Here is an 84,467-nt window from a genome sequence, read left to right on the forward strand (position 1 = left end):
CCGAGGTGCGGCGTTCGCTGTTCCCGACACTGTGGTGCTGCCACGCGGTGTTGCCCGTGATGCTGAAGCGCGCGAGCGGGGCGATCGTCAACGTGTCGTCGATTGCGACGCGCAGTATCTATCGCGTGCCGTATGCAGCTTCTAAGGGCGGCGTCAACGCGCTGACCGCGAGCCTCGCGTTCGAGCATGCCGAACACGGCATCCGCATCAACGCGGTCGCGACCGGCGGCACCGAAGCGCCGCCGCGCCGCGTGCCGCGCAATACGGCACCGCAAAGCGAGCAGGAAGCGACGTGGTATCAGGGCATCGTCGATCAAACGATCGCGTCGAGCCTGATGCATCGCTACGGCACGATCGACGAACAGGTCGGCGCGATCCTGTTCCTCGCTTCCGATGACGCGTCGTATATCACCGGCACCGTGCTGCCGGTCGGCGGCGGCGATCAGGGCTAGCGAGCGGCTGCGGCTGAACAATGCCGATAGGCCGCGCGGCGATCGTCCTTCATACTATCGGCCCGGAATGACTCCGCGCTCTGACGGTGACTTGCGGCGGCCAGCGGCAACCTGCGCCGCGAGGCGCATGTCACCGACAGCGGGCCGCCCTGACTCACATCGACGATGAATCCCACCCCTAGCCAGGCGCCGACCACGCGCGCCGTTGCGGCCGACTGGTCCGTGTCCGCCGTCGTGGCCGGCTTTCTGGCCGTGCTGATTTCGTACGCGGGCCCGCTCGTGATCTTCTTCCAGGCGGCGCAAGCGGCCCACATGCCCAACGAGATGGTTGCGTCGTGGGTATGGGGCATCTCGATCGGCGCGGCCGTCTCCGGCATCTTCGCGAGCTGGAAGCTGAAAGTGCCGGTCGTGACCGCGTGGTCGGCGCCCGGCACCGCGCTGCTGGTCGGACTGTTTCCCGCGTTGACGCTGCATCAGGCGGTGGGCGCGTATCTGAGCGCCGCCGTGATCATTCTGCTGATCGGTATCTCGGGCTATTTCGACCGCATGGTGCGCAGCATCCCGAAGGGCATCGCCTGCGGGATGATGGCCGGCATTCTGCTGCAGTTCGGCACGCATGCGTTCAAGGCGGCGGCGTCGATGCCTGCATTGGCGTTCGGCATGATCGGCGCGTACATCGTGTTCAGGCGCCTGCTGCCGCGCTATTGCATCGTGCTGGTGCTGTTGACGGGCATGGTGCTCGCCATTGCGCTCGGCGCCGCGCACCTGGGCGCGCTGCCGCTGCAAGTCACGCGGCCGATCTTCATCAAACCCGAATGGACGCTGAGTTCGACGCTGAGTCTTGCGTTGCCGCTCGTGGTCGTCAGTCTGACCGGGCAGTTTCTGCCGGGGATGGCGATTCTGCGCGTGTCCGGCTATCACACGCCGGCCCGGCCGATCATCACCGCGACGAGCATCGCGTCGATCGGCGTGGCGTTTTTCGGTGGCATCACGATCGTGATCGCCGCGATTACGGCGGCGTTGTGCACGGGCAAGGATGCGCACGACGACCCGGACAAGCGCTATATCGCGGGCATGGCGAACGGCGTGTTCTATCTGATCGGCGGCACGTTCGCCGGTGCGATCGTCGCGCTGTTCACGATGCTGCCGAAGGAGTTCGTCGCGATTCTGGCGGGCCTCGCGTTGATCGGTGCGATCACGTCGAACGTGATGGGCGCGATCCAGGACGAAGACCATCGCGAGGCCTCCGTGATCACGTTTCTCGCGACCGCATCCGGTATGACGTTCCTCGGGCTCGGCTCCGCGTTCTGGGGCATCGTGATCGGCTCGTTCGCGTACCTAGGGTCTGTTTACATATGGAACGCACGTGCGAATGCCCGCTATCGGCCGTCCCCCAAGGGGACTTCCTTCGGGGCGCAGGGCAAGGAGTAAGGAGCGCTGCGTGGCCGTGCCACGTGAGCGACGCACGACGCCGCCATGCGGCCGATAGCGGGCATTCCCCTGGAATGAATTTCAGAACTGGGGTTGCCGCGAGAAGGGCCGCTCGCTGCGTCATGCTCCTTGCGAATACGTCGAGTATTCGCGGCGTCGCAATCCTTGCGAGCGGCCCTTCTCGCGGCAACGCACGTGCGTTCCATATGTAAACAGACCCTAGTGCTGAACAAGGTGCGGCGCGAGACGCCTGCAAACCGATGACCAACCGATCGACTCAAGGCCGCGCCCCGAGCGCCTGATAGAGCGCGGCGGTATCGGCATAACGCTGCGCGGCGGCTTTGGTGCGATCGAGTCCGGTCTGCAATTCCTGGCGCTGCGTATCGAGCAGTGTCAATTGACTGATGCCGCCCGCCGCATACCGCTGGCTGGCGATCCCTGCGCTGTGTTGTGCGCTGCGCTGCGCGGCGTCGAGCGCCTGCAATGCAATCGCGTCCTGATCGAGCGCGCGCAGCGCGTCGGCGACCTGTTGCAGTCCCTGCAGCACGGTTTGCTTGTAGACGGCGAGCGCCGCTTGCCAGGCCGCCTCCGACGAGCGCTTGCGCGCCAGCAGTTCACCGCCGTGGAACAGCGGCTGCGTGAGACCCGCTCCGAAATTCCACACGTTGAAGCCCGTCAGCAGATCGGACACGTTGACGCGTTCGGTCGCCGCGCTGCCCGACAGCGTGATGCGCGGATACAGGTTCGCGGTCGCGACGCCGATGTTCGCGCTCGCCTGATGCAACAGCGCCTCGGACGCGCGAATGTCGGGCCGCTGCCGCGCGAGCGTCGACGGCAAGGTCAGTGGCAGATCGGCCGGCAGCACTAGCGTATCTAGGTCGAGCGCGGCGAGGTCGTGGGTGGTGGCCAATTCCGCCGGCGCGCGTCCCAGATAGATCGCGAGTTGATGATCGGTCTGCGCAAGCTGCGTGCGCAATGGCGGTAACGTCGCGCGGGTTTGCTGCACGAGCGTGCGCTGGCTCAGCAGATCGACCTCGGAGATGCCGCCCGCGCCATAGCGGCGTTCGGCGATATCGAGTTGCTGCATCTGGTTGGCGAGCAGCGCTTCGGTGAGGGCGATCTGCCGCGCAAGCGACGCGCGTCGGATCGCCGCCGTCACGACGTTGCCCGCGACCGTCAAACGCGCGGCTTCGAGTTCGTATTGCTGATAGTCGACCTGCGCGGCCACCGCTTCGAGCGCGCGGCGATTCGCGCCGAACAGATCGAGCGTGTACGACACCGTGACCTGTGCGCTGTACAGCGTGAACGGCGCAAACGCGCGGCCCTGCGTCAGCTGACCGAAGCCGAGCGCCTCCGGATCGATCTTCTCGCGCGTGGTCGACAGGTTCGCATCGACTTGCGGCCATAGCGTGCCGCCCGCCTGCGCGCGATAGTCCTGCTGCGCTTCGTCGAGTTTCGCGCGGGCTTGCGCGAGAGTCGGGCTATCGTCGAGCGCCTGTTGCACGAGCGCGTCCAGCGCCGGCGAGCCGAAAGCGCGCCACCAGCCGTCGCCGGGCACCTCGGTCGGCACGAAGTGTTGCGCGGCGCCGCCGGGACCATCGGCTGCGACGGTGCTCGCCGCAAGCGGCGCGGCGGTATAGCTCGACACGCGGGTCACGTCGGGTCGATGGAAATCCGGGCCGACGGCGCACGCGCACAATGCCGCGCTTGCGCAGAAGCCGGCCAGCCGGCGCAGGGCGGAACGCTGGGACCAACAAGCCGCGCGATGAAAAACCGCGTCACGAAAGCCAGGAGCGGAACACATTGCAGGCCTTCCTCAATCGAGCGTGCGCCGATAGAACTTCACGGCGATACCCATTACGACGAACAGAAAGATCAGCAGCGGCCATACATGCGGCCACATGTCGGCCCAACCGACGCCCTTGAGCAGAATGCCGCGCACCAGCCGGTTGAAGTAGGTGAGCGGCAACAGGTTGCCGATGTACTGCGCCCACTTCGGCATGCCCGCGAACGGAAACATGAAACCCGACAGCAGGATGTTGGGCAGAAAATAGAACATCGTCAGTTGCATGGCCTGCAACTGGTTCTGCGCGAGCGACGACAGCGTAATGCCGATCGTCAGATTGGCCGCAACGAACAATAGAGCGGACAGATACAGCGCGATCAGACTGCCTTCGAACGGCACGTTGAACACGAAGCGCGCCGCGGCGAGAATGATGCTGACCTGCACCAGGCCGATCGCCACGTAAGGCACGATCTTGCCGGTCATCACTTCGAGCGGCAGCACCGGCGTGGCGAGCAGATTTTCCATCGTGCCGCGCTCGCGTTCACGCGTGATCGCGAGGCCCGTCATCATCACCATCGTCATCGTCAGGATCACGCCCATCAGGCCGGGCACCACGTTGTACTGGGTCAGGCTTTCGGGGTTGTAGAGCCGGTGCAATTGAACGTCGAAAGCGGCGGGGCCGACTGCGAGCGTCGACAGCGGACCCGTGAGGTCCTTCCGCAACACCGACTGCGCGATCGACGGCAGCGCGCCGAGCGCGGTGCCCACCGCGGTGGGGTCCGTCGCGTCGGCTTCGACGAGCAGCGATGGCCGCGCGCCCTTGGCCAGATCGCGCGTGAAACCGACGGGGATATTCAGCACGAACAGCACCTTGCCCTGCGCGAGCGCGCGGCGACCGGATTCTTCGTCGGGCAGCGTCGATACGATGTCGAAGTAATCGGAGTTGCGCATCGCCATCAGGAAACTGCGCGTGAACTCGCTGTGATCGGCGGCGATCACGGCGGTCGGCAGATGCTTGGGGTCGGTATTGATCGCGAAGCCGAACAGCGCCATCTGCATGATCGGCAGCACGATCATCATCGCAAACGTGATGCGGTCGCGCTTCAGTTGCAAAAACTCCTTGCGCACGACGCTCCACCAACGCATCAGCGAAAAGCGTGGAAGTCGGCGGGCGGAATTCACGATGCTTTGCCCGAAGGGGTGGCGTAATTGTCGGTCGAGCGGTTCATCATGAAGATGAACACGTCCTCGAGGCCGGTTTCCTGTCTTTCGATCCGCAACGCCGGGTCCGAATGAGCCAGCTGGTCGATCGTGGCGTGGAGTTCGGGCGTGTCCGGACCGCTCACGTGCAGCGACGAACCGAACGCCACCGTCTGCTCGACGCCGGGCGAGCGGCGCAGCCGGTCGCCGAGCTCGACGAGATTCTGGCCGTACACGGCCCACGTCACGAGCCCTTGCGAATCGATGACCTGTTTCGACGTGCCCTGCGCGAGCAGCTTGCCGTAGGCGATATAAGCGAGCTTGTGGCAGCGTTCCGCTTCGTCCATATAGTGCGTGCTGACGAGCACCGAGATGCCGCGCGCCGCGAGGCGATGCAACTCTTCCCAGAAGTCGCGGCGCGCGCTCGGGTCGACACCTGCGGTCGGTTCGTCGAGCAGCAGCAGTGCCGGCTCATGGAGCATGCACGCGGCCAGCGCGAGACGCTGCTTCCATCCGCCCGACAGTGCGCCGGCCAACTGCTTCGCACGGCTTTGAAGGCCAAGCTGTTCGAGCGCGCGATCGACCGCCTCGCGGCGGTTCTTCATCTCGTAGAGGCGCGCGACGAAGTCGAGGTTTTCGCGGATCGTCAGATCTTCCCAATAGGAGAAGCGCTGCGTCATATAACCGGTGCGCCGCTTGATCTGCGCGCTGTCCCGCACGATGTCGTAGCCGAGACACGTGCCGCTGCCGGAGTCGGGCGTCAGCAGTCCGCACATCATGCGGATGCAGGTGGTCTTGCCGCTGCCGTTGGGGCCGAGAAAGCCGAAAATCTCACCGCGCTGCACGCGCATCGTGACATCGTTGACCACGTGCCTGGTGCCGAAATGCTTGTTCAGCCCCTGCACGTCGATCGCGTACACGGGGTCGCTGGCATTGCCGGGGGGCGCGGGCGCACTCATTGCAGCGTGACCGTGACGGGTTGGCCGGGCCGCAGCTTCGGCGCATCGGCGGTCCGGGGTCGGGCTTCGACCATGAACACGAGTTTCGCGCGGCTTTCGTTGCTGAAGATCACCGGCGGCGTGTACTCCGCCTGGTCCGAAATGAAGCTGAGCACGGCCGGCACATCGGCCGCGCAACCGTCGCAATGAATCGATACGCGACGGCCCGGCGCGAGCGAACCGACCACTCCCTGGGGCACGAAAAAGCGCACCTTGACGTTCTCCGGCGGCAGCATGCGCACGACGGGGCTGCCGGCCGGCACCCATTCGCCGCTGCGATACATCGTGTCGAACACGAGGCCGGCGTGCGGCGCGTGCACGCTTTTCTGATCGAGCTTCCATTGGGCCTGGCCGAGCTCGGCCTGCGCCGCGTCGACCTGCGCCTGCTGCGCGCGGATCTGTTCGATCCGCCCAGGCAGACGCGCGACGGCCAGCTGGCTTTGCAACTCACGCACGTGCGCGGCGCTCGACAACGCGGTCGCGCGCGAGTCGTCGAGCTGGCTTTGCGCGATGCCGCCCGCGCCGAATTGCTGTTGGTCGCGGCGGAACTGCGTCGCGGCGCGCGTCGCATCGGCTTCGGCCTGCACGAGTTGCGCGCGCGTCACATCGACTTCCGGCGGACGCTTGCCGGTTCCAAGGTCGGCAAGCTGGGCGCGGGCCGAGCGCAGTTGCTCGCCCGCCTGCGCGACGGCGTCGGTTTCGTTCTGCGCTTCGAGCGCGAAGAGCGGCGTGTTCTGCGCGACGGTCTGCCCGCGCGAGACCGAGAGCTCGGTCAACTGTCCCGCCTGCGAAGACGCGAGGTACAGGAACTCGCCTTCCACATAGCCTTGCCACGTGTTCGCCGGTGGTCGCGAACAGCTTGCGCACGCGATGCACAGCGCGAGCAACGCGGCACGTCGGGATGAGCTGGCGAACACGATCATGACGGCTTGCCCTTCGCGCGGCGTGCGGTGGACGTCGCCCCGGTTGCGGCCTTGGCGTTGGTTTCGACCGCCGTGGTTGCGCTCATGCCCTGCGCGAGCAGCGCGACGACATGGCGTTCGAGCGTCGCGCGATCGAACGAGGTGCGCGGATTCAGGCGCTGCCAGATCCTCGCGGTTGCCTGCGGCAGCATCACCAGAGCGAGCACCGAGTTGAACAGCAGCAACGGTTCGAGCTGGGCGTTCAACTGACCCGACGCGCAGCCACGCGCGATGTTCTGACCGAACGCGGCGAGCTTTTGCACGGGGATCCGCGCAAACGCGCGCTCGCGCAGCAAACCGCCTTCGTTGACGATCTCGCGCAGCCAGAGCGAAGGCAGCCACGGCATGGTTTCGGTGACATCGAACATGCGCTTGACGATGCCTTGCGTCAGCGCGAGCGGTTCGTCGTGTTCGGGATCGACCGGGTCCCAGATCGCGCCGAACGCGGCGACGAGCCTTTCCTCGAACAACGCGTCGAGCAGCTTTTCGCGCGTCTGGAACCAGTAGTGCACCATCGCGGATGTCACGCCGCTCGCCGCCGCGATCTGCGCAACCGTCGTGTTGGCGATACCGCGCTCGGCGAACAGCGCCACCGCGACATCGAGCAGATGTTCGCGTGCGTCGAAGTCCTGCGAATGAGGACGGCGACCCATTCGGGAACGGGCGGCTTGCGGCATGGACACCAGACTAATTGATGAGTTAGTTAGTTTTAACTCCTTGATACTAGGATATTTTCCGGTATGGCGAAGGAGGGGAAATCCCTGGCGGCGAACGGCCTTTATTCTCTCGTTGATCCGCGTCAGGAAGCGCGCGACGTCACTGCCTGGGTAGCTTCGCTTTCGCCGTTCCGCCTGACGTTAAGCTGACAATGGACGGCAGTTGGCATCCCCGCGCGAAGCGCATTTTCGCCGGAAATTTCTATACTTTCTCTAGCGCACACCCGGCACGATCCAGCCCGTACGACCCAAACGAATTCACATCAACGAAACGATAGAATCGAAGCGAACCCGCGGCGCGGCCATCGCGGCTCACGCGCGATTCGTATGAGGAGGCAGACATGGCACATTCCGCATCCGCCGCGCCGGCGAAGGAAGGCCACGGCGAAGCCTCGCCGCCTCTGCCAGCGCTCGCGCTGGCTGCGCTCGGCGTGGTCTACGGCGACATCGGCACGAGCCCGCTCTATACGCTCGCCACCGTGTTCGATCCCAGCAACGGTCTCACGCTCAATGCTTTCAATATCGTCGGCATCGTCTCGCTGATCTTCTGGTCGCTGATGATCGTCGTTTCGCTCAAGTACGTCGTACTGATCCTGCGGGCGAATAATCATGGCGAAGGCGGCATCATGGCGCTGCTCGCGCTCGCGGCGTCGTCGATCGCGTCGCGGCCGCGTTTGCGTCGCAGCCTCCTCGTGGTGGGCGTGATGGGCGCGGCGCTGTTCTTCGGCGATAGCGTGATCACGCCGGCCATTTCCGTGCTGAGCGCCGTGGAAGGGCTCCAAGTCGTCGAGCCCGGGCTCAAGACCTATGTGATTCCAGTGACGCTCGCCGCGCTCATCATCCTGTTCGTCACGCAAAAGCACGGCACGGGCGGCATCGGCGCCGTGTTCGGGCCCGTGATGGTGCTCTGGTTCGTCGTGATCGGCGTGGCGGGCGTCTCGAACATCATGGCCGCGCCGGTCGTGCTGTATGCGCTCAATCCGCTGGAAGGGCTCGGCTTCGTCATGCATCACCGCTGGCTTGCGTTCGTCGCGCTCGGCGCGGTGGTGCTCTCGCTGACGGGCGCCGAGGCGCTCTACGCCGACATGGGCCATTTCGGCAAGCGACCCATCCGCCTTACCTGGTTCGGCGTCGTTTTTCCCGCGCTCGCGCTCAACTATCTGGGCCAGGGCGCGCTGCTGCTGGCGAATCCCGGCGCGGTGCAAAACCCGTTCTACCGCCTGTTCCCGCAGTGGGCCATCGTGCCGATGATCGTGCTGGCGACGATCGCCACCGTGATCGCCTCGCAGGCCGTTATTTCGGGCACCTTTTCGATGACGATGCAGGCCATGCAGCTTTCCTTCCTGCCGCGCATGAACGTCGTGCATACGTCGGAGCGCGAGATCGGGCAAATCTACGTGCCCGGCATCAACTGGATCCTGTTGATCGCCGTGGTTGGGGCGGTGTTGGGCTTTCGCTCGTCCACGGCGCTCGGGTCCGCGTATGGCATCGCCGTGACCGGCACGATGCTCATCACCACGTTCCTGACGTTCTTCGTCGTGCGTTACGCGTGGCGCTACAACTGGCTGCTGTGCCTGCTGTCCACCGCGTTCTTCTTCGTGATCGACGCGTTGTTCTTCTCGGCTAATCTGCTCAAGATCGTCGATGGCGGCTGGTTCCCGCTCGTGATCGGCGCGATCGTGTTCACGGTCATGGCGACGTGGGGACGCGGCTGGGAAATGATGCTGGCCGAAGCGCGCGTGCGGGCGGGAAAGACGCCGCTCAAGCCGTACCTCGCTGCGCTGCTCGAAAGTTCGCCGACGCGCGTGGGCGGCACGGCGATCTTCCTGACGCCGGACGCCGACGCGGTGCCGCACGCGCTCGTCAACAACCTGCGGCACAACCGTGTGCTGCATGAGTGCACGGTTTTCCTGAGCGTCATAACGAAGAACGTGCCGTGGGTGGCCGACAGCGAGCGCGTGCAGATCAGGCCGCTGTGCACGGGTTGCTGGCACGCAACGGTGAAGTACGGATTCAAGGACGAAGTGGACTTGCCGCGCACGCTGGCCGCCTACAAATCGCCGGAACTGGCCTTCAACCTGGACGACACATCGTGGTTCCTGAGCCGCGCGGCCGTGGTACCCAAACGCGGCCACGGGATGGCGCTATGGCGCGAGCGGCTTTTCGCGGTGATGCTGCACAACGTGGGCAATATTGCGGCGTTCTTCAAACTACCGGCCAATCGCGTGATCGAAGTCGGCGCGCGCGTGGAGATCTAGAGCGCGCCGTTCAGCAAGCGTGGAGCAGCGGCGGGCCTGCTTCGATACTCCTCGGCACCGTAACCGCCGCGCCTGCGTAGTCAGCACGCGAGGCGGAGGCGAATCGCCCTTGTCCCACGCTAGCGTTGAGCGCCGCTTCGCGACGGCCCTCGGATACCTCGGGTTCGAAACTTGCTGCCCACGACCAACCCGCCGCTCGAATCGGCGCGCGCGTTTTGCTTCGCGGCAGGCTGGCATGGACGGACGCCCGCGCCGCATCCAACGAGGAGACGTGTCATGGGCGACGAGACTCACCCGAATCAGGGACACGACCGCCGCCGCTTTCTTGCGGGCGTGGCCGCGGTGGCCGGCAGCGTTGCGCTATCGGGTTGCGGAGGCGGCGGTGGATTGGGCGGAGACGGCCAACCGGGCGGCGGGAGCGCCAGCGAACCTGCGTCCTCGATTACCGACATTCCATCGCCCAACGCCGCCGACCGCTACAGCCTGCCGCGCCCGGCGTTGCCCGCGCCCGCCAGTTCGGGCATCGACTTCATCGTGCTGGTCACGATGGAAAATCGTTCCTTCGACCATTTCCTCGGCTGGGTGCCGGGGGCCGAGGGCATGCCCGCGAACCAGCACTTCAAAGACGCGTTCGGCGCGACGCAAACGCCGTTTTCCCTCGCGGCGAATGCCGCGTACGGCTATCAGGCGTGCGCCTACCAGGACCCCAATCACAGCTTCTCGGGGGCGCGCACGCAACTGGCATCGGGTGCGATGAATGGCTGGCTGCTCACGCCGGGCACGAGCCTGAACCCGGGCGACCTGCTGCCTATCGGCTACTACACGTCGGCCGATCTTCAATTTTTCAACGCCGTGGCGAGCAGTTATACGATCGGCGACTTCTACTTCAGCGGCATTCTGACCAGCACCTTTCCCAATCGCCTCTATCTGCATAGCGGCGCAACGGATCGGCTCGACGACAGCACCGACACTTCGTCGCTCGCCACGATCTGGGACAAGCTGAGCGACGGCAATATCGACTGTCGCTACTACTACCACGACGTGCCGTTCACGGCGCTTTATGGCACGCGTTATCTGGGCATTTCGCGCCCGTTTGCGGATTTCCTCGTGAATGCCGCGGCCGGGACGCTGCCGCCGTTCTGCATGGTCGATCCGTCCTTCGCGGGCGAGCTGGAAGGCGTTTCCACCGACGATCATCCGCATGCCGACATCCGCGACGGCGAGGCGTTTCTCGCGCAGGTCTACGAGGCGCTGCGCACGAGCCCGACGTGGAGCCGCACGCTGATGATCGTCGTCTACGACGAATGGGGCGGCTTTCTCGAGCACGTGGTGCCGCCCACCAGGCCGATCAGCAACGGCGAGCTCACACTCGGCAACGACGGCAAGCTCGGCTTTCGCGTGCCGCTCGCGCTGCTTGGCCCGCGCGTGCGCGCGAACTCGATCACGCGCTATCCGTTCGACCCCAGCTCGATTCACGCGCTGCTGCAATGGCGCTTCGGCGTACAGCCGCTTGGCGTGCGCGGCAGCGACCCGGCGACGTTCAATCTCGCCTACGCGCTCGATCTCGACGACGCGCCGCGCACCGACGCTCCCGCGTTCACGGTCGCCCAAGGGCCGTTCGGCGGGACCTGTCTGGGGGCGGCGGCGCCTTCGCCCTCAAGCTCCGTAGCGGCGATCGATCAGTCGCAAAAGCCGGCGATCAACCCGACGGCGGACCGCTTCGCGGATCTGCGCGCGAAGGCGGCGTCACTAGGATTCCGGACCGGAGGCTAAGCTGGGTTTCCGCTTAAAATGAGCGGGCCGCAAGCCGGCGCCGGACCGGGCCGCGCTGGGATTCTGAATGGCAGCGCGCACGGCGGGATGCACGGCCTGATGAAGGCTCATGCCTTGAGCGCAGTTTGGTGAGAAACGCTTGCGCGCGACATCGTTTTGCGAAGCGGGCCCCGCACTTGCTGGCGAGACCGTCTCGAAGCCCCGCGGCAGCGTGCAGCATGTCATCGGCGCGCGCGGCGGGCCGCCTACGTCGACGTCACCGCGTCGTCCTCAACGGGTCCGCCGATGCCATTTCGTTACGATCTTCCCGTTTGGTGTTCCCGCGAGCGGCCGTACCACCGCGTTGTAGCCAACGTGGCCGCCGCGCTGGCGCTCGCCGCAAGCACCAGCGTCATTGCGCAATCCGCGCCGACGGTTGCGCAGACCCAGCCGGCCGTGCCGGCCGTTACGCTGCCCGCATCGGCCGCCGCCGCGAATGCCGCCAGCAGCGCAGCGGACCGGCACGTCGAAAACACAAATCACGCGCAGCCGTCGCCGGTCGTGCCGACGCCGCCGTCCGAGCTGTACGGCGAGCTGTATCGCGACGTCGAACTCGCGCATCTTTACCCGGACAGCAAGACGTTCGCCGATATGGCGCCAGGCGAGCCGCCGGCCCAGGTCATCGCCGACTACGACAGCCAGCGTGCTCAGCCGCGCTTCGACCTGAAACAATTTGTCGAACAGCGCTTCACGCTGCCCCCGCGCGCGCCGAAGCGCTACGCGTCCGATCCTGACGAGAGCGTCACCGCGCACATCGATACGCTGTGGAGCGTGCTGCGCCGCGAACCGGATGCGAGCGCGAGCCCGTACTCGTCGCTGTTGCCGCTGCCGTCGCCGTACATCGTGCCGGGCGACCGCTTCGACGAGATCTACTACTGGGATTCGTACTTCATCCTGCTGGGGCTCGACGCGAGCGGCCAGCAAGCGCTCGTCGACGACGAGCTGAACAATTTCTCGACCTTGATCGACCGCTATGGCCACATCCCCGACGGCAATCGCACGTATTACCTGAGCCGTTCGCAGCCGCCGTTCTTCGCGCAGATGGTGCAGCTCGTCGCGCGCAAGGAGGGCGATCAGGTCTACGCCCGCTATCTGCCCGAGCTGCGCCGTGAATACGCGTACTGGATGGCCGGCAGCGACCATCTCGCGCCGGGCAACGCGGCCCACCATCTCGTGCGCCTCGCCGACGGCACGCTGCTCAATCGCTACTGGGACGAGCGCGCGGCGCCGCGCGACGAGTCGTACCGCGAGGATGTGATGACGGCGCAGCGGATGCCGCAACGCGATGCGCAGGATTTGTGGCGCAACCTGCGCGCGGGCGGCGAAACCGGCTGGGACTTCAGCTCGCGCTGGTTCGCCGACGGCAGGACGCTCGCGAGCATCGACGTGACCTCGCTGGTGCCAGTGGACCTGAACTGCCTGATGGTGGACCTCGAACGCACGCTCGCGAAAGCCTACCGTGTGACCGGCGATGCAGGCCACGCCGAGAACCTCGAACTACGCGCCCGGGTGCGCGCCGATGCGATCCGCCGGGTGCTGTGGGATCCGCAACTGCACGCTTTCGGCGACTACGACTTCGTGCACCGCACGCTCACGCACCGGCTTACTGCCGCGACGGTGTACCCGCTTTACGCCGGCGTCGCGACACGCAACGACGCGCGCGAAGTGGCGCAGACGATCCGGCGCGATCTGCTGCGTCCGGGCGGTCTCGCGACGACGCGGACCAACACCGGCCAGCAGTGGGACGAACCGAACGGCTGGGCGCCGCTGCAGTACCTCGCGGTGATCGGGCTGCGCCGCTATAGCGAGCCGGAGCTCGCGCGCGATATCGCGACGCGCTGGATCCGCACCGACGTCGCGTACTACCAGCGCACCGGCAAGCTGGTCGAGAAGTACGACGTCGACGCGAGCGGCAAGTCGGCGGGGGGCGGCGAGTATCCGCTGCAGGACGGCTTCGGCTGGACCAATGGCGTGCTGCGCGTGCTGATGCAGCTCTATCCGGATGCGGTGAGTTCGACGCGGCCGGCCGATCTGCCGGGCGGCGCGGTGGGGGTGTCGGATGCGGCGGCATCGGCGGCGGCCGCGCCGCAGACGTCGCACAGCACGTCGCCCGCGGAACACTAGTTGCAAACGAGGCGCGCAGCCAGGCCCGCGCGTTCCGAAGAGGTAGTCGCGATACCAGGATGATGGGTTGACTGCCTGGCGGCGGCGCAGCCCGTTACGATGCTTTGGATAGCTCGAACAGACCCTCGTCACCCTGGAAAGCCTCGAAGATGAATCGCAAGCTCGACGTACCATCGGCCGAACCGGTGCCGCCGCAGGCGCAGGCCACGGCGACAGCCAAGGCCGCCCCGCCGGCTGGCGATGAAGCCGCCGCGCATTGGCAGCGCAATCTGTGCGTGTGCGTGTTCGGCTCGTTTACGACCATCGTCGCGATGACGCTGCTGCTGCCGTTCCTGCCGCTCTATGTCGAGCAGCTCGGCGTAAAGGGTCATGCGGCGATCGTGCAGTGGTCCGGCGCCGCGTTCGGCGCGACCTTCTTCAGCGCCGCGCTCGTCGCGCCCCTGTGGGGCAAGCTCGCGGACCTCTACGGCCGCAAGCTGATGCTGATCCGCTCGAGCCTCGGCATGGCGGTCGCGATGTCGCTGATCGGCATGGCGCACTCGGCGTGGCAGCTGGTCGCGTTGCGGCTGCTCGCCGGATTGCTCGGCGGCTATGCGTCGGGCTCGATGATCCTCGTCGCGACGCAGACGCCGAAGGCGCGTTCGGGCTGGGCGCTCGGCGTGCTGTCGTCGGGGATCATGGCGGGCAATCTGGTCGGCCCGCTGATCGGCGGCTTCCTGCCGCCGTTGATCGGCATCCGCGCGACCTTTTGGGCCTCGGGCGCGGCGATCTTCGTCGCCTTTCTCGCGACGGCGTTTCTGATTCGCGAAATGCCGGTTCGCAAGCGCGCGGACAGCGCGCCGAAGCAGGGCGCGTGGGCCTCGGTGGACGACAAGCGGCCGGCCATCGCGATGCTTGCCACGGGTCTGCTGCTGATGGTCGCGAACATGTCGATCGAGCCGATCATCACCGTCTACGTCGCCCAGCTCACGAAGCCTCAAAGCGTGACGATGGTCGCGGGCTTCGTGATGTCGGGCGCGGCGCTCGGCAGCGTGATCTCGTCGTCGCGTCTCGGCAAGTTCGCCGATCGCGCCGGGCACTGGAATGTGATCGTCGGCTGCCTCGCCGTATCGGCGGTGTTGCTCGTTCCGCAGGCGTTCGTCACCGCAAGCTGGCAGCTGATCGTGCTGCGTTTCCTGATGGGGATGGCACTGGGCGGCCTGTTGCCGTGCATCGCGAGCGTGATCCGCCATAACGTGCCGGCGAGCGTGACGGGCGCGATCCTTGGGTACTCGGTGTCGTCGCAATACGCGGGGCAGGTGGCCGGCCCGTTGCTGGGCGGTTTCGTCGGCGGACACGTCGGCATGCGCGCGGTGTTTCTCGGCACCAGCGTGCTGATGGCGCTCGGCGCGCTCGCGAACTGGCGCGTAAAGTCGGGCAGGGCACGGGCAGCGGTGGCGCGCTGATACAAGCCACCTCGACGGTCAACGGGTTTGCCATTCCGGCGCAAACACCGTTCCCCTGGGCGACCGGCGCCCGCGTAAACCCCAGCGCGCGTCTAGCCAGAACCCGCTTTGCTCCTTTTTTTATTCATGCTACTGTGAATCGCAGTTCGTCAGGCTATGCAAATTTACATTGTGACCAGCCGAGGCGGAGCGGGGGTGGCCTGAGGTCGCCACTCCGCCGGACACACCCCAACGTGTAATCCCGACCAAGGAGAAAGCGCGGTGACGCAGGTTCCGATCGACGGTAGCAGCATCGTTTCCGCGCGCGCTTTGTCCCACCCACGTCTGTCCCCGGCGAAATGGTTCGTCAGGGCGGGCGTCGCGCTCATCTATCTGTTCATGCTGAGCCCGCTGATCTTCGTGATCTGGCTGAGCTTCTTCAAGGACGCGATCATCACGTTCCCGCCGTCCGGCTACACGCTGTCGTGGTACGTCAACGCATGGCGTAACGACGCGTTCGCGCATGGTTTCGTGCTGTCGCTGAAGCTCGCGGTCGGCGCCGCGATCGGCGGCGTGGTGCTCGGTGTCGCCGCCTCGCTCGCGCTTGCGCGCTACCGGTTTGCTGGGCGTCGCCTCGTCAGCAACACGCTGCTGCTGCCACTAGTCGTGCCTGGTATCGTCGCCGGCATTGCGACCTATCTGTTCTACCTGCGCGCCGAGAATGCGCTCGACACCGACATCGTCGGCACATTCGGCGGCCTGCTGCTCGCGCATATCTGCCTGACGATCCCATGGACGATCCGGCTCGTCACCGCGAGCCTGGGCCAGCTCGACACCACCGTCGAGGAGGCGGCGCGCAATCTCGGCGCCGGTGCGTGGCGCACGCTGTGGCGCGTCACGTTGCCGATGCTGCGGCCGGCGATCGTCGCGTCCACGCTGTTCGGCTTCATCGTCTCGTTCGAGAACCTCGAGATGACCTTGCCGCTCGTCGGCCCCGGCAAGACGACGTTGCCGATCGCAATCATGCAGTACCTCGAATTCAATCTCGACCCAACCATTGCGGCGGTATCAGCCGCGCAGATCGTGCTGCTTGGCATCGTGATGCTGATCACCGATCGTTTCGTGAAGCTCGGCAAGGTGATCTGATCATGGCTCAGGTATCCCTGCGCAATCTGCGCAAGCAGTACGGTGCGACGACCGCGGTCGCCGACGTGTCGTTCGATATCGCCGAGGGCGAGCTGGTCGCGTTCCTCGGCCCGAGCGGCTGCGGCAAGACGACGACGCTGCGCATGGTCGCGGGCTTCGTCGAGCCGAGCGACGGCGAAATCTGGATCGGCAACACCGAGGTCACGCGGCTCGCACCCGACAAGCGCAATACCGGCATGGTGTTTCAGCGCTATGCGTTGTTTCCGCACATGACCGTCGCGCAGAACGTCGCGTTCGGTCTGGAAATGCGGCGTGTACCGAAGGCGGAGCGCGACACGCGCATTCGCGAGGCGCTCGACATGGTGCGGCTGAGCTCGCTCGCCGAACGCTATCCCCGGCAGTTGTCCGGCGGCCAGCAGCAGCGCGTCGCGATTGCGCGCGCGCTCGCGATCCGGCCCGACGTATTTCTGCTCGACGAGCCGTTGTCGAATCTCGACGCGAAGCTGCGCGTCGAGGTTCGAGAAGAAATTCGCGCGCTCCAGCAGCGTCTCGGTCTCACGACGATCTTTGTCACGCACGATCAGGAGGAAGCACTTGCGATGGCGGACCGCGTGGCCGTCATGCACGACGGACGCGTGCAGCAGATCGGCAGCGCGGACGCGTTGTACGAGCGGCCCGCCAATCCGTTCGTCGCGAGCTTCCTGGGCCGCATGAATTTCCTCGCGGGCCACGTCGACAACGGCCAGTTCATCACGGCGAACGGCGAAAAGATCACGGTCAACGCGGCCGCGCGCAATGCCAACACGCTCGGCATCCGACCCGAGCGCCTGCGTCTCGCCGCGGCGCCCGAGCACAGCGAAGCGTCGATCCCGGTCCGGCTGGCCGACCGGATCTATCTCGGCGCGACCGTCGAATTGCGCCTCACGAGCGAGCGCGGCCAGAGCCTCGTCGCGCTCGTGCCGAACACCGCGCACGCCGGTGCCGCCGCATGGTCGCCGGGCGACACGCTGCACGCGTGCTTCAGAACCGAAGATTGCCTGCTTTTTTCCGCCTGAAGGACCATAAAATGAGCTATCCCATCACGCGCCGCACGTTTCTGAAAGCTGCTTCCGGTCTGCTCGTCGCTCCGTCGCTCGGTTTCGATCCGCGCACGGCGCTGGCGGCCGACGCTTGCCCCAACGTCGTCGTCGGCACGTGGGGCGGCGATTATCTGAACCTGCTCGAACAGAACATCGGCAAGCCGATCATCGAGGCCGCTGGCGGTCGCGTCACGTACGACTCGGCGGATCAGATCGGCCGCATGACGAAGCTGCGCGCGGAGAAGATGTCGCGTCACGGTTCGCTCGACGTCGCCTGTCTCGCCGACATCGACATGTTCGACGTCAACCGTTCTGGGGTGCTCGAACCGCTCGACACGACACTGGTGCCGAACTCGGCGCGCACGATCGAAGCGCTGCGCCGCCCGTATTCGATTCCGCACATCTTCAGTGCGATGGTGATCGTCTACAACCCGGAGAAGTTTCAGGCGAAGCCCGATTCGCTCGCGGTCGCGCTCGATCCGAAACTGAAGGGACGGGTGGGTTTTTCCGACATTCTGTACAACTTCAACGTGCTGCAGTCTTCGCTCGCGGCGGGCCAGCACAATGGCGACACGGCGGCCGGTATCCAGTTTCTGCGCGAGGTGCGCAAGCAGCAGCCGAAGGTCTATCCGTCGAACGAAACGGTCGCGGCGGCGCTGAAAAGCGGCGAAATCTGGATGACCTGCATGTGGAAAGCGCGCGCGCTGCAGTGGAAAAAAGGCGGCGTGCCGGTCGACTACGCGTTCCCGAAAGAGGGCGGCGTGCCGGTCACGTTCGAGGCCGCCGTGCCGAAGAACGCGCCGACGCGTGCGTGCGGCTTCAACTATCTGAACGCGATGCTCGATCCGCGCGCGCAGGTCGGCTTCGCCGAGACGATGGGCTATGCGCCGACCGTCACCGATGCGGCCTTGCCGCCGACGCTGCAACAGAGCGTCGGCTTCACGAATGCCGAACTCGATCGCCTCGCGAAAGTCGACTACGCGCGTTTCACCGCGGAAAAACCGGCGCTGCTCGACTTCTGGAACAAGGAATTCAAGCCGGGACTTTGAACCATGACGACGAGCGCACTGAACGCCGCGCCGCGGCGCCGCGACTTCGCCGGGGGCCTGCTCGCTGCGCCCGCCGTGTTGGTCGTGCTATTCGTGATCGTGCTGCCGGGCGCGCAACTGGTGCGCTACAGCTTCAATCATTTCGACTCGGTCCAGATGATGCAGGCGGCGTTCACGCTCGAGAACTACGTCCAGTTTCTGACCGATCCGTACTACCACGCGGTGCTGTGGACCACGATCAAGGTGGCCGCGCTGTGCACGGCGCTGTCGCTCGTACTCGGTTTTCCGGTCGCCTATGTGCTTGCTAAAACACAGAGCCGCTTCAAGAGCCAGCTGGTGATGCTGCTGGTGTTTCCGCTGCTGGTCGGCAACGTCGTGCGCGCGGCGGGTTGGATGGTCATGCTCGGCAACGCGGGTTTCGTCAATGCGATGCTGATGGCGCTCGGCCTCGTCGATCAACCGGTGCGGCTGCTGTATACGCCGTTCGCGGTGGTGGCCGGCACCACCGCCGTGGTTCTGCCGTACATGATCCTGACCTTGCAGAGCGTGCTCGAAGGCCTCGATTTCTCGATCGAGGAAGCCGCGCGCAATCTCGGCGCGAACTTCGCTCAGACGCTCGCGCGCGTCGTGCTGCCGATCGCGGCGCCCGGCGTCGCCGCCGGCACGATGCTCGTGTTCATTCTGTGCATGAACGCGTACGCGACACCGGTTCTGCTCGGCGGCACCGGCATCACGATGATGACGCCGGCAATCTACGACCAGATCGCCAAGGCGAACAACTGGCCGTTCGGGGCCGTGCTGTCGATCGTATCGATGGTCGTCACGTTTGCGCTGGCGCTGTTGTCGCACTGGATCATCCAGCGGCGCTACGCGAAGACGATGATGACCTGAACTGGCAGGGCGCGCCGCGGGCTGGTGGGTGGGATGCGCCTCTCCTTAATTCTTCTTCCTGAAGGAACGACAGATGCCAATCCTCACCGACAAGACTCGCGCTTACCGTCACGACCTGATGCAAAAACTGATGGAACGTCGGCGAGTCGATGCGCTGATCTTCACGTCCGCCGACTTCTTCCAGTGGGCGACCAATTTCCACGTCGACGTGCAGACCTGGGAGCGGCCGATCGCCGTGTGCGTGCCGCTGTCGGGCGAGCCGTTCGCGATCATGAACGAGCTGTCGACGCATCACGTGATGATGGCGCGCGAGCGCGGACATCTGTGGCTCGACGATATCTCGTTCTACTCCGAGCATCCGCGCGTGGTCGAGCGGCAGCCGCTGCTCGCGGAAGTCCCGGAACTGATCGCCGCGCGTTTGCGCGCCGCCGGGCTTGGCGCATCGCGAATCGGCGTCGAAGCCGCCGGCGGTCCGCTCGGCCGCGCGGCGGCGCTGCTGCCGGACGCGAAGTTCCTGCCGATGCTCGCCGAGCTGCGCTCGTTGCGCTGGGTCAAGCACCGGGAGGAGATTGCCATCATGCGGGCCGCCGCAAGCCTCGCCGATTGGGTGCAGGACCGCTATCGCGAGAACATTCGCCCCGGACGGCTCGTTCAGGAACTCGACTATCAGATGGCCGCCCTGATGGTGACCGAAGGCGCGCGCCGCTTTCCTGGCGAGAACCTCGAAGTGATGCGTTGCTGGACCTTGTCGGGACCGGCATCGGCGTCGCCGCACGGCGACGGTGCGTCGTGCGGCGCGCAGATCAAGGCGGGCGACGGTCTCGTCAATATCGTGATTCCGCGTTTGAACGGTCTCGTGATCGAGAACGAGCGCACCTGGTTCTGCGGCAAACCGGGCGCCGAGCAGGCGCGTTTTCATGAGGTCGCGCGCGCGGCCAACGAGGCGGCCGTCGCGGCGGCCGTCACGGGTCAGCCGGTTTCGGGTATCGACGCGGCCGCGCAGGCGGTGATCGAGCAGGCCGGCTGCGCGAAGTACATCCGTCATCGCACGGGGCATGGCATGGGCATTATCGGTCACGAGTATCCGGACGACATGGCGTTCAATCACCGCGCGCTGCTGGACAACGAGGTGTACTCGGCGGAGCCCGGCATCTATGTGTACGGCCTCGGCGGTTTCCGGCTCGACGATTCGGTCGTGACCGGCCCGACGCCGGAGCTGCTCACGAAGACCCCGCGCACGCTTGCGCACGCGACCATCGATTGAGTCGCGCAGCGCGCGACACCCTTCAACGTTGGAGATGACCCGGATCTTGTACCGGGAGGAGACCTGATGGAGTCGATTCTGTTCTCGCACTGCGCGCTGCTCGATCCCGCTGCCGGCGAATTGCGTGAGGACCACGCGGTGCTGGTGGAAAACGGACGCATCAAGGAGGTCTCGGACCGGCCGATCCGCAGCGCGTCCGCACGCGAAATCGACCTGCGCGGCAAGACGCTGATGCCTGGCCTGATCGATTTGCACGTGCACGTGCATGCGACGCAGCTCAATCTCGCGGCACAGGTGAACTTGCCGAACGTCCTGGTCACGCTGAAGTCGTTGCCGTTGTTGCAAGGCATGCTTCGGCGTGGCTTCACGACAGTGCGCGATGCGGGCGGCGCGGGCTTCGCGCTCAAACAGGCGTTGGAACAGGGGCTCGCCGAAGGTCCGCGCCTGTTCGTGTCGGGCCGCGCGATCAGCCAGACCGGCGGACACGGCGACATGCGCGGCCGCAGCGACTACATCGGCACCGATAGCCCATGCGGGTGTTGCGCGCGGGTCGGCGCGATATCGCGTGTCGCCGACGGCGTCGATGCCGTGCGTCGCGCGGTGCGTGAAGAGCTGCAGATGGGTGCCGACCAGATCAAGATCATGGCCTCGGGCGGCGTCGCCTCGCCCACCGATCCGGTCGGCGCATGGGGCTATTCGGAAGACGAGATCAGGGCGATCGTCCACGAGGCGCGGGCGCGCGGCACCTACGTGCTCGCGCACGCGTACACGGCCGAGGCGATCGCGCGCGCGGTGCGCTGTGGCGTTCGGACGATCGAGCACGGCAATCTGGTCGACGAAGCGGCTGCGCGGGTGATGGCCGAGCACGGCGCGTTCGCGGTGCCGACGCTCGTCACCTACGACGCGCTCGCGAACGAAGGCGAAGCGCTCGGCCTGCCCGCCGACAGCGTCGCGAAGATCGGGAGCGTGCGCCAGGCGGGCCTGCGTTCGCTCGAAATCTTCCGCGCGGCGGGCGTGCCGATGGGCTTCGGTAGCGATCTGCTCGGCGAATCGCAGCGTCTGCAAAGCGATGAATTCCGCTTGCGCAGCGAAGTGCTGACGCCGCTCGAGATCCTGCGCAGCGCAACGGTGGTCGGCGCGCAGGTGCTCGGCCAGGTCGGGCAGCTCGGACAGATCACGGCAGGCGCGCACGCCGACATGCTCGTCGTCGACGGCAATCCGCTTGCGTCGCTCGACTGTCTGCTGGGGCAGGGCGAGCGCATTCCGGTCGTGATGAAGGGCGGTAGAATCCATGCCTTTGATTTGCCGGCGTGACATGCGCAGCGCTCCCTTGCGAGCGAGGTTGACAGCGGGAAGCGCCGGCGGCCCATGCAATCCGGAGAGAACGGATGGACTTTCGGCACATCGACGCATTCAGGGCGCTGATGCTCACGCGCACGACGACCCGCGCCGCGCAGGTCATCGGCACTTCGCAGTCGGGCATCAGCCGCCTGATTACCGATCTGGAGCGCTCGACCAGTCTCACCCTGTTCGATCGCAGTCGCGGCCGGCTCGAACCGACCGTCGAAGCCCTGGCGCTGTTCGAGGAAGTCGAGCGGCGCTATGCCGGCCTGGACAACATCCGCGAGTTCGCGCTGAGCTTGCGCAATCCGTCGACCGCGGTGATTCGCGTGGGCTCGGTCGTATCGTTCGGGCTCGGCTACTTCGCGCGCGTCGTGGCGAACTTTCATCGCCGGCATCCGGCCGTGCAGATTGCGTTGACGACCGGGGCATCGTCGCTGATTCGCGATCAGGTGGTGTCGCGTCAACTCGCGCTCGGTCTCGTCACGAATACGGTCGACGTGACCGGCACCGATTCGACCGCCTTCGCGCAGCTCGACGCGATCTGCGCGTTGCCGGCCGGTCATCCGCTGGGCAAGCGCAAGGTCATCAAGGTGGCGGATCTGCGCAATCAGCCGATCGTGTCGTACGATCTGCCCGACCTCGTGCGCTGGGGCATGGATCAGGTGTTCGCGACCGGTCAGCTGCAATCGCAGGTGGTGGCGACCGCGCCGTATTCGGTCAACATCGCGACGATGGTCAAGGAAGGCCTCGGCATTGGTTTGCTGCATCCGGTGTCGGCGTACGACTTTCTCGACTCGAATCTGATCTTGCGCCGCTTCGAGCACGCAATGCCTTTCTATACGCTGAAGATCACGCCGCATGGCGCCGCGCCGGCTCCGCATCTCGACGAATTGTCGAAGGTGATGGAGGAGACGCTCGAAGAAGTGCTGGCGGCCGTGAATACGCGCTTGACGGCAGCGAGTTGACCGATTGCCGCTTCGCGGCGGCAGCGGCGTTCCCCACCTATCCCATGAAATACCGATCGGGCCACCGAGGCCTGACGTCGTCTGTTGCGGCTGCCGAACCTTGCCAACGTGATTCCGCAATTTCGTCGCAGCTACGCGGTCCCGCACCTCTTCAGCGCGCTCGTGCTCGTCTACGATACCGACAGGGTGCGCACGCGCCCGGACGGTCTCGCCGCGCTGCTGGACCCTCGATTCAAGGGCAAAATCGGCCTGGTCGATGATCAGTATGACTATCTGACGCTCGCGGGCGCGCTTGCCTCGGGTGGGCAAGCGAGCGATCTCGCGCTCGGGCAGAAGTATTTGCGCGCGCTGCGCGAGGCATCGCCGCGAGTGTATCCGTCGGTCGATGCACTGGCGTCGGCGCTCAAGAGCGGCGAGATCGTCGTGACCGTCACGTGGAAGGCGCGCACGCTGCAGTGGAAAAAGGCGGGCCTCGCGGTCGATTACGTGTTCCCGAAGGAGGGCGCATTACCGGCCACGTTCGAGGCCGCGGTCACGGCGGGCAGCAAGTCGTCCGCGTGCGCGTTTCCCTATCTGAATGCGATGCTCGATCCGCGTTCCCAGCGCGCGTTCGCCGAATCGATGGGCTATGCGCCGACGATCACGAACGCGAACCTGCCGCCGTCGTTGCAACAGGCGGTGGGCTTCTCGGGCAAGGAGCTGGAGCGGATCGTGCCGGTCGACTTCGCGATGCTGATGAAACACAAGACGGAAATGCTCGACTTCTGGAACAAGGACTTCCGCGCTGGACTTTGACCCTGAGGCTCCGCACATTTCTGCCTGCAAGACCCAAACACATGATTATTCTGACCAACAACGAAGGTAAATCCGGCATCGGCTTGACCGCGGAACTACTGCGCAATGGCGGTGCCGGGCTCGACGCGGTCGAGGCAGGCATCCGCCTCGTCGAAGATGACGAAGAGGTGCGCACGGTCGGGCGTGGCGGCTGGCCGAATCTGCTCGGCGAAGTCGAGCTCGATGCGTCGGTGATGGATGGCTCGACGCTGCGGACCGGCGCGGTCGGCGGCCTGAAGGGCTTCAGGCATCCGGTCAGCGTCGCGCGTGCCGTGATGGAGCGGCTGCCGCACGAGCTGCTGATCGGCGAGGGCGCCGCGCGCTATGCGGCCGAAACGGGTGCCGAGCGCTGCGAGCTGCTCGCCGAACATTCGCGCAAAGCGTACGCGCGCTGGTTCGACGGCGAAGTCAGCGCGACCGACAGGGCCGCGTGGCCGAACGTGCCGCTCGAACGCTATTGCCACGACGCGGTCGATCCGGAGATCGGCAAGGACACGACCGTGTTTCTCGCAATGGACAGCGCCCGCAATGTCGTGAGCGGCACGAGTACATCGGGATGGGGCTGGAAATATCCGGGCCGTCTCGGCGACAGCCCCGTGATCGGCGCGGGCTCCTATGCCGATAGCCGTTACGGCGCCTGCGCATGCACGGGCGCGGGCGAGATGACGATCCGCGCCGGCACGGCGCGCGCGGTGGTGCTCTACATGAAAATGGGCATGAGCGTCGAGCGCGCGGTCAGCGAAGCGGTCGACGATATGCGCGCGCTCAAGGGCGGCTTGATCAGCCGCGTGACGATCCATGCGATCGATGCCGCGGGCAATCACCGCGTGGTGGCGGTCAATGGCTTGCCGGGCAATCACTACTGGGTGTGGACGCCAGTCATGGCGCAGCCGGAGAGCCGTGCTTGCGAGCTGATCCAGATCTCAGAGGGTGAGCCGCAGAGCAAGCGGATTGCGATGCAGGTTTATACCGACGTTTGAGGGCGACGCGTAGTGGTGAATCAGCGGTATTCCCGCAGCGGCACCTAAGACGTCTTCTGCCCCCCCGCAATCACCCGCTCCAACGACAGCTTCAAGTGACGCTGCATCGCCGCCTGCGCCTGAATCGCATCATGCGCCTCCAGCGCTTCCAGAATCACGAGATGTTCTTCGGGCACGGCGCCCCACGTCGTCTCGTTCTCGAAGTGGCCGCGCAGCTTTTCCGACAGCGGACTATGCCGCGCATCGAATAGCGAGCTGACGGTGCGCACCAGCACCTCATTGCAGGACATTTGCGCGATCGCGAGATGGAACGCGCGATCGGCCGCGACCGGAATTCTGCCGGCCTTTACTTCGCGCTCCATCTCGTTGTAGATGGCGCGCAGCATCTTCAGATCTTTCGGTTTGCAGAACGGTGCGACGCTCGCGACGATCGAGCCTTCGATCAGGCAGCGCGCGCCGAGGATGTCGAGCAGGCTATCGCCGAGTTCGGCCTGCGACAGCGACGCATCATTCTGCGCGGACGGCGTCGCGCACAGGTAGACGCCCGAGCCCATGCGAATCTCGACGAGCCCTTCCAGTTCCAGCGCGACCAGCGCCTCACGCACCGACGGCCGCGACACGCCGAGCGTCTCCGCCAGCGCGCGCTCGGGCGGCAGGCGGCCGTTCGGCGCGAAGTCCGGCTGAGCGATCAGATCGCGCAATTTTTCGGCGATCTGAAGATAGAGACGGCGAGTGTCGGCAGGTTTGGCGGTCACGAAACGATTCCCGGCGATGTAGCTTGTGCAAGCCCGATAAGGCGAGCGCCGATTGTAGATCGAAGCGCCCGGCACGCAAACCGCGCGCCCTCGGGGGCGCGCTGACAGTGTTCGGGATTTCCCCAACTCCGTGTAAATTGGCTTGACCAGTATCGCACGCGCCGTTATTTTTGCAAATTGGTAAGGCCGGATTGACGCCACGGAGACGCCAGCCGTGCAGCCCTGCTGGTCGCTCCGCATCCCGATACCCGATCAATTTCTCCATGACGATGAAGACTGTCATTTGCGAACAACCCGGCCAACTCGCGCTCGTCGAACGCGCGATGCCGGCGGTTCCTCGATCATCGGCTCGCCGACATCGCGCGCAATCACGAGCAAAAGAAAGAGCGGCGTTTCAAGCCGGTGATCGAACTCGCGCGCGAGCTTGGCGTGCGTGTCGAGCAACCGCGTCTAAGCGCGGCGCTTGCCGCGTGCACGCACGACGGCTAACGACGCGAGCCGCAAATCCGCAGTAGATCTGTAGCAGACCCCGGCAGCACACCCCGGCAGCACACCCCGGCAGCACACCCCGGCAGCACACCCCGGCAGCACACCGGCGGCCACGAGGCCGCATGGTTCATCCAAATAGAGTAGATGCCAGCCCAGGAGGAGACGGTTTCATGAAGAAGAAGATGCGTTGGGTAGTGATTTTTCTGTGCTTTCTCGCGATCGCGGTGAACTACATCGATCGTGCGAATCTCGCGGTCGCCGCGCCGCAAATCGAAAAGGCGCTCGGCATCGGCCCCGCCGAGATGGGCTTCATCCTGAGCGGATTCTTCTGGACCTACGCGTTGATGCAGATGCCGTTCGGCTGGTTCGTCGATCGTGTCGGCGCGCGCATCGCGTTGCCGCTCGCGGTCGGGTGGTGGTCGGTGTTTACCGCGGCCACCGCGGTCACGACCAGCGTCGCGGGCATGTTCGGCTGCCGCCTGTTGCTCGGCGTCGGCGAGGCGGGCGCGTATCCGTCCTGCACGAAGCTCGTCAGCCAATGGTTCGCGCCAAAGGAGCGCGCGATCGCGACGAGCATCTTCGATAGCGGCTCGCGGGTCGGCTCCGCGCTGTCGATTCCCGTGGTCGCGCTGATCATCGGCACGCTCGGCTGGAAGGCTGCTTTTGTCCTCACCGGTTTGCTCGGCGCGGTGTGGATCGTCGGCTGGTTCGTGATCTATCGGAATCCCGTGCAGGACGCGATGGAGAGCGCGCGCAACGCTGCGCCGGCGGCTCGAGCGATAGGCGGCGGCCAGGACAACGTGACGTGGGCATCGCTGTTTCGCCATCGCACGCTGTGGGGCATGATGCTCGGCTTCTTCTGCCTGAACTTCGTGATCTACTTCTTCATTACGTGGTTTCCGAGCTATCTCGTGCAGACGCGCGGCTTCTCGCTGAAATCGCTCGGCACGCTCGGCATGATTCCGGCGCTGATCGCGATTCCGGGCGGCTGGCTCGGCGGCTATGTGTCCGACGCGCTGTTCCGGCGCGGCTGGAGCCTGACGGCTGCGCGCAAGACCTGCATGGTCGGTGGCATGCTGGTGTCGTCGGTGATCACGCTGTCGGCGTTCACGGAGAACACGTATCTGATGCTCGCGTTCTTCGGTATCGCCTATGGCAGCCTCGCGTTCGCCGCGGCGAGCATCTGGTCGCTGCCCTGCGATGTCGCGCCGACACCGCGCCATGTCGCGTCGATCGGCGGCATCCAGAACTTTGCGTCGAATCTGGCGGGAATTGTGATCACGACGTTCACCGGCGTGATGGTCGCAATGACGAAGGGCTCGTTCACGATCCCGCTCGTCGTCGCGGGCGGCTTCTGCTTTCTCGGCGCGTTCAGCTATCTTTTCATCGTGGGACGCATCGAGCCGCTGTCGCTGGAATCGGAAAGCCGCGATCTGCCGAAGGGCGCGCGCTCCACGATCTGACGTATTCTGTGTCAACGCATACGGATAACCCTGTTTTCGAGGCTTTTCATGTCGACTCAAGCTAGCGTCGCGTCCGCGATCATCCGCCTGCACCCCGGCGACGACGTCATCATCGCGACCCGGCAGTTGTTGCCGGGCACGCGCATCGAGGCGGAACAACTGGTCGTCGCCGGACTGATTCCACCGGGGCACAAGATCGCGACGCGCGACATCGCGCAAGGCGAGCCGGTCAAGCGCTACAACCAGATCATCGGCGTCGCGCGTGAGGCGATCGCGCGCGGCCAGCATGTTCACACGCACAATCTCGGCATGTCGGAGTTCGCGCGCGAGCACGCGTTCGGCGTCGATGCGCAGCCGACCGTCTACGTCGACGAACCCGCGCGGTTCATGGGCATTCGCCGCGACGACGGCCGCATCGCGACGCGCAATTACATCGGCATTCTGACCAGTGTGAACTGCTCGGCGACGGTCGCGCGCGCTATTGCCGATCATTTCCGGCGCGACGTGCGTCCCGACGCGCTCGCCGACTATCCGAACGTCGACGGCGTGATCGCCTTGACGCACGGGCTCGGCTGCGGCATCGACATGCAAGGCGAGGGCATTGTGATCCTGCGTCGCACGCTGGCCGGTTACGCGGTGCATCCGAACTTCGCGTCGGTGCTGTTCGTCGGGCTAGGCTGCGAGACGAATCAGATCGACGGCGTGCTCGCCGCGGGCGGTCTCGACGCCAGCACGTCGAAGCTGCGCAGCTTCACGATCCAGGACAGCGGCGGTACGCGCAAGACGATCGAACTCGGTATCGCGATGGTGCGCGAGATGCTCGCCGACGCGAACCGCGTGCAGCGCGTGCCGGTGCCGGCTTCGCATCTATGCGTCGGTCTGCAGTGCGGCGGTTCGGACGGCTACTCTGGCATCTCCGCGAATCCGGCGCTCGGCGCCGCGGTCGATCGGCTCGTGCGGCACGGCGGCACCGCGATCCTGTCGGAGACGCCGGAAATCTACGGCGCCGAGCATCTGCTGACGCGGCGTGCGGTGAGCGCCGCGGTCGGCGACAAGCTGCTCGCGCGCATCGCATGGTGGCAGGACTATTGCGCGCGCAATGGCGGCGCGATGGACAACAACCCATCGGCGGGCAACAAGGCGGGCGGCCTGACGACGATCCTCGAAAAATCGCTCGGCGCGGTCGCGAAGGGCGGCACGACGAATCTGGTCGACGTCTACGAATACGCGCAGCCGATCGCCGCGAAGGGCTTCGTGTTCATGGATTCGCCCGGCTACGATCCGGTGTCGGCGACGGGACAGGTCGCCTCGGGCGCGAACCTGATCTGCTTCACGACCGGGCGCGGCTCCGCCTATGGCTGCGCGCCGTCGCCGTCGTTGAAGCTGGCGACCAACACCGCGTTGTGGGAGCGTCAGCAGGACGACATCGATATCAATTGCGGCGGTGTGATCGACGGCACCGCGAGCATCGACGAACTCGGCGAAGCGATCTTTCGCATGATGCTCGACTGCGCGTCCGGCACGCGCACGAAGAGCGAGCTGCACGGCTATGGGCAAAGCGAGTTCGTGCCGTGGCAGGTCGGCGTGGTGACCTGAGCGGGTGCATTGCAGCGACACAGCCGAACAGCCGAATGGATCACGCACTGGAGGATGCAATTGGAACGCCGCCTTTATTCAGGCTTCAGGCCGCGAGGTGAAGCGCGCGCAGTGGCTCTGCCCGTCTGACGAACTGGAGATACCAGATGCAGCACGAACCGATCTTTGCGACCCGCGGTAACGAAGCCGTCGCCGCGCTGCGCGCGGCGCTCGGTGCGGACATCGTGAGCCTGCCGGCCGAATTTGGCGGGCGGCAGTTCGCTGACTGGAGCGGCACGCCATCGACCGATCCGATCGCGCTGATCCGCCCGCGCACGACCGAAGAGGTCGCCACCGCGCTCAGGATCTGCCATCAATTCCGGCAGCCGGTCGTCACGCAAGGCGGCATGACCGGGCACGCGGGCGGCGCCTGCGTGCTTGGCGGGGAGGTCGCGCTGAGCGTCGAGCGGATGAACGGCGTCATCGACATCGATCCGGTCAGCGCGACGATGACCGTGTTCGCGGGCACACCGCTGCAGGTCGTGCAGGAAGCGGCCGATCACGCAGGCTTCATGTTCGCGCTCGACCTCGGCGCGCGCGGCAGTTGCACGATCGGCGGCAACATCGCGACCAATGCGGGCGGCAATCGCGTGATCCGCTACGGGATGATGCGCGACCAGGTGCTCGACGTCGAAGCGGTGCTCGCCGACGGCAGCGTAATCGGCGGCGAGCGCAAGATGATCAAGAACAATACCGGCTACGACCTGCGCAACCTGCTGACGGGCAGCGAGGGCACGCTCGCGGTCATCACGCGCGCGGTGCTGCGCCTGCGGGCCAAGCCGCGCGCGATCTCGACCGCATGGTGCGGCATGCCGGACTACGCGGCGGTGACCACGCTGCTCGGCCGCGCGCAGGAGCGGCTGCCGGCCGGCGTGTCCGCGTTCGAGGTCATGTGGCCGAGCTATTGCGACTTCGTGCGGCAACGCCTGCCCGAACTGCGCGTGCCGCTCGCGAGCGATCACGCCTACTACGTATTGCTCGAGACTTGCGGCGCGGACCCTGAACGGCAGTCGGCGGCTGTCGAGGAATTCCTCGCCGACATGTTGGACGCCGGCGTGATCGCCGACGCCGCAATCGCGCAATCGGACGCGGACGCCGCGGCGTTCTGGGCGATTCGCGACGCGCCAGCCGAATATCCGCGCCTGATCCCGGGACGCATCTCGTTCGACATCAGCTTCGCGGTCGCGCAGGCGGGCGACGCGGCGCAGCGTTGCGACGAGCGGTTGCGCGCGCGCTGGCCGCAAGCGACGATCCTCGTCTATGGGCATCTCGGCGACGGCAATCTGCACGTAGTGGTGCAAGAACCTGGCTGGACCGACGAGGCCATCGACGACGTCAAGCGCGTCGTCTATGAACTGACGGGGGAAATGGGCGGCTCGGTATCGGCCGAGCATGGGATCGGCGAGGAGAAGCTGGGCGTGCTCGGCCTGTCACGCTCGCCGGCCGAACTCGCCGCGATGAAGGCGATCAAGCTCGCGCTCGATCCGCACAATATCCTGAACCCTGGCAAGGTGATCGCGATGTAGTGTGCGCGGCGCGAATCTGCGTGCGCAGCCACGGCGCTTTCAGCCGCTCGGGAACGCGCGCAGCATGTTGCGCGAGTCGCTTGCTCAGGCACTCGATCTCGCCGAGCGCGACGCGTTCGAATTCGGCGGGGCGCAGTGCGATCGCATCGTTGCGAGCGTACTCACGGAAATATCCGGCAGCGCGTCATGGCATCGGCGACGCGGTACGCCGGAGCTGTGCCGATTCAGGCGTCTTCGCCGGTTGCGAATACGCCGTTTTCCGGTGCCGTCCGTTCGACGTCGATGCATTGCACGCGCCAGTGCCCGCTCACCAGGATGCGGCCGTGCTCGGCGCACCACTGCACGCGGCCGACCTCGCCTTCGAACGGCCCGTCGAGCTGATTCAGATCGAGCCCCTCGAGCGCGCAGACCGGCGCGGAGCTATGCGGCGCGCACACGAGCGTATTGCCGCAATCCATATGCAACGCGCCCCATTCGGGCAACTCGAGCCCGAAATGACCTTCGCGCGACCATTGCCGCGTGTCCTTGTCGAGCCAGAGAATGGCGAAGGCCATCGGGTTGACACGATCGAACGTGTCGAGATGAACAGTCAAACGCATGACATGTCTCCGCAATGTATACAACTGATTCGCATTGCCGGCGCCATCGCGCGTCGGCAGCGGGCCCGCTGCGTGCGCATCGAGGCAACGCCGGCCGTCAGCGCGGACGCCGAGCACACGAGCAGACAGTTTCGGATTCGCGCAATCACGGCACGTACTCCCGTATCAGGAATAAGATCAGTGTACGGGCGGCGAAACCGCCCTCATTGACTTCGATCAAACGGTCTACGGCGCGGGCCGATCGCGCGACACAATGGCGCGCCTACGCTGATGAGAACGGCGCGCGCCTCGCTGTCTGCCATGACGGCAGCTTGTTGCCGCCGAAGTCTGAAGGAGAACCCGATGCGAGCGATGGTGTTCGACGGCAGCTCGGCGACGCTGACCGAGCGGGAAGTGCCTGATCCGCGGCCCGGTGCCGGCGAGATCCTGATCGACGTTCATGCGTGCGGCGTGTGCCGCACGGACCTGCATCTGGTCGACCGCGAGCTCGAGCATCCAAAGCGGCCGGTGATTCCCGGCCACGAAATCGTCGGCGTGGTGGCCGAATTGGGCGCGGGCGTCAGCGGTTTCACGGTGGGCGAGCGGGTCGGCGTGCCGTGGGTCGGGCGCACCTGCGGCCACTGCCGCTACTGTCTGTCCGCCCGCGAAAATCTCTGCGACGACGCTGGCTTCACCGGCTACACGATCGACGGCGGCTACGCCGAGCGCACCGTCGCCGACAGCCGCTACTGCTTTCATCTGCCGCCGCACTACGGCGATATCGAGGCCGCGCCGCTGCTGTGCGCGGGTCTGATCGGCTATCGCACATTGAGCATGGCGGGCGACGCCGAACGGATCGGCATCTACGGTTTCGGCGCGGCCGCGCATCTCGTCGCGCAGGTGGCGCGTCACCAGCAGCGCACCGTCTATGCGTTCACGCGTCCCGGCGACCACGCGGCCCGGCAACTCGCGCTGCGCCTCGGCGCGGCATGGGCCGGCGGCAGCGACGAGGCACCGCCCGGCGAACTCGACGCCGCGCTGCTGTTCGCGCCGGTCGGCGCACTGGTGCCGCTGGCGTTGCAGGCGGTCGCGAAAGGCGGTGTGGTGGTGTGCGGCGGCATTCATATGAGCGACATTCCGTCGTTCCCGTACGCGTTTCTGTGGGGCGAGCGGCGCGTGGTGTCGGTCGCGAATCTGACCCGCGACGATGGGCTTCAGTTCATGCGCAGCGCCGCCGAGATGCAGCTCGCGATCGAGACCACGACTTACGCGTTGCGCGACGCGAACCGCGCGCTCGACGATCTGCGCAACGGCAACCTGACCGGCGCGGCCGTGCTCGCGGTCCGCCCGTGATCCGCTAGCGAGCCGTTGGCGCTTGATACAGATCAAGCCGCGCGCCGCGTCGGCGTTCATCATGTAAGCGCGCACCGCTGGCGTCCCCGTCACGGGCCGAGGTGTGAAGCGACGCGGTCGGCGCGCCGCCTCGCGGTGCGACGATCCGCGGAGAGCCGATGAACCCTGCTGCCGAGCGCAACACCTTCCACCGCGTGATGATCGCGTCCGCGGGCGGCAGCGGACTGCCGCTCGGCACGCGCGTCGCCCGGCAGTTGGTCGCGGCGGATGCGCGCTTTCGTCTCGTCGATATCGTTTGCAATCCTGCCGCGCTTTATCCGACGCTGATGCTCAGCTATCCGGACTGGTGCGAGGCGCATCGCGCGATGCTGCACGGCGCGCAGGCCGCGCTGCGCGACGCGGTGATCGCGTTGCACGGCGTCGTCGCGGCGACCGACGCCGAGATCGTCGATCTCACCGCGCTGCATCAGGGCGCGGCCGAAGCGCTCGCCCACACGGCGACGCAATGGGACGCGGATCTGGTCGCGGTGGCCGCGCATCCGCGTGAACATCGCTGGGACAGCCGTATCGATCCCGAGGAACTGGTCGCGTCGATCGGGCGTCCGGTGCTGTACATGCCGGCGAGGTCGACCGACGCGAGCGATGCCTCGGCGGTGAGCCGCGTGCTGGTCGCGATCGATGGCAGCGACACCGCGCTCGACGCGCTGCGCACCGCGCTCGCGGTAGCGCCGCCCGACGCGCGCATCAAGGTCGTCTACGCGGCCGACGACCGCTTCGCGTGGTGCGAATGGTTACCGTTCGAAGTCGTGTCGCAGCATCGAATCGATGTCTTGCGGCGCGGCGCGGCGATGCTCGAACAAAGCCGGCGCGCGGCCGAAACCGCGTTGCTCGAGTTCGACGATGATTCCGGCGATGCGTCGAGCGCGATTCTCGACGAAGCGCAACGCTGGCACGCGGACCTGATCGTGATGGGTTCGCACGGCATGCGCGGCGCGCCGCACCCGTTGCCGGGGCACGTGACGTCGCGCACGCTGCGCGACGCGGCGTGTCCCGTGCTCGTGTGTCCGCGCGGCGCGTCGTCGTTGCGGGCGGACGACGTGCCGCACGGCGAGTGGCGGGAGCCGTATCCGGGCAGTCCGGGCGGGCCGTTTTATCTGTAGCAGGAGCCCGCCACGCGCGTTGACAAATCCAACTTCAGTGGAGAATCGGCATGTACCAACATATCCTCGTCGCGCTAGACGGCAGTACTTTCTCGAAACGCGCACTGAAAGAAGCGGTGAATCTCGCCGCGTTGACGAAGGGCGTCGTGCATCCGGTTTATGTGGTCGACAAGACGCCGCTCTTTTCCTATGCCGGCTATTACGACCCGCTCACGCTCGTCGAAGCCTTGCGCCAGGACGGCCAATTGGTGCTGGAGGAGGCCGAACAGGCCTGCGCCGCCGCCGATGTGCCTTGCCGCCCTGAAATGATCGAGTCGGAGAGCCTGTCCGACGACGTCGCCGCGATCGTGCTGCGCCACGGCGAGCAGATCCACGCCGATCTGCTTGTGCTGGGCACGCATGGGCGACGCGGCGTGCGGCGCCTCGTGATCGGCAGCGTGGCGGAGCGGGTGCTGCGTTTCTCGACCTGTCCGGTGCTGCTCATGCGCGAGCAAAGCACCGAGGATGCGCCTGCAGAGTAACCCGCGACAGCGGGGCGCGACAGCGCGTGAGCATTACGCGAGCGCGTCGGCCGGTATCTGGATCGAGATCCTGAAGCCATGGCCCGGCGAGCTGGTGAACGACACGTTGCCGCGCAACTGCCGCACGCGTTCGCGAATGCCGAGCAAACCGAATGAATCTGTTCCCTGCGACCGATCCAGCGCGACACCCACGCCGTCATCCTCGATATCGAGCGATACGATGGGGCCCGCGCAGGTCATGTCGATGCGTACGCGGCTGGCCTTGGCGTGCCGCGCGACGTTCGTCAACGCCTCCTGAACGATGCGAAACAGCGCCGTCGCCGCGAATTCGCCGCATACCGGCTCGGCCGGTTCGAGATGCACGCTCGAGCGCACGTTGTAGCGTTTCGTGAAGTCTTCGGCCAGCCAGTCGAGCGCGGCGGCGAGCCCGAGGTCGTCGAGCAGCGGGGGCCGCAGATCGGCGGCGATACGCCGCAGCGAAGCGGCCATCCAGTCGATCTGCTTTTGCAGTTCGTGCGTCTGCGCGGCCAGCGGCTCGGTGTCGGCCTGGCTTTTCAGCTTCGCTTCGAGCAGCGCGACGCTCATTTTCAGCGCGGTCAGCCGTTGGCCGAGATCGTCGTGCAGTTCGCGCGCCATACGTTTTTGCTCGTTTTCGCGGGCGATCTGCACGTGCGTGGATACCTGATTCGCGCGTTCGAGTTCCGCGAGGCGCATACGTTCGGTCAGGTCGCGCGTGATCTTGGCGAAGCCGAGCAGCGCGCCCGACGCGTCGTGCACGGCGGAAACGACCACGTTGGCCCAGAAACGCGAGCCGTCGCGACGTACGCGCCAGCCTTCGTCTTCGCCGCGGCCTACGGCTGCGGCGATTTCCAGTTCGCGGGCGGGCTTGCCGGCCGCGATGTCTTCCGGGGTATAGAACTTCGAGAAATGCTGGCCGATGATTTCTTCGGGCGTGTAGCCCTTGATGCGCTGTGCGCCGGGATTCCAGCTGGTCACGCGGCCGGACACGTCGAGCATGAAGATCGCATAGTCCTGAACCGCATCGATCAACATGAAATAGCGATCCTCTACTGGCACGTCCGACACGGACGCCGCACCGGTGAAGCAGGAAGACTCGCCGCTCGACAGACCCATCGCTCCTCCGGGTGGTCACGCAAGGTCGCGCACCGCAACGCACCGAGTTATATCAGTTCGGGAGCGCTTGTTCCACCCCGCATGTCCCGCGAACGAACGTGAGGCGAGCGTCGCGTCGGCGTTCAAACCCGAGCCAGTCCTTCCGCGTCTTCGATGCGGATCGTTTTGCCGTTCGCCTTGACGAGGCGCTCGCGCTGGAACTTCGAGAACATCCGGCTCACCGTTTCGAGCTTCATGCCCAGAAAGCAGCCGATTTCCTCGCGGGTCATGCGCAAATGAAACTCCGCCGCGGAAAAGCCGCGCGCCTTGAAGCGCTTCGACAGATTCAGCAGAAACGTCGCGACGCGCTGTTCGGCGCTCATCGTGCCGAGCAGCATCATCTGGCTCGATTCGCGCACGATCTCGCTGCTCATCATCTGGTAGATGTGATGCTGCATCGGCTTCATCTCGCGACAGATCGCTTCGAGTTGCGCGAACGGAATGATGCACACGACGCTGTCTTCGAGCGCGATCGCATCGCAATTCTGCTTGCCCTCGCTGATGCCGTCGAGGCCGAGCGAGTCGCCGGCGATCTGGAAGCCAGTCACGTGCTCGCGGCCGTCGCGGTGCATGACCACGGTCTTGAACGATCCGGCGCGGATCGCGTAGATGCTTTGAAACACGTCGCCCGCGCGATACAGCGCATCACCGCGTTTGATCGAGCGCGTCGAGCAGATCAACGTGTCGAGTCGGCTCAGTTCGTCGGATGTCAGCTCGGGCGGCATGCAGATCGCGCGCATCGCGCAGGTGGAGCAGCGCGGCACGGCGTAGCGTGTGGCCGCGGTGCGTGGCACGACGTGGATCGGTACGACGTGCGAAGTGCGGGGCGCGTCGTGGCGGGGTTCACAGACTGCGGCAACTTGCATGATCGGCTCCTGGCGGTCAGACCGGATGCGCACGACGCGCATAGGCAATCGCTTCGATGGCACGGCAGGCGAGTTCGAACTCCGAGGTCTTGTCGAAGAAGAAGTCGGCGCCCGCCGCTTCGCACGCTCGGCGAAACGCCGTCGCGCAATGATTGGTCAACACGATGCTGACGATGGACGGCCGCACCCGCGACAGCGCCGCGAGCAGCAGCAGATTGGTCTTGCCCGAGAAGCACGGGTCCAGCACCGCGACATCGGCGCGACTCGCGACGATGTCGTCGAACGTGTGCTCGACGCCGGCGGACTCGCCGGCGATTTCGATGCCGGGAATCAGCGCGATCAGGCAAGCAAGCCGGCGTCGGACCTCGGTCGCATCGTCGACGAGGAAGACTCTCGATAAGGTGGCTGGCGGGGCGGTGTCCATACCGACCAGTATTGGCGACCTCATCTCAGAAATATATCGGCGGGGATTTAAGCGGCGCTAGGAGTTCGGGTAATGTTGTAGGAATATTCCTATGGTGTGGCTGCTTTGCTGTTCAATCAGAAGTGACGGGCGAACATATCGGCGTCGAAAATATATTAATACGAAGTGGCATTAAAGAATTGGAAAGCTGTGCGATAGACCGGCCATTATGTATTTTCAATTATTCGAAGAATAGTAAGTATCTGAGTGGGCTTGTTACTGCCGGGGAAGACGTGCCTACGATGCAAATTATCGATATTTCCCACTCCTGCTCATCGTCGACCGTGCTGGCACGATAGACGATAACGTCTGGACGCTGCCTTCCGAGGCTGCCCGGCGTTTCTAGCCTGTCTGCTGTTAAAAACCTCATCGGCGTGCGGCCATTTCGTCCTTGCCTTTTTCTTCTCCTTACCTAAATGCTAGGAGCATCGGAGGTGCCACTATGGCAGCAGCAACTATCACTTCGAAGGGCCAGGTCACGATCCCGGTGGACGTGCGCAACCAGCTCCCGAGCGGCGAGCCATTGACCTGCGTCAAGCCGCGCGGCGGCGCGCGCTTCACACTGTCGGCGCGGACACGCGACGGCACCGCTTCGGTTCATGCCAGCGCTTTCACAGGGAGTCCAACATGTATGCACGAATTCTGGTTGCGCTCGACGACAGTCCCAGCGCGCAGCGCGCCTTTGCCGAGGCGCTGAAGCTCGCGAAGCTGACGGGCGCCACACTCGAAGCCTGCTGCGTGGTAGGGCACGGCAAGTGGTCGGACAATGCCGATGTGGCTTTCGAGCCGGAACCGGCGACCGCGGCGCAAGAATTCGCCAGCCGCGCGCTCGATGCGCCGCGCGAGTTGATGCGCGAGGCGCAGGTGCCCGGCGGCGTGCGGGTGATCGACGCGTACGCCGAAAGCGTGTCCGCGGTGCTCGCGCGCGTCGCCGACGAGATCGAAGCCGATCTGATCGTGATGGGCACGCACGGTCGCCGCGGCGTGCAGCGCTTTCTGCTCGGCAGCGTCGCCGAGTCGCTCGTGCGTGCGACCGACAAGCCGGTGCTGATCGTGCGGCATGACGAACACGGGCACGCGCGGCCCTGAAGCGCCGCGTCGCGGAGCCGTGGCGCCATCGCGTCGGAGCGGCCGCGCAGCAGCCTGGTTTTCGCGGCTCAGGTGAGTTCGTTTTCGGCGCAGGCCGGGACTGACTGAGCGCGCGTCGCGCCGTTCGCGTGCGCGGGAACCATCAGCACCGGGCAGCTGGCGCTGCGCAGCACGCGCTCGGCGACGCTGCCGAGCATCAGTCGTTGAACACCACGGCGGCCGTGCGTGCCCATCACGATCGCGTCGGCGTGCCATTCGAGCGCCGCCTCGACGATGCGATGCGCGACGTCTTCGCCGCTGATCGCGGCTTCGACGGTGCGGGCCGTGCCCTTGATCCCCCGCGCGGTCATCCGGCTCTGGGCATCGGCCGCGATCCGCTTGCCTTCCTCGATGAAGGCGTCGTGGATCACGCAAGGGTCGAAGCCGGGCGCGTCGTAGGCGATGACGGGCACGTCGATCACGTACAGCGGCTGCAGCTCGGCGCCCGATTCGGCGGCAAGGGTCAGCGCGGCGTCGAACGCACGGGAGGCAGTGTCGCTGCCGTCGAGCGCGACGAGTAGGCGGTGAAACATGGCGGACTCCTTAAGCGCGCACTTCAGTGCGACAACAGCACCGGCACGGTCATCGACTCGAGCATCGTGCGCGTCGCGCCGCCCAGTACGACTTCGTGCAGACGCGAATGCGCGTAAGCGCCCATCACGATCATGTCGCAGCCGAGGTCGGCCGCCTGCGACAGCAGCGCGTCGCCGACCGGCGTGCCGTCCGCGACGCTCAGTTCGCGCACGTCGATCTTGACGCCGTGACGCGCGACGGTGAGTGCGATGTCGTCGCCCGGAACCGTGTCGCGCGGCGGACGATCGCCCGATGAATGAACCGTCAGCAGCGTCACTTTGGACGCGTGCGCGAGGAACGGCAGCGCGTCGTGGATCGCGCGGGTGGCTTCGCGGCTGCCGTCCCACGCGATCAACACGTGGCGGCCGGGCGCCGCGAAGGTGCCGCCCGACGGCACCAGCAGCACCGGCCGCCCGGCCGACAGCACGACGTGCTCGACGAACTGTTCGGCGACGAACGCCTCGGGGTCGGTCGGGTCGGTCTGCCCGAGCACGATCAGATCGGCGAGACGCGCATAGGGCGGCACCACGTCGTTCGCGTAGCCGTTCGCGGCGATCCAATGACCGTCGACGTTCGCGCGCGCGAGTTCCGCACGAAACAGCCGCTCGAGCGCGCTGGCACGCTCGTGCCGCAGGCGCTCGTGCTCCGCGTAGTAGTCGGCGGTGCCGGCCATCACGAAGAACGCGTGCCGCGGTGGCACGTACGTCGAAAACAGGCCGGTCAGCGTCGCATGAAAGCGGTGTGCGAGCTGCAATGCGATTTCGAGGCGCGGATGTGCACGAACGCTCGTATCGAGGTGAACGAGAATGCTTTTGTAGCTCATCGCCAAAGCTCCGTGACAGAACGTGGGGAAACGGGCGCAAGCAGGCTCGAGCCCGTCGTCAAATGGAGTCTAAGGGCCCGGCGGCCGCGGCTGTTGATGCAGATCAAGCGGGGGCCGCCGCGCACTCAAATTACAGTAGCAGGCGCGCTCGACGGTTTGCAACCGCGCCTGGCAATCCTATGCTGTGCTCTGGAGGGCAGCGATCATGGTTGCCGAATCCGATGCGCCCTCCGGGCGCCCCGCTTCACCGTGGACCTCGACGGCGTCCGGACCGCCCGAAGGCTGGCTCGACTACGCGGCGGCGTATCAGACCGCACAGGGCGCGGCACACGAGTACGCCGAGCGGTGCTTCGCCGACTGGAGCAAGTCGATCGCTTTCGTCGCGCAGCGCGAGGCGGACTGGTTCGGCGAGGCCAACCGCGCTTGCGCCGCCTGGTATGCGTGGTGGCAGACGGTGTACGGCATCGCGCCAGGCGTCGCGCCGCTCGCGGGCGGCCTGAGCGCATGGTGGTGGAGCTCGCAGAACGCGCTGCCGTTCGCGGGCGTCGTTTAGCCGCGCGCGCCGGCAAGGCCGGCGCGCGCACCGTCAATGGCAGACACGGCAAGGAGGAGTTCAGATGGGAACGGATCGCGTGGCATTGGTCACAGGCGGGATGGGCGGTTTGGGCACGGCGGTCAGCCGGGCGCTTCATGACGCGGGCATGACGGTCGCGGTGACGCACTCGACGCACAACGATCACGTGTCGACATGGCTGCAGCACGAGCGCGACACGGGGCGCGACTTTCACGCTTACGAAGCCGACATCGCCGACTTCGATTCATGCTCGCGCTGCGCGCAACGCGTGCTGACCGAACTGGGCGCGGTAGACGTGCTGATCAACAACGCGGGCATCACGCACGACACGAGCTTCGCGAAGATGAGCAAGGAGCACTGGGACGCCGTGCTGCGCACCGATCTCGATGGCCTGTTCAACATGAGCAAGCCGCTGTTGCCCGGCATGCTCGAGCGGCGCCACGGCCGCATCGTCAACGTGGGGTCGGTCAACGGTTCGCGCGGCGCCTACGGGCAAACCAATTATTCAGCTGCCAAAGCGGGCGTGCACGGCTTCACGAAGGCACTTGCGCTCGAAACCGCGAAGCACGGCGTCACGGTAAACACGGTGTCGCCCGGTTATCTCGCGACCGCGATGGTCGAAGCGGTGCCGCGCGAGATCCTCGACACGAAGATCCTGCCGCAGATTCCGCTCGGCCGGCTGGGACGTCCGGACGAGGTGGCGGCGTTGATCGCGTTTCTATGCTCAGAGGAGGCGGCTTTTATCACCGGTGCGGACATTGCGATTAACGGGGGTATGCATATGCAGTGAGGGTGCTCGCCTTCACCGCGCTTGACCCACGTCAATGACCGCCTTTCTGGCAAGAACAGGATAAGCCCCATAGCAGGCGCCTGGACCCTGAGTCTGCGCGCAACAGGTTCGATCGACACTCGCAAGGGGAGGCGAAGATGGGCATCGACATGCAGATCGTCTACCTTGGCTTTGCGGGTGCCGCTCCGCTCGAAGCGGAAGCAGGTGCGCAACTGGTGCGTCTCGCGCGGTTTGGCGCGCTCGTGTCGCACTGCCATCTCGCCATCGAGGCGTTGCGTCCGGGATCGGCGCATCCGCTGTATGACGTGAGGCTGGATCTGGTCACGCCCGCGCACGAGCTCAAGCCCGTCGCGCACTGCACTGACGACGACGCCAAAGCGGCGATCCGTCGCGCGTTCGATGTGGCGGAAATGACCCTCGAAACAGCGATCGGCACCGAGCGTGGGAACTGACGAACTTGCGTCGTGACGTGACGCTCGGCGTTCGTCAGATGCGGACTGCTGACGTTTTCCCCGGCCACCTCACGCCGATTTGCGGTTTGCCGAACCCCTGGCCGCGCGGCGCGGCCGGCAAACCTTCAACGCGGCGTGCTCGACATCGCGCCAGAATTCGCAGAGCCCCGGATGAACCGCATCGCGCCAACGCGGCCCGATGAAGAGGTCGTAGTGATTGCACTGCTCGATGGTGAGCTGCCGCGCGGCTCGCATCGGCGATGCATCGCACAGCGCATGCGCGCAATGCGTTTGCCCCGCGCCCGTGATCTCGTCGCTGTCACCCTCGATCGTGCACAGCGGGGTATCTCGCAGCGCGGCGATTCGTACCCGGCGCCCGGCGACCGACCACAGATCGCGCGGCAACAGATGTTCGTGAAACACCACCCGAAGCATGTCGAGGAAGTAGCACTCCGCCATGTCGAGCACCGCGGCATATTCGTTTGCCGAGCGCAGCGCCTGCTGCGCACCGGGCATGTCGCCGGCGAGCCATCGGGACCAGTAATCCGCTTCGAGTCGCAACTGCCGCTCCGGATGCGCGGCAAAAATCGCGGTCTGCTGGATGAAGCCCGGATACACGAGACGCCCCGCGCCGCAATAGGGCGGTGGAACGATATCGATCGCATGGTCGTGAAACCACTCGAGCGAATGGGAACTGGCGAAGCGGTCGGTGATGGTCGGGTTCAAACGGGTATCGAGCGGGCCGCCGAGTAGCGAGAGGCTCGCGATCGGCGCCGCCTCGTCCATGGCGAGCAGCGCCGCGGCGCCGAGCGCAGGCACGCTCGCCTGACAGATCGCGATCACATGAACCGGCGAACCGAACGCGCGGGCGGCGCCGACGAAGCTTTCGAGCGCCTGCACGTAGTCGTCGAGCGATAGCGGGCCCGCTTCGCGCGGCACGTCGCGCGCGTCGGCCCAATCGGTCACGAACACGTCACGTTCCTCGAGCAGCGTTTCGGCGGTCTCGCGCAGCATGACTGAGTGATGTCCGGCGAGGGGCGCGCACAACAGCACCGGCAGTTTTGCGTCGGTAGGGGGTGTAGAGGGGTTGCGCTTGAACCTGAGCAGCGCGCCGAGCGGCAAGGAGGCGACGACGCTTTCGTCGACGGTAACGCGGCGACCGTTGCCGGCAACGGAGTGGATCGCGAATGTCGGCGTTCGTTCGAAAGCGCAGGCGGATCTCAGCAGCCAGTTGCTGAGCGCGTCGGCCGCCTGTTCCGGGCCGAGCCAGCCTGCTTGCGGGCGCGGCCCCGACTCCGGTTCGGACAGAACTCCCCCGACCATCGCGCGCGCGAGGCGTTGTTGTGCATCGATGAAGGCGTACCACATGATGAACTCCGACATTCGTCGATCATGAGGGCAGCGTTGCCGCACCGGCACGAACTCATGACGCGGATACCGTCGCAAAGCTTACCGCGAAACGTCGGGGCGAGGGGCGCGAAATCGGTGCGCGCGGCGCGCTAAGCACGCCGCGTGCAAGAGGCGTTGCGCGTTTTCCCGGCAGGGTTTTCACGCGATGGCGTGCGTCTGAAACGGAGCTGAAAGTATCGGGGAAAGCGAACGACGTCGAGCGTGACTCATGGTTCGTGTTGACGGTTGACGTGGATCAACGAGAGAGGCGTTGCGGGTCATTACGCTGACGATGGCAGTCGCTCGCCACAACCCCGAGGAGCATCCAATGACCATATCAGCAAACGCGCAGGAAGGAACCTGGTCCGTGAGCGTCGAGACGCGGGAGGCGCAGGAAGGCGGGTTTCTGTCGACGATCCATGTCAAACATGTGTCGCCCGAGGGTGACTTCGAACGCACCTTTCATCAGTCGCAGGTGTTCGCCGTGGAAAGAGAAGCGGTACTCGAAGGCTTGCGCGAAGGCATGACGTGGATCGCGCTGAAGACGACGCGGACCATCGGGGTGTAACAGCGCACCGCGCCTCGCGTGCTCGCCGTAACAGGCAACGCGTGCGAGGTAGCGGTGCTCGAGCGTCGCGATGCGTGTCTTCAGATTCCGCTCGTCGGATCGACACGTGTCGCGGGATCGCTTTCGACGACACTGCGCGTCGCTTCCCAGTACGGTTCGCGATGATAGAACTGATGGACCGACGTCCCCCATGCGCGATCGGCCATCGCCGGCCAATGGTCCTTGTCGAAGCCCGGCGAGCTTTTCACCTGCTCGGCCGTGGCGTCCAGCTGGAAGCACTTGCGGTCCGTGTCGAGCGTCAGCGAACGCCACGGGATCGCGTGCAAGGTCCCGCCGATGCCGAGAAAAGCGCCCTCCGTCAGCACCGCATACGCGATGCGGCCGCTGCGCACGTCGAGCATGATGTCGGAGATTTTGCCGAGGTCCTGGCCATCGGAAGAGATCACCTTGTTGCCGTCGAGCGTCGCGGCGGCCATGACCGCGGGTCCGGGACCGTCGCCGACGCCGCTGCCGGCGATACGTGCGCCGGCGCTGGGCTGTACGGGAGTCGCGGAGGCGTTCGGGTCGAGAGGATCGAGCGGGTTCATGTCGAAACTCCTGATTTCCACGGAATACCTGCCGTTCGCACGGCGCGTACCTGATACCGGATTCAAAGACTAGAATAAAAACAGGCCGTGTCGAGACGGCTGCGCTGCGCCCGGATAGGGGGAGCGATCATGCGTTGTGGAATCGTTGGTCTATGCGCTGGCGTGGCGGGCGTATGTGTGTTGTCTGGCTGCGTCTATTACGGTCCTTATTCGTATTATCCGGGAGCCGGTGGCTATTACGCCTGCACCAGCGCCACTGCCACTGGCCCCGCGCAAGCATCGTCTGGCAATGCGCCTGTGCCGGCGAGCGGTACGGCGGCCGCGAATGCGGCGCCAAACGACTTGCCGTTGTCGGGACAGAATTGCACGTACGTCGCGGTACCTGCGCCTGCTTATTACGGCTATCCCGGGTATTACGGTTATCCGGGCTATTACGGTTATCCCGGCTATTACGGCTATCCCTATGGCTATTCATGGCCCGGCTACTACGGATGGTGGGGACCGTCAGTGGTGATCGGAGGCTACTGGGGCGGTGGCTATGGCCATGGCGGCTATTACGGCTACTGGCACGGAGGACATGGCGGGCACGGGCATTGAGCAGCCAGCACGCCAGCCAACTACGAAAACGTCTCCGGATAAAGATCCTCGCTCATGTCGAGATTGCCAGTCTGCGCGTAGATCAGCGGGTCGCCGTCCGCGCCGGCTAGCGCGCCATCGACGACGCACCCAACTATCAGCCGATGATCTCCCGCCTCGATGTCGCCGGTCACCCGGCAGTCGAAATGCGCGAGCGCATCGAGCAGCAGCGGCGCGCCGGTCACGCCGGTACGCCAGCGAGCCACCGCGAGCTTGTCGACGGCTCGGCCCGACTGCGTGCCGAAGTGCTCGGCGAGCTTCTGTTGATCCGCGCGCAACACGCTGATCGCGAACACCGCGCCGCTGCGCAGGAGTTCGTACGATTCATGCTCGGGACTGATGCCGAGCGCGATCAGCAATGGTGCAAACGAAACCTGCATCACCGAGCTTGCGGTGAACGCATTGCGGCGCTCGCCGTCCGCTACGCCGATCACATATACACCCGCAGTCAAATGCCGGAAAAGCTGCGCGATCCAATTGCTCATAGGGCCTTCTGGATAAAATTTCGTCGCGTGTTGCATGCCTGTGCGCCTGCTCCCGAAGATGCAAAACATAAATATTGAATTGATATAAACATATCGAAATAGAATGATTCTCAGCGCGGTTGTTCGTCGCCAAGATCGGCAGGTGGGGCGTCTGTTTCGGCTTCACATCGGAGAAGGCTTTTTCGAAGCGGTAGAAACGGCCCTCGTGATCGAACGGCCGCTCTTCGGTCCAGGCCCGCGGAAGCAGACGTGACGCGGTGCACGCCTGTGGGACGAATTCAGGCTATCACCGGCTTATGCAAACGATAAATGTTCGGGGCGACCAAAAGCTTTGCACCAAGCGAGTGCGGCCGGCGACCTGAACATCAGTATCGCCCTGCGGCCCGGCGACACGAACAGCCTGATGGCGTCGCTGAAAGCCATGTGCGACGCCCTGGTGCGGGTCGTGTCAGAGGTGCGCGAGAACGCCGAAGGTGTCGCGACTGCGAGTGCGCAGATCGCACAAGGCAATCTGGATCTGTCGAGTCGCACGGAGCAACAGGCGGCGTCGCTCGAAGAAACGGCTTCCAGCATGGAGGAACTGACTGCGGCGGTCCGCCACAACACGGACAATGCAACCCAGGCTGCCACGCTCGCGGGTACCGCCTCGAGCGTCGCGCAACATGGCGGCGAGATCGTCGGGCGCGTGGTCGACACAATGCGTGACATCTCCACCAGCTCGGCCACGATGTCCGAGATTATCGGCGTCATCGAAGGCATCGCCTTCCAGACCAACATCCTCGCGCTGAACGCAGCGGTCGAAGCGGCCCGCGCGGGAGAACAGGGGCGGGGCTTCGCTGTCGTTGCGGGCGAAGTCCGCACGCTCGCGCAGCGCAGTGCGACTGCCGCGAAGGAAATCAAGGAGTTGATCTCGGACTCTGTCAGCCGGGTGGAGGCAGGCTCGATGCTCGTCGAAGAAGCGGGCGGTGCGATCAAGGAAATCGTGCAGTCAGTGAAGCGCGTGACCGACATCGTGGGCGAAATCTCGTCGGCATCGAGCGAGCAAAGCACCGGTATCGAACAGGTCAATCAGGCAGTCAACCAGATGGACCAGGTCACACAGCAAAACGCTGCGCTTGTCGAAGAGGCGTCGGCGGCAGCCCAGACAATGGCCCGGCAAGCGGAAAGCCTGCGCAAGACGGTCGCTTTTTTCAAGGTCGATGGCGAGAAGGCTGCTTCATCGCGAGCGACGACGCAAGCGGCAGTACCGCAACGGACGGCCCTGAACCGCGCCCGGTCCTCTGCTGTAACACCGGCAAAGGTTGCGAGGAGACCAGTCCCCTCTTCAGAAGGTCCGGTAGTCGTCGCCGCCGCGACTGAGACGGACTGGCAGAAATTCTGAGCGATTCCGACCGGTTCCGGGTGCTGGATGACGTCGATTCATACCGTCGGCGCGTGCCAGCCCCGCGGGAGTCGAGCGGGCGAAGATCCGCGATACACGTGCGCCGGATGGCTATCAATTCGCCGCGGCGACTGCCTCAGGCACGCAGGCAGCGTGGATGATCAACGGTGCAGCCAGGGCGTGTGATTGTAGACGCAGACACCCGTGCCCGCCGGTCAAGCGGGTTCGAGGAAATAGCGTGATGCGCGACTGCACTCGACGTGCAGCGCCTTGAATGTCGTCTCGCCGTCTCCGCGCACTGGCCATCGCCGATCTCGTCTCGCGCCGCTCCGACATGCAGCGCGTGACGGGCAGATGCGCAGCGGTGAGATTCGATTAACGGTAACTCGTGAGATCGTAATCAAAACTATGGGATCAAACGCTCCGCTCAATGTCTCGACAATGGTTGTGAACTCGTTGGAGTCCGTCGGAATAGACCACGTGTTCCTGGTCCCGGGAAAACTGATCTATCCGCTGCTGGACGCAATCGACAACTCCCCTTTGACTCGCGGAATCGTCGGCGCTCATGAGACTGGCAGTGCTTTCATGGCCGATGGCTATGCCCGCGCCAGCCGGAAATTCGGCGTCTGCGCAGGGATTTCCGGCCCAGGCACGATGAATTTCGTTCCCGGCATGGCAGCCGCTCACGCAGACCGGATTCCGATGCTCTATATTGCCGGCGGGATCTCGTCGCATGCGGAAGGCAAAGGGGCGTTCCAGGATGCCACGCCCGGAGGCATTTTTGAAAGCGGCGTGGTCAGAAGTCTGGTGACGGATATCGTCGAGCTAAAGAACAAGGAAAATACTCAGGCCGAGATGCGTCGTGCGATCGAAGGGTTGAACTGGATGCGTCGAGCGCAGTCATTCATCAGTATCCCCGTAGACGTTCAAAAGCAGGATGTCCTGCCCGGTCAGGACGTGGCACGGCAACCCTACGCTCACCGCGAATTTAACGCATGCGAAGTGCCCGCGAACCGCGCCGCTCTGGATGCGCTGTGCGATCAGTATCTGTTTCAGTCGAAGAGAGTCGCGTTTCTGGTCGGAAGTCGTGGCAATGATGCGGAAACTGCAAAGCTTCTTCTCGAGGTTGCCGAAGGCTTTCACATTCCAGTCGCAACGACACTATCGGGAAAAGGTGCATTTCCCGAGCAACATGCCCTTGCACTGGGTGTGTACGGATTTTCAAGTCATTCGCGCGCTGCACGGGTGATCAACTCCGACGAACTTGATGTACTAGTCGTGTTTGGTAGCGACCTGAACCAGCGAGACAGCATGAACTGGAGCAGGAGGCTGACAGGGGGGAAGGAGCTATTCATCTTTGATGACAGCTTCGATTCACCGGCGATGGGGCACATTTCGCGTCAAGGAATCTTCTCCGGAATTTCCGCGAGCTTCCGGTTGCTGGCCCAGAAAGCCGCGGACGACCCTCCCGGGCTGCCGCAAGCACTGCAAAGAAGAAAGGGGTGGATTGCCGAGATCAACGAGACCCCCCTGTACGACCACCGGTTCGAGCAGTTAGGAGCCCGAGTTTCCAGCGGCGACGAAGCGCTATATCCTGGAGACGTAGTTAAGCACTTGTGCCGGATGCTGCCGAAGGACAGCAACGTCGTGGTGGATTCCGGAGCCCACCGCATCTTCATGGCCCATTACTGGCTGTCGTCAGGTAAGGGCAACTACTTTTCGTCGAGCTCGCTCGCCCCGATGGGCTGGGCCATCGCAGCCGGAATCGGCGTCAAGCTTGCAGCCCCAGAACGCCCGTGTGTCGTGGTGACCGGCGATGGGTGCATGATGATGCACGGCATGGAGATTCAGACCGCGGCTCGATACCGAGTCAAGGTGATCTATGTGGTTCTGAACAACGCCGCACATGGCGCAATCCATATCGACGCTATCAGGAGTGGTTCGATTTCAGAGCAGTTCACCAAATTGCCCTGTCATAGCTGGTCGGCTTTTGCATCGTCGATCGGTGTGGCCGCGCGCGCGGTTGAGCGCATCGACGAGCTTGATGGTGTATTGAGTGAAGCTTGTCAATATGACGGCCCCTTTCTGATCGAAGTCATCACCGGAGTTTTTCCCGCGCCGAACCGGTACTATGCAGAAGCCGAAGCCTGTCCGTGAGATTCCATCCTTCAACGCGACAAAGCCACCGCATTGAACGCCGCGCCGCGGTTGTCAACGAAATGTCATTCGAACCGCCTAAGTTTAGACGTTCGGGCCGATGGCAAGGCTCGACGCGGCGATGGCACGCCGGGCCTGCGGAATGCGCAAGAGAGGGATCGCGGCGCGTAGCTTGCTGCAACCATTGAATCGGTCAGTCAATCTCGTGGAGGCAAACCATGCTGTTAAAACGCGGAATTGCAGTTCTTGCCGTTGCTCTACCGCTCGCGGCCGCGCAAGCGCAAACCGTCGACATCACCGGGGCGGGCAGCACTTTTGCGGCCCCGATCTATAACAAGTGGGCTGACGCCTACCATAAGGCGGGAGGCGGCAAGGTCAACTACCAAGGCATCGGTTCGGCGGGCGGCATCAAGCAGATCATCGCGAAGACCGTTGATTTCGCAGGTTCCGATGCGCCGATGAAGGACGACGAACTGGCGAAGACTGGCCTGTTCCAATTCCCGACCGTGGTCGGCGGCGTCGTGCCGGTCGTGAACCTGCCCGGCGTGAAGCCGGGTCAACTCATTCTGTCGGGTGCCGTGCTTGGCGACATCTATCTGAACAAGATCAAGAAATGGAACGATCCGGCGATCGCCGCGCTGAATCCGGGTATGAAGCTGCCAGATACGGACATCGCCGTGGTGCGCCGCGCCGACGGTTCGGGCACGAGCTTCATCTGGACGAACTTTCTGTCGAAGGTGAACCCGGAGTGGAAGTCGAAGATCGGCGAAGGCACGACGGTGAACTGGCCGACCGGTACGGGCGGCAAGGGCAATGACGGCGTTGCCGCGTTCGTGCAACGCCTGCCGGGCGCGGTCGGTTACGTCGAGTGGGCATATGCGAAGCAAAACAACATGATCTACACCAGCCTGAAGAATTCGGCCGGTATCGTGGTTGCGCCGAAGACCGAAACCTTCAAGGCGGCCGCCTCGGGCGCGGACTGGAAGACGTCCTTCTACCAGATCCTGACGAACGAGCCCGGCAAGGACGCGTGGCCGGTCGTCGGCGCGACCTTCGTGCTGCTGCATGCGACGCAGGACAAGCCGGCGCAAGGCGCGGCAACGCTGAAGTTCTTCGACTGGGCGTTCAAGAACGGCGAGCAGGCTGCCAGCGATCTCGACTACATTTCGCTGCCGGATTCGGTCGTGTCGGAAATCCGCGCGCAATGGAAGACCAAGGTCAAGGACGCGTCGGGAAAACCGGTGTTTCAGTGAAGGCCTCGATGCCACCCGCCTCAAATAGCTTGTAATCGATCATGGACGAAGTCAATTGACGCAGGTCAATTGACTGACGCATAGAGGTGGGTAACGTGTGTGTGACGGTCCTTTATCACCGCACGCTCATCACACGCCACGCCACGCTACGGCACGCTCGCGATGTACCATGTCTGCGTGAAATCTCGCGCTGGATATCGTGGAGTACATCATGGGAAGCGCATGGAAACGCCGCTTCAAACTGTTTATCCAGCGTTTCTGGCAGCCAACCAGCGCGTGCATGACCTGTATGCCGGGGAGCTGGGGCAACATCATGAGCCTCACGCACTGGGCGATCGCATTCAAAACCGGGCTGCTCACCGGTGTGCTCGCCCTGCTGCTCACCTTCACGCCGGCGGCGAAGTGGTACGGGAATCGCTATAGCAACGCACTGCTCGTCGGTTGCCTGACCGCTATCGGCGATGCCTACTCTCATTTCAGCCAGTACCGCTTTCATGTTCTCGAACACGTCGCGACGGGGGTCATGTCAGGCCTGTTCGCGCTCGCTGCGTCGTACCTGTTCGAGGACCGCGCGCGCCGCGTACGCGCGGCGTGGTCGCGCTTGTTCGGATAATAAGACTTCGATCTCGAACATCGTGAGACCTCACGATCAGTGTTGCGCGTGACACGTTCGTGCCCGGATACATCGCGGTGAATTGTTCGCGTCAGTGCGGTGACGAAAGCAGTTTGAAGCGCTTCCACAGCTTCTTCAATGTCTGATGATCGGCAGCGACGCGTGACGCGAGGAAGCCGCGTGCGAAGGCCGCGCCCGAGGCGGCTTCCGGCGACGTTTTCAACAACGACTTCAGAAGCTGGTCGGCGACGACGGCATCGTTGCGCCAGCCGAGATCATCCTGAAGCGCGGTGAGCGCGTCGACATAATGGCGAACGGCCTGCTTCGGGCAGAGCGACGCAAAGAACTCGGTGGCGTATCGAACTTTTTTCGCCGCGATGCGGGCGCGGTGACGACGGTGATCGTCCAGATCGGCCAAACCCTTGCCCCGTTTGATCAGTTTCTTGTGCCGACGACGCAGGACATCGGCGGCGAATGACTTCACCGGGCCGCTGATTGCGTTGCGCTGTTCGTCGGACATCTCATCTCGCCAACCTTTGCGGTTCACCCAAAGCGCGAACTGGAGCGCGAGCCGCGTGTAGCGAACCGACTCGACCGCGGCAGCCGCGCGCTGCCGGTTGTTGACGGCAATCTGCTCGCACGCCTCTCTGACGGGCCGGATCTCGTCCGCATTGCCGTCGGCGCCGGCATGGTCGAGCGTCGATCCCGCAAGCACTTCCCAGTCGCGCGCGCCACCGAGTTCCGAGGCAATCCAGCGCAACTCCTCGTCGAATCCGGACGAGGCGGGGATGACCTTCGCAAACAGGTCGAGAGCCGAACGCAAGCGACGAAGTCCCACGCGCATCTGATGGACGCTCGATGGATCGTGGCCCGACACGACGCCCCGTTCATTCGCGTGGACCTGGTCCAGACAGTTGCGCACAATCACGCAGAACGCATCCTCGACCGAATCGCGTTTGTTCAGTCGCACTGGTTGCGCTTTCACCGCCTCGCTGTGCTCGTCAATGAGCAGTGCATACCCGACATCTGCCTTGCTGCGATGATCGATACGCAGCGGCACAGTTTCGAGCATTTCCAGCGCGACGCGGTACAGCACATCCGGATTGCCCTGTTTCAGTTCCAGTTCCACCGCGGCGATCTGCACTGATCCCGAATCCGCCTCGACGCTTCCTTCGTCGAGAGCAAGCTCGAGTTCGTCTCCGGACGGCTGGCGCAGCACAAACGCTGACCGGTTGATCCGCGTGACGAACACCGGCTTCAGTTGGGCCGCAACGGTCTCGTCGCGAATCAGCTTTCCGCAGTCGCTGTCGTCGGGGATCTGGTCGTACAGCAGCGTCAGATCGGGCGCGTCGCTATTCACGGGCATCTCGAACTCGTCCCGCTCGAACAACCCCGCCTTGGCCGATCCTTCGCGCTTCAGCGTCTGGATTTTGTCGTTGCCGACGGTGCGCACGCGCAGCGAAGCCCCGCACCAGTGAAATGAAAAATCGGGCGTGTCGAAATAGGTGCTCGTCAGCAGGTGAGGCGTTCCCGCTGTGGCTTCTGATTGCGCAAGCATCGACGCGTTACGCAATTTGCCGAGATCTTCATTCGCAACGCGCAGCTTCAGTTCCCGTTCCATGATGCCTCCGAAATGAGCACCAGACTGTCAGACTACACCGGATTGGCTGGAGCGCGTCACGGCCGATCGTCCCCAGTGGCCTCAGATAAAAGTCGTACACGGAAAAAGTGGATGAGACGGTGGACGAGCCTGGCGCGAATGCCTGAACACGTTGGGACATCTTGATTAGGAAATGATCATTTCCTATAATCGCCGTATGACTACACGCAACCATGCTGCCAGACAGCCACGTGCTCCAGGTCGTCCACGCGAATTCGACATGGACGTCGCGCTGGACGGCGCAATCCAGATTTTTCGCGAGCGCGGTTATCAAGGGACGTCTCTTGGCGACCTTGGGTCCGCGATGGGGCTCACGGCCGGCAGTATCTACAAGGCGTTCGCCGATAAGCGAGCGGTATTCCTTGCCGCGCTCGAGCGCTACATCCACCTACGAAACGGCCAGTTGCAGAGTCTGCTCGACGCGGAGCAGACCGGCCGCGACAAGGTACGGGCCATTCTGCGGTTTTATGCTGAGTCTGCAATTGGCGAAGAGGGCAAGCGAGGCTGTCTCGTAGTCGGAAGTGCAGTCGACCTGCTGGCCTTCGATGATGAGGTCGCGAGTCATGTGGTCGCGTCTTTGCAGCGAACGGAGCGTCTGTTGTGTCGTTTGATCCGAGTGGGCCAGACAGACGGTTCGATCGCGTCCGCCGTGGATCCGGACGCTACCGGCCGCGCACTGCTGAGTCTGACGCAAGGTTTGAGAGTCGTCGGCAAAGTCGGGCGATCCCGGGCACACATGATGGCGGCGGCGGATCAGGCCATGCGTCTGCTGGACTAAGCACAGCAAGACATAGCATCGCATGACCTCCGCGTGCCGGTCACCCTATTAGGAAACGTCCATTTCCTAACATCATCCGCCAATGAGAAAAGCCGCTCAACGGTGTCATTCCCCAACCCAGAGGAGTTTCGTTCGTGAAAACACATCACTCGCCGGTGCCATCAGGGAGTTCCGGAATCGTAAGCACGTTGCCAGTAGCAAGACCCGTTGCGGGGCTAGCAGGATTCGAGCACAAGTTCGCGACCGTCGACGGACTGAGGCTGCACTACGTCACCGGTGGAAACCCACAGGGCGACGTGGTCGTGTTGCTCGCGGGCTTTCCCGAGAGCTGGTTCGCCTGGTGCAAAGTGATGGGACTGCTTGCAAAGACCTACCGAGTCGTCGCACCGGACCTTCCCGGACAAGGTGATTCGGATCGTCCGATGGACGGCTACGACACACAAACCCTTGCGAGCCATGTTCACGGTTTGCTCCAGCAACTGGGGATGACCCGGTACTTTCTTGCAGCACACGACATTGGAGCGTGGGTGGCTTTTCCTTACGCCGTAATGTTCGGCGACGAGGTCCGGCGACTCGCGCTGCTGGATGCGGGGATCCCCGGCGTGACGTTGCCTGATGCGTTGCCGAGCGCGCCCGAGCGTGCATGGCGCACCTGGCATTTCGCATTTCACGGGCTACCGGACCTGCCGGAAGTGCTGCTCGCCGGCAAGGAACGTGAATACCTCGACTGGTTTTTGCGGCGAAAGGCGGCCAATCCCGATACTTTCACTGACGCCGATATCGATGAATATCTACGCATTCTCAAGAAAGACGGCGGCTTACGCGCGGGCCTTGCGTATTACCGGGCCGCGCATGTGTCCGCCCAACAGAATGCAGAACTGAAGCAACGAGGCATGCTCGACCTGCCACTGCTGACGCTCGGTTCCGATCAAGGTTCCATCGCCGATATGGCAACACCTTTGAGAGCCTTTTTCACCGACGTCCAAGGCCGCACCATCAGTCACTGCGGGCACTTCATTCCAGAAGAACAACCGCGCGCGGTCGCCGACGAACTCACCGCGTTCTTTGGAAGTGCAGAGGGGTAACGGGGCTACGTGGGCGCAAGATGCCGCGCATGGCTCAGGCGATGGGGGCGTGCTGTAGGACGATCCATGCGGACCACACAAGCAACGCAATGCCGAGCGGCTTGCCGATGGACCTGCCCCAGCGGAAATTCTTCTCGGCCGACATGATCGCGCCCAGCGCCAGCATCCAGCCGACGCTGCCAGTGCCGACCGCGAACATCAGCAGCATCAGGGCCCAACAGCAGCCGATGCAGAAAGCGCCGTGACTGATGCCGAGCGCAAAGCTCTCGCGGCGCGCGCTCCTGCCGCGCCAATGCTCGGTGATGAACATCAGCGGCGAGCGGCATTTGTCGAGACATCGGTGCTTGAGGCTGCTGAACTGATAAAGGCCCGCGAGCGCGACGATCGCGGCGCCGATCAGCCAGCCGTTTGCAAGCAAGCTCGCAGACTGGTCCGCGACCAGATGGAGCGCCGCGTCGAAGCCGTGCGCGAGCACGCCGAACAGCGCCCACATCGTCGCATAACCGACGATCAGAAGCGCCATCAGCGTGCGCCGGTTTGCGCGCGCGACGGTCATCCGCCGGAAGGTGTCGAAGAGCGGGAAGGCGGTCGGCAGCATCATCGCCGCGATCATCAGCAGCCATGCGACGCTGTGCAGCAATGCCGCAATCGTGAGGCTCGCGCCGGGCACCTCACGGCATATCGCGCCGACGAGCGGCAGTTCGGCCCAACTCGCATGACGCAGAAAACGCGCATAGGGCCCCGCGTCCCATATCCATAACGCGATCCACGCGCTGCCCGTCAATGCGACGAAGAGCGGCGCGAACAGCCGCGAGCGTGCGAGCATCTTCACGACGCGAAGCTGAACGATCCCTGAATGGCGTTATGTCCGGTCAAGGCGAGGTCGAGATCGAGCTTTTCGTGCCGCAGGCGGAATGCGTTCGCCTTGCCGACGAAAGCAGGGGAGCCGGGTATCGTCGAAAAGATGCTTTCGACCAGTTTGGTCGGCTCGCCGGTCGGGCCGCGATAGGGCTCCAACTCGGCCTCGATGGCTTCGCCGACTTTCATCCTGCCCTTGCCGTCGACGACCGCGTATTCGATCGGCGCGCGTTCCACGGACACGACTTCGCCGATCAACTGCACGAGATCCGCGAGGGGGCCACCGCGCTCGCCACGGTGCACGCTAACCAGGGCGTCGAATTGCGCGTCGCTCGCGCGCTCGTCGACGAACATCGCGACGCGCCAGCCGCCTTTGAGCACGTTGCCGGGAATGAACGCCGCGAACGCGATCGTCAGGCCCGATACATCGACGCCGTCGATCATGCCTTGCTCGTAGTGGTATGCAAGCGCGCTGCGGCAAACGCCGTTATCGGGATCTTCCCCGATCCAGCACGGACACAGCACCTTGCATTCACACACTTCGAGGATGCTGCCCATCAGTTGATAGCTCATTCACGCCTCCGCTGCCGGTTGGATCCGGCCGGGAAGAACATCGCCGGACATCCTCTGTTGTAGCCGTTAAGCGGGCAGGAATCAAAGTGTTCGGGGCACTGCGAATGATTGAAGCGGCTTACACAGTCGGTGCTTTTGCGGTACAGGAGGGGGGCGCGGAGTCAGATTGGCGGTCCTGAAGCGCGTGGCGCATCGACGATTTTCGCGCGCAACTCTTATATAAGACATAAGACATTTGACCTTGGATGGGTATTGCAATTAAAATCGCGATCGAAGCAGTGCCCGGCACAGCTTGGAGTGCCTTAAAAGCCTTTCCCTGAAACGCAAATACCAGCAGGTCCCCCATGCTTGAAAATTTTCGTGCTCACGTGGCCGCACGCGCCGCGCTCGGTATTCCTCCCCTGCCGCTGACGGCTCAGCAGACCGCCGAGCTGGTCGAACTCCTGACGAACCCGCCCGCTGGCGAAGAGCAGACGCTGCTCGACCTGATCACCAACCGCGTGCCCGCCGGTGTGGACGAAGCCGCCCGCGTGAAGGCAGGCTTCCTCGCCGCCGTGGCCAACGGCCAGACCGCCTGCGCGCTGATCTCGCGCGCCCGTGCCACCGAACTGCTCGGCACGATGCTGGGCGGCTACAACATCCAGCCGCTGATCGAACTGCTGTCCGACGCCGAAGTGGGCACCGTGGCCGCCGACGCGCTGAAGAAAACCCTGCTGATGTTCGACCAGTTCCACGACGTCAAGGAACTGGCCGACAAGGGCAACGCCAATGCGAAGGCCGTGATGCAGAGCTGGGCCGACGCCGAATGGTTCACGAGCCGTCCGGAAGTGCCGCAAAGCCTGACCATCACCGTCTTCAAGGTGACGGGCGAAACCAATACCGACGACCTGTCGCCGGCCCCGGATGCGACCACCCGTCCGGACATCCCGCTGCACGCACTGGCAATGCTGAAGAACGCGCGTCCCGGTATCACCCCGGAAGAGGACGGCAAGCGCGGCCCGGTCAAGTTCATCGAGTCGCTGAAGGAAAAGGGCCACCTGGTCGCGTACGTGGGCGACGTGGTCGGCACCGGCTCCTCGCGCAAGTCGGCCACCAACTCGGTGCTGTGGTTCACGGGCGAAGACATCCCGTTCATCCCGAACAAGCGCTTCGGCGGCGTGTGCCTCGGCGGCAAGATCGCCCCGATCTTCTACAACACGATGGAAGACGCCGGCGCTCTGCCGATCGAACTCGACGTGTCGCAGATGGAAATGGGCGACGTGGTCGAACTGCGCCCGTACGAAGGCAAAGCCCTGAAGAACGGCGCAGTGATCGCCGAGTTCCAGGTCAAGTCCGACGTGCTGTTCGATGAAGTGCGCGCCGGCGGCCGCATTCCGCTGATCATCGGCCGCGGCCTGACCGCCAAGGCACGCGAAGCGCTGGGCCTCGCCCCGTCGACGCTGTTCCGCCTGCCGCAGCAGCCCGCCAACAGCGGCAAGGGCTTCTCGCTGGCGCAGAAGATGGTCGGCCGCGCTTGCGGTCTGCCGGAAGGCCAGGGCGTCCGTCCGGGCACGTACTGCGAACCGAAGATGACCTCGGTCGGCTCGCAGGACACCACGGGCCCGATGACCCGCGACGAACTGAAGGACCTGGCGTGCCTCGGCTTCTCGGCCGATCTCGTCATGCAGTCGTTCTGCCACACCGCCGCTTATCCGAAGCCGGTGGACGTCAAGACCCACCAGACGCTGCCGAACTTCATCAGCAACCGTGGCGGCATCGCGCTGCGCCCGGGCGACGGCGTGATCCACTCGTGGCTGAACCGCATGCTGTTGCCCGACACCGTGGGCACCGGCGGCGACTCGCACACGCGCTTCCCGATCGGCATCAGCTTCCCGGCCGGTTCGGGTCTGGTCGCCTTCGCGGCCGCCACCGGCACGATGCCGCTGGACATGCCGGAATCGGTGCTGGTCCGCTTCAAGGGCAAGATGCAGCCGGGCGTGACCCTGCGTGACCTCGTCAACGCAATCCCGCTGTACGCGATCAAGCAAGGCACGCTGACGGTTGCCAAGCAAGGCAAGAAGAACATCTTCTCCGGCCGCATTCTCGAAATCGAAGGGCTGCCCGATCTGAAGGTCGAGCAAGCGTTCGAACTGTCGGATGCTTCCGCCGAGCGCTCGGCCGCCGGTTGCACGGTGCACCTGAACAAGGAACCGATCGTCGAATACCTGAACAGCAACGTCACGCTGCTGAAGTGGATGATCGCCCAGGGCTACCAGGATCCGCGCAGCCTGCAGCGCCGCATCAAGGCGATGGAGCAGTGGCTGGCCGACCCGCAACTGCTGTCGCCGGATGCCGACGCCGAATACGCAGCCGTCATCGAGATCGATCTCGCCGACATCCACGAGCCGATCGTGGCCTGCCCGAACGATCCGGACGACGTGAAGACGCTGTCCGACGTAGCCGGCGCGAAGATCGACGAAGTGTTCATCGGCTCGTGCATGACCAACATCGGTCACTTCCGCGCCGCGTCGAAGCTGCTGGAAGGTAAGCGCGACATTCCGGTCAAGCTGTGGGTGGCCCCGCCGACCAAGATGGACCAGAAGCAGCTGACCGAGGAAGGCCATTACGGCGTCTTCGGCACGGCTGGTGCGCGTACCGAAATGCCGGGCTGCTCGCTGTGCATGGGCAATCAGGCGCAGGTGCGCGAAGGCGCGACGGTCATGTCGACGTCGACCCGTAACTTCCCGAACCGCCTCGGCAAGAACACGAACGTGTACCTCGGCTCGGCGGAACTGGCGGCGATCTGCTCACGCCTCGGCAAGATCCCGACCAAGGAAGAGTACATGGCCGACATGAGCGTGCTCAACGCTAACGGCGACAAGATCTATCAATACATGAACTTCGACCAGATCGAGGACTTCAAGGAAGTCGCCGACGCGGTGACGATGTAAGTGTGCTGTCGGACTACGGCGTGTGGTTCGCGTCGTAGCGCCACGAAATGGCGCCGTGGGCTGAATGCCTGCGGCGCCATTTTTTTGCGGCGTTCGAGTCGAGGTCCGAGCTCAGGGACTGGCGATAGCCGATCCGCATCGCAAGACAAACCCCGCGACCTGGTCCAACGCGTATCGGGCGCTTGCAAGCTCGTCGGTCGAGCGCTGGAACACGTGATGGAGTCCCTCGTAGATTTCCAACTGCACCGTGTTTCCCCGCTGCGCAGCGGCAGCCGCGTAGCGCCGGGCGTCGTCGAGCAGCAGTTCATCCGTACCGACCTGAATGGCGATCGGCGGCAGATGTGCGGGAACGTGGTACAGCGGCGACGCGCGTCGGTCCGCGGGATCGGCTGACCCAAGGTACGCGGCGGCGGCATCGGCGAGTATGGGCCGCGTCAAGACCGGGTCGCGGGTCTCCTCACTGCGCGACGACGGGCCCGTCAACGCAAGATCGAGCCACGGCGAAAAAGTGGCCACACAAGTAACGTTCATCGACCGGCCTCCGTCAGCGCCCAGCGCCGCAAGCGCGAGCCCGCCGCCTGCCGAGTCGCCAACCGGCGCGATGTCGCGAATGCCTGACCGTGCCATCCACCGCAACGCTTCGATCACGGCATCGTATGCGGCGGGAAACGGATGCTCGGGCGCAAGCGGATAGTCGAGAACGAAGGTGTCGATGCCGGCACGCACGGCGATCTGACTCGCCAGGCCGCGATAAGCGGTGGCAGACCCGAGTACGAACGCGCCTCCGTGCAGAAAGAGGATCGCGCGGCCGGCCACGGCGGATTCGGGTCGAATCCACCAACCCTTTACGTCGGCGCTCTCGACTCTTTCAAGATCGACGCCATCCGCTATAGGCGTTTGCGCCGTCATCGCGTCGTAGGCCTCACGCGAGGCTCCGCCGAATTCCGCAAAGAGTCGCTGAGTACGGTCGAGCACCGATATCGCCGCCTCGCGGTCGTCGTCACGCAAGGGGTGCCGCATCTCGATCAGGTTGGTCTGCTGTACGACGCTCATCATTTGCTCCTTTGTTAGTGGTGGTCGATGGGCAGACGATATCGATTCCGCCCAGCGTCCAGAAGAAGGCCGAACGGAATACAATCAATTCCATTCTGGAAGTTTTGGGAGGCAAGGAGTGGACCGTCTGGATGCACTCAAACTTTTCGTCCGCATCGTCGAGAGCGGGAGTTTCGCTGCGGCGGCGCGCGAAATAGGCGTGGGCCAGCCCGCCGTCAGCAAGCAGATCGCGTCGCTCGAACGCCATCTTGGCGCGCAACTGGTCAGGCGCACGTCGCGCAGCATGACGCTGACCGAGACAGGACAATCGGTCTATGAAGCGGGTTTGCGCATCATTGGCGATTTCACGGAGCTCGAATCGTCCGTCGGGCGCGGTCAGGTTTCGCCAGCCGGGATGGTCCGGGTCACCGTGGCGCCGGTTTTTGGCCGGCTGTATGTGGTGCCGCGCCTGCCGGCATTTTTCGCCAGGTATCCGAACGTGTCCGTGGACCTGTCGGCAACGGAGCGAACCGTCAATCTGGTCGAGGAGGGTTTCGACCTTTCGATCAAAAGCGGGCGGCTTGCCGACTCTTCGATGATTGCAAGGCAGCTGGCATCGAGCCCAGTCGTTGTCGTCGCAACGCCGGATTACCTCGAAAAACACGGGCGCCCCGAACGGCCACAGGATCTCGCCCGACATGCCTGCGTCGTTTTCGCGCCGCTTCGCGAGCCGCGGGCGTGGCGCTTCGAAAACGTCGACGGTCCCGGCTTGCACGTTCCGTCCGGCAATTTTCACACCGGCGACGCGGAACAGATTCGCGCTGCCGTGCTCGCCCATATGGGACTGGTTCAAGCGCCGGCGTGGCTCTTTGCGCCGGAGATCGCGAGCGGTGCGGTCGTCAGCCTGTTGCCGGATTTCGCGCCGGCGCCGATGCCCATCCACGCCGTTCATCCTGCCGGGCGACGGTTGCCGACCAAGACCCGCGCATTTATCGATTTCGTTTCGGAAATTCTCACGTCTGATCCCGGTCCGGCCTTTGTCCCGGTCAGGACCTAGCGAGTATTCCGCCGACACCGGATCATGCCGAACAGGGATCGCGGTCCGGCCTTACCGCGCCGCAGCCAATCCCCGGTCGACAAGGCACTTGGCCCGTCCGACAATGCTTGGCGAAACACGGTCGAACCGGCTGCGATCCAAGCGTCTTTTTCCAATGCGGCGTGGGTCCCAGGTGGTCGTCCGCGATTTTTTTGACGCCCCCCTGTCCGTCAGCATGCGGCCCGCGCGTCATTGTGATGGCGGCCGATGCAATTCATCCGCCTCAACCCCATGACGGAGGCTCAAATGGAATACCTGTTGATGATCTACTCGGAAGAAAACGGCTGGAACAAGATGACCGACAGCGAGCGGCAGCAAGGCGTTGCCGCCTATCACGCGTACACCGAATCGTTGAAGAAAGCGGGGGCTCTGGTGGGGGCCAACCGGCTGCAACACACGAACACGGCTACCACGGTGCGGCTCGTCGACGGCAAGCCGCAGGTGCTCGATGGACCGTATTCCGATTCGAAGGAGCAACTCGCCGGCTACTACCTGATCGACGTGCCGAACCTCGACGCGGCGATGTCGTGGGCGTCGCGTTGTCCCGGCGCGGCGCACGGCGTCATGGAGGTGCGCCCGGTCTGGACCGCCCCTTACGAGGCACCCACTGCATGAGTGCGTCCGGCGGCGCCCCTGGCGATGACGGCGCCGCGCGTTCGATTGCCGAGGCGGTCGCTCGCCGCAGCTACGGCAAGCTCGTCGCGCTGCTGGCAATGCGCACGCGCGACGTCGCCGCAGCCGAGGACGCGCTCGCCGACGCATTCGCGGCCGCGCTCGCGGACTGGCCGGAGCACGGCTGTCCCGCGAGTCCTGAAGCGTGGCTGATGACGGTTGCGCGCCGCCGGGCGATCGACGGCGCGCGTCGCCGCCAGGTCGGCGACGACGTGGCGAACCAGCTGATGATCCTCGCCGACGAGATCGACGAGAGTGAGGCAGGCGCGTTGCCCGACCGGCGGCTTGCGCTGCTGTTCGCGTGCACGCACCCTGCGCTAGAGGCCGCGATTCGGACGCCGCTGATGCTGCAAGTGGTGTTGGGGCTGGAAGCGAAGACGATTGCGTCGGCGTTCCTGATGTCGCCCGCCGCGATGAGCAAACGTCTCGTGCGGGCGAAGACCAAGATCCGCGAAGCGGGCATTCCGTTCAGCGTGCCCGAGCGCGAGGAGCTGCCGGGCCGGCTCGACGCGGTGCTCGAAGCGGTCTATGCGGCGTATGCGGAAGGTTGGACGGACCCGGTCGGCGGGGATACCGAGCGACGCGACCTCGCGGACGAGGCGCTGTATCTCGCGCAACTGCTCGTCGAGTTGCTTCCCGACGAACCGGAGACGTTGGGCCTGCTCGCGCTGATGCTGTTTGCACAGGCGCGACGTGATGCGCGACGCGATGCGGCTGGCGACTACGTGCCGCTGTCGGCCCAGGACCCTGCAACGTGGAACGCGCCGATGATCGACGCGGCGAACGCACTGCTGCGGCGCGCGAACGCGCTCAACGCAATCGGGCGCTTTCAGCTCGAGGCCGCGCTGCAGTCGGCGCATGTGGATCGCTGCCGGACGCGTCGCCCGAACTGGGACGAAATCGTGCAGATCTACGATGGGCTGTTCGCCATTGTGGCGTCGCCGGTGGTCGCCGTGAACCGTGCGCTTGCCGTGGCCGAACGCGACGGCCCGCAGGCGGCGCTCGACGCACTTGCGCCGTATGCGGACGACCCGCGGCTGGCCGACTACCAGCCCTACTGGGCCGCACGCGCCAATCTGCTCGCGCGCGCCGGCGCGGCTGCGCAAGCACTCGACGCGTACGATCTGGCAATCGGCCTTGAGCGTGATCCGGCCGTGCGTCGGTTTCTGCAGCGCAAGCGAATGGAGCTTGCATCGACGAGCAGTTAGCGGAGCGGGTTGCGTTTGCCTGCTTCGTCAGGTCGGGCATGGCGGCTTTGCCCCGACAGGCCTGCGCCTAGACCTCACCGCTCCGGCTGCAACAGCCCCCAGCTCACGAGAATCGCCTGGATGCTGCGCGCGTAGGCGTCGCGCTCGTGCGGCGATTCCGAGTGATACGCTCCGATTGCGCGCCATGTGTTGCCGTATCGCACCATCTTCTGCTTGAGCAGCCAGGCGGCCACGAAGATATTCACGCACGGGTCCGTGAGCGCGCGGTGCGGAATGCCCCGGCTCTCGAGTTCCGGAAAGTGGATCGAATTGATCTGCAATTGGCCCACGTCGATCGAACCGTTGGCGTTGCGGTTGATGGCGGTCGCGTCGCCTTTCGATTCGCGCCATGCCACGGCGCGCAGCACGTGCGGATTGACACCCTGGTAAGCGCCGGCCTTGTCGAAGCAATCGTCGGCGGACGGGGCCGCTTGCGCGGCCGAATTGCCGAGCGCCAGCAGCGCCGCCCAGGCGCATATGGCCCACGACCGCAAAGGGCGGAAGGCGTTGGTCTTGTGCTGGTCCACGGGTCGGAGCTCCAGGCCCTGCTTTACTGCGCCAGCGCGGAATCGAGCTGCCGCTCGATGTCCTTGAGATAGGTGCGCGACGCATCGGAGACGACGAGGCGCGGCGTCGGCATCGCGCAGCGGCAATCGTGCTGGTGCGTCTTCTTCTTGTTGTGCGACGTCGAGCGCGGCGCGGAAAGGTCGTCGTCGTCGCCGGTCGAGGGCGGCAGCATGGCGAGCGTGGGCAGCGGCGGGTAGACCTTGTCCGCAGAGGCTGTGGTGGCAGCGGTGGCAGTGCTGGCCGCAGTTGCAGGCGCGCTGGCAGCGGGCTGGCCCGCCCAGGTGGCCGAACTTAAGCATAGCGATGCCGCGGCGAAAGCAATCAGGCGCATCGTGTCAGCTCCCCGCATGCAGCGGCTGGATCGAGACGCTGTACGTCTGGTTCGCGCCGGTCGTAAGGTTTTCGAGCGTGGGTTTGAGCCCCTGCTGCGGCACGCCCCGCCAGATCGCCTGGTTGATGTACTTGAAGTCCTGGCCCAGCGCCGTTACGCGGATCACAGTGGGCTGCTTTTGCGCGGCAGCGAGCGCACCCGCCTTGGCGAGGACCGTAGTCAGTTGCGGATCGCGCGCGCCGAGTGCATCGGCGGGAATGTCGAACTTCATGATGACGTCCGACACCGCAGGTTTCTCGGCTTGAGCCGTATTGGGCTGCTGCAGTTGTGCGCAGCCTGTTACAAACATTACGGCAAGTAAGAGCACAACGCGCGTCACGTCGGGGTCTCCAAAGTTTCGTAGCGATGTACGCGTTTTCGGCTTGGGATGCTGAGACTTGATACCTGGCGGCAAACGTTTGCGAAAAAGAAAGAGTTCGCTCTCGCGGCGCCGCTTCCCGGAAAGTTGCTGCGTGCCCCTCCGTCTTCGAGCAAAGAACTTCTTGCCCTGTCGGGTACAGCCACAGCGATTGCTACGCGTAGGCTCGTCGGGACGCCATCGACGTGACGCCCCAACCCGGCAAACCGACTCACGCATACCGCGCGAGAAACATATCCGCCGCCGCCTCCGCGATGCGCTTCTGCTCCTTGGCATCGAGCGGCACTTGCCCCATCGCCACTTGCGGCCAGAAGGCAAAAGCCTTCACGAGCCCCTGCAACTGCAGTGCCGCGAAGACGGGGTCATCGGTCTTGATGCGGCCGTCCGCGGCGGCCGCCCGGACCCACGCCGTCAGATCCTCCTCGCGTTCCCCCATGCGAGCGACCATGTCCCGCGCGCGCTCCGGTGAATGTATGCCAGCCGCGATCGCCACCCGGGCAAGCGACAAAAAGGACTCGTCGTGAAGCAGCCGCAGCTTGCGCTTCAGCAGATCGAGCAACTGCGCGCGCAACGGTTGGTCAGCACGATAAGAGGGTGCATCGCCGTCATGGCTCGCGTCCCACAGCTGATGGAGAATCGCCGCGAAAAGTGCTTCCTTGCTCGGGAAATGGTTATAGACCGTGCGCTTCGAGACGTTCGCGCGGGCGGCGATACGGTCCATGCTGGTAGCGTCGTAGCCGGCCGCGAGGAATTCCTCGATCGCGGCAGCGACGATCGCGACGCGCTTTCGGTCAGTCAGACGTTGGGGGCGGGCACAGGATTCCATCCAACGATTTTACACTGAGCAGTTTACTTTTCTTTGAGATAATCTACACTGCCGAGTGTACATTTTCTTCGGAAGGTCAACTTCATGACGTCGCTTCCCGCCCTGGTCCGCCGAATGCTCGGCGTGAACGCCGCACAACGCAGCCGCGCGAGGTTCAGCCTCTCGCCGCAGCATGACGGCGAGCGCTTTCGCAACGTCAAGCCGCGTCCGGCGGAAAGCCTGCGCAAAACGCTCGGCCTCGCGTGGACGGTGCTGTTCAACAAGCCGCGCGGCACCGTGCCGGCCGACGCGTTACCGGTCGAAACGCTGACGCGCGCGCAACTCGACGCGGCGCCCGACCGCAGCCTGTACCGGCTCGGTCATTCGACGATGCTGCTGAAGTTGCGCGGCAAGTTCTGGCTGACCGATCCCGTGTTCGCCGAGCGGGCGTCTCCGTTCCGCAATCTCGGTCCGAAGCGCTTTCATGCGCCGCCGATCTCACTCCACGATTTGCCGCCGCTGCGCGGCGTGATCCTGTCGCACGATCACTACGACCATCTCGACCGCGAAACCGTGCTGATACTGGCGCAGCGTACCGAGGTGTTTTTGACGCCGCTTGGGGTCGGCGACCGGCTCATCGAATGGGGTATCGACGCGGCAAAGGTTCGGCAGTTCGACTGGTGGCAGGGCACGGAGCTCGAGGGCATCGAGTTCACCGCGACGCCCGCGCAGCACTTCTCCGGGCGCAGCCTGTTCGACGGCAACCGGACGTTGTGGGCGTCGTGGGTGATCGTCGATCACGATTTGCGCGTGTTTTTCAGCGGCGACACCGGTTACTTCGAGGGTTTCAGCGCGATCGGCGAGCGCCTCGGACCATTCGACGTCACGTTGATCGAGACCGGCGCGTACGACGCGATGTGGCCATACGTCCATATGCAGCCCGAAGAAACCGTGCAGGCGCATATCGACCTGCGCGGCCGCTGGCTCGTGCCGATCCATAACGGCACCTTCGACCTCGCGATGCATCGCTGGCAGGAGCCGTTCGAAAGGGTGACGGGGCTGGCGCTCGCGCGCGGCGTCGCGCTGTCGACACCGCGCATGGGCGAGCGGCTCGATCTGACCGCGGTGCATCGCGGCGAACGCTGGTGGCGCGACGTTGCGCAAACCGTCGCTGCGCCGAAGGCGTCGTGGCGGATGTGCGCGTCGCGTGGAGTTCGGGAAGGGGAGTCGTCCTGAGATCGTTGGCACGGCCACGTTTTTCGGCGGTGGTCGGCATCCGTCACAAGTGCTGATTGCTGGCCTGAATCGTCCGGCCGTATTTGGACGGCCGGTCCGCATGACGCCCGCAACCGTCGATCTGCGGGTTAATTCTTCAGGTCGGCGAGAATGCGTTCCGCGAGAAAATCGCACACAGGCCGTTTCGAAGCGGCACTTCGCGCCAGCACGACTTCAAGCGTGCCGATTTCCGGCAGGCCGTTCGCGGTTCCCAGCAGCGAGAAGTGAGCCGGTACCGCGCACTTGGCCAAAGGAGTCACCGCGAGTCCGGCCTCGGCCATCGTCAGCAGACCCAGCAGACTCGGACTTTCATACGAGGTTCGATAGGTGATGCGCGCGCGCTCCAGGCTCCGGATGGCTTTCTCCCGCGCGACGCTGCCGGGCAAAAACACGGCGATGGGCAAGGGCCTTTCACGCCAGATCTCGGTCGCGCCTGGCGCGGCGGCCCAGACCATCGGTTCGTGACGCAGGAACTCGCCGTGCAATCCTTTCACGCGCGTCGCGCAGACGAGATCGACCGTGCCGTCCTTCAACATGGGCTCGAGAGCGACGCTTGGCAGGCCCACTACCTGAATCTCCACCTTCGGATAGGTCGCCGAAAATTTCTTGAGGATCGGCGGGAACAGTGACGTCGCATAGTCGTCAGGCACGCCGATCACCACGCGTCCGGTCACGTCGGGCCGTACCACCGCTGCCCACGCTTCGTCGCGCAGGGCGACCATCCGTCGCGCGTAGGTCAACAGCATTTCGCCGTCCTGCGTCGGCACCACGCTGCGAGGCTTGCGCACGAAAAGCGCCTTGCCGAGCGCCGTCTCGAGCGTCTTGATCTGCATGCTCACCGCCGATTGCGAACGATGCACGACCTGCGCCGCGCGACTGATCGTGCCGGCGTCCGCGACCGCGATGATCATGGACAGCACGTCCAGATCAAGCGCTTTCATTTCCGTTGCCATGATGGTTGATATCAGAAAAGTAGATCGATTCCATCAATATTATGCGATTTTCTTTTGCGAGCACACCCTCGATAGTGGCGCCAAAGGAGCCCTGTGATGAATGCACGTACCAGCCCATCGATTCTGGCCTCGGCCTTTGGCGCGTCCGCGCCATCGTTTGTGACCACCGCATCGAGTCTTGCGATACCGTATGTCGAGTCCGGGCGCGGCGAGCCGATGGTGTTCGTGCACGGCTCGCTTTGCGACTATCGCTATTGGGACGCCCAGATGGCCTCCCTGTCGGGCCGGTTTCGCTGCTTCGCGCCGAGCTTGAGCCATTACTGGCCCGAGATCGATGCATTTGGACACAGCGACTTCAGTTGGGAGGCGCACGTCGAGGAAATTGCCGGATTCATCACGGCGCTCGACCTTGCTCCCGTTCATCTGGTCGGTCACTCGCGGGGTGGGTGCGTGGCTTTCCATCTCGCGCGCGAATTTCCGCGCCTCGTGAAAACGCTGACGCTAGCCGATCCCGGCGGCCCGCTGCAAACCGAACCGAGGGGGCAGCCCGCGTTCATGCCGCCGGCGACCAACGTGTTGCGCGCACGGGTCGCGGAACTGATCGAGCGGGGCGAGTTCGACGCCGGCTTGTCGATGTTCGTCGACTCGGTGAGCATGCCGGGGTTCTGGAACAAAAGCCCGGAGAGCTTTCGTCGTATGGCGCTCGACAACGCGCTCACGCTGCCAAAGCAGTTGCTCGATCCGCTTCCCGCCTATACGCCGGAAGCCGCGCGCGATATCAAGTGCCGTACGTTGTTGATCGACGGCCAGAAAAGTCCCCGTATGTTCCGCAATACGGTCGACAAGCTCGAACGGTGGATCGGGTTTGCCGAACGCGAAACGATCGACGGTGCGTCGCATGGGATGAATGTCGCGAGACCGGATGCGTTCAACAGGGCGGTAGCGACTTTCGCGGCGTAGCCCGGTTGGCGGCAGTGCTCCGGCGTGCACGCTGGTTTTCCCGGCCAGCAAGGTATCGATCTTGTGATCCTGGGCCAGCAACTCGGCCGCCGTACTCGAATGAACGACCGAGCCGCGCTCGAGCACCACGGCGTTGTGCGTGATGCCCAGCGCCTTGCGCGCGTTCTGCTCGACCAGAATCACTGAGAGGCCTTCGCGGATGATCTCCGAGAGGATGCGCATCAAGTCCTGCACGATAATCGGCGCGAGGCCCTCGAGCGGCTCGTCGAGCAGCAGCACCTTGGGATTGAGCATCAGCGCGCGGCCGATGGCCAACATCTGCTGCTCGCCGCCGGAGAGCTGGTTGCCCATATTGGCGCGGCGCTCCTGCAGGCGCGGGAACATCCGGTAGATGCGAGCCAGATCCCACGGACCGGACACGGCGATCGACGTCAGGTTCTCTTCGACCGTCAGCGAGGCTTCCGCGAGCGGGCGTGTGATGCTGCGTGTGATCACCCAGCCGAAACCAACGCTCATGGCAAGGACCGCCGCGCCCAGGCAGGCCAATATCAAACAGCTCTTCTGGGCGATGTCCGTGATGGCGGCGGTGGCCTTCGTTGTCCCGGTGACCTGAAACTGGTTGATGTCCTCGAGTGTCGCCGTGTAACCGATGTAGATCGTCAGCAGCTCCTCGTTCAGGGTTTGGATAGCCTGACTACGGAGGCCTTCGGCTTGCAACCCGACGATCTGTTCGACGGCACGGTCGTAGTCCGCGCTTTGCTTCACGAGCCGCGCGCCCACTTCGGGACGCGCCAGCGATTTCGACGGCTTCAGCCGAAGCACGCTGCCTCTTCATTGGGCGGCCAGAGGCAGCCGGACACAGTTCTTGCTCGCGTATTCATCGATTCATCAATTCGGCGGGGCCAGGCGCAAAGCCGGCACGCATAGTGCGGACCCGCGAGCGCCGTCGTGCCAGCTGGTGACTCGGGCAGAGCGTCGAGCGAACCCGCGGTCACGACGACGCCCGATGCCACGCAACCGGGCCCTCGACCACAAGGAGGACTTTCAATGAAAGACATCGATCTGAACCAGCGCGTCGAAGAAATCGAACTGGCTCTTTCCACGCTATTCGAGTCGCCGAAGGCGCCCGCGATCAGCAGCTACGACGACGGCCGGACGTTCTTCATCCAGGCCTCCTGGGTCGTCGAGTCACATGGCGACACGACGCTGGATGCGCGATGCGTGCTCACACTCCACTTTTCGGATTCGCAGATTCAGCGTTACGCGCAGATGGACACGGCACAACGTATCCTCGTGCGCGAACGCCTCTGCCAAATGGTCCGCGATCGACTCCGAGCGGAAGGCGGTGAGTTGCCCTTGCGGGGAGAGTGCGCCGAAGACCTGCATGTGGAGGATCGGCTGCTGGATGTCGACGATCAGCTCTGATCCATCGCGGACCGCGTACGTCCGCGGCTTGGCGATTGGCTGTCCGAGCCGGCGGCCGCCTGCCAATCGAGTTGCGCCCGAATCTCCACGATGTAGCGAGGTCGAAAAGTGAACAGGCCCTAGCACGATTCTTCGCTCGGGACCGGGGGCGGGAGCGACTCGAGCAACTTCACGAGCCTTGCCTGCTGCTGCGGAGTCAGTCCTTGAGTAGCGCTCACCTGCTGAACACGCGCGCGCCAGTAGGTCCGGCTGAACAACGAATCCGCGCCATCGGAGGACAGGATCCGTTCGAGATGGGAAATCGCATCTCCAGCGGTCAGGGGTGTATAGGGGCTCTCCCTGTCCGGAGGCCCTTTCTTGATTGTTGTTTTCATCCACTTCTCTCAGGCGGTGAGCGGCTGGGTCCGGTCGTATACGTCCGACTTCAATTGGCCGGTTCGTGCCAAACAATCCATGCGCGGCGCGCACCCGCCAGCTACCTGGCGGGCCAGGTAGCATGACGCGCGCGGGGTCGCGTGGCGACGCGACCCATTGCAAGCGGCACGGCCCCGGCGTTCAGCAAAGCTCCGCGGCGGCCACCCACGGCATCGTCTCGAACTGCCTGAGAACGGTGTGCAGCGATCCGGAGAGCCTGTCGGCAAACGCGATCGTCATGTCTTCGACGTCACGTTTACGGTTGCTCGTAATCCGTACGTCCTCGATGGCATCCGCGACCGGCATCAATACCTGCCACACTGCGGCGACCCGCATGCAGCCGCGCCTCGCACGAACCGTAATCTGATGGCCTGTGGCCTTTAGTTGTCCGGTGGTTTCCGGTGTCATTCTTCAGCCCTCTCGATGTATCTGATTTGTTACTGGCACGAACGATGCACCTACATTCGCCCGCGCGGTTGATGCCACCACTCATGTTGATCCAGATGTCGTAGCAGTCGTGCCCGTCTGCGCTCACGGCGATAGTGATCAATCACCATCAGCATTGCGATGCCGAGGGACGAGCCCCCAATAATCAGGCCCATCCAGGTCTCACTCATGACACGTTCCTCTCATGGAAGCACAGCGGTGTTGCGTGAATGGTTCACGCCGTTTCGTCCGATGTTCCGGGGCGTACCGGCGCGGTGTGTCGCGTTACTGCATGTGCTGGCCGCCGTTGATCGCGATATTGGAGCCGGTCACGAAGCCGGCATCGTCCGAGCAGAGATAGAGCACGAGCGCCGCGACTTCCTCGGGCTTGCCGAGACGGCCCATTGGGATATGCGGCAGGACCTTCGTATCGAGGATCTCCTGTGGAATCGCGGTGACCATCCTGGTGGCCAGGTAGCCCGGCGAAATCGTGTTGACGGTGACCCCTTTGCGTGCCACTTCCAGTGCTAGCGACTTGGTGAAGCCGTGCATGCCGGCCTTGGCCGCGGCGTAGTTGGTCTGGCCGACCGAGCCTTTTGAACCGTTGACAGACGAAATATTGACGATGCGCCCCCAGCCTCGTGCGACCATCTCTTCGCACAGCGGCTTGGTCATGTTGAAGACCGAATCGAGGTTCGTGCGAATGACCGCATCCCAGTTCACCTTGTCCATCTTCCTGAGAGTCATGTCCTGGGTGATCCCCGCGTTGTTGACCAGGATGTCGACCGGGCCGACCTCCGCCCGAATCTTGTCCGCGCAACGCTGGCATGAGTCGTAGTCGGCCACATCGACCGGGTAAGCGCGGAAGCTCCGGCCCTGAGTTTCCATGTCAGCCAGCCATTTGTCCGCACCGGTGTTGTTCGGCGAGTGCGTGACTACCACCGCATACCCTACGTCGTGCAGTTTCGTACTGATCGCTTCTCCAAGGCCGCCCATGCCGCCCGTTACTACTACGATTCGTTTCGTCATCCTTTCCATCCGTGATCGTAACGTCTGCGAGGATCGTGAATACCCAATGGCCGTCTCGCATACCCGCCATCGCTTTGCCACAATGCGCTGCCGCCTCCAGCGTCGAGGGAGGAACGGCTGCGGCATTGATTGAACTGCGCGGGTTTTTACAGGCTTGTGGTATTGCGCGAATGGAGCCGGGTGCGTCAGCTCGCGGCGATATGCCGCGCCGGCGCACTGCTCAAAGATTCCAGATGCCCCGAATGGTGTTTCTCGCCTGCCGGTTCAGGGCGGCGAGTTTCTGTGCCCTTCAAACGCTTCGCTGGCGAGCGAAAGAAAAATCGACGCATTCGTTCGGCAGAATTTCAGCAAAACTTCGGACGAAAGGTCTTTCATTGCTTCTCCCTGAATTTTGAATTCGAACCCGCTTGCCCCGGAGACGACATGCGCAATGAATGTGCTGAATGTCGGTCGCAGAGGATTCCGGAGCAAAAGTGTTATAAGTAAGACTAAATAAACACCACAAAACCAGTTCGGCCCGGATCGCACTTCTGATCGTCGGTATTCAACAGTCGAATGACGACACGGTGTCCATCATCGGGTCGCGGCCGACCGGTTGGCCATAACCCTCGTCAGTCCTGCCGTGCCACTGACCAGATGCTTCGCCCTCTATTTCAACTATCATGAAATGACATAACAATCGAATTTAGAAGGTTAATTCTAACTTCGAAATGTTAAATTTTTGAGAAGAAGGGCTAGGTGAATACCCTATCCAGAAAGGTCGGCTGTCAGGGGCGTAGTCGAGCTAAGTCGACGTTTGAACGTCCGAACGAAGGACGCGAATGGCCAGCGATGATGAGTGCGCTCCCCGATTGCTTCGCAGAGCACCCCAACAATGTCAAGAAAATGGCCGAAATGACAGGACACTGCAGTGAGCACCACCGGATGCATCGTTGCATATTATGCAAGAAAAGGACAATTCAGCCGACCCTGTCAGACACTCCCGCCTGGGCCCGGCCGGCTCGCTGCACGAGGGGGCGGCTGCCCAGGCAGCGTCGCTCGTCCGCGGCGCGTGCTGTAGAGAAGGGCGAACGCTGCGGCGCGGCACGCATAGCGAATGCGTGGCGGCGGCGGTGAACGGGACCGGGTTTCGAAGGGCAATGCAGGCGCACATGGAACACCGTTCGCACGCGAGCGTAAGATGGAAGCGATTGATCGATGAGTTTCAAGGGGGCGCCATGAAGGCGGTGTGCCCGCTGCACGGGCCAACGACCATCGTCGGCACGAACGCGTATGGGTTTCCGATCTATGCGTGTTGCCGCGACGACGTTCCTTATGTCACGCCGCCGGACGCCTGTACGCGTGAACCGGCGCAACGCGGACAAGAATCGAAACCGCCACCGCGGCAGCCTCAGGCAAACAAGGAACCACGCTGACGTTCGCGGGCAACGTCATACCCGCAGCGAAACCTTATCGGCTCCAGTTGCAGTCGATCAACGCATCAACGAGGCGCCAGTCCTGCCAGTCGCAAAAGTCGAGCATCATTGTGCCGCCTGGTTCCGGACGAGCCGCGAGTCGCTCCGCAAGTTGCTCGTGAATGCCGCGATGCCGTGTATCGCCACACGCCACGACGACCGGTGCCGCCGCCATCCCCGTGCCGCTGCAAAAGTTGATGACCCACCGCTCGCCGCACAGAGCGGGGGCGAGGTTCAACAGTGAATCGATGGCGCGCCATTTGTAAGCGATCGATGTCGGCACCGGCACGCGAAACTCGTCCTGAATGGTGAATGGCGTCGGCACGACGTCGATCTCGAACGTCGCATTGTCGGGCCAGACTGTCAGGTCGATGCCGAGCGGCTCTTCACTCGCGAAGCGCCGCAGTAGCACGATGCTCCCGCGTACCGCCTCCAGCCGCGGCCGCCCGGAAGCAAGCCGCCAGCGCACCTCCGCATGTCTTTCCACATACCATTCGAAGGTCGCGGCAAACGCGCGGGCGCAGTCGCGCGCGGGCCATTCGTCCTTGACGGACATGACGATACATTCGCTGCGGTGAAGCGCGAGAAACTGAGCGCATGTCCGCACCACATCGTCGAAAGTCAGACCCAGCGAGATGCCGCCGTGATGAATCGCGAAGCGATCATGCTCATGGCGGCAGCGGATGTCGAGGACCCGCACGCCATGGTGCAACTGATCGTCGAGCGTGGCATGCTGCGTGCGCGCGAGCCGGTCATCGACCGTGTAGGCGCAGGTGTCATGGCTGCCCGGCAAGGTCAGTGCGGACAGCAAGCGGCTGCCATCGATGGCCGACATCCAGTCAGCCGGCGAAACGGTGTGATCAGTCAGGGCAGGGCGCAAGAGAACCTCTGGATAAGCAAAGCGTCTGCTGCAGCGGCGGCGTGAAGTCGGAGCCCCCTACTTCAACCCGCCCGAAAAGCCCTGCAGCAGATAGCGCTGCACATAGCCCGCGAGCAGAAGCGTCGGCACCGACGAAATCAGCCCCGCGCTCATCAGTTCGCCCCAGTCGATGCCGTTCTCGGTCACATAACCCGCCATGGCGAGCGGCAGCGTGAAATGACTCGGCGACGAGACGAACAACAGCGCCAGCAGAAACTCGTTCCACGCGATGATGAACACGAAGATGGCGGTGGCAACGAGACCTGGCGCGCACAGCGGCACGACGATGAAGACGATGCGCTGCGCGAGGTTCGCGCCGTCGAGCGCCGCGGCCTCCTCGAATTCGATCGGCACGTCGCGCACGAACGGCAGCAACATCCAGATCGCCATCGGCAGGGCGTACAGCTGATAGGCGAGTATCAGCCCAAACAGCGAATCGAGCAGATGGAGCCACTTGGCCAGCGAGAACAGCGGTACGGCCACCGTAATCGGCGGCATCAGCTTCAGTGCCAGCACGAGCAGCAGGAACAGCAGATCGAGGCGCGCGGGAAACGCAAGCCGCGCGAGGGCATAAGCGGCCGGAAAAGCCAGCGCGAGCGCGAGCAACGTGACGCCTGGCGCGACCCACACGGAGTTCAGCACCGACTGGGCCATGCCGCTTTGCCACACCGCCGCGAAATGCTCGAACGTGGGCGCCGAAGGCCACAACGCGAGCGGATGGGCGAGGCGTTCCAGCGTCGGCGTGAAGGCCGCGCCAGCCATCCATATGCACGGCAGCAGCAACACCGCCAGCGCAGCGATCCGCAACAGCCCTCGCACCGCGGCAGCGGACGAGCGTCGCGCGAAACCCTGCAAGCGTGCGAGAGGCATCAACGGTCGCGCTTGACGGCCGATTTCCATATGTATCCCGAGACCAGCACCGCGCACGTGAGCAGCATCAGTACCGAAGCCGCGCTGGCGGGTCCTACGTTGAAGAACCGGAAACCCGTGTCGTAGATGTACGTCGACAGCGTTTGCGTGGCATTGCCCGGACCGCCGCCCGTCAATGCGTACACCTTGTCGAACAGCTTGAAGGTGTCGATCGAGCGCAGCAGCATCGCGAGGGCGACGTGGGGTGCAACGAGCGGCAGCGTGATGTATCGGAGGCACTGCCATTCGTTCGCGCCGTCGGTGCGGGCCGCCTCGGCGATTTCCGGCGGAATCGACTGCAGCCCCGCGAGAATGATCAGGAATGCCATCGGCGTCCATTGCCAGACATCGACCAACATCAGCGACCAGAGCGCGAGGTGCGGATCGGATAACCAGGGCACCGCCGGCAGACCTGCCGCCGTGAGCAGCGCATTCAGGAAGCCGCGGTAATTGAGCCAATTGCGCCAGATGGCGGAGCACACGAGCGTGGAGAGCATCATCGGCAGCACGGCGAGCGGCAAGGCGATGCGCCGGCCCGGAAACCCGCGCACGAACAGCAGCGCGAGCGCGAGGCCGAACAGGACTTCAGCGAGCGAGGCCACGCTCATGAACTGGATCGTATTGACGAAACTCGTGCCGAACTCGCCGTCCGCAATGACCGATCGATAGTTGGCGAGCCCGATGAACGAGCGATGCCCCGACGCGTAATTCACCGAGAAAAACGAATCGATCAGCACGCGCGCCATCGGGTAGAGCGCCAGCACGCCGAGCACGAGGGCGGCTGGGCTCATCAGGACGATCAGCGGCAGATAACGTCGCAACCCGCTCATCGACTCTTTCCCACGCTTGTCTGCGCTGTCACCGCCGCTTTCACTGCAATGCGGCGTTGGCCTGGGCGATCTTCTGCGCCGCCTGATGCAAGGCTGCGTCGGGCGCGGCCTGCCCCGTCAGCGCGAGTTGCAACGCGTCGCCGAGAATCGCCTCGATCTGCTGCCAGTCTTTCACGCGAGGCCGCGCACGGCCCGCTTCGAGCGCCTTCAGCTGGTCCGGGTACCAGCGATACTGCTTGACGAGCGTCGGATTGACGAAAACGCTCTTGCGCGTCGGCGGAATGCCGAGCACGGCCAGTTGTGTTTGCGTGGCCGACGAAGTCAGATAGGCGAGGAAATCCGCCGCCACTTTCGCATGTGCCGCATCTTTCGCAATACCCATTTGCCAGATGCCGAGCATCGGCGCCGGCCCTTTGACCTGACCGGGCGGCGGTTGCAGCGCGACCTGGCCGACGACGCGCGACTTCGCCGGATCGTCGAGCGCGGGCAGCCAGGCGGGCCACACTTCGATGGCCTGCGCGGCCGTGCCGCCTTGCAGGGCGTCTCGCACTTCACCGGCGCCATATACGTCGACGTCCTTCGGCGCCCACTTCTTCAGGGCGAGCAGCATCTTCAGCGCGGCCAGCGCTTCGGGCGAATCGATCGTGACCTTGCCGTTGGTGTCGACGACTTCTCCGCCATAGGCCCAAAGGATCGGCAGAAACCCGGTGACGACGGGGTTACCCTTCACGCCGCGAAACACGACAGCCGAGACGTCCTTGTCGGCAGTGCCGATGGTCTGCGCGATCTTCAGCACGTCGTCCCAACTGCGCGGCGGCTGCAGGCCGCGACTCGCGAGCAGATCCTTGCGATAAGCGAACATCTCGACATTGCCGACGATCGGCATCGCGTACAAGGTTCCGGTCGACGTGCGTCCGAGGGAGATCGTGGACGTCACCATGTCGGCATCGGCGAGCGTGGCGGGCAGCGGCTGAAGCCATCCGTTGGCGATGAATTCGGGGGACCAGGTGTCGTCCATCATCACCAGGTCATAGGCGCGCGTGTTTTCGCGTAATGACAGCTTCAGTTTCTGATACAGGTCGTTGTTCGGCAGCTTCAGCAACTCGATATCGACGCCCGGGTGCTGTTTCTTGTAGCCGTCCACCGCCTGCGCGAGTCCGCGGCCGTAGATGTCGTCCCGGCCCGCGATCACGAGATCCGCGGCATGGGCACCAAGGGCGGCGACGGACAGGCAAGCCGCGACGCAAGCCGCGCGCAGGCAGGCGAACAGGGTCGTCCGCTGGATCATTGAAGCCATGGCTCTTGAATTCCTCCAGGGGAAAGGCGTGTGCGTACGATGAGTCCAGAGCAACCCACCCCGCTTTTTTTTGATCGCGCGCAGCGTTGCGAAAAATAGATGCCAGATGCGGCAGCGGGAATTGCAGCAACCTATCATGACGTACATGTGTCAACAAGCAGGGTTGCCGGGTAGTGTTCGGACCCGCACGCAGGCACACTTGCCGCGTGGTCCGTTTCCGCGCCGCGACCGCCCTCAGCTGATCATGGCGCGGGTTGGTCCATTGAACCGCCGCACCAACCCCGCAAAGCGATGCGGCCACAATGCTTCGGATCACGAATGAGCGAGAGGATGAAGGCCGCTAATCTCGCGGTCCATAGCCATCGCTCTCACGATGGACAAACCGCGTCCGGCGGCGCGGGCGGCAAAATTTTTTCCGCTCTGCACCATGAAATCCGTAGGGACCCGGTCATCGTTTGTACCGATTGAGCGCTGCGAGGCCCGTGAATATTGTTGTGTGCGCATTCTTCAAATGCTGCAATGTGGCGGGCAAGTGTTGCTCAACGATCCTTTCGAATCGGAGATGCATGATGTCCAGGAACAATGTGTGGCGAAACCTTCATTGCGTCGTCGCGACGGGGATGGCAGCGGCGGGGCTAGGTCTGGCGGCAGGCGCCCATGCGGCGGCAGAGCCGATCAAGATCGGCGTGATCAGCGAAGAATCCTCGGTGGCGGGCGCTTCGATCAGCAAGGCGGCGCAACTCGCCGCGGACCAGATCAACGGCGGCGGTGGCGTCGATGGCCGGCCCATCCAGATCGTCGCGTACGACGACCATTCATCGGCTTCGGACGGCGTGCGCGCCTTCCAGCGCGCGGCGACTCAGGACAAGGTAGTCGCTGTGATCGGCAGCTACATCAGCGAAGTGGCGCTCGCGATGGAGCCGTGGTCGGGACGCCTGAAGATGCCCTTCATCACTCCCGGCGCGGCTAGCAACGACATTTCGAAGCACGTTCACGACGACTACGACCACTACAAGTACACGTTCCACGGCTGGATGACGTCGGCGTTCATCGCACAGTCCATCTGCGACTTCTCACACGACGTTCTGGTCGGCCAGTTCAAGATGAAAACGACGGTCGTCATGAGCGAGGACGCGGCGTGGACCAAGCCGCTCGACGAACGCTACCTCGAATGCCTGCCCAAAGCGGGACTTCAGGTGCTCGATCACATCCGCTTCAATCCTGACACTTCCGATTTCACGCCGATCTTCAACCAGATCGAGGCGAAGCACCCCGACACGATCACCACCGGCATCAGCCACGTTGGCGTGCAGCCGACCGTGCAATGGCACGACCAGCAGGTGCCGATCCCGATGTCGGGCCAAAGCTCGCAGGCCACGACCACGAGCTTCTGGAAGGACACGAACGGCGCGACGGAAGGCGTGATCACGGCCTCGGCCGCGGCGCCGGGCGTGGCGATCACGCCGAAAACGGTACCTTTTACGGATGAGTATCAGAAGAAGTTCGGCGTTTCTCCGGCGTATTGCGGCTTCACGAGCTACGACCTCGTCTACATCCTCGCGGACGCGATCAAGCGCAACAAGGGCTCGACCGATCCGGACCAGATGGTCGACGCACTCGAGAAAACCGACTACGTGGGGACGATCGGACGCTGGCAGTTCTACGGCAAGAGCGATCAGTTCACGCACGCGCTGAAGTACGGGCCCGGCTATATCACGGGCATCGACCTGCAATGGCAAAACGGCAAGCAGGTTGCGATCTGGCCCAGGTCGATTGCCAACGGCGTGGTCAAATTCCCGACCTTCATGAAGGTGCAGCAGGCAAGCGCGAACTAGCAGCGCGACGATCGCGACTGTCCGGACCCGCGCGTAGCGAAGGCCCGGACAGCGCACGCATCGACACCCTAACCAACATGAAAGGCCGGGCATGTTGCTACTGCAGATTCTCGTCGACGGCTTTGCAATCAGTTCCCTCTACGCGCTGGGCGCGATCGGTTTCACGTTGATCTTCGGCGTCTCCGGCATCTTGAATCTCGCGCACGGCGGCGTGATGCTGGTCGCGGCGCTGATGGGCTGGATGCTCGCGGGCGAGGCGGGACTTGGCACCTATCTCGGCACGCTGCTCGGCGTGTTGGCGGGTCTCGTGACGGCCTTCGTCACCTACCTGATGGTGGTGCGGCCCATTCAACGCTCGGCCGCGATTCCCGGCGAAGAGAAGGAAATCTTCGTGCTCACCGGCACGCTGCTGTGGGGCATCATGATCCAGCAGGGCATGGCGTGGCTCTTCACCGACAACCCGGTGACGATGCGCCCGCTGATCAGCGGTGTGGCGATGGTCGGCAGCGTGCGCGTGCCGTTCAACGAAATCATGATCGCGGTGGTCTGCTGGGTCGTGATCGCCATGTTGTGGCTGTTCGTGAACCGCACGCGCGCAGGCAAGGCGCTGCTCGCGGCTTCGATGAACCCTCGTGGTCTCACGCTGCTCGGTTTCGAACTCTCCCGAATCTATCTTCTCGCGTGGAGCATCTATGGGGTGCTGGCCGGTATCGCGGGCGTGCTGCTCGCTTCGTTCCTCGGCGTGAGCACCAACAATGCAGGGCAGCTCACGGCCGGCGCATTCTCCATTGTGGTGCTGGGCGGGCTCGGCAGCGTGTCCGGTTCGCTGATGGCCGCGTATGTCGTCGGTTATCTGGAAACCGTTACGGCCTATCTGATCGCGCCGACCCTGCGGCCGCTGCCCGCGTTGCTGCTGCTGGTGCTCGTGGTGTATGTAAGACCCCAGGGCTTCCTGGGACGCCGCTAACAGTGCGAATGGAGCGTACCCCCATGTCCGTTCTTCTCCGTTCGCGTGGCGCATGGATCGCCGTTGCGCTCGTCGCGATGGCGGCGACGTTGCCGTGGTGGCTTTCGGGCTACATCCTCGGCGTGCTCACGGTTGCGTATTACTTCGGCGTGTTCGCCATGTCGTGGGACCTGTTGTTCGGCTTTGCCGGCGAGGTCAACTTCGGGCCGACGTTCCTGATCGGACTCGGCGCCTATTCGGCCGCGATCCTCGACGCCAGATGGGGTCTGCCCATACCCGTTTGCGTGCTCGCTGGCGGCGGCGTCGCGCTGGTGGGCGGCCTGCTGCTGGCGGTGCCCGCGCTGCGGTTGCGGGGTCCTTACTTCGGGCTGGTTACGCTCGTGGCCGTGCTGCTGCTGCAGAACGCCATCGTGATCTTTGCGGGCATAACTGGCGGCGAGATCGGCATGATGGTGCCGGACGTGATGTCGGTCGATGCGAGCCATAACTACTGGATCGCGCTCGCATTCCTGATCGTTTGCGCCGTCCTGCTGTTCGGCCTGTCGCGTTCGGCAGTCGGTCTGATCCTGCAGGCAAGCGGCCAGGACGCGACCGGCGCGCAGGCGCTGGGTTTCAATGTCACGCGACACAAGCTCGTGGCCTTTTGCATCAGCGCCGTTTTCTCCGGCGTGGCCGGCGCGATGCTGGTGTTCTACCAGGGCACGGCCTCCGTGAGCACGGTGGTGGATCTCAGCGTGGGAGTACAGATCATCATCGCGGCTGTGCTCGGCGGACGCCGCACGATACTCGGCGCGGTGCTCGGCTCGATCTTCCTGATCGTCGCCGGCGAGTTTCTGCGCCCGCTCGGCCAGCTCAACACATTCGTCGTCGCGGCGGTCGCACTGGCGGCGCTGCTGTTCTTTCCAGACGGTCTGCTCGGCAATCTGCTGCGTGCGAGGGAGCGCCAATGAACGACACGCCGCTGCTCTCCGTACGCGGACTGACCAAGCGCTTCGGCGGTCTCGTCGCCGTCAGGGATATCGGCTTCGACATCCGGCCCGGCGAGATTCTGGGCCTGATCGGACCAAACGGCTCGGGCAAGTCCACCGTCATGAAGCTGATCATGGGCATCGAGCGGCCCAACGCGGGGTCGGTCAAGGTGAATGGCGTGGAGATGGCCGGCTGGGCGCCGCACCGGATCGCGCGCGCGGGCGTGGGCATCGTGTTTCAGCATTCGCGGCCGCTCCATCGGCAGACGGTGCTGGAACACATCAAGCTCGCGCTGCTTCCTGATTCGCTCGTCAAGCTGGCCGCCGAACCGCACGTGCAGCAGCGCGCGCAGGAAATTGCCTCGCGTGTGGGTCTTGCCGCCGTCATGCATCGGCATCCCGCGACACTGCCATTTGCGGATCTGCGCCGCATGGAGATGGCCAAAGCGATTGCGCGCGACCCGCGGGTCGTGCTGGTGGACGAGCCGTTCGCGGGACTGACGGTGGCGGAATCGGAGGCGTTCTCCGAGCTGATTCGCGGCTTTCGCGCCGAAGGCCGCGCGGTGCTGCTGGTCGATCACAACGTCAAAAGTCTGTCCGCGCTCGCCGACCGCGTGCTCGCGATGTACCTTGGCGAGCATGTCGCCGAGGGCACCGCCGAACAAGTGATGCAGAACGAGACAGTTCGCCGGGTCTATCTGGGCAGCAAGCTGGAGTTGCGCCAGCGCACCGGAGCCGCGGGCATTGCCAGGCCCACGATCCTCGAGGTGACCGGTGTGCGTGTGCTTTACGACAAGGCGTGCGCACTCGACGACGTCAGTCTGCAGGTGCGCGAGGGCGAGTTCGTATCGGTTGTCGGTCTGAACGGTGCGGGCAAGACGACGCTTTTCAACGCGCTCTCGGGCCTCGTGCCGTACAAGGGGACGATTCGCTTCGACGGGCGCGATCTGCGCGGCAGCAGCGGTGCCGTGATCTCGCGCGCCGGCCTCGTGCAATGCCCGGAAACGCGCGAGCTATTCGGCGACATGACGGTACGCGAGAATCTCGAACTCGGCGGATATCATCTCGCCAATACGGCGCGCGCCAAACAGCTGTCGTGGCTGTTCGATCTCTTTCCGATCCTCAAATCGCGCCAGGGCCAAACCGCGCGCACGCTTTCCGGCGGCGAGCAGCAAATGCTCGCGATCGCGCGCGCGCTGATGACCCGGCCGAAGCTGCTGATTCTCGACGAACCGACATTGGGGCTCGCGCCCGTGATTCTCGAGCAATTGTCGAAAGCGCTGGATTCGCTGCAAAAGTCCACGCCCATTACCGTACTGCTGGGCGAGCAGAACGTCAGGTTTGCGCTGCCGCAGGCGGACCGTGTCTACGTGCTCGAACATGCACGCATCATCTGGGAGGGCAGCGCTTCGCGCTTCGAGGCTGAGATGGGGCGCGGCTTTCTCGAGGCAGCGCCTGCCGGTGAGCCCGACGCCACGACCTCCGGCGACGCGCGCAGCTAAGGCCAGCAGCGGCAGGCGAGCCCGTAGCGCGGCATCAGGACAGGGAAGCAAAGCGAAATCGACCCGCCACCTTCGTCAACAGACCGGTCTGCTCGGTCAGGGACGCGGCCGCGGCGGCTGCCTGCTCGACCAGCGCGGCATTTTGCTGCGACATCTGGTCCATCTGCGTAATCGCCCGATTGACTTCCTCGATGCCATCGCTCTGTTCGGCCGAGGCCGTTGCGATGTCGCTCATGATCGACGTGACGCGGCTGACGGCCGTCTGTACTTCGCCCATGGTCTCACCGGCCCGACCGACCAGGCGCGAACCGTCCGCGACGCGGGCCGTCGAGGCGTCGATGAGCTCCTTGATTTCCTTCGCCGCGGTCGCTGAGCGCTGGGCGAGATTGCGCACCTCGCCAGCGACGACGGCAAAGCCACGTCCTTCCTCTCCGGCGCGAGCAGCCTCGACAGCCGCATTCAACGCAAGGATGTTGGTTTGAAAGGCGATGCCTTCGATCACGCCAATGATCTCGCCCATCCTCTTCGCACCGTCGTGAATCTCGCTCATCGCGGCGATGACCTGACGCACCACGTCCGCACCCGCACCGGCCGTCGCCTTCGTCGCGTCGGCCAGCTCGCGCGCTTCACGCGCGTGCGCGGCGTTCTCCGTGACGGCATTGGTGAGTTGCTCCATGCTCGCCGCCGTTTCCTCGATGGACGCCGCCTGCGTCTCGGTGCGCGCCGACAGGTCCGCGTTGCCGGCCGAGATCTGCTGGGTCGCGGATGCGATCGACTCGCTGCCGCGCGCGATCTGTTCGATCATCGTGCCGATGTCCTTCTGCATCTGCCCGACGCTTCTGACGAGGCGACCCATTTCGTCATCACTGTCGAAGCGCAATTGCTGCGACATGTCACCCTGAGCGAGTCGCTCGACATGGCGCACCGTCATATCGATCGGGCGCGCGATTGCGCGAAGCAGCGTGAAACCGCAGGTGACGCAGGTCAGAAGACCGACGGCGATCGCGATTCCGGTAATTGTCACGAGGGTGTCATACTGGTCCTGTGCCGTCTTGTAACGCACATTGCCCTGCTCGTTGCGAAACTTGTCCAGAGCCGCGGTTTTCTGCGTGAGAGCCGCCGACAGCGGTGGCATCACGACCATCGCATCGTGGTCGGCGGCTTCATGGTCGCCACGGCTCAGCGCGTCCATCATCGGCTCGAGTCCGCCATGCAGCATCGCTTCACGGGCGTCGGCCACGGCCTTCGACAAGGCCGCCTCGGCCTCGGAAACGGGCAGTGCGCGGTACTCTTTCCAGGCCTTGTCGGAGACCGCAAGATAGTTGCGCGCCTTATCGATGAGCGCGGCTCTGTCCGCTGCTTCCGGGTGCAGCAGCACGCGGTCGAGCGTGGTACGCACTACCGTCAGGTTCAGGTTGGACCTGCCGAGCGCGGTAGCGGCAGCCACGTCGTTCGTGTACGCCTGCGCAACGGCATGGTTTGAACCACGCATGCCGGCGATCCCCAGCACGCCGTTCACCGTCAGCAGGATCCCGAGCAAGGTGAGTGTGGCGAGAAGACGGAACTTGATGGTCAGTTTCATGCTGAATTCGGTGGAGTGAGATATCTCTGCATTAACGGCACCCACCCGGAAAAGTTCAGTTCTAGCGATGATTCGGCGAGCCGTCGAGAACCGCGGCGGCTTCGGTCGTCGGTGCCGGCGGGATCGCCGGTTGCGCGGCAGGACCAGGTGTGTGGAAGTGAGGCGTATGGTCGCGATCCAGCACCGCGCGCGCCAGCTTCCTGTCGAGTTGCCCCTCCCAGCGAGCGACGACGACGGTGGCAACGCCATTGCCGATCAGGTTCGTGACTGCGCGCGCCTCGTTGAGAAAGCGGTCCACGCCGAGCAGCAGCACGAGGCCTTCCACGGGAATCTTGTGCATCGAGGCGAGCGTCGCGGCCAGTGCGACGAATCCCGCCCCGGCCACACCCGCAGAGCCCTTCGACGTGAGCAGCAGTACGCCGAGCACGAGCAACTGGTCCCAGATGCTCAGGTGGACGTTCATCGCCTGGGCGATGAACAAGGCCGCCATCGTCAGATAAATCGCCGTTCCATCGGCATTGAACGTGTAGCCGGTAGGCAAGACCATGCCGACCACTGGGCGAGGGCAGCCCAGCGCTTCCATCTTGATCAGCATTTGCGGCAACACCGCTTCCGTCGACGCCGTGCCGAGCGTAATCAGAATCTCGTCCCTGATGTAGCGGAGAAACTTCCACAGCGATAGCCCGCACATTTTCATGACGAGGCCGAGCACGACGAACACGAAGAAGAACGAAGTCAGATACAGACAAAGCATCAACTCGCCGAACGATGCCAGGGTGCCGATGCCGTATTTGCCGATGGTGAAGGCCATGCCCCCGAACGCGCCGATCGGAGCAACGTACATGACGATTCGCACGACGCCGAACATTCCTTGAAGGAACATGTCGAGCATGTCGACGAATGGCGCGGCACGAGGGCCGAGCTTTGCCAGTGAGATGGCGAGCAGGACTGAAAAGAAAATGATGGGAAGCATCTCGCCTTTGGCGAATGCCCCGACGATGCTATTCGGAACGATGCTCATGAAGAAGTCGAGCATGCCATGTTGCTGCGCCGCGTGCGTGTAGGTCGAAATCGCAGCGGCATCGATCTGCGAGGGATCGATGTTCATTCCGCTGCCGGGTTTGATGACATTGACGACCACCATTCCCGCTATGAGCGCAATGGTCGACGCCAGTTCGAAATACAGGAGGGCTTTCACGCCAACCCGGCCCGCTTGATGAAGGTCGTTCATGCGCGCAATCCCGACCACGACCGATGCAAAGATGATCGGTGCAAGCAGCATCCGGATCAGCTTGATGAACAGGTCGCCCAGCGGTTTCATCTGCGAGGCGAGCTCGGGGTAGAAGTGGCCGAGCAGGACACCGGCCACGATCCCGATGAGGACCTGAACGTACAGCTTGGAAAGTGCTCTTCTTACTTTCGATACTGGCATGTCTGTCTTATATGGACGCCTCCCGGTTTGCCAGGTGATATTCGGTGTGTGACGGACAGGATGAGGTTGCAGACTTATATCCGGCCTGTGGTGCGGATGGTGATCCGCTGGCCCTGATGGAATCTGCCGGGG

Annotated in this window: 76 protein-coding genes and 5 pseudogenes (1 of these 81 cut by a window edge); 46 read left to right on the forward strand and 35 right to left on the reverse strand. The window is 64.2% G+C overall.

The window, feature by feature from the left end:
* Both F6X40_RS04295 and F6X40_RS04300 read left to right on the forward strand, forming a co-directional pair.
* Positions 1-452, forward strand: partial view of a 1,6-dihydroxycyclohexa-2,4-diene-1-carboxylate dehydrogenase gene (locus tag F6X40_RS04295; RefSeq protein ID WP_187626929.1) — the 3' portion only. It extends 340 nt beyond the left edge of the window; 452 of the gene's 792 nt are visible here — the last part of the coding sequence; its start codon lies beyond the left edge, outside the window; it ends in the stop codon at positions 450-452.
* Between the two features lie 165 nt (positions 453-617).
* On the forward strand, positions 618-1,883 hold the full coding sequence (locus F6X40_RS04300) for a benzoate/H(+) symporter BenE family transporter (RefSeq protein ID WP_262421363.1): 1,266 nt from the start codon (positions 618-620) through the stop codon (positions 1,881-1,883).
* 277 nt (positions 1,884-2,160) lie between these two features.
* Here the strand turns inward: F6X40_RS04300 and F6X40_RS04305 are convergent, their stop codons facing one another.
* The 5 genes from F6X40_RS04305 to F6X40_RS04325 are packed head-to-tail and all read right to left on the reverse strand — an operon-like array spanning position 2,161 to position 7,482.
* Positions 2,161-3,687, reverse strand: a complete 1,527-nt coding sequence (locus F6X40_RS04305; RefSeq protein WP_187626930.1) for an efflux transporter outer membrane subunit — start codon at positions 3,685-3,687, stop codon at positions 2,161-2,163.
* A 12-nt stretch (positions 3,688-3,699) separates the two neighbouring features.
* Positions 3,700-4,815: an ABC transporter permease gene (locus F6X40_RS04310; protein WP_184024287.1), complete on the reverse strand. Its 1,116-nt coding sequence runs from the start codon at positions 4,813-4,815 to the stop codon at positions 3,700-3,702.
* A gap of 32 nt (positions 4,816-4,847) precedes the next feature.
* Entirely contained in the window at positions 4,848-5,828 is a 981-nt protein-coding gene (locus F6X40_RS04315) for an ABC transporter ATP-binding protein (RefSeq protein WP_187626931.1), read from the reverse strand.
* Positions 5,825-6,790, reverse strand: a complete 966-nt coding sequence (locus tag F6X40_RS04320; protein ID WP_187626932.1) for an HlyD family secretion protein — start codon at positions 6,788-6,790, stop codon at positions 5,825-5,827. The genes F6X40_RS04315 and F6X40_RS04320 overlap by 4 nt, the downstream gene beginning before the upstream one ends.
* Complete coding sequence (locus tag F6X40_RS04325; protein WP_187626933.1) at positions 6,787-7,482, reverse strand: TetR/AcrR family transcriptional regulator; 696 nt, start codon at positions 7,480-7,482, stop codon at positions 6,787-6,789. Before F6X40_RS04325 ends, F6X40_RS04320 begins: the two co-directional genes overlap by 4 nt.
* 404 nt (positions 7,483-7,886) lie before the next feature.
* Between F6X40_RS04325 and F6X40_RS04330 the strand changes: the two genes are divergently transcribed.
* From F6X40_RS04330 to F6X40_RS04390, 13 genes are all read left to right on the forward strand, one after another.
* A complete protein-coding gene (locus F6X40_RS04330; protein ID WP_187626934.1) occupies positions 7,887-9,803 on the forward strand; it encodes a potassium transporter Kup in 1,917 nt (638 codons plus the stop codon).
* A gap of 276 nt (positions 9,804-10,079) precedes the next feature.
* Positions 10,080-11,576 (forward strand): alkaline phosphatase family protein, encoded by a 1,497-nt coding sequence (locus tag F6X40_RS04335; RefSeq protein WP_187626935.1) that lies wholly within the window; start codon positions 10,080-10,082, stop codon positions 11,574-11,576.
* Positions 11,577-11,930: 354 nt separating this feature from the next.
* A complete protein-coding gene (gene treA / locus F6X40_RS04340) occupies positions 11,931-13,739 on the forward strand; it encodes an alpha,alpha-trehalase TreA (RefSeq protein ID WP_187626984.1) in 1,809 nt (602 codons plus the stop codon).
* Between the two features lie 149 nt (positions 13,740-13,888).
* A complete protein-coding gene (locus F6X40_RS04345; protein WP_187626936.1) occupies positions 13,889-15,184 on the forward strand; it encodes an MFS transporter in 1,296 nt (431 codons plus the stop codon).
* Positions 15,185-15,445: 261 nt separating this feature from the next.
* Positions 15,446-16,309 carry an ABC transporter permease gene (locus F6X40_RS04350; protein ID WP_187626937.1) on the forward strand — a complete coding sequence of 288 codons (864 nt, stop codon included), beginning with the start codon at positions 15,446-15,448 and terminating at the stop codon, positions 16,307-16,309.
* A 2-nt stretch (positions 16,310-16,311) separates the two neighbouring features.
* Positions 16,312-17,364 (forward strand): ABC transporter ATP-binding protein, encoded by a 1,053-nt coding sequence (locus F6X40_RS04355; RefSeq protein ID WP_187626938.1) that lies wholly within the window; start codon positions 16,312-16,314, stop codon positions 17,362-17,364.
* 11 nt (positions 17,365-17,375) lie between these two features.
* Complete coding sequence (locus tag F6X40_RS04360; RefSeq protein WP_187626939.1) at positions 17,376-18,437, forward strand: extracellular solute-binding protein; 1,062 nt, start codon at positions 17,376-17,378, stop codon at positions 18,435-18,437.
* Positions 18,438-18,440: 3 nt separating this feature from the next.
* Positions 18,441-19,328: an ABC transporter permease gene (locus F6X40_RS04365; RefSeq protein ID WP_187626940.1), complete on the forward strand. Its 888-nt coding sequence runs from the start codon at positions 18,441-18,443 to the stop codon at positions 19,326-19,328.
* A gap of 73 nt (positions 19,329-19,401) precedes the next feature.
* Positions 19,402-20,592, forward strand: coding sequence for a M24 family metallopeptidase (locus F6X40_RS04370; protein ID WP_187626941.1), 1,191 nt, complete (start codon positions 19,402-19,404; stop codon positions 20,590-20,592).
* A gap of 66 nt (positions 20,593-20,658) precedes the next feature.
* The gene (locus F6X40_RS04375; RefSeq protein ID WP_187626942.1) at positions 20,659-21,906 is read left to right on the forward strand and encodes a metal-dependent hydrolase family protein; all 1,248 of its coding nucleotides are present in this window, start codon (positions 20,659-20,661) and stop codon (positions 21,904-21,906) included.
* Positions 21,907-21,980: 74 nt separating this feature from the next.
* Entirely contained in the window at positions 21,981-22,901 is a 921-nt protein-coding gene (locus F6X40_RS04380; RefSeq protein WP_090810843.1) for a LysR substrate-binding domain-containing protein, read from the forward strand.
* An 84-nt stretch (positions 22,902-22,985) separates the two neighbouring features.
* On the forward strand, positions 22,986-23,696 hold the full coding sequence (locus tag F6X40_RS04385; RefSeq protein ID WP_262421364.1) for a PotD/PotF family extracellular solute-binding protein: 711 nt from the start codon (positions 22,986-22,988) through the stop codon (positions 23,694-23,696).
* Positions 23,697-23,737: 41 nt separating this feature from the next.
* Positions 23,738-24,715: a N(4)-(beta-N-acetylglucosaminyl)-L-asparaginase gene (locus F6X40_RS04390; RefSeq protein WP_187626943.1), complete on the forward strand. Its 978-nt coding sequence runs from the start codon at positions 23,738-23,740 to the stop codon at positions 24,713-24,715.
* 44 nt (positions 24,716-24,759) lie between these two features.
* On the opposite strand, the gene F6X40_RS04395 is transcribed toward F6X40_RS04390, so the two are convergent.
* The gene (locus F6X40_RS04395; protein WP_187626944.1) at positions 24,760-25,470 is read right to left on the reverse strand and encodes a FadR/GntR family transcriptional regulator; all 711 of its coding nucleotides are present in this window, start codon (positions 25,468-25,470) and stop codon (positions 24,760-24,762) included.
* A gap of 333 nt (positions 25,471-25,803) precedes the next feature.
* Between F6X40_RS04395 and F6X40_RS42115 the strand changes: the two are divergent.
* From F6X40_RS42115 to F6X40_RS42120, 5 genes and pseudogenes are all read left to right on the forward strand, one after another.
* Positions 25,804-25,959: pseudogene (locus F6X40_RS42115) on the forward strand (mannitol dehydrogenase family protein); the annotation flags it as partial.
* A 170-nt stretch (positions 25,960-26,129) separates the two neighbouring features.
* A complete protein-coding gene (locus F6X40_RS04400; protein ID WP_187626945.1) occupies positions 26,130-27,422 on the forward strand; it encodes an MFS transporter in 1,293 nt (430 codons plus the stop codon).
* Positions 27,423-27,470: 48 nt separating this feature from the next.
* A complete protein-coding gene (locus F6X40_RS04405) occupies positions 27,471-29,018 on the forward strand; it encodes a UxaA family hydrolase (RefSeq protein ID WP_187626946.1) in 1,548 nt (515 codons plus the stop codon).
* A gap of 146 nt (positions 29,019-29,164) precedes the next feature.
* The gene (locus F6X40_RS04410) at positions 29,165-30,583 is read left to right on the forward strand and encodes an FAD-binding oxidoreductase (protein ID WP_187626947.1); all 1,419 of its coding nucleotides are present in this window, start codon (positions 29,165-29,167) and stop codon (positions 30,581-30,583) included.
* A 55-nt stretch (positions 30,584-30,638) separates the two neighbouring features.
* Positions 30,639-30,764, forward strand: a pseudogene (locus F6X40_RS42120) (RNA polymerase subunit sigma); the annotation flags it as partial.
* A 43-nt stretch (positions 30,765-30,807) separates the two neighbouring features.
* On the opposite strand, the gene F6X40_RS04415 reads toward F6X40_RS42120, so the two are convergent.
* A complete protein-coding gene (locus F6X40_RS04415; protein ID WP_184069530.1) occupies positions 30,808-31,182 on the reverse strand; it encodes a DUF3564 domain-containing protein in 375 nt (124 codons plus the stop codon).
* Between the two features lie 342 nt (positions 31,183-31,524).
* Here F6X40_RS04415 and F6X40_RS04420 point away from each other — a divergent pair, with 342 nt between their 5' ends.
* The 3 genes from F6X40_RS04420 to F6X40_RS04430 all read left to right on the forward strand — a co-directional run bounded on the left by F6X40_RS04420 (position 31,525) and on the right by F6X40_RS04430 (position 34,195).
* Positions 31,525-32,514 carry a zinc-dependent alcohol dehydrogenase family protein gene (locus tag F6X40_RS04420; protein ID WP_187626948.1) on the forward strand — a complete coding sequence of 330 codons (990 nt, stop codon included), beginning with the start codon at positions 31,525-31,527 and terminating at the stop codon, positions 32,512-32,514.
* A 158-nt stretch (positions 32,515-32,672) separates the two neighbouring features.
* Positions 32,673-33,674 (forward strand): universal stress protein, encoded by a 1,002-nt coding sequence (locus F6X40_RS04425; protein ID WP_187626949.1) that lies wholly within the window; start codon positions 32,673-32,675, stop codon positions 33,672-33,674.
* Positions 33,675-33,724: 50 nt separating this feature from the next.
* Positions 33,725-34,195 carry a universal stress protein gene (locus F6X40_RS04430; RefSeq protein ID WP_184069536.1) on the forward strand — a complete coding sequence of 157 codons (471 nt, stop codon included), beginning with the start codon at positions 33,725-33,727 and terminating at the stop codon, positions 34,193-34,195.
* A gap of 33 nt (positions 34,196-34,228) precedes the next feature.
* Here the strand turns inward: F6X40_RS04430 and F6X40_RS04435 are convergent, their stop codons facing one another.
* The 3 genes from F6X40_RS04435 to F6X40_RS04445 form a co-directional block, all read right to left on the reverse strand.
* A complete protein-coding gene (locus F6X40_RS04435) occupies positions 34,229-35,329 on the reverse strand; it encodes a PAS domain S-box protein (RefSeq protein ID WP_187626950.1) in 1,101 nt (366 codons plus the stop codon).
* A gap of 122 nt (positions 35,330-35,451) precedes the next feature.
* Positions 35,452-36,234 carry a fumarate/nitrate reduction transcriptional regulator Fnr gene (gene fnr / locus F6X40_RS04440; RefSeq protein WP_187626951.1) on the reverse strand — a complete coding sequence of 261 codons (783 nt, stop codon included), beginning with the start codon at positions 36,232-36,234 and terminating at the stop codon, positions 35,452-35,454.
* Between the two features lie 16 nt (positions 36,235-36,250).
* Positions 36,251-36,658, reverse strand: a complete 408-nt coding sequence (locus tag F6X40_RS04445) for a response regulator (protein ID WP_187626952.1) — start codon at positions 36,656-36,658, stop codon at positions 36,251-36,253.
* Positions 36,659-37,324: 666 nt separating this feature from the next.
* Here F6X40_RS04445 and F6X40_RS04450 point away from each other — a divergent pair.
* A complete protein-coding gene (locus F6X40_RS04450) occupies positions 37,325-37,786 on the forward strand; it encodes a universal stress protein (protein WP_184069544.1) in 462 nt (153 codons plus the stop codon).
* A gap of 68 nt (positions 37,787-37,854) precedes the next feature.
* Here the strand turns inward: F6X40_RS04450 and F6X40_RS04455 are convergent, their stop codons facing one another.
* Positions 37,855-38,358 carry a universal stress protein gene (locus F6X40_RS04455; RefSeq protein WP_187626953.1) on the reverse strand — a complete coding sequence of 168 codons (504 nt, stop codon included), beginning with the start codon at positions 38,356-38,358 and terminating at the stop codon, positions 37,855-37,857.
* Between the two features lie 23 nt (positions 38,359-38,381).
* Positions 38,382-39,221, reverse strand: coding sequence for a universal stress protein (locus tag F6X40_RS04460; RefSeq protein ID WP_184069548.1), 840 nt, complete (start codon positions 39,219-39,221; stop codon positions 38,382-38,384).
* A gap of 205 nt (positions 39,222-39,426) precedes the next feature.
* On the opposite strand from F6X40_RS04460, the gene F6X40_RS04465 reads away from it, so the two are divergent.
* From F6X40_RS04465 to F6X40_RS04475, 3 genes are all read left to right on the forward strand, one after another.
* Entirely contained in the window at positions 39,427-39,774 is a 348-nt protein-coding gene (locus tag F6X40_RS04465; protein WP_222945983.1) for a polyketide synthase, read from the forward strand.
* A 64-nt stretch (positions 39,775-39,838) separates the two neighbouring features.
* Positions 39,839-40,585, forward strand: coding sequence for an acetoacetyl-CoA reductase (gene phbB / locus F6X40_RS04470; protein WP_187626954.1), 747 nt, complete (start codon positions 39,839-39,841; stop codon positions 40,583-40,585).
* Between the two features lie 137 nt (positions 40,586-40,722).
* Positions 40,723-41,037 carry a hypothetical protein gene (locus tag F6X40_RS04475; protein WP_184023903.1) on the forward strand — a complete coding sequence of 105 codons (315 nt, stop codon included), beginning with the start codon at positions 40,723-40,725 and terminating at the stop codon, positions 41,035-41,037.
* Positions 41,038-41,106: 69 nt separating this feature from the next.
* On the opposite strand, the gene phaZ is transcribed toward F6X40_RS04475, so the two are convergent.
* Positions 41,107-42,405, reverse strand: a complete 1,299-nt coding sequence (gene phaZ, locus F6X40_RS04480) for a polyhydroxyalkanoate depolymerase (RefSeq protein WP_187626955.1) — start codon at positions 42,403-42,405, stop codon at positions 41,107-41,109.
* A gap of 349 nt (positions 42,406-42,754) precedes the next feature.
* Here phaZ and F6X40_RS04485 point away from each other — a divergent pair, with 349 nt between their 5' ends.
* Positions 42,755-42,994, forward strand: a complete 240-nt coding sequence (locus tag F6X40_RS04485; RefSeq protein WP_184023905.1) for a hypothetical protein — start codon at positions 42,755-42,757, stop codon at positions 42,992-42,994.
* A gap of 80 nt (positions 42,995-43,074) precedes the next feature.
* Here F6X40_RS04485 and F6X40_RS04490 read toward each other — a convergent pair whose 3' ends face one another.
* Positions 43,075-43,581: a PRC-barrel domain-containing protein gene (locus tag F6X40_RS04490; RefSeq protein WP_187626956.1), complete on the reverse strand. Its 507-nt coding sequence runs from the start codon at positions 43,579-43,581 to the stop codon at positions 43,075-43,077.
* A 129-nt stretch (positions 43,582-43,710) separates the two neighbouring features.
* On the opposite strand from F6X40_RS04490, the gene F6X40_RS04495 reads away from it, so the two are divergent.
* Positions 43,711-44,178, forward strand: a complete 468-nt coding sequence (locus tag F6X40_RS04495; RefSeq protein WP_187626957.1) for a hypothetical protein — start codon at positions 43,711-43,713, stop codon at positions 44,176-44,178.
* 20 nt (positions 44,179-44,198) lie between these two features.
* Here F6X40_RS04495 and F6X40_RS04500 read toward each other — a convergent pair whose 3' ends face one another.
* Positions 44,199-44,702, reverse strand: coding sequence for a flavin reductase family protein (locus F6X40_RS04500; RefSeq protein ID WP_187626958.1), 504 nt, complete (start codon positions 44,700-44,702; stop codon positions 44,199-44,201).
* 133 nt (positions 44,703-44,835) lie between these two features.
* A pseudogene (locus F6X40_RS42125) lies at positions 44,836-44,949 on the reverse strand (alkanesulfonate monooxygenase); the annotation flags it as partial.
* A 93-nt stretch (positions 44,950-45,042) separates the two neighbouring features.
* Here F6X40_RS42125 and F6X40_RS04505 point away from each other — a divergent pair.
* The 4 genes and pseudogenes from F6X40_RS04505 to F6X40_RS04520 form a co-directional block, all read left to right on the forward strand.
* Positions 45,043-46,083: pseudogene (locus F6X40_RS04505) on the forward strand (methyl-accepting chemotaxis protein); the annotation flags it as partial.
* Between the two features lie 441 nt (positions 46,084-46,524).
* Positions 46,525-48,240 carry a thiamine pyrophosphate-binding protein gene (locus F6X40_RS04510; RefSeq protein ID WP_262421365.1) on the forward strand — a complete coding sequence of 572 codons (1,716 nt, stop codon included), beginning with the start codon at positions 46,525-46,527 and terminating at the stop codon, positions 48,238-48,240.
* 218 nt (positions 48,241-48,458) lie between these two features.
* Positions 48,459-49,493 carry a phosphate ABC transporter substrate-binding protein PstS gene (gene pstS / locus F6X40_RS04515; RefSeq protein ID WP_187626959.1) on the forward strand — a complete coding sequence of 345 codons (1,035 nt, stop codon included), beginning with the start codon at positions 48,459-48,461 and terminating at the stop codon, positions 49,491-49,493.
* Between the two features lie 211 nt (positions 49,494-49,704).
* Positions 49,705-50,106, forward strand: coding sequence for a hypothetical protein (locus F6X40_RS04520; protein WP_187626960.1), 402 nt, complete (start codon positions 49,705-49,707; stop codon positions 50,104-50,106).
* 91 nt (positions 50,107-50,197) lie between these two features.
* On the opposite strand, the gene F6X40_RS04525 is transcribed toward F6X40_RS04520, so the two are convergent.
* Positions 50,198-51,727, reverse strand: a complete 1,530-nt coding sequence (locus tag F6X40_RS04525; RefSeq protein ID WP_187626961.1) for a CHAD domain-containing protein — start codon at positions 51,725-51,727, stop codon at positions 50,198-50,200.
* Positions 51,728-51,986: 259 nt separating this feature from the next.
* Between F6X40_RS04525 and F6X40_RS04530 the strand changes: the two genes are divergently transcribed.
* Positions 51,987-52,544, forward strand: a complete 558-nt coding sequence (locus F6X40_RS04530) for a TetR/AcrR family transcriptional regulator (RefSeq protein ID WP_184069571.1) — start codon at positions 51,987-51,989, stop codon at positions 52,542-52,544.
* Positions 52,545-52,678: 134 nt separating this feature from the next.
* Positions 52,679-53,629 carry an alpha/beta fold hydrolase gene (locus F6X40_RS04535; RefSeq protein WP_187626962.1) on the forward strand — a complete coding sequence of 317 codons (951 nt, stop codon included), beginning with the start codon at positions 52,679-52,681 and terminating at the stop codon, positions 53,627-53,629.
* 34 nt (positions 53,630-53,663) lie between these two features.
* On the opposite strand, the gene F6X40_RS04540 is transcribed toward F6X40_RS04535, so the two are convergent.
* Positions 53,664-54,455, reverse strand: coding sequence for a DUF2182 domain-containing protein (locus tag F6X40_RS04540; RefSeq protein ID WP_187626987.1), 792 nt, complete (start codon positions 54,453-54,455; stop codon positions 53,664-53,666).
* Positions 54,456-54,457: 2 nt separating this feature from the next.
* Positions 54,458-55,060: a DUF1326 domain-containing protein gene (locus F6X40_RS04545; RefSeq protein ID WP_184069575.1), complete on the reverse strand. Its 603-nt coding sequence runs from the start codon at positions 55,058-55,060 to the stop codon at positions 54,458-54,460.
* Between the two features lie 344 nt (positions 55,061-55,404).
* Here F6X40_RS04545 and acnB point away from each other — a divergent pair, with 344 nt between their 5' ends.
* Entirely contained in the window at positions 55,405-57,990 is a 2,586-nt protein-coding gene (gene acnB, locus F6X40_RS04550; RefSeq protein WP_187626963.1) for a bifunctional aconitate hydratase 2/2-methylisocitrate dehydratase, read from the forward strand.
* Between the two features lie 111 nt (positions 57,991-58,101).
* Here the strand turns inward: acnB and F6X40_RS04555 are convergent, their stop codons facing one another.
* Entirely contained in the window at positions 58,102-59,046 is a 945-nt protein-coding gene (locus F6X40_RS04555) for an alpha/beta hydrolase fold domain-containing protein (RefSeq protein ID WP_187626964.1), read from the reverse strand.
* On the opposite strand from F6X40_RS04555, the gene F6X40_RS04560 reads away from it, so the two are divergent.
* The 3 genes from F6X40_RS04560 (at position 59,021) to F6X40_RS04570 (ending at position 61,998) form a co-directional block, all read left to right on the forward strand.
* Complete coding sequence (locus F6X40_RS04560) at positions 59,021-60,079, forward strand: LysR family transcriptional regulator (protein ID WP_262421366.1); 1,059 nt, start codon at positions 59,021-59,023, stop codon at positions 60,077-60,079. The two genes, F6X40_RS04555 and F6X40_RS04560, sit on opposite strands and share 26 nt — an antisense overlap.
* A 285-nt stretch (positions 60,080-60,364) precedes the next feature.
* Complete coding sequence (locus F6X40_RS04565) at positions 60,365-60,733, forward strand: YciI family protein (RefSeq protein ID WP_018422516.1); 369 nt, start codon at positions 60,365-60,367, stop codon at positions 60,731-60,733.
* The gene (locus tag F6X40_RS04570; protein ID WP_187626965.1) at positions 60,730-61,998 is read left to right on the forward strand and encodes an RNA polymerase sigma factor; all 1,269 of its coding nucleotides are present in this window, start codon (positions 60,730-60,732) and stop codon (positions 61,996-61,998) included. Before F6X40_RS04565 ends, F6X40_RS04570 begins: the two co-directional genes overlap by 4 nt.
* A gap of 74 nt (positions 61,999-62,072) precedes the next feature.
* Here the strand turns inward: F6X40_RS04570 and F6X40_RS04575 are convergent, their stop codons facing one another.
* From F6X40_RS04575 to F6X40_RS04590, 4 genes are all read right to left on the reverse strand, one after another.
* Positions 62,073-62,564, reverse strand: a complete 492-nt coding sequence (locus tag F6X40_RS04575; RefSeq protein ID WP_187626966.1) for a lytic transglycosylase domain-containing protein — start codon at positions 62,562-62,564, stop codon at positions 62,073-62,075.
* 23 nt (positions 62,565-62,587) lie between these two features.
* Complete coding sequence (locus F6X40_RS04580) at positions 62,588-62,935, reverse strand: hypothetical protein (RefSeq protein ID WP_187626967.1); 348 nt, start codon at positions 62,933-62,935, stop codon at positions 62,588-62,590.
* 4 nt (positions 62,936-62,939) lie between these two features.
* Entirely contained in the window at positions 62,940-63,314 is a 375-nt protein-coding gene (locus F6X40_RS04585) for a hypothetical protein (RefSeq protein WP_184067907.1), read from the reverse strand.
* Positions 63,315-63,564: 250 nt separating this feature from the next.
* Entirely contained in the window at positions 63,565-64,179 is a 615-nt protein-coding gene (locus F6X40_RS04590) for a TetR/AcrR family transcriptional regulator (protein WP_187626968.1), read from the reverse strand.
* Between the two features lie 84 nt (positions 64,180-64,263).
* Here F6X40_RS04590 and F6X40_RS04595 point away from each other — a divergent pair, with 84 nt between their 5' ends.
* Positions 64,264-65,394 (forward strand): MBL fold metallo-hydrolase, encoded by a 1,131-nt coding sequence (locus F6X40_RS04595; protein WP_187626969.1) that lies wholly within the window; start codon positions 64,264-64,266, stop codon positions 65,392-65,394.
* Positions 65,395-65,522: 128 nt separating this feature from the next.
* On the opposite strand, the gene F6X40_RS04600 is transcribed toward F6X40_RS04595, so the two are convergent.
* Positions 65,523-66,374, reverse strand: coding sequence for a LysR substrate-binding domain-containing protein (locus F6X40_RS04600; RefSeq protein ID WP_187626970.1), 852 nt, complete (start codon positions 66,372-66,374; stop codon positions 65,523-65,525).
* 108 nt (positions 66,375-66,482) lie between these two features.
* Between F6X40_RS04600 and F6X40_RS04605 the strand changes: the two genes are divergently transcribed.
* The gene (locus tag F6X40_RS04605) at positions 66,483-67,346 is read left to right on the forward strand and encodes an alpha/beta fold hydrolase (protein ID WP_187626989.1); all 864 of its coding nucleotides are present in this window, start codon (positions 66,483-66,485) and stop codon (positions 67,344-67,346) included.
* Between the two features lie 42 nt (positions 67,347-67,388).
* On the opposite strand, the pseudogene F6X40_RS04610 reads toward F6X40_RS04605, so the two are convergent.
* Positions 67,389-67,853 (reverse strand): annotated as a pseudogene (locus tag F6X40_RS04610) (ABC transporter ATP-binding protein); the annotation flags it as partial.
* Positions 67,854-68,393: 540 nt separating this feature from the next.
* Here F6X40_RS04610 and F6X40_RS04620 point away from each other — a divergent pair.
* Entirely contained in the window at positions 68,394-68,771 is a 378-nt protein-coding gene (locus tag F6X40_RS04620) for a DUF3022 domain-containing protein (RefSeq protein ID WP_187626971.1), read from the forward strand.
* 119 nt (positions 68,772-68,890) lie between these two features.
* On the opposite strand, the gene F6X40_RS42130 is transcribed toward F6X40_RS04620, so the two are convergent.
* From F6X40_RS42130 to F6X40_RS04650, 7 genes are all read right to left on the reverse strand, one after another.
* Positions 68,891-69,145 (reverse strand): hypothetical protein, encoded by a 255-nt coding sequence (locus tag F6X40_RS42130; RefSeq protein ID WP_090810919.1) that lies wholly within the window; start codon positions 69,143-69,145, stop codon positions 68,891-68,893.
* 181 nt (positions 69,146-69,326) lie between these two features.
* Positions 69,327-69,593 (reverse strand): hypothetical protein, encoded by a 267-nt coding sequence (locus tag F6X40_RS04625; protein WP_184024008.1) that lies wholly within the window; start codon positions 69,591-69,593, stop codon positions 69,327-69,329.
* 303 nt (positions 69,594-69,896) lie between these two features.
* The gene (phbB, locus tag F6X40_RS04630; protein WP_187626972.1) at positions 69,897-70,640 is read right to left on the reverse strand and encodes an acetoacetyl-CoA reductase; all 744 of its coding nucleotides are present in this window, start codon (positions 70,638-70,640) and stop codon (positions 69,897-69,899) included.
* A 1,449-nt stretch (positions 70,641-72,089) separates the two neighbouring features.
* Positions 72,090-72,974, reverse strand: a complete 885-nt coding sequence (locus tag F6X40_RS04635; RefSeq protein WP_410452384.1) for a phosphatidylinositol-specific phospholipase C — start codon at positions 72,972-72,974, stop codon at positions 72,090-72,092.
* Positions 72,975-73,031: 57 nt separating this feature from the next.
* Positions 73,032-73,883, reverse strand: coding sequence for a carbohydrate ABC transporter permease (locus F6X40_RS04640; RefSeq protein WP_187626974.1), 852 nt, complete (start codon positions 73,881-73,883; stop codon positions 73,032-73,034).
* A complete protein-coding gene (locus F6X40_RS04645; RefSeq protein WP_187626975.1) occupies positions 73,883-74,752 on the reverse strand; it encodes a carbohydrate ABC transporter permease in 870 nt (289 codons plus the stop codon). The genes F6X40_RS04640 and F6X40_RS04645 overlap by 1 nt, the downstream gene beginning before the upstream one ends.
* Before the next feature lie 40 nt (positions 74,753-74,792).
* Positions 74,793-76,049 (reverse strand): ABC transporter substrate-binding protein, encoded by a 1,257-nt coding sequence (locus tag F6X40_RS04650; RefSeq protein ID WP_184069604.1) that lies wholly within the window; start codon positions 76,047-76,049, stop codon positions 74,793-74,795.
* 569 nt (positions 76,050-76,618) lie between these two features.
* Here F6X40_RS04650 and F6X40_RS04655 point away from each other — a divergent pair.
* The 4 genes from F6X40_RS04655 to F6X40_RS04670 all read left to right on the forward strand — a co-directional run bounded on the left by F6X40_RS04655 (position 76,619) and on the right by F6X40_RS04670 (position 81,321).
* Positions 76,619-77,884, forward strand: coding sequence for an ABC transporter substrate-binding protein (locus F6X40_RS04655; RefSeq protein ID WP_187626990.1), 1,266 nt, complete (start codon positions 76,619-76,621; stop codon positions 77,882-77,884).
* A 91-nt stretch (positions 77,885-77,975) separates the two neighbouring features.
* Positions 77,976-78,851, forward strand: a complete 876-nt coding sequence (locus F6X40_RS04660; RefSeq protein ID WP_184069609.1) for a branched-chain amino acid ABC transporter permease — start codon at positions 77,976-77,978, stop codon at positions 78,849-78,851.
* 23 nt (positions 78,852-78,874) lie between these two features.
* Positions 78,875-79,801, forward strand: a complete 927-nt coding sequence (locus F6X40_RS04665) for a branched-chain amino acid ABC transporter permease (RefSeq protein ID WP_184024032.1) — start codon at positions 78,875-78,877, stop codon at positions 79,799-79,801.
* Positions 79,798-81,321 carry an ATP-binding cassette domain-containing protein gene (locus F6X40_RS04670; RefSeq protein ID WP_187626976.1) on the forward strand — a complete coding sequence of 508 codons (1,524 nt, stop codon included), beginning with the start codon at positions 79,798-79,800 and terminating at the stop codon, positions 81,319-81,321. Before F6X40_RS04665 ends, F6X40_RS04670 begins: the two co-directional genes overlap by 4 nt.
* Positions 81,322-81,355: 34 nt before the next feature.
* Here the strand turns inward: F6X40_RS04670 and F6X40_RS04675 are convergent, their stop codons facing one another.
* Together F6X40_RS04675 and F6X40_RS04680 are read right to left on the reverse strand one after the other, a co-directional pair.
* Positions 81,356-82,903, reverse strand: coding sequence for a methyl-accepting chemotaxis protein (locus F6X40_RS04675; protein WP_187626991.1), 1,548 nt, complete (start codon positions 82,901-82,903; stop codon positions 81,356-81,358).
* A gap of 61 nt (positions 82,904-82,964) precedes the next feature.
* Entirely contained in the window at positions 82,965-84,335 is a 1,371-nt protein-coding gene (locus F6X40_RS04680) for a dicarboxylate/amino acid:cation symporter (RefSeq protein WP_184069615.1), read from the reverse strand.
* Between the last annotated feature and the right edge of the window lie 132 nt (positions 84,336-84,467).

It is taken from the genome of Paraburkholderia sp. UCT31, from assembly GCF_014397655.1.
Classification (GTDB): Bacteria; Pseudomonadota; Gammaproteobacteria; order Burkholderiales; family Burkholderiaceae; genus Paraburkholderia; species Paraburkholderia tuberum.

What these genes read in the sequence shown, in the direction of transcription:
- F6X40_RS04300 (WP_262421363.1), top strand. Translation starts at nt 618, where the DNA reads ATGAATCCCACCCCTAGCCAGGCGCCGACCACGCGCGCCGTTGCGGCC.
- F6X40_RS04305 (WP_187626930.1), bottom strand. Translation starts at nt 3,687, where the DNA reads ATGTGTTCCGCTCCTGGCTTTCGTGACGCGGTTTTTCATCGCGCGGCT.
- F6X40_RS04310 (WP_184024287.1), bottom strand. Translation starts at nt 4,815, where the DNA reads ATGCGTTGGTGGAGCGTCGTGCGCAAGGAGTTTTTGCAACTGAAGCGC.
- F6X40_RS04315 (WP_187626931.1), bottom strand. Translation starts at nt 5,828, where the DNA reads ATGAGTGCGCCCGCGCCCCCCGGCAATGCCAGCGACCCCGTGTACGCG.
- F6X40_RS04320 (WP_187626932.1), bottom strand. Translation starts at nt 6,790, where the DNA reads ATGATCGTGTTCGCCAGCTCATCCCGACGTGCCGCGTTGCTCGCGCTG.
- F6X40_RS04325 (WP_187626933.1), bottom strand. Translation starts at nt 7,482, where the DNA reads ATGGGTCGCCGTCCTCATTCGCAGGACTTCGACGCACGCGAACATCTG.
- F6X40_RS04330 (WP_187626934.1), top strand. Translation starts at nt 7,887, where the DNA reads ATGGCACATTCCGCATCCGCCGCGCCGGCGAAGGAAGGCCACGGCGAA.
- F6X40_RS04335 (WP_187626935.1), top strand. Translation starts at nt 10,080, where the DNA reads ATGGGCGACGAGACTCACCCGAATCAGGGACACGACCGCCGCCGCTTT.
- F6X40_RS04345 (WP_187626936.1), top strand. Translation starts at nt 13,889, where the DNA reads ATGAATCGCAAGCTCGACGTACCATCGGCCGAACCGGTGCCGCCGCAG.
- F6X40_RS04355 (WP_187626938.1), top strand. Translation starts at nt 16,312, where the DNA reads ATGGCTCAGGTATCCCTGCGCAATCTGCGCAAGCAGTACGGTGCGACG.
- F6X40_RS04360 (WP_187626939.1), top strand. Translation starts at nt 17,376, where the DNA reads ATGAGCTATCCCATCACGCGCCGCACGTTTCTGAAAGCTGCTTCCGGT.
- F6X40_RS04365 (WP_187626940.1), top strand. Translation starts at nt 18,441, where the DNA reads ATGACGACGAGCGCACTGAACGCCGCGCCGCGGCGCCGCGACTTCGCC.
- F6X40_RS04370 (WP_187626941.1), top strand. Translation starts at nt 19,402, where the DNA reads ATGCCAATCCTCACCGACAAGACTCGCGCTTACCGTCACGACCTGATG.
- F6X40_RS04375 (WP_187626942.1), top strand. Translation starts at nt 20,659, where the DNA reads ATGGAGTCGATTCTGTTCTCGCACTGCGCGCTGCTCGATCCCGCTGCC.
- F6X40_RS04380 (WP_090810843.1), top strand. Translation starts at nt 21,981, where the DNA reads ATGGACTTTCGGCACATCGACGCATTCAGGGCGCTGATGCTCACGCGC.
- F6X40_RS04390 (WP_187626943.1), top strand. Translation starts at nt 23,738, where the DNA reads ATGATTATTCTGACCAACAACGAAGGTAAATCCGGCATCGGCTTGACC.
- F6X40_RS04400 (WP_187626945.1), top strand. Translation starts at nt 26,130, where the DNA reads ATGAAGAAGAAGATGCGTTGGGTAGTGATTTTTCTGTGCTTTCTCGCG.
- F6X40_RS04405 (WP_187626946.1), top strand. Translation starts at nt 27,471, where the DNA reads ATGTCGACTCAAGCTAGCGTCGCGTCCGCGATCATCCGCCTGCACCCC.
- F6X40_RS04410 (WP_187626947.1), top strand. Translation starts at nt 29,165, where the DNA reads ATGCAGCACGAACCGATCTTTGCGACCCGCGGTAACGAAGCCGTCGCC.
- F6X40_RS04415 (WP_184069530.1), bottom strand. Translation starts at nt 31,182, where the DNA reads ATGCGTTTGACTGTTCATCTCGACACGTTCGATCGTGTCAACCCGATG.
- F6X40_RS04420 (WP_187626948.1), top strand. Translation starts at nt 31,525, where the DNA reads ATGCGAGCGATGGTGTTCGACGGCAGCTCGGCGACGCTGACCGAGCGG.
- F6X40_RS04425 (WP_187626949.1), top strand. Translation starts at nt 32,673, where the DNA reads ATGAACCCTGCTGCCGAGCGCAACACCTTCCACCGCGTGATGATCGCG.
- F6X40_RS04430 (WP_184069536.1), top strand. Translation starts at nt 33,725, where the DNA reads ATGTACCAACATATCCTCGTCGCGCTAGACGGCAGTACTTTCTCGAAA.
- F6X40_RS04435 (WP_187626950.1), bottom strand. Translation starts at nt 35,329, where the DNA reads ATGGGTCTGTCGAGCGGCGAGTCTTCCTGCTTCACCGGTGCGGCGTCC.
- fnr (WP_187626951.1), bottom strand. Translation starts at nt 36,234, where the DNA reads ATGCAAGTTGCCGCAGTCTGTGAACCCCGCCACGACGCGCCCCGCACT.
- F6X40_RS04445 (WP_187626952.1), bottom strand. Translation starts at nt 36,658, where the DNA reads ATGGACACCGCCCCGCCAGCCACCTTATCGAGAGTCTTCCTCGTCGAC.
- F6X40_RS04450 (WP_184069544.1), top strand. Translation starts at nt 37,325, where the DNA reads ATGTATGCACGAATTCTGGTTGCGCTCGACGACAGTCCCAGCGCGCAG.
- F6X40_RS04455 (WP_187626953.1), bottom strand. Translation starts at nt 38,358, where the DNA reads ATGTTTCACCGCCTACTCGTCGCGCTCGACGGCAGCGACACTGCCTCC.
- F6X40_RS04460 (WP_184069548.1), bottom strand. Translation starts at nt 39,221, where the DNA reads ATGAGCTACAAAAGCATTCTCGTTCACCTCGATACGAGCGTTCGTGCA.
- F6X40_RS04465 (WP_222945983.1), top strand. Translation starts at nt 39,427, where the DNA reads ATGGTTGCCGAATCCGATGCGCCCTCCGGGCGCCCCGCTTCACCGTGG.
- phbB (WP_187626954.1), top strand. Translation starts at nt 39,839, where the DNA reads ATGGGAACGGATCGCGTGGCATTGGTCACAGGCGGGATGGGCGGTTTG.
- F6X40_RS04475 (WP_184023903.1), top strand. Translation starts at nt 40,723, where the DNA reads ATGGGCATCGACATGCAGATCGTCTACCTTGGCTTTGCGGGTGCCGCT.
- phaZ (WP_187626955.1), bottom strand. Translation starts at nt 42,405, where the DNA reads ATGTGGTACGCCTTCATCGATGCACAACAACGCCTCGCGCGCGCGATG.
- F6X40_RS04485 (WP_184023905.1), top strand. Translation starts at nt 42,755, where the DNA reads ATGACCATATCAGCAAACGCGCAGGAAGGAACCTGGTCCGTGAGCGTC.
- F6X40_RS04490 (WP_187626956.1), bottom strand. Translation starts at nt 43,581, where the DNA reads ATGAACCCGCTCGATCCTCTCGACCCGAACGCCTCCGCGACTCCCGTA.
- F6X40_RS04495 (WP_187626957.1), top strand. Translation starts at nt 43,711, where the DNA reads ATGCGTTGTGGAATCGTTGGTCTATGCGCTGGCGTGGCGGGCGTATGT.
- F6X40_RS04500 (WP_187626958.1), bottom strand. Translation starts at nt 44,702, where the DNA reads ATGAGCAATTGGATCGCGCAGCTTTTCCGGCATTTGACTGCGGGTGTA.
- F6X40_RS04510 (WP_262421365.1), top strand. Translation starts at nt 46,525, where the DNA reads ATGGTTGTGAACTCGTTGGAGTCCGTCGGAATAGACCACGTGTTCCTG.
- pstS (WP_187626959.1), top strand. Translation starts at nt 48,459, where the DNA reads ATGCTGTTAAAACGCGGAATTGCAGTTCTTGCCGTTGCTCTACCGCTC.
- F6X40_RS04520 (WP_187626960.1), top strand. Translation starts at nt 49,705, where the DNA reads ATGGGAAGCGCATGGAAACGCCGCTTCAAACTGTTTATCCAGCGTTTC.
- F6X40_RS04525 (WP_187626961.1), bottom strand. Translation starts at nt 51,727, where the DNA reads ATGGAACGGGAACTGAAGCTGCGCGTTGCGAATGAAGATCTCGGCAAA.
- F6X40_RS04530 (WP_184069571.1), top strand. Translation starts at nt 51,987, where the DNA reads ATGGACGTCGCGCTGGACGGCGCAATCCAGATTTTTCGCGAGCGCGGT.
- F6X40_RS04540 (WP_187626987.1), bottom strand. Translation starts at nt 54,455, where the DNA reads ATGCTCGCACGCTCGCGGCTGTTCGCGCCGCTCTTCGTCGCATTGACG.
- F6X40_RS04545 (WP_184069575.1), bottom strand. Translation starts at nt 55,060, where the DNA reads ATGAGCTATCAACTGATGGGCAGCATCCTCGAAGTGTGTGAATGCAAG.
- acnB (WP_187626963.1), top strand. Translation starts at nt 55,405, where the DNA reads ATGCTTGAAAATTTTCGTGCTCACGTGGCCGCACGCGCCGCGCTCGGT.
- F6X40_RS04555 (WP_187626964.1), bottom strand. Translation starts at nt 59,046, where the DNA reads ATGATGAGCGTCGTACAGCAGACCAACCTGATCGAGATGCGGCACCCC.
- F6X40_RS04565 (WP_018422516.1), top strand. Translation starts at nt 60,365, where the DNA reads ATGGAATACCTGTTGATGATCTACTCGGAAGAAAACGGCTGGAACAAG.
- F6X40_RS04570 (WP_187626965.1), top strand. Translation starts at nt 60,730, where the DNA reads ATGAGTGCGTCCGGCGGCGCCCCTGGCGATGACGGCGCCGCGCGTTCG.
- F6X40_RS04580 (WP_187626967.1), bottom strand. Translation starts at nt 62,935, where the DNA reads ATGCGCCTGATTGCTTTCGCCGCGGCATCGCTATGCTTAAGTTCGGCC.
- F6X40_RS04590 (WP_187626968.1), bottom strand. Translation starts at nt 64,179, where the DNA reads ATGGAATCCTGTGCCCGCCCCCAACGTCTGACTGACCGAAAGCGCGTC.
- F6X40_RS04595 (WP_187626969.1), top strand. Translation starts at nt 64,264, where the DNA reads ATGACGTCGCTTCCCGCCCTGGTCCGCCGAATGCTCGGCGTGAACGCC.
- F6X40_RS04600 (WP_187626970.1), bottom strand. Translation starts at nt 66,374, where the DNA reads ATGAAAGCGCTTGATCTGGACGTGCTGTCCATGATCATCGCGGTCGCG.
- F6X40_RS04605 (WP_187626989.1), top strand. Translation starts at nt 66,483, where the DNA reads ATGAATGCACGTACCAGCCCATCGATTCTGGCCTCGGCCTTTGGCGCG.
- F6X40_RS04620 (WP_187626971.1), top strand. Translation starts at nt 68,394, where the DNA reads ATGAAAGACATCGATCTGAACCAGCGCGTCGAAGAAATCGAACTGGCT.
- F6X40_RS42130 (WP_090810919.1), bottom strand. Translation starts at nt 69,145, where the DNA reads ATGAAAACAACAATCAAGAAAGGGCCTCCGGACAGGGAGAGCCCCTAT.
- F6X40_RS04625 (WP_184024008.1), bottom strand. Translation starts at nt 69,593, where the DNA reads ATGACACCGGAAACCACCGGACAACTAAAGGCCACAGGCCATCAGATT.
- phbB (WP_187626972.1), bottom strand. Translation starts at nt 70,640, where the DNA reads ATGACGAAACGAATCGTAGTAGTAACGGGCGGCATGGGCGGCCTTGGA.
- F6X40_RS04640 (WP_187626974.1), bottom strand. Translation starts at nt 73,883, where the DNA reads ATGCCTCTCGCACGCTTGCAGGGTTTCGCGCGACGCTCGTCCGCTGCC.
- F6X40_RS04645 (WP_187626975.1), bottom strand. Translation starts at nt 74,752, where the DNA reads ATGAGCGGGTTGCGACGTTATCTGCCGCTGATCGTCCTGATGAGCCCA.
- F6X40_RS04650 (WP_184069604.1), bottom strand. Translation starts at nt 76,049, where the DNA reads ATGGCTTCAATGATCCAGCGGACGACCCTGTTCGCCTGCCTGCGCGCG.
- F6X40_RS04655 (WP_187626990.1), top strand. Translation starts at nt 76,619, where the DNA reads ATGTCCAGGAACAATGTGTGGCGAAACCTTCATTGCGTCGTCGCGACG.
- F6X40_RS04660 (WP_184069609.1), top strand. Translation starts at nt 77,976, where the DNA reads ATGTTGCTACTGCAGATTCTCGTCGACGGCTTTGCAATCAGTTCCCTC.
- F6X40_RS04665 (WP_184024032.1), top strand. Translation starts at nt 78,875, where the DNA reads ATGTCCGTTCTTCTCCGTTCGCGTGGCGCATGGATCGCCGTTGCGCTC.
- F6X40_RS04670 (WP_187626976.1), top strand. Translation starts at nt 79,798, where the DNA reads ATGAACGACACGCCGCTGCTCTCCGTACGCGGACTGACCAAGCGCTTC.
- F6X40_RS04675 (WP_187626991.1), bottom strand. Translation starts at nt 82,903, where the DNA reads ATGAAACTGACCATCAAGTTCCGTCTTCTCGCCACACTCACCTTGCTC.
- F6X40_RS04680 (WP_184069615.1), bottom strand. Translation starts at nt 84,335, where the DNA reads ATGCCAGTATCGAAAGTAAGAAGAGCACTTTCCAAGCTGTACGTTCAG.